This is a genomic window from Streptomyces sp. NPDC052052 (assembly GCF_040680455.1).
Taxonomy (GTDB): domain Bacteria; phylum Actinomycetota; class Actinomycetes; order Streptomycetales; family Streptomycetaceae; genus Streptomyces.
Map to the genome: position 1 here is coordinate 1 of NZ_JBFAWU010000018.1, position 115,343 is coordinate 115,343.

91 protein-coding genes, 6 pseudogenes and 1 riboswitch (1 of these 98 running past the window's edge) are annotated in these 115,343 nt (G+C 71.0%); of the genes and pseudogenes, 52 read left to right on the plus strand and 45 right to left on the minus strand.

The annotated features are described in order from the left end of the window. The 19 genes from AB0L71_RS21740 to AB0L71_RS21830 form a co-directional block, all read left to right on the plus strand. Positions 1-9,841 (plus strand): SDR family NAD(P)-dependent oxidoreductase (locus tag AB0L71_RS21740; RefSeq protein ID WP_365245352.1); only part of this gene is annotated, 9,841 nt, incomplete at its 5' end. Further along, a complete protein-coding gene (locus tag AB0L71_RS21745; RefSeq protein ID WP_365245355.1) occupies positions 9,838-19,362 on the plus strand; it encodes an SDR family NAD(P)-dependent oxidoreductase in 9,525 nt (3,174 codons plus the stop codon). The genes AB0L71_RS21740 and AB0L71_RS21745, both read left to right, overlap by 4 nt. Then, positions 19,359-22,970: an SDR family NAD(P)-dependent oxidoreductase gene (locus AB0L71_RS21750; RefSeq protein ID WP_365245358.1), complete on the plus strand. Its 3,612-nt coding sequence runs from the start codon at positions 19,359-19,361 to the stop codon at positions 22,968-22,970. Before AB0L71_RS21745 ends, AB0L71_RS21750 begins: the two co-directional genes overlap by 4 nt. Positions 22,971-23,039: 69 nt before the next feature. Further along, positions 23,040-23,951, plus strand: coding sequence for a 3-hydroxyacyl-CoA dehydrogenase NAD-binding domain-containing protein (locus AB0L71_RS21755; RefSeq protein ID WP_365245361.1), 912 nt, complete (start codon positions 23,040-23,042; stop codon positions 23,949-23,951). 35 nt (positions 23,952-23,986) lie between these two features. Next, positions 23,987-24,247, plus strand: a complete 261-nt coding sequence (locus AB0L71_RS21760) for an acyl carrier protein (RefSeq protein ID WP_365245363.1) — start codon at positions 23,987-23,989, stop codon at positions 24,245-24,247. 13 nt (positions 24,248-24,260) lie between these two features. Next, positions 24,261-25,421, plus strand: coding sequence for an acyl-CoA dehydrogenase family protein (locus AB0L71_RS21765; RefSeq protein ID WP_365245366.1), 1,161 nt, complete (start codon positions 24,261-24,263; stop codon positions 25,419-25,421). Between the two features lie 62 nt (positions 25,422-25,483). Further along, positions 25,484-26,488: an HAD-IIIC family phosphatase gene (locus tag AB0L71_RS21770; protein WP_365245369.1), complete on the plus strand. Its 1,005-nt coding sequence runs from the start codon at positions 25,484-25,486 to the stop codon at positions 26,486-26,488. After that, positions 26,485-27,270, plus strand: a complete 786-nt coding sequence (locus AB0L71_RS21775; protein WP_365245372.1) for an alpha/beta fold hydrolase — start codon at positions 26,485-26,487, stop codon at positions 27,268-27,270. Before AB0L71_RS21770 ends, AB0L71_RS21775 begins: the two co-directional genes overlap by 4 nt. Positions 27,271-27,534: 264 nt before the next feature. Beyond that, complete coding sequence (locus tag AB0L71_RS21780; RefSeq protein WP_365245375.1) at positions 27,535-28,908, plus strand: MFS transporter; 1,374 nt, start codon at positions 27,535-27,537, stop codon at positions 28,906-28,908. Beyond that, positions 28,901-30,187 (plus strand): hypothetical protein, encoded by a 1,287-nt coding sequence (locus AB0L71_RS21785; RefSeq protein ID WP_365245378.1) that lies wholly within the window; start codon positions 28,901-28,903, stop codon positions 30,185-30,187. Before AB0L71_RS21780 ends, AB0L71_RS21785 begins: the two co-directional genes overlap by 8 nt. Before the next feature lie 288 nt (positions 30,188-30,475). Further along, on the plus strand, positions 30,476-31,330 hold the full coding sequence (locus AB0L71_RS21790) for a HipA family kinase (protein WP_365245381.1): 855 nt from the start codon (positions 30,476-30,478) through the stop codon (positions 31,328-31,330). Then, positions 31,327-31,710: a DUF3037 domain-containing protein gene (locus tag AB0L71_RS21795; protein WP_365245384.1), complete on the plus strand. Its 384-nt coding sequence runs from the start codon at positions 31,327-31,329 to the stop codon at positions 31,708-31,710. Before AB0L71_RS21790 ends, AB0L71_RS21795 begins: the two co-directional genes overlap by 4 nt. A 233-nt stretch (positions 31,711-31,943) precedes the next feature. Continuing rightward, positions 31,944-32,705, plus strand: a complete 762-nt coding sequence (gene fabG / locus AB0L71_RS21800; RefSeq protein ID WP_365245387.1) for a 3-oxoacyl-ACP reductase FabG — start codon at positions 31,944-31,946, stop codon at positions 32,703-32,705. Between the two features lie 20 nt (positions 32,706-32,725). Beyond that, positions 32,726-33,481 (plus strand): SDR family oxidoreductase, encoded by a 756-nt coding sequence (locus tag AB0L71_RS21805; protein ID WP_365245390.1) that lies wholly within the window; start codon positions 32,726-32,728, stop codon positions 33,479-33,481. A 118-nt stretch (positions 33,482-33,599) separates the two neighbouring features. Further along, on the plus strand, positions 33,600-35,180 hold the full coding sequence (locus AB0L71_RS21810; protein WP_365245393.1) for an ABC transporter substrate-binding protein: 1,581 nt from the start codon (positions 33,600-33,602) through the stop codon (positions 35,178-35,180). Positions 35,181-35,267: 87 nt separating this feature from the next. Next, positions 35,268-35,951 carry a uracil-DNA glycosylase gene (locus tag AB0L71_RS21815; protein WP_365245396.1) on the plus strand — a complete coding sequence of 228 codons (684 nt, stop codon included), beginning with the start codon at positions 35,268-35,270 and terminating at the stop codon, positions 35,949-35,951. A gap of 166 nt (positions 35,952-36,117) precedes the next feature. Then, positions 36,118-36,603 carry a hypothetical protein gene (locus AB0L71_RS21820; RefSeq protein ID WP_365245399.1) on the plus strand — a complete coding sequence of 162 codons (486 nt, stop codon included), beginning with the start codon at positions 36,118-36,120 and terminating at the stop codon, positions 36,601-36,603. 855 nt (positions 36,604-37,458) lie between these two features. Then, on the plus strand, positions 37,459-38,400 hold the full coding sequence (locus AB0L71_RS21825) for a Gfo/Idh/MocA family oxidoreductase (RefSeq protein ID WP_365245402.1): 942 nt from the start codon (positions 37,459-37,461) through the stop codon (positions 38,398-38,400). Between the two features lie 86 nt (positions 38,401-38,486). Further along, entirely contained in the window at positions 38,487-38,840 is a 354-nt protein-coding gene (locus AB0L71_RS21830; protein ID WP_365245405.1) for a hypothetical protein, read from the plus strand. 18 nt (positions 38,841-38,858) lie between these two features. On the opposite strand, the gene lnt is transcribed toward AB0L71_RS21830, so the two are convergent. The 3 genes from lnt to AB0L71_RS21845 form a co-directional block, all read right to left on the minus strand. Continuing rightward, the gene (lnt, locus tag AB0L71_RS21835) at positions 38,859-40,463 is read right to left on the minus strand and encodes an apolipoprotein N-acyltransferase (RefSeq protein WP_365245718.1); all 1,605 of its coding nucleotides are present in this window, start codon (positions 40,461-40,463) and stop codon (positions 38,859-38,861) included. Positions 40,464-40,601: 138 nt separating this feature from the next. Beyond that, positions 40,602-41,102, minus strand: coding sequence for a nuclear transport factor 2 family protein (locus AB0L71_RS21840; protein ID WP_365245408.1), 501 nt, complete (start codon positions 41,100-41,102; stop codon positions 40,602-40,604). 68 nt (positions 41,103-41,170) lie between these two features. After that, positions 41,171-42,025, minus strand: a complete 855-nt coding sequence (locus AB0L71_RS21845; protein ID WP_365245411.1) for a universal stress protein — start codon at positions 42,023-42,025, stop codon at positions 41,171-41,173. A 360-nt stretch (positions 42,026-42,385) separates the two neighbouring features. Between AB0L71_RS21845 and AB0L71_RS21850 the strand changes: the two genes are divergently transcribed. Together AB0L71_RS21850 and AB0L71_RS21855 are read left to right on the plus strand one after the other, a co-directional pair. Further along, entirely contained in the window at positions 42,386-42,655 is a 270-nt protein-coding gene (locus AB0L71_RS21850) for a hypothetical protein (RefSeq protein WP_365245414.1), read from the plus strand. Positions 42,656-42,775: 120 nt separating this feature from the next. Next, positions 42,776-43,030, plus strand: a complete 255-nt coding sequence (locus AB0L71_RS21855; protein WP_365245417.1) for a LapA family protein — start codon at positions 42,776-42,778, stop codon at positions 43,028-43,030. 216 nt (positions 43,031-43,246) lie between these two features. On the opposite strand, the gene AB0L71_RS21860 is transcribed toward AB0L71_RS21855, so the two are convergent. After that, entirely contained in the window at positions 43,247-44,119 is an 873-nt protein-coding gene (locus AB0L71_RS21860) for an undecaprenyl-diphosphate phosphatase (RefSeq protein ID WP_365245420.1), read from the minus strand. A 213-nt stretch (positions 44,120-44,332) separates the two neighbouring features. Further along, complete coding sequence (locus AB0L71_RS21865) at positions 44,333-45,046, minus strand: TVP38/TMEM64 family protein (protein ID WP_365245423.1); 714 nt, start codon at positions 45,044-45,046, stop codon at positions 44,333-44,335. 431 nt (positions 45,047-45,477) lie between these two features. On the opposite strand from AB0L71_RS21865, the gene tuf reads away from it, so the two are divergent. Together tuf and AB0L71_RS21875 are read left to right on the plus strand one after the other, a co-directional pair. After that, the gene (gene tuf / locus AB0L71_RS21870) at positions 45,478-46,647 is read left to right on the plus strand and encodes an elongation factor Tu (protein ID WP_365245426.1); all 1,170 of its coding nucleotides are present in this window, start codon (positions 45,478-45,480) and stop codon (positions 46,645-46,647) included. Between the two features lie 209 nt (positions 46,648-46,856). After that, entirely contained in the window at positions 46,857-47,702 is an 846-nt protein-coding gene (locus AB0L71_RS21875; RefSeq protein WP_365245429.1) for a fused MFS/spermidine synthase, read from the plus strand. Here the strand turns inward: AB0L71_RS21875 and AB0L71_RS21880 are convergent. Together AB0L71_RS21880 and AB0L71_RS21885 are read right to left on the minus strand one after the other, a co-directional pair. After that, positions 47,664-48,962, minus strand: coding sequence for an MFS transporter (locus AB0L71_RS21880; RefSeq protein ID WP_365245432.1), 1,299 nt, complete (start codon positions 48,960-48,962; stop codon positions 47,664-47,666). The genes AB0L71_RS21875 and AB0L71_RS21880 overlap by 39 nt on opposite strands. Positions 48,963-49,025: 63 nt before the next feature. Continuing rightward, complete coding sequence (locus tag AB0L71_RS21885) at positions 49,026-50,135, minus strand: hypothetical protein (RefSeq protein WP_365245435.1); 1,110 nt, start codon at positions 50,133-50,135, stop codon at positions 49,026-49,028. 215 nt (positions 50,136-50,350) lie between these two features. On the opposite strand from AB0L71_RS21885, the gene AB0L71_RS21890 reads away from it, so the two are divergent. Continuing rightward, positions 50,351-51,010, plus strand: coding sequence for a DedA family protein (locus AB0L71_RS21890; protein ID WP_365245438.1), 660 nt, complete (start codon positions 50,351-50,353; stop codon positions 51,008-51,010). A gap of 94 nt (positions 51,011-51,104) precedes the next feature. Here AB0L71_RS21890 and AB0L71_RS21895 read toward each other — a convergent pair whose 3' ends face one another. Continuing rightward, positions 51,105-51,635, minus strand: a complete 531-nt coding sequence (locus AB0L71_RS21895; protein ID WP_365245441.1) for a gamma carbonic anhydrase family protein — start codon at positions 51,633-51,635, stop codon at positions 51,105-51,107. A 181-nt stretch (positions 51,636-51,816) separates the two neighbouring features. Here AB0L71_RS21895 and AB0L71_RS21900 point away from each other — a divergent pair, with 181 nt between their 5' ends. Further along, positions 51,817-52,572 (plus strand): acyltransferase, encoded by a 756-nt coding sequence (locus AB0L71_RS21900; protein ID WP_365245444.1) that lies wholly within the window; start codon positions 51,817-51,819, stop codon positions 52,570-52,572. Between the two features lie 19 nt (positions 52,573-52,591). Here the strand turns inward: AB0L71_RS21900 and AB0L71_RS21905 are convergent, their stop codons facing one another. Further along, positions 52,592-53,458, minus strand: coding sequence for a DMT family transporter (locus AB0L71_RS21905; protein WP_365245447.1), 867 nt, complete (start codon positions 53,456-53,458; stop codon positions 52,592-52,594). A gap of 93 nt (positions 53,459-53,551) precedes the next feature. On the opposite strand from AB0L71_RS21905, the gene AB0L71_RS21910 reads away from it, so the two are divergent. Continuing rightward, positions 53,552-54,124 carry an XRE family transcriptional regulator gene (locus AB0L71_RS21910; RefSeq protein WP_365245450.1) on the plus strand — a complete coding sequence of 191 codons (573 nt, stop codon included), beginning with the start codon at positions 53,552-53,554 and terminating at the stop codon, positions 54,122-54,124. 106 nt (positions 54,125-54,230) lie between these two features. Here the strand turns inward: AB0L71_RS21910 and AB0L71_RS21915 are convergent, their stop codons facing one another. Continuing rightward, positions 54,231-55,052 carry an AAC(3) family N-acetyltransferase gene (locus AB0L71_RS21915; protein ID WP_365245721.1) on the minus strand — a complete coding sequence of 274 codons (822 nt, stop codon included), beginning with the start codon at positions 55,050-55,052 and terminating at the stop codon, positions 54,231-54,233. Positions 55,053-55,135: 83 nt separating this feature from the next. Next, the gene (locus tag AB0L71_RS21920) at positions 55,136-55,546 is read right to left on the minus strand and encodes a CoA-binding protein (RefSeq protein WP_365245453.1); all 411 of its coding nucleotides are present in this window, start codon (positions 55,544-55,546) and stop codon (positions 55,136-55,138) included. 58 nt (positions 55,547-55,604) lie between these two features. On the opposite strand from AB0L71_RS21920, the gene AB0L71_RS21925 reads away from it, so the two are divergent. From AB0L71_RS21925 to AB0L71_RS21935, 3 genes are all read left to right on the plus strand, one after another. Continuing rightward, complete coding sequence (locus AB0L71_RS21925; RefSeq protein WP_365245456.1) at positions 55,605-56,231, plus strand: YigZ family protein; 627 nt, start codon at positions 55,605-55,607, stop codon at positions 56,229-56,231. A gap of 250 nt (positions 56,232-56,481) precedes the next feature. Beyond that, positions 56,482-57,648, plus strand: a complete 1,167-nt coding sequence (locus AB0L71_RS21930) for an exonuclease SbcCD subunit D (protein WP_365245459.1) — start codon at positions 56,482-56,484, stop codon at positions 57,646-57,648. After that, positions 57,645-60,821 carry an SMC family ATPase gene (locus AB0L71_RS21935; RefSeq protein ID WP_365245462.1) on the plus strand — a complete coding sequence of 1,059 codons (3,177 nt, stop codon included), beginning with the start codon at positions 57,645-57,647 and terminating at the stop codon, positions 60,819-60,821. Before AB0L71_RS21930 ends, AB0L71_RS21935 begins: the two co-directional genes overlap by 4 nt. Here the strand turns inward: AB0L71_RS21935 and AB0L71_RS21940 are convergent. Continuing rightward, positions 60,811-61,257 (minus strand): Lrp/AsnC family transcriptional regulator, encoded by a 447-nt coding sequence (locus tag AB0L71_RS21940; protein WP_365245465.1) that lies wholly within the window; start codon positions 61,255-61,257, stop codon positions 60,811-60,813. The two genes, AB0L71_RS21935 and AB0L71_RS21940, sit on opposite strands and share 11 nt — an antisense overlap. A gap of 93 nt (positions 61,258-61,350) precedes the next feature. Between AB0L71_RS21940 and AB0L71_RS21945 the strand changes: the two genes are divergently transcribed. Beyond that, a complete protein-coding gene (locus AB0L71_RS21945; RefSeq protein ID WP_365245468.1) occupies positions 61,351-61,833 on the plus strand; it encodes a rhodanese-like domain-containing protein in 483 nt (160 codons plus the stop codon). 93 nt (positions 61,834-61,926) lie between these two features. On the opposite strand, the gene AB0L71_RS21950 is transcribed toward AB0L71_RS21945, so the two are convergent. Next, positions 61,927-63,612: a DUF885 domain-containing protein gene (locus AB0L71_RS21950; protein WP_365245471.1), complete on the minus strand. Its 1,686-nt coding sequence runs from the start codon at positions 63,610-63,612 to the stop codon at positions 61,927-61,929. 57 nt (positions 63,613-63,669) lie between these two features. After that, positions 63,670-64,158, minus strand: a complete 489-nt coding sequence (locus AB0L71_RS21955; RefSeq protein WP_365245474.1) for an Lrp/AsnC family transcriptional regulator — start codon at positions 64,156-64,158, stop codon at positions 63,670-63,672. A gap of 59 nt (positions 64,159-64,217) precedes the next feature. Here AB0L71_RS21955 and AB0L71_RS21960 point away from each other — a divergent pair, with 59 nt between their 5' ends. Further along, positions 64,218-65,507: a PLP-dependent transferase gene (locus AB0L71_RS21960; RefSeq protein ID WP_365245477.1), complete on the plus strand. Its 1,290-nt coding sequence runs from the start codon at positions 64,218-64,220 to the stop codon at positions 65,505-65,507. Here the strand turns inward: AB0L71_RS21960 and AB0L71_RS21965 are convergent. Continuing rightward, complete coding sequence (locus AB0L71_RS21965; RefSeq protein ID WP_365245480.1) at positions 65,443-66,879, minus strand: GNAT family N-acetyltransferase; 1,437 nt, start codon at positions 66,877-66,879, stop codon at positions 65,443-65,445. The two genes, AB0L71_RS21960 and AB0L71_RS21965, sit on opposite strands and share 65 nt — an antisense overlap. Positions 66,880-66,971: 92 nt before the next feature. Between AB0L71_RS21965 and AB0L71_RS21970 the strand changes: the two genes are divergently transcribed. Together AB0L71_RS21970 and AB0L71_RS21975 are read left to right on the plus strand one after the other, a co-directional pair. Then, entirely contained in the window at positions 66,972-67,154 is a 183-nt protein-coding gene (locus AB0L71_RS21970) for a hypothetical protein (protein ID WP_365245483.1), read from the plus strand. Positions 67,155-67,534: 380 nt separating this feature from the next. Then, complete coding sequence (locus AB0L71_RS21975; protein ID WP_365245486.1) at positions 67,535-68,302, plus strand: GntR family transcriptional regulator; 768 nt, start codon at positions 67,535-67,537, stop codon at positions 68,300-68,302. A gap of 46 nt (positions 68,303-68,348) precedes the next feature. Here AB0L71_RS21975 and AB0L71_RS21980 read toward each other — a convergent pair whose 3' ends face one another. The 3 genes from AB0L71_RS21980 to AB0L71_RS21990 form a co-directional block, all read right to left on the minus strand. Next, positions 68,349-69,506: an ROK family protein gene (locus AB0L71_RS21980; RefSeq protein WP_365245489.1), complete on the minus strand. Its 1,158-nt coding sequence runs from the start codon at positions 69,504-69,506 to the stop codon at positions 68,349-68,351. A gap of 100 nt (positions 69,507-69,606) precedes the next feature. Continuing rightward, positions 69,607-70,257, minus strand: coding sequence for a response regulator transcription factor (locus AB0L71_RS21985; RefSeq protein ID WP_365245491.1), 651 nt, complete (start codon positions 70,255-70,257; stop codon positions 69,607-69,609). A 161-nt stretch (positions 70,258-70,418) separates the two neighbouring features. Next, positions 70,419-71,600 carry a histidine kinase gene (locus AB0L71_RS21990; protein ID WP_365245494.1) on the minus strand — a complete coding sequence of 394 codons (1,182 nt, stop codon included), beginning with the start codon at positions 71,598-71,600 and terminating at the stop codon, positions 70,419-70,421. Positions 71,601-71,709: 109 nt separating this feature from the next. Between AB0L71_RS21990 and AB0L71_RS21995 the strand changes: the two genes are divergently transcribed. Together AB0L71_RS21995 and AB0L71_RS22000 are read left to right on the plus strand one after the other, a co-directional pair. Further along, a complete protein-coding gene (locus tag AB0L71_RS21995; protein ID WP_365245497.1) occupies positions 71,710-72,654 on the plus strand; it encodes an ATP-binding cassette domain-containing protein in 945 nt (314 codons plus the stop codon). Continuing rightward, positions 72,651-73,394, plus strand: a complete 744-nt coding sequence (locus tag AB0L71_RS22000) for an ABC transporter permease (RefSeq protein ID WP_365245724.1) — start codon at positions 72,651-72,653, stop codon at positions 73,392-73,394. The genes AB0L71_RS21995 and AB0L71_RS22000 overlap by 4 nt, the downstream gene beginning before the upstream one ends. 18 nt (positions 73,395-73,412) lie before the next feature. Here AB0L71_RS22000 and mug read toward each other — a convergent pair whose 3' ends face one another. From mug to AB0L71_RS22030, 6 genes are all read right to left on the minus strand, one after another. Then, positions 73,413-73,955 (minus strand): G/U mismatch-specific DNA glycosylase, encoded by a 543-nt coding sequence (gene mug / locus AB0L71_RS22005; protein ID WP_365245499.1) that lies wholly within the window; start codon positions 73,953-73,955, stop codon positions 73,413-73,415. Between the two features lie 18 nt (positions 73,956-73,973). Next, complete coding sequence (purB, locus tag AB0L71_RS22010) at positions 73,974-75,416, minus strand: adenylosuccinate lyase (RefSeq protein WP_365245502.1); 1,443 nt, start codon at positions 75,414-75,416, stop codon at positions 73,974-73,976. 59 nt (positions 75,417-75,475) lie between these two features. Further along, complete coding sequence (locus AB0L71_RS22015) at positions 75,476-76,324, minus strand: SGNH/GDSL hydrolase family protein (protein WP_365245504.1); 849 nt, start codon at positions 76,322-76,324, stop codon at positions 75,476-75,478. A gap of 205 nt (positions 76,325-76,529) precedes the next feature. Beyond that, positions 76,530-77,549 carry a hemolysin family protein gene (locus AB0L71_RS22020; RefSeq protein WP_365245507.1) on the minus strand — a complete coding sequence of 340 codons (1,020 nt, stop codon included), beginning with the start codon at positions 77,547-77,549 and terminating at the stop codon, positions 76,530-76,532. Further along, on the minus strand, positions 77,546-78,883 hold the full coding sequence (locus AB0L71_RS22025; RefSeq protein ID WP_365245510.1) for a hemolysin family protein: 1,338 nt from the start codon (positions 78,881-78,883) through the stop codon (positions 77,546-77,548). The genes AB0L71_RS22020 and AB0L71_RS22025 overlap by 4 nt, the downstream gene beginning before the upstream one ends. A 198-nt stretch (positions 78,884-79,081) precedes the next feature. After that, positions 79,082-79,507 carry a GNAT family N-acetyltransferase gene (locus AB0L71_RS22030; protein WP_365245512.1) on the minus strand — a complete coding sequence of 142 codons (426 nt, stop codon included), beginning with the start codon at positions 79,505-79,507 and terminating at the stop codon, positions 79,082-79,084. A gap of 194 nt (positions 79,508-79,701) precedes the next feature. Between AB0L71_RS22030 and AB0L71_RS22035 the strand changes: the two genes are divergently transcribed. Both AB0L71_RS22035 and AB0L71_RS22040 read left to right on the plus strand, forming a co-directional pair. After that, positions 79,702-79,929, plus strand: coding sequence for an antitoxin (locus tag AB0L71_RS22035; RefSeq protein WP_365245515.1), 228 nt, complete (start codon positions 79,702-79,704; stop codon positions 79,927-79,929). After that, entirely contained in the window at positions 79,926-80,297 is a 372-nt protein-coding gene (locus AB0L71_RS22040) for a fic family toxin-antitoxin system, toxin component (protein ID WP_365245727.1), read from the plus strand. The genes AB0L71_RS22035 and AB0L71_RS22040 overlap by 4 nt, the downstream gene beginning before the upstream one ends. Positions 80,298-80,328: 31 nt before the next feature. Here the strand turns inward: AB0L71_RS22040 and AB0L71_RS22045 are convergent. Next, positions 80,329-80,838 (minus strand): annotated as a pseudogene (locus AB0L71_RS22045) (methyltransferase domain-containing protein); the annotation flags it as partial. A gap of 164 nt (positions 80,839-81,002) precedes the next feature. On the opposite strand from AB0L71_RS22045, the pseudogene AB0L71_RS22050 reads away from it, so the two are divergent. After that, positions 81,003-82,256: pseudogene (locus AB0L71_RS22050) on the plus strand (transposase). Here the strand turns inward: AB0L71_RS22050 and AB0L71_RS22055 are convergent. The 4 genes and pseudogenes from AB0L71_RS22055 to bioB form a co-directional block, all read right to left on the minus strand. Beyond that, positions 82,252-82,431 (minus strand): annotated as a pseudogene (locus tag AB0L71_RS22055) (SAM-dependent methyltransferase); the annotation flags it as partial. The pseudogenes AB0L71_RS22050 and AB0L71_RS22055 overlap by 5 nt on opposite strands. An 80-nt stretch (positions 82,432-82,511) precedes the next feature. Then, on the minus strand, positions 82,512-83,201 hold the full coding sequence (bioD, locus tag AB0L71_RS22060) for a dethiobiotin synthase (RefSeq protein WP_365245518.1): 690 nt from the start codon (positions 83,199-83,201) through the stop codon (positions 82,512-82,514). Between the two features lies 1 nt (position 83,202). After that, positions 83,203-84,507: an adenosylmethionine--8-amino-7-oxononanoate transaminase gene (locus AB0L71_RS22065; protein WP_365245521.1), complete on the minus strand. Its 1,305-nt coding sequence runs from the start codon at positions 84,505-84,507 to the stop codon at positions 83,203-83,205. Beyond that, complete coding sequence (gene bioB / locus AB0L71_RS22070) at positions 84,500-85,666, minus strand: biotin synthase BioB (RefSeq protein WP_365245524.1); 1,167 nt, start codon at positions 85,664-85,666, stop codon at positions 84,500-84,502. The genes AB0L71_RS22065 and bioB overlap by 8 nt, the downstream gene beginning before the upstream one ends. 193 nt (positions 85,667-85,859) lie before the next feature. Here bioB and AB0L71_RS22075 point away from each other — a divergent pair, with 193 nt between their 5' ends. Both AB0L71_RS22075 and AB0L71_RS22080 read left to right on the plus strand, forming a co-directional pair. After that, positions 85,860-87,029, plus strand: a complete 1,170-nt coding sequence (locus AB0L71_RS22075; protein ID WP_365245526.1) for an 8-amino-7-oxononanoate synthase — start codon at positions 85,860-85,862, stop codon at positions 87,027-87,029. A 162-nt stretch (positions 87,030-87,191) separates the two neighbouring features. Continuing rightward, positions 87,192-87,624, plus strand: a pseudogene (locus AB0L71_RS22080) (ATP-binding protein). A 119-nt stretch (positions 87,625-87,743) separates the two neighbouring features. Here AB0L71_RS22080 and AB0L71_RS22085 read toward each other — a convergent pair. The 3 genes from AB0L71_RS22085 to AB0L71_RS22095 form a co-directional block, all read right to left on the minus strand. Next, positions 87,744-88,217: a C40 family peptidase gene (locus tag AB0L71_RS22085; protein ID WP_365245529.1), complete on the minus strand. Its 474-nt coding sequence runs from the start codon at positions 88,215-88,217 to the stop codon at positions 87,744-87,746. Positions 88,218-88,220: 3 nt separating this feature from the next. After that, positions 88,221-88,405, minus strand: a riboswitch (cyclic di-AMP (ydaO/yuaA leader). A 350-nt stretch (positions 88,406-88,755) separates the two neighbouring features. Further along, positions 88,756-89,064: a hypothetical protein gene (locus tag AB0L71_RS22090; RefSeq protein WP_365245532.1), complete on the minus strand. Its 309-nt coding sequence runs from the start codon at positions 89,062-89,064 to the stop codon at positions 88,756-88,758. 7 nt (positions 89,065-89,071) lie between these two features. Further along, positions 89,072-89,707, minus strand: coding sequence for an ATP-dependent Clp protease proteolytic subunit (locus AB0L71_RS22095; protein WP_365245730.1), 636 nt, complete (start codon positions 89,705-89,707; stop codon positions 89,072-89,074). Between the two features lie 90 nt (positions 89,708-89,797). Between AB0L71_RS22095 and AB0L71_RS22100 the strand changes: the two genes are divergently transcribed. The 8 genes from AB0L71_RS22100 (at position 89,798) to AB0L71_RS22135 (ending at position 96,683) form a co-directional block, all read left to right on the plus strand. Continuing rightward, the gene (locus AB0L71_RS22100; protein WP_365245535.1) at positions 89,798-90,082 is read left to right on the plus strand and encodes a type II toxin-antitoxin system Phd/YefM family antitoxin; all 285 of its coding nucleotides are present in this window, start codon (positions 89,798-89,800) and stop codon (positions 90,080-90,082) included. Between the two features lie 375 nt (positions 90,083-90,457). Continuing rightward, positions 90,458-90,760, plus strand: coding sequence for an urease subunit gamma (locus AB0L71_RS22105; protein WP_365245537.1), 303 nt, complete (start codon positions 90,458-90,460; stop codon positions 90,758-90,760). A gap of 16 nt (positions 90,761-90,776) precedes the next feature. Next, positions 90,777-91,088 carry an urease subunit beta gene (locus AB0L71_RS22110; protein WP_365245540.1) on the plus strand — a complete coding sequence of 104 codons (312 nt, stop codon included), beginning with the start codon at positions 90,777-90,779 and terminating at the stop codon, positions 91,086-91,088. After that, positions 91,081-92,802 (plus strand): urease subunit alpha, encoded by a 1,722-nt coding sequence (locus AB0L71_RS22115; protein ID WP_365245543.1) that lies wholly within the window; start codon positions 91,081-91,083, stop codon positions 92,800-92,802. Before AB0L71_RS22110 ends, AB0L71_RS22115 begins: the two co-directional genes overlap by 8 nt. A gap of 13 nt (positions 92,803-92,815) precedes the next feature. Further along, positions 92,816-93,478 carry an urease accessory UreF family protein gene (locus AB0L71_RS22120; RefSeq protein WP_365245546.1) on the plus strand — a complete coding sequence of 221 codons (663 nt, stop codon included), beginning with the start codon at positions 92,816-92,818 and terminating at the stop codon, positions 93,476-93,478. A gap of 27 nt (positions 93,479-93,505) precedes the next feature. Next, entirely contained in the window at positions 93,506-94,183 is a 678-nt protein-coding gene (gene ureG / locus AB0L71_RS22125) for an urease accessory protein UreG (RefSeq protein WP_365245549.1), read from the plus strand. Beyond that, positions 94,180-94,953, plus strand: coding sequence for an urease accessory protein UreD (locus AB0L71_RS22130; protein WP_365245552.1), 774 nt, complete (start codon positions 94,180-94,182; stop codon positions 94,951-94,953). The genes ureG and AB0L71_RS22130 overlap by 4 nt, the downstream gene beginning before the upstream one ends. A gap of 155 nt (positions 94,954-95,108) precedes the next feature. After that, positions 95,109-96,683 (plus strand): alpha/beta hydrolase, encoded by a 1,575-nt coding sequence (locus AB0L71_RS22135; protein ID WP_365245555.1) that lies wholly within the window; start codon positions 95,109-95,111, stop codon positions 96,681-96,683. A gap of 72 nt (positions 96,684-96,755) precedes the next feature. On the opposite strand, the gene AB0L71_RS22140 is transcribed toward AB0L71_RS22135, so the two are convergent. From AB0L71_RS22140 to AB0L71_RS22150, 3 genes are all read right to left on the minus strand, one after another. Continuing rightward, a complete protein-coding gene (locus AB0L71_RS22140) occupies positions 96,756-97,805 on the minus strand; it encodes an NAD-dependent epimerase/dehydratase family protein (RefSeq protein ID WP_365245558.1) in 1,050 nt (349 codons plus the stop codon). A 64-nt stretch (positions 97,806-97,869) separates the two neighbouring features. Continuing rightward, a complete protein-coding gene (locus AB0L71_RS22145) occupies positions 97,870-98,616 on the minus strand; it encodes a lysophospholipid acyltransferase family protein (protein ID WP_365245561.1) in 747 nt (248 codons plus the stop codon). A gap of 174 nt (positions 98,617-98,790) precedes the next feature. Next, positions 98,791-99,483, minus strand: coding sequence for a TetR/AcrR family transcriptional regulator (locus tag AB0L71_RS22150; protein ID WP_365245564.1), 693 nt, complete (start codon positions 99,481-99,483; stop codon positions 98,791-98,793). 262 nt (positions 99,484-99,745) lie between these two features. Here AB0L71_RS22150 and AB0L71_RS22155 point away from each other — a divergent pair, with 262 nt between their 5' ends. Then, the gene (locus AB0L71_RS22155; RefSeq protein ID WP_365245566.1) at positions 99,746-100,834 is read left to right on the plus strand and encodes a zinc-binding dehydrogenase; all 1,089 of its coding nucleotides are present in this window, start codon (positions 99,746-99,748) and stop codon (positions 100,832-100,834) included. A 155-nt stretch (positions 100,835-100,989) separates the two neighbouring features. Here the strand turns inward: AB0L71_RS22155 and AB0L71_RS22160 are convergent, their stop codons facing one another. From AB0L71_RS22160 to AB0L71_RS22175, 4 genes and pseudogenes are all read right to left on the minus strand, one after another. After that, a complete protein-coding gene (locus tag AB0L71_RS22160; protein WP_365245569.1) occupies positions 100,990-103,113 on the minus strand; it encodes a glycoside hydrolase family 6 protein in 2,124 nt (707 codons plus the stop codon). Between the two features lie 317 nt (positions 103,114-103,430). Next, positions 103,431-104,183: pseudogene (locus AB0L71_RS22165) on the minus strand (cellulose binding domain-containing protein); the annotation flags it as partial. Positions 104,184-104,207: 24 nt separating this feature from the next. Further along, positions 104,208-104,987 (minus strand): annotated as a pseudogene (locus AB0L71_RS22170) (hypothetical protein); the annotation flags it as partial. Positions 104,988-104,998: 11 nt separating this feature from the next. Further along, the gene (locus tag AB0L71_RS22175; RefSeq protein WP_365245733.1) at positions 104,999-107,743 is read right to left on the minus strand and encodes a glycoside hydrolase family 48 protein; all 2,745 of its coding nucleotides are present in this window, start codon (positions 107,741-107,743) and stop codon (positions 104,999-105,001) included. A gap of 699 nt (positions 107,744-108,442) precedes the next feature. On the opposite strand from AB0L71_RS22175, the gene AB0L71_RS22180 reads away from it, so the two are divergent. After that, entirely contained in the window at positions 108,443-108,847 is a 405-nt protein-coding gene (locus AB0L71_RS22180; protein WP_365245572.1) for an SSI family serine proteinase inhibitor, read from the plus strand. A 47-nt stretch (positions 108,848-108,894) separates the two neighbouring features. Here the strand turns inward: AB0L71_RS22180 and AB0L71_RS22185 are convergent, their stop codons facing one another. The 5 genes from AB0L71_RS22185 to AB0L71_RS22205 all read right to left on the minus strand — a co-directional run bounded on the left by AB0L71_RS22185 (position 108,895) and on the right by AB0L71_RS22205 (position 113,355). Next, positions 108,895-109,053 (minus strand): hypothetical protein, encoded by a 159-nt coding sequence (locus AB0L71_RS22185; protein WP_365245575.1) that lies wholly within the window; start codon positions 109,051-109,053, stop codon positions 108,895-108,897. A 66-nt stretch (positions 109,054-109,119) separates the two neighbouring features. After that, positions 109,120-110,070 (minus strand): cytochrome c oxidase assembly protein, encoded by a 951-nt coding sequence (locus AB0L71_RS22190; protein ID WP_365245578.1) that lies wholly within the window; start codon positions 110,068-110,070, stop codon positions 109,120-109,122. 111 nt (positions 110,071-110,181) lie between these two features. Continuing rightward, on the minus strand, positions 110,182-111,210 hold the full coding sequence (locus AB0L71_RS22195) for a 6-phosphofructokinase (protein WP_365245581.1): 1,029 nt from the start codon (positions 111,208-111,210) through the stop codon (positions 110,182-110,184). 143 nt (positions 111,211-111,353) lie between these two features. Further along, positions 111,354-112,082, minus strand: coding sequence for a glutamine amidotransferase (locus AB0L71_RS22200; RefSeq protein WP_365245584.1), 729 nt, complete (start codon positions 112,080-112,082; stop codon positions 111,354-111,356). Positions 112,083-112,116: 34 nt separating this feature from the next. Continuing rightward, the gene (locus tag AB0L71_RS22205) at positions 112,117-113,355 is read right to left on the minus strand and encodes a MurT ligase domain-containing protein (protein WP_365245587.1); all 1,239 of its coding nucleotides are present in this window, start codon (positions 113,353-113,355) and stop codon (positions 112,117-112,119) included. A gap of 114 nt (positions 113,356-113,469) precedes the next feature. Between AB0L71_RS22205 and def the strand changes: the two genes are divergently transcribed. Next, positions 113,470-114,015, plus strand: a complete 546-nt coding sequence (gene def, locus AB0L71_RS22210) for a peptide deformylase (protein WP_365245590.1) — start codon at positions 113,470-113,472, stop codon at positions 114,013-114,015. 12 nt (positions 114,016-114,027) lie between these two features. Here the strand turns inward: def and AB0L71_RS22215 are convergent, their stop codons facing one another. Continuing rightward, positions 114,028-114,678, minus strand: coding sequence for a TetR family transcriptional regulator (locus tag AB0L71_RS22215; RefSeq protein WP_365245593.1), 651 nt, complete (start codon positions 114,676-114,678; stop codon positions 114,028-114,030). 174 nt (positions 114,679-114,852) lie between these two features. Here AB0L71_RS22215 and AB0L71_RS22220 point away from each other — a divergent pair, with 174 nt between their 5' ends. Next, positions 114,853-115,343 carry the 5' portion of an acyl-CoA dehydrogenase family protein gene (locus tag AB0L71_RS22220; RefSeq protein WP_365245595.1) on the plus strand. 736 nt of this gene lie beyond the right edge of the window, so the window shows 491 of its 1,227 coding nt (coding positions 1-491); it begins with the start codon at positions 114,853-114,855; the stop codon falls past the right edge of the window.

Below are 115,343 nucleotides of genomic sequence, written 5' to 3' on the forward strand. Positions count from 1 at the left end.
CGACGTCGTCGAGGCCCACGGCACCGGAACCACCCTGGGCGACCCGATCGAGGCCCAGGCGCTGCTGGCCACCTACGGGCAGGACCGGCCCGCCGGCCGGCCGCTCCGGCTCGGGTCCGTGAAGTCCAACATCGGCCACACCCAGGCGGCGGCCGGCGTCGCGGGCGTCATCAAGATGGTCATGGCCATGCGCCACGGCACCGTTCCCCGCACCCTGCACGTCGACGCGCCGTCCAGTCATGTCGACTGGTCGTCCGGGGCCGTCGCCCTCGCCACCGAGGAGCACCCCTGGCCGACGACCGGCCGCCCCCGGCGTGCCGCGGTCTCCTCCTTCGGCGTGGGCGGGACGAACGCGCACGTGGTGCTGGAGGAGGCGTCGGCCGCCGAAACGCCGCAAGAGCCGGAGGCGTCCCCGGCGGACGTGATCCCGTGGGTGCTGTCGGGGGCGTCCCCCACGGCTCTGCGGGCGCAGGCGGAGCGGCTGGCGTCGTTCGCCGGGGCACCGTCCGCGCCCGGGGCCGACGAGATCGCCTTGGCCCTGGCGACCGGCCGGGCGAGCCTGGGACACCGGGCGGTCCTGGTCGGGGCGGACCGGCCGGATCTGCTGACGGGGCTCGAAGCCGTGCGGAGTGGAGAGCCGGCCGCGGGGGTGGTGACGGCGGACGGGCTGCCCCCGGTGGAGCGGGGCCGGGTGGTGTTCGTCTTCCCCGGCCAGGGATCCCAGTGGGCGGGGATGGGGCTGGAACTGGCCGAGTCCTCGCCGGTGTTCCGGGCCCGTCTGGAGGAGTGCGCCGAGGCCTTGGCCCCGTACACCGACTGGTCCCTGATGGACGTGCTGCGCGGCGCCCCGGGGGCGCCGACCCTGGAACGGCTCGACGTGGTGCAGCCGGCCCTGTTCGCGGTGCTGGTGTCGCTGGCGGCGCTGTGGCGTTCGGTGGGCGTGGAGCCGGACGCGGTGGTGGGACATTCGCAGGGCGAGGTCGCGGCCGCGTGCGTGGCTGGGGCGCTGTCGCTCCAGGACGCGGCGGCGGTGGTCGCGCTGCGCAGCCGGCTGCTGACCCGTGTGGTGGGGCAGGGTGGACTGGTGTCGGTCTCCCTCCCGGTGGAGGAGGTGGAGCGGCGGCTGGTGCCGTGGGACGGCCGGCTGGGCGTGGCGGCGGTCAACGGGCCCTCGGCCGTGGTGGTCGTGGGGGATCCGGACGGGCTGCAGGAGCTGCTCGCCTCCTGTGCCGAGGACGGGGTACGAGCCCGTTACGTCCCGGCGACCGTTCCCACGCACTCCGCGCGCGTGGAGCCCTTCGAGGAGGAGTTCCTGGAGACTGTCGCCTCGATCGTTCCCCGGCGAGGCGATGTGCCCTTCTATTCCACCGTGACGGGCGGGTTGATCGACGGCACGGAGCTGGACGCCGGGTACTGGTACCGGAACATGCGGGAGCCGGTGCGGTTCGAGGCCGTCTCCCGGATGCTGATGGAACGGGGCTTCGACGCCTTCGTCGAGGTCAGCCCGCACCCGGTGATCACGGCCGCCATCGAGGACACCGCCGCGTCGCTGTCCGCGGGCCCTGTGGTGACGGGCGGCACGCTGCGGCGCGGCGAGGGCGGCAGACGTCAGTTCCTGCTCTCCGCGGGCGCGCTGTTCGTACGCGGCGTGGACGTCGACTGGGCGGCGCTGTGGGAGGGGCGCGGAACGGTGCGGGCCCAGCTGCCGACGTACGCGTTCCAGCGGGAACGGTACTGGCTGACCACCGGCACCCGGGCGGGCGATGCCCAGGCCTACGGCCTGTCCGGGCTGGGGCACCCCGTGCTGGGCGCGGCGGTCGAGGTGCCCGGCTCGGGCGGACTGGTGCTCAGCGGGCGTCTGTCGCTGCGGGAACAGCCGTGGCTCGGCGACCACCGGGTGCAGGACCAGGTGGTCGTGCCGGGGGCGTGCCTGGCGGAGATGGCCGTCCGCGCGGGCGACGAGGTGGGCTGCCCCGTGCTGGAGGAACTGGCCATCCAGGTACCCCTGGTGGTCGACGGGACCGGTGCGATGCAGCTGCGTCTCGGGGTGGGCGACGCGGCCGAGGACGGTACCCGGAACCTGACGGTTCACGCGCGCCCGCAGCGCGACGACGCGGCCTGGACGTGTCACGCCACCGGCACGCTCGCCCCGCCGCACACCGCGTCCCCGGACGGGACGGCCGAGGACTGGGCGACGGTGTGGCCTCCCCGGGACGTGGTGCCGCTTCCCGTCAGCGGGGTGTACGACGACCTGGCCGCCCGAGGGCTGGCATACGGGCCGGTCTTCCGCGGGCTCGAAGCCGCCTGGCACCGGGGCCGGGAGACCTTCGCCGAGGTCACCCTGCCGGAGGGCGGCCAGGCGGACGCGACCGCCTTCGGACTGCATCCCGCCCTGCTGGACGCGGCGCTGCACGCCCTCGTGCTGGGCGGGGCACTGCCCGCGGCCGCGGCCGGTACGCCCTGGCTGCCGTTCGCGTGGTCGGGGGTAAGGCTGCATGCCACCGGTGCGCTCCGGGTCCGCGTCCGTATCACGGCCCTCACCGACGACGGAACCGTACGCGTGGACATCGCCGACTCGGCCGGGAAGGCCGTTCTCACCGCGGACGGACTCACTCTGCGCCCGCTGCCCACGGGCCGGCTCGCCACCGCGCAGCAGCGCGCCGACCACCTCTACCGTCAGGCGTGGATCCCCCTCGCCGTCGACTCCGACGCACCGTCGCCGGACACCCGCGACCGTGGCTGGACGGTGTGGGGAGAGGACCGGCACGGTCTGGTCCCCGCTGCCCCCCGCCGGCACGACGAGACCCCCGGCGTCGTGGTGTGGCAGGCCCCCGGTGGCACCGGCGCGGCGGGAGCACGGTCGGCGGCGGGCCAGGCCCTCGACATCCTCCAGCGCTGGCTGGCGGACGCGTCGTACGCCGGAGCGCGGGTCGTCGTGCTCACCACGGCCGGGGTCGCGGCGGCCCCCGGCGAACGGGTCGACGCGGGCAGCGCCGCGGTGTGGGGGCTGGTGCGTTCGGCGCAGTCGGAGAACCCCGGCCGGATCACCCTGGTCGACGTGGCCGAGGACGCCGGGCCGACCGCCGAGCTGCTGGCCGCGGCACTCGCGGCCGGGGAACCGCAGTGCGCCCTGCGCGCGGACGGCGTCCACGCGCCCCGGCTCGTGGCGACCACCGGGTCGGAGACCCTGCCCTGTGCACCGGACGAGCTGAGCCCGGCGCCCTGGGAGCGGTCCGCGGTCCGAGTCGGCATGCGGTCCGCGGGCTCGGCCGAGAACCTCCAGTGGCTGCCCGCCGACGACGTCTGGGAGGACCTGCCCGCGGGCCACATCCGGGTCGCGGTGCGGGCAGCCGGTCTCAACTTCCGTGACGTGGTCGCCGGTCTGGGACTGGTCGACGGCGATGTCGGACTGCTGGGCACCGAGGCTGCCGGTGTCGTCCTGGACGTCGGATCCGGGGTGACGGACCTGGTGCCCGGCGACCGGGTCCTGGGCATCGGTCTCGGCTCCTTCGGCTCCGTCGTGGTGAGCGACCGGCGCGGCTGGGTCCCCATGCCCGAGCAGTGGTCGTTCGCCCGGGCGGCGACCGTCCCGGTGGTCTTCCTGACCGCGTACTACGGACTGCACGACCTCGCGGGACTCCGGCGCGGGGAGTCGCTGCTCGTCCACGCCGCCGCCGGTGGCGTGGGCATGGCCGCGCTCCAACTCGCCCGCCACTTCGGGGCGGAGGTGTTCGCCACGGCGAGCCCTCCCAAATGGCGCGTCCTGCGCGAGCTGGGCATACCGGCGGAGCGCATCGCCTCGTCCCGGACGCTGGACTTCGAGGAGGGCTTCCGGGCCGCCACCGGCGGCAGGGGAGTGGACGTGGTGCTCAACTCCCTGACCGCCGCGTACGTGGACGCCTCGCTGAACCTCCTTGCCGACGGCGGACGGTTCCTGGAGATGGGCAAGACCGACATCCGCGACGACGAACAGGTGGCAACCCGGCATCCCGGAGTCCGGTACCGGGCCTACGACGGGCTCGACGGCGGTATGAACAGGGTCGCCGAGATCCTGGCCGAGCTGATGGAGCTGTTCGAACGAGGCGTGCTGACGCCCCTGCCGGCCACGCTCTTCGACGTGCGTCAGGCACCCGAGGCCTTCCGCTTCATGGCCCAGGCCCGCCACACCGGCAAGATCGCCCTCACCGTGGACCGCGCGCCGGACCCCGAGGGCACGGTGCTGGTCACGGGGGGCACGGGCGACCTGGGCGGCCTGGTGGCCCGGCACCTGGTGGCCCGCCACGGAGTGCGGCACCTGGTGCTGGTGAGCCGGCGTGGCGCCGACGCCCCCGGCGCGCGGGAGCTGAGTGCGGAGCTGGCGGCGGCCGGGGCCACGGCCGAGCTGGTCGCGTGCGATGTGAGCGACCGCGACGCCGTGGCCGCGGTGCTGGCGGGGATACCGGTCGAACACCCGTTGACCGGCGTGGTCCACTGCGCGGCCGCCCTCGATGACGGCGTGGTGGAAGCGCTGGACGCGGAACGGATCCACCGGGTGTTCGCGCCGAAGGTCGACGCCGCCTACCACCTGCACGAGCTGACCCGGGACCTGGACCCGGCCCTGTTCGTGGTGTTCTCGTCGGCCGCCGGAGTGCTGGGCGGCCCGGGACAGGGCAACTACGCGGCGGCGAACGCCGTGCTCGACGCGCTGGTGTCGGAACGCCGGGCCGCCGGACTGCCGGGCGTGTCCCTGGCCTGGGGATGGTGGGGGCAGGGCAGCGGGCTGACCAGCGGGCTGAACGCGACTGACCGTGAACGCTTCGCCCGCGCCGGCGTGGCCGCGATGACCCCGGAGGAGGGACTGGGCCTCCTCGACGCCGCGCTGGCGCACAACCTTCCGGTGATGGTGCCGGCGAAGCTGAACCTCGCGGGCCTGGCACGGACCGGTGAGGTGCCGCCGCTCCTGAGCGTACTGGCCCGGCCGGCCGGAACCGGCCGGCGGACCGCCGACAGCGAAGGCGAGTCGGACGGTGCCCAGAAGGTACGGCGGAAGCTGGCCGGGCTGACCGCCCCCGAACAGGAGCGGTACCTGCTCGACCAGGTGTCACGGCAGGTGGCCACCGTTCTCGGCCATGCACCGGGGACCACCGTGGAGGCGGCCAGGGCCTTCACCGAGCTGGGCTTCGACTCCCTGACCGCCGTCGAGCTGCGCAACCGTCTCTCCCAGGCCACCGGCCTGCGACTGCCGGCCACCCTCACCTTCGACCACCCCACCCCCCTCGCCCTCACCAGGCATCTCCACCAGCAGCTCACGGACGGATCCGAGCCGGCTCCGGCCGCAGAGAGGCCGGTCACCGCCGTCGCGTCCGACGATCCCGTCGCCGTCGTCGGCATGAGCTGCCGTTTCCCCGGCGGCGCCGACAGTCCGGAGCGGTTCTGGCAGAACCTCGTCGAGGGTGTGGACACCGCGTCCGAGGTGCCGCCGGACCGGTGGGACATGGACGCCTACTACCACCCCCGCAAGGGCGTGCCGGGCAAGTCGTACACGAGGAAGGCCTCCTTCGTGCCCGACCTCGCGGACTGGGACGCCGAGTTCTTCGGCTGCACCCCCCAGGAGGCCCTCCGGCTGGACCCCCAGCACCGGCTTCTCATGGAGACGGTCTGGGTGGCGCTGGAGGACGCCGGCCTGCCGGCGGAGCGGCTGCGCGGCAGCCGGACCGGTGTCTTCGTCGGCCTCGGCGACTCCAGTCAGTACCAGCGGCGGCAGCTGGAGGCGGAGGGCTCGGCGTGCTACGACGACCCCAGCTTCTTCCTCGGCCTGTCCTCCAGCGCCGCCGCCGGACGCATCGCCTACCACCTGGACCTGCGTGGCCCCTGCGTGACCGTGGACACGGCGTGCTCCTCGGCACTGACCGCCACGCACCTGGCCGTACAGAGCCTCCGCCGGGGCGAGTGTGATCTGGCCGTCGTGACCTGCGCCTCCGCGATCATCGACCCCCAGGCGATCGTCCAGGCCTGCAAGATGAGCATGTTGTCCGCCGACGGACGGTGCAAGACGTGGGACGTCGGTGCCGACGGGTTCGTCGCCGGTGAGGGTGCGGGAGCCGTCGTCCTGCAGCGCGTCCGCGACAGCGAACGCGAGCACCGGCCGGGGCACGCCGTGATCCGCGGGTCCGCGATGACCCAGGACGGACAGAGCAACGGGCTCACCGCGCCCAGCCGTTCGGCACAGGCGTCCGTGGTGCGCGCCGCCCTCGCCGACGCGGGTCTCGGACCGGACGACATCGGCTTCGTGGAGGCGCACGGATCGGGTACGAGCCTGGGCGACGCCATCGAGTTCAGCGCGCTGCGCGACGTCTTCGGCGGCCGGTCCCCACAACAGCCGCTGCTGGTCGGGGCGGTCAAGACCCACGTCGGCCATCTGCTCACCTCGGCTGGTATGGCGGGCCTCATCAAGACGGTCATGGCGCTGCGGACCGGTGAACTGCCGGCCAACCTCCATCTGGAGAACCCCAATCCGGAGGTGACCCTGGACGGGCCGGTACGCCCGGCGCGGTCGCGGCAGCCCCTTCTCGCTTGCGGGGACTCCTCCGACGCGCTTCGCCGAGCCGGTGTCAGCTCCTTCGGATGGTCCGGCACCAACATCCACCTGGTGCTCGAACAGACCCCCGAGCTCGAACCGGCCAGGCCGGATCCGGCCGATGACCCGGCCGTGGAGTCCGCCGAGGAGATAGTCACCCTGTCCGCGACCAACAGCGCCAGCCTGCGCGAGGCGGCGGCCGCCCTCGCCGACCACCTGGCGGAGCATCCCGGACTCGGCCTCGCCGACGCTGCCTTCACGACCCGGACCGGGCGCACGGCCTTCCCGGTGCGCAGGGCCCTGGTGTGCCGGGACCTCGCGGACGCCGTCGCGCGACTGCGCTGTGACGACGGCGCCGACGGCCGGGTGTCCCCCGAGCGCGGCCACCGCGTCGGCCTCGTGCTGCCCGGCGGCCGGGAACGGCCGGGCGGCATCGGTGAGCTGTACCGCACCGAACCGGCGTTCCGGGCGGCGGTCGACGCGTGCGCCGACCTGGCCGCCGGACGGTTCGGCGTCGACCTGAGGGGCAGCCTGGGTCTGGACCGGCGACCCGCCGAGGATGCCGACGACGCGGCGGGGAACGGACCGGCGGCCGGATCCTCGGCGGCCGGGGCCGAACTTGCCGGCTTCACCGTCGAGTACGCACTGGCCCGGCTCCTGGAGGCGTACGGGCTCGCCCCGTCCGTGCTCATGGGGTGCGGCGCCGGACAGTACGCGGCGGCCTGTCTCGCCGGAGTGTGCGGCCTCGCGGACGCCATGTCCCTGGTCGTGGACAGCGCACACGCGGCGTCGGTGACCTTCCGGGAACCGCGGGTCAACGTGGTCTCGGCGGTGACCGGCGAACTCCTCACCGCCGAAGAGGCGGTCGACCCCGAGTACTGGGCGAAGGCGGCCACCGCCCGCGACACGGCCGGCGGCGCCGACACGCTCGCACCGTACGCGAGCGTCCTGGTCGAGGCGGGTCCGGGCACGTACGACGGTCCGCTCCCCACGCCGGACGGGGCGAGCCCGGAGCCGCCGGTCCTGTTGCTGCCCCCATCGGACGAGGACACCGGACGCCGCACCTGGCTGTCGGCACTGAGCCGACTCTGGGAACTGGGCCTCACGGTCGACTGGAGCGCCGACCGCGCCGACCTTGCCGACAGCGGGAACAGCGCCGACGGCGCCACCTCCTCCGGCCGGCGCCGGTTGCTGCGCCTGCCCTCGTACCGCTTCCGGCGCGCCCGCTACTGGCCGATGCCCGCCGCGTCTCCGGCCGACAGGGCGGCGTCCGGGAGGGAGACCCGCCGCGACACCGAGCCGGGCGAGCGCGGCACCCGTTTCCTCGCCCGTACCTGGCGCCGCCACGACCCCCGGCCCGCCGCCGTCCCGGCGGAGCCCGGAACCGTGCTGGTGCTGGCCGAGCGGTCCGGTCTCGGCGGGCCACTGGCCGAACGGGCCGAGGCCGCCGGGCACACGGTCGTCCTGGCGGAGCCCGGGGAGACCTATCTCTCCCGGAAGGGTGCCGTCACCCTCGACCCCACCCGGCCCGAGCACTACGAACGTCTGCTGACGGAACTGAGCACGGTGTCCGGGCCGTTGTGGGTGGTGCACGCCTACGACCACGACCACGCACGCGCCGTCGGCCGGGGCCGGAATCCGCGCACGGCCCTCGACAACGGCTTCTACAGCATCCTGTGGCTGGCCCAGGCGGTCGGCCGGGTCATGCCGGGCCGTGATGTGGAGGTGGTCGTCGGACTGGCGGGCGCGTTCGACGTCCTGGGCGGCGAGGAAGTGGACCCGCTGTCGGCCCCGGCCGTGGGGCTGACCCGCTCGCTCGTCGTGGAGTACCCGCGCATGCACTGCCGCTGCGTCGACCTGGACCCGGCGGAGCGGCCGGAGACGGCCGCCGGGCACCTGCTGCGCGAGTTCGAGCCGTGGACCTCGGCCGGCGACAGCGACGACGCGGTACTGAGCGCCTGGCGGCGGGGCCGGCGCTGGCTGCCGGACCTGGAGCCGGTCCGTCTGCCGGAGGTCTCCGACAGCCAGGTCTGGCGGCCCGGCGGCGTCTACGCCATCACCGGCGGAACCGGCGGTCTCGGCCTCGCCCTGGCGCGCAGGCTCGCCCCGATGGGGGCCAGACTCGCTCTGATCGGCAGGACGGAGCTGCCCGAGCCGGAGATGTGGGACTGGTGGCTCCAGGCGCACCGTCCCGACGACCCGATCAGCCGAATTCTGCTGGCCGTCCGTCAACTGCGGGCGGCCGGGGCCGAGGTGCTCCCGGTGACCGCGGACATCAGCGACCCGGCGCAGGCCGCCGCAGCCTTCCGCACCGTACGCGAACGCTTCGGCGCACTGTACGGCGTCGTCCACACGGCGGGCGTGCCCGGGGGAGGGCTGCTGCAGAGCAGGACGAAGGAGGAGTCCGCCGCCGTCCTCGCCCCCAAGATCGCCGGAACCCTTGCCGTCGCGGACGCGCTGCGGTCCGACCCGCCCGAGCTGTTCGTCCTGTACTCCTCCACCGTCACCGCGGTCGGAGGACACGGCGAGGGCGACTACGGGGCGGCGAACGCCTTCCTCGATGCCTTCGCGACCGCCGAGGACGGGACGGGCGGGGTGGCGCACCGGGTCGTCTCCGTGGGGTGGGGCGCCTGGCAGCACGACCGGTGGCAGGCCAAGGCCTATGCCGCCGCCCCCGGACTGCTGGAGCGGGCGCGGCGCAGCCGGGAGGAGTTCGGCTTCACCGAGGAGGAGGGCACAGCCGCACTCGGCCGAGCGGTCGCGGCCGGCCCCGCCCACCTCTACGCCCTCAACCAGCCCCTGGACGATCTCGTCGCGGAGATGCGGACGCTGGCCGACCCGGAGGCGCTGACCGGTAGCGGCGGTGCGGCGGGCGGCAGCGAACAGCGCTATCCCAGGCCGGAGTTGCGGGTCCCCTGGACCGCCCCGCGCAATGAGACCGAACGCAGGGTCGCCCGCGTCTGGCAGGACCTGCTCGGCATGGAGCAGGTGGGGGTGCACGACCCCTTCTTCGAACTCGGGGGGACCTCCCTGGTCGGCCTGGCGGTGGTGAACCGGCTGGGCGCCGAGTTCGGCACCGAGCTGGCGGCGGCGAGCCTCTTCGAACATCCCACCGTGGCGCAGCTCGCCGAGCTCCTCGACGCGGCACGCCCCGACGGCGGTGCGAGCGGTGACACCCCCACAACCCGGCAGCAGGACACCGAGGAGAACGGTGCGGCACGCGGGCGGCGACGCCGGTCCCAGGCCGCCACTTCCGCCATCAAGCGCAGGAGGACGGGCAAGTGAGCTGGCAGACGAACGAGGCCGAGCCGCAGACCGGGGAGTCCGGCACGGACATCGCCCTCGTCGGCATGGCGGGCAGGTTCCCCGGAGCCGACGGGGTCGGAACCCTGTGGCACAACATCCGGGCGGGCAAGGACACCATCACACGCTTCACCGAGGAGGAACTGAGGGCCGCGGGTGTCCCCGAGGAGCTGCTCCGTGACCCGGCGTACGTACGGGCCGGATCGGTGCTCGACGGCATCGAGCTGTTCGACGCGGGGTTCTTCGGCTACACCCCCAAGGAGGCGCAACTGCTCGATCCGCAGCAGCGGTTGTTCCTGGAGAGCGCCTGGCACGCGCTGGAGGACGCCGGGGCCGACCCCGCGCGCTTCGACGGCACGATTGGCGTGGTCGCCGGCACCGGCATCAGCTGGTACCTGCTGAACAACCTGAACACCCGGCCCGACCTCTCCGAGAGCGTCGGCGAGACACAGATCGGACTCGCCAACGACAAGGACTCCCTCGCGACCCGGGCGGCCTACGCTCTCGACCTCACCGGTCCCTGCTACAGCGTGCAGAGCTACTGCTCCACCTCGCTGGTCGCCGTCTCCCTGGCCTGCACGGCCCTCGTCAGCGGCGAGGCAGACATGATGCTGGCCGGCGGGGTGTCCGTGTTCGTGCCCCACCGGGTGGGCTACCTGTACCAGGAGGCGGGGATGTCCTCCCCGGACGGCAGATGCCGGGCCTTCGACGCCTCCGCCCAAGGCACACCGGTGGGCAGTGGCGTCGGCGTCGTGGCGCTGCGCAGACTGGAGGACGCGCTTGCCGACGGGGACCGCGTCTACGGCGTCATCCGGGGCTGGGCCGTCACCAACGACGGTGCCAACAAGGTCGGGTTCACCGCTCCAGGTGTCCGCGGCCAGTCCGCCGTGATGGCCGAGGCGCTGGCCAGCGCGGGACTCTCCCCGGCCGACATCGACTACGTGGAGGCGCACGGCACCGCCACCAATCTCGGTGACGCCATCGAGATCGCCGCGCTCCAGCGCGTCTTCGGCGTCGACGGGGTCACCCGCTGCGCGATCGGCTCGGTGAAGACCAACGTCGGCCACCTGGACCGGGCGGCCGGCGTGACCGGCTTGATCAAGACCGCGCTGGCGCTGCACCACGAGGAGATCCCGCCGACGCTCAACTTCGAGCGGCCCAACCCCCAGTTGGAGCGCTCCAACGGTCGGCTGGAGGTGGTGACGAGCCTGCGCCCCTGGCCCCGGACCGAGAGGCCGCGACGGGCCGGGGTCAGCGCCTTCGGCATGGGCGGCACCAACGCCCACGTCGTGGTGGAGGAGGCCCCCGTACCGGACGCCGCGCTCCGGCCCGCGCCCCGCGAGCACCAGCTGCTGGTGTGGTCCGCCCGCACGCAGGATGCGGCGGACCGGCTGACGGGAGACCTCCGGGACCTGGCCGAGGACCTTTCCCAGGAGCAGGAGCAGGAGCAGGAGCAGGAGCAGGAGCAGGAGCAGGAGCAGGAGCAGGAGCAGGAGCGGGGAAGGAACCGGCTCGCCGACGTCTCCTACTCCCTCCAGACCGGCCGTGCCGTCTTCGACCACCGCCGGGCCGCCGTCGTCTCGTCGGCCGGGGACGCCTTACGGGCGCTGGGGGAGGACGCCCCCCACCGGGTGTTCGCCCGCCGGGACACCGCACGGCGGCGGACCGGCTTCCTGCTGGCCGGGGTCGGCGAGCACTACCAGGGCATGATCGGCGGCCTGTACCGCACCGAACCCGCGTTCCGGGCGGCGGTCGACGAGTGTGCCGAGGTGTTCCAGGACCGGCTCGGCACCAACCCGGTGGACGTCTTGCTCGGCGAGCGTGAGTCCGGTTCCCCGAACCTCGCGAGCCTGCTGGGCCGCACGGACGAACCGTCCGCCACCGCCGGTACCGATGCCACCGAGATCATCCAGCCCGCGATGTTCGCCGCCGACTACGCACTCGGACGGCTGCTGATGTCCTGGGGAGTGCAGCCCCGGGTGCTGCTCGGATACAGCGTCGGCGAGTTCGCGGCAGCCTGTCTGGCCGGCAGCCTCACCCTTGTGGAGGCCGCCTCCCTCACCGCGATCCGCGCACAGCTCATCGCGCAACTGCCCGCCGGGGCCATGACCGCCGTCCCGCTGTCCGTCGCCGAGCTGAGCGAACGGTTCGGACCGCTCGCCGGGACCGGTGTGGACATCGCCGCCGTCAACGGCCCGGCCCTCACCGTGCTGTCCGGTTCCGCCGACGCCGTGGCCGGGTTCTCCGAGCGGCTGACCGAAGGCGGCGTGCCCGCCCGGGCGCTGCGTACGACGCACGGTTTCCACTCAGCGACCCTGCGCCCGGCCGCGCCCGAACTCACCGCGTGGGCACGCGCCGAACTGCGTCCGAAAGCGCCCCGGATCCCGTACCTGTCCAACGTGACGGGGGCGCCCGTCACAGAACGGCAACTGCAGGACCCCGGTTACTGGGCCGAGCACATGTGCCGCACCGTCCGGTTCTCCGACATGCTCTCCCACCTGTTCGCCGACGGCGACGACGTGCTGCTGGAGATCGGGCCCGGCCAGTCCCTCGGCGCCATGGCCCGCAACCATCCCCGGTGCCCGCGCGACCGCTGGCCGCTGCTGCTGCCCACCCTGCCCGCCCAGGCCGACCCGGCCACCGGCCAGTCCGTGCTGACCGAGGCGCTGGCCCGGTTGTGGCTCGCGGGCGTGGACATCGACTGGCACGCCTACCACGAGGACAGGAACCCCCGGAAGGTCTCCGTTCCGCAGTACCCGTTCCAGCGCGAGCGGTACTGGATCGACCCCGCTCCCGCCGTACCCGCCGCGACCTCCGACGCCCGGACGCCGTCGTCGCGGACGACCGCGGGCACTCCCGAAGACACGCCCGGAGCAGGGACCGAGGACGGGGAAGCGGCCGGTGAGGGACTGTTCGTGCCGCGCTGGACCACCCGGCCCCTCCCCGAGGCCCCGGCCCCCGTCGCCGCCCCGGTGTGGATCCTCGCCGACGACCGCGGGGTGGCCGACACGCTCGCCGGGCGTCTCGCCGCTGAGGGGCGGGAACCTCTGCTCGTACGGCCCGCGGGGCGCACCGGCACGGGCCGCACGGTCCGCCCCGGCGAACAGGACGACTACCGGCGGCTGCTGGAGACCGCCGAGGCGCCCGGCACAGTCGTCCACCTGTGGGGCCTGGACCGGGAACTCGCCGATCCCGCGCACACCCGTGAGACGGGCTTCGATGCGATGCGGGCCCTGACGGCCGCGCTCGGCGACGCCGGCCTCCCGGTGTCCCTGCTGGTGGTGACCGACTCCGCGCGCGCCGTACGCGACGGCGACCAGCCGGTTCCCGAACGCGCCACCGTGTTCGGTCCCTGCCTGGTCGCACCGCAGGAGTACCCCTCGTTGCAGGTCCGGACCGTGGACGTGGTGACACGGATCGACACGCCGGAAGCCGTCGCGGCCGCCCTGCACGCCGAACTCGGCGGTGACGAGCGCGTCGTCGCCCTGCGTGACGGCACGAGGCTGACCCTCGACCACGTACCCGCCGACCCGCAGGACGCCCCGGACGCGGTCCTGCCCCGCGAGGGCGGCGTCTGTCTGATCACCGGCGGCCTCGGTCCGGTCGGCCTGCTGCTGGCGGAACACCTCGGACGGACCCGCGGCGTGCGACTCGTCCTCACCGCGCGCAACGCCCTGCCGCCCCGGTCGCAGTGGGACCAGGTCACCGATCCCACCGTGCGCGCCCGCGTCGACGGCCTGCGCAGGCTGGCCGGTCTCGGGGTGGAGGCGGAGGCCGTCGCCGCCGACGTCACCGACGAACGGCAACTGCGCGATCTGGTCACCGGCATCGTGGAACGCCACGGCCGTCTGGACGGCGTGCTGCACCTGGCCGCGGTCACCGATCCGACCACGCTGAGCCCGCTGTCCGGGCTCGGCCCGGAGGAACGCGACGCGCACTTCCACGCCAAGACCGACGGCGCACTGGTCCTCGAACGCGTGCTCGCCGACCTCCCGGTGGGCTTCTGCCTGCTGTTCTCCTCGATGTCCGCTGTGCTCGGCGGCATCGGCTTCGGCAGTTACGCGGCGGCCAACTCCTTCCTGGACGTCCTCGTCCACCGCCACCGCGAGGACACCACCCGTTGGCTGGCCGTCAACTGGGACACCTGGCCGTCCACCGCCGCCGGACTCACCGAGGCCGCCCCGTACGGGGGGTCGCTGGCGCGGTACTCCTTGTCGGAGCGGACGGCGCTGGCCGCGCTCGACGAGATCCTGACCCGGCCGCTGCCGCGCACCGTCGTCTGCGCCGGAGACCTGCCCGCCCGCCTTGACGAGTGGGTCGAGCGGCGCACCGCGCCCGCCACGGAGCCCGCCCGCCCGGCCGACCGGCGCTTCCCCCGGCCGGACCTCGCCCAGCAGTACGTCCCACCGTCCGGCGGCACGCAGCGCCGGCTCGCCGAACTGTGGGGAGAGCTCCTCGGCGTCGACGGCGTCGGCGCACGCGACAACTTCGCCGAACTGGGCGGCACCTCCCTCATGGTGCTCCAGCTCGTCAAACGCATCCGTGAGGAGTTCGGCATCGCCGTGTCCCCGGTGACGATGTTCGAGGCACCCACCGTGCACGCGATGGCGCAGGTGATCGAAGGCGCGACCGCCCCCGCCGCACCGCCCCGTAAGGAACCCGCCCGGCGCCCGGCGCCTGCCGGGTCCGCACAGCCCGGCGGTGTCCCGCCCATCGCGGTCATCGGTATGACCGGCCGGTTCCCCGGAGCCCCCGACATCGACACGTTCTGGCACAACCTCAGCAACGGGGTCGAGTCCGTCAGCTGGTTCTCCGAGGAGGACCTGCTCGCCTCCGGCCTCACGCCCGAACAGATAAGCGACCCGGACTACGTGCCAGCCCGCCCGGTCCTGGACGACATCCGCTCCTTCGACGCGGGCTTCTTCGGCTACAGCCCGCGCGACGCCTCGAAGACCGATCCGCAGCACCGGCTCTTCCTGGAGTGCTGCTGGGAGGCGCTGGAGAGCGGCGGCTACGGCGCGAGCCGGGGCCGCGGACGGGTGGGCGTGTTCGCCGGGGCCAACTTCAGCACGTACCTGATGCTCCAGGCCGGCGATCTGGCCGACGCGGGGGAGGCCGACGTCTACGGTGCCGTCATCGGCAACGACAAGGACTCCCTGTCCACCGACGTGTCCTACCGGCTGGGGCTGACCGGCCCGAGCATGTCCGTGCAGACGTTCTGTTCCACGGCCCTGGTCGCCCTGCACCTCGCCTGCCAGAGCCTGCGCTCCGGGGAGTGCGAGATGGCCCTCGCGGGCGGCGTCGGCATCCACGTACCCGACCGGGTGGGACACCAGTACCTGCCCGGCGGCATGGAGTCGCCCGACGGGCGGGTACGGGCCTTCGACGCCGGCGCCCAGGGCACGCTCTTCGGCGACGGAGTCGGCGTCGTCCTGCTGAAACCGCTCGACCAAGCCCGCGCCGACGGCGACACCGTGCACGCGGTCATCCGGGGTTCGGCGGTGAACAACGACGGGTCGCTGAAGGTCGGTTACACCGCCCCCAGCGTCGTCGGGCAGGCCACCGTGGTCGCGGATGCCATGACGTCCGCCGGCGTCACCGCCGAGGACATCGGCTACGTGGAGGCGCACGGCACCGGCACCCCGCTCGGTGACCCCATCGAGATCGCCGCGCTCACCCGGGCGTTCGGCGACACCGGACGGAGGCAGTACTGTCCGGTCGGCTCGGTCAAGACGAACATCGGCCACCTGGGCGCTGCCGCCGGAGCGAGCGGTCTGATCAAGACGGTGCTGACCCTGAAGAACCGGACCATCCCACCGAGCCTCAACTTCAGCAGCCCCAACCCCGAGATCGACTTCGCGGACAGTCCGTTCTACGTCAACGTGAAACCGACGCCGTGGCGGGTCACCGAGGGCCGCACGCGCATCGCGGGCCTCAACTCCCTCGGCATGGGCGGAACCAACGTCCACGTGGTGATCGAGGAACCGCCCGAGCCCCCGCACCGCGACGAGGACGCCACCGGCCGCCGCTACGAGATCCTGCCGGTGTCCGCGCGCTGCGAGACGGCCGCCGACCGGGCCGTCACCCGTCTGCGGGAGTACCTGCGCGGCACGGAGACGGTTCCGTCGCCGCTGGACGTGGCCTACACCCTGCAGGCCGGACGCGAACGGTTCGAACACCGCCGGGTGTGGGTCACCGGCTCACTGGACGCCCTGCGCGCCGCACCCGGCACCGCCGTCGAGGGGCTGATGCGGCGCGCCGACCCCGCGGCCGGCCGTCCGGTCGACTTCCTGTTCGCGGGCGTCGGGGAGCAGTACCCGGGCATGGTCGGCGAGCTGTACCGGCGGGAGCCGGAATTCCGGGCCGCGGTGGACGAGTGCGCCGCCCTGCTCGGGGACCCGTTCGGCGCCGACCTCGTCCGGCTGCTGACCGCACCCCGGCGCCGGCCCCACGGCGGGAGCGACACCCTGGCGGCCATGCTCGGCCGGGACACCCCCGACACGGACGAGGCGGCCGCCGAACTGGCCCGCACCGAACTCGCCCAGCCCGCCGCGTTCATCACCGACTACGCCCTCGCCCGTCTCGTGACGAGCTGGGGAGTGGAGCCCCGGACGATGCTCGGGTACAGCCTGGGGGAGTACGTCGCGGCCTGCCTCGCCGGGGTGCTGAGCCTGTCCGACACCCTGCGCCTGGTCGCCTTCCGCGCCCGGCTGATCGGGAAGCTGCCGGCCGGTGCGATGCTCGCCGTGCCGCTGTCGCCCGCACGACTCGCCGAGCGCTTCGGGGCGGTCACGGACCTCGGCCTCGACATCTCGGTGATCACCGGACCGGAACAGACCGTGGTCGGCGGCCCGTGCGACGCGGTCGACGCCTTCGCCGCCCGGCTCGAACGCTCCGGCGTACCCGGCCGGAGGCTGGCGACCACGCACGCCTTCCACACGCGGATGCTGGAGCCCGTGCGCGACGAGCTCACCGCGTGGGCCGCCGCCAACCTGCGGCCGGCGGCGCCGGAACGCCCGTACGTCTCCAACCTCACCGGTGAGATCGTCACCCACGACCTGGTGGCCGACCCGGCCTACTGGGCGCGGCACATGTGCTCGACCGTGCGGTTCGCCGACGGCCTCTCCCGCCTGCTCGCCGAGCCGGACCCGGTGCTGCTGGAGCTGGGGCCCGGTCAGTCGCTGGGCGCCATGGCCCGGGTCCACCCGGACTGCCCGCGCGACCGCTGGCCCCTGGTGGTGCCGACCCTGCCGTCGGCGGCCGAGACCCGCCCGGACGACGAGACCGTCACCGAGACCGTGGCCCGGCTGTGGCTGGCCGGGGTCGACGTGGACTGGGACGCCTACCAGCGCGGCCGCGATGCGCGCCGTACCCCCCTGCCCACCTACGCGTTCCAGCGCCAGGAGTACTGGCTGGAACCGGCCCCCGCCCGCCCCGCAGCCGCTCGCGCCGTCGTCGTCCCGGCCGATGTGACCCAGGTGCGGCTGGACGACGTGAAGGCCACCCCCCTTCCTCTGTTGCCGGAGGAGAAGTGGCTGCACACCCTCGTGTGGCGGCAGACCGCACCGCGCCCCGGCGGTCTGCCCGCCTGCCGCTGGCTGGTCCTGACGGACGACGGAGCGGCCGACGAGATCTGCCGCCCCCTGGTCCGCAGGCTCACCGGGGCCGGCGGGAGCGTCGTGCTCGTCCGGCCCTCCTTGGACGCGGAGGAACTCGGCGAGGCGGACGGGGAGTACCGGGTCCGGCCCGGCGACGCCCCGCAGATCCGTGAGCTGATGCGCCGCCTGCGGGACCGAGGCGGCCTGCCCGACCGGATCGTCCACCTCTGGCCCCTCGGTGTCCCCGCGGGCGAGGACCCCGTGCCCGGCCCGCGGGAGGTGGAGACCGCGCTGGTGTACGGCACCGACACGCTCGTTGCGCTCGCCACGGCCGCGGCCGACGTCGGAGCCGAGAAGTGGTCGCTGGACGTCGTCGCCTGCGGCACCAGGGAGGTGACCGGCACCGAGCGGCTGCGCCCCGAGCTGAGCACGGTCAGCGGCCCCGTGCGTGGCATCCCGCTGGAGTACCCGGAGGTCTCCTGCCGCCTCATCGACGTCGAACCGGCGTCCCCCGGGGGCGCCGAGGCTCTGGCCGGACGGATCGCGGCCGAACTCGGTGACGGCGAGCGGGAACCGGTCGTGGCACTCCGCAACGGCCGGCGCTGGCTGCCGGACTACGAAACCCTCCCGGACACCGAGGCCGCGACCGGTGACGACACCCGGCGCGGACTCCGTGAGGACGGTGTCTACCTGATCACCGGCGGTCTCGGCGGCATCGGACTGGCCATGGCCGAGCGGCTCGCCCGGGACTGCCGGGCGCCTCGGCTGGTCCTGTTCGGCCGGACCGGACTGCCGCCGCGCGACACCTGGCGAGCGGCGCTCGACGATCCCGCGGCCGGCGACGAGGTGCGGCGCCGTCTGAGCGGTGTGCTCCGGCTGGAGGAGCTGGGCGCCGAGGTGGCAGTCGTCACCGGCGACGTGAGTGACCCCGCCGACGCCGAACGGGCCGTACGGACCGCTCTGGACCGGTTCGGCGCGCTGCACGGGGTGCTGCATGCCGCCGGTCTGCCCGGCATCGGGCTGATGCAGTTCAAGACCACCGCGGAGATGCGGAAGGTGATGGCACCCAAGATCGGCGGGACCCTGGCCCTGGAACGGGCACTCGACGGCGTGCCGCTGGACTTCCTGCTGCTGTTCTCCTCGATCACCTCGGCGACCGGCGGCGGCCCGGGGCAGGTGGACTACAGCTCCGCCAACGCCTTCCTCGACTCCTACGCCGAAGCCGCCGCGGCGCGCGGCGGACGGCGGAGGACCGTCACGATCGGCTGGGGCGAGTGGGAGTGGAACGCCTGGTCGGCCGGACTGGCCGGCTACGACGCGGAGGTCCAGGAGTTCTTCCGCACCAACCGGGAGAAGTTCGGCATCGGCTTCGACGCCGGCTGGCGGAGCCTGCTGCGGGCCCTGGCCCAGGACCAGCCCTATGTCGTGGTCAACACCCAGGACTTCTCCGAGATGGAGCGGCTCAGCCGCTACTTCACCGTCGCCCTGGTCGGCGGGCGCGGACCCGGACCGGAAACGGGGGTCCGCCACCCCCGTCCGGACCTGGTGACCGCGTTCGTGCCCCCGTCCGGCGAGGCACAGGAGGCGATTGCCGAGATCTGGTCCGACCTGCTGGGCCTCAGCGAACTCGGGGCCGACGACAACTTCTTCGACCTCGGCGGCAGTTCCCTGATCGGCATGGAGGTGATGGCGCGGATCCGGCGACGGCTGTCGATCGACGAACTGGCCCCGCACGTGCTCTACGAAGCACCGACGGTGGCCAGGCTGGCGAGGCTGCTGGCCCCGCAGGAGACCGCCGGCGCGCGGACCGGGGCTGTGGACACGGCGGCGGAGGACCGCACCCGCAGCGACCGCCGCCGGCGCAGCCTGCGGCGTACCAGGACCCAGGAGACGGAGGGCGCGTGAGCGACGACGAGCAGCGGCTGGCCATCGTCGGAATGTCCGGCCGCTTCCCCGGAGCGAGCGGCACGGACGAGCTGTGGAGCAACCTGACCCGCGGCGCGGGCGGCATCCGGGACATCACCCAGGAGGAGCTGGCCGCGGCCAGGGTACCCCCGGCCCTGCAGGCCGATCCGCGGTACGTGCGCCGCGGGGCGCCGCTCGCGGACACCGACCTGTTCGACGCGTCGTTCTTCGGTTACAGCCCGCGGGAGGCCGAGGTCGCCGACCCGCAGCACCGGATGTTCCTGGAGTGCTGCTGGGAGGCGCTGGAGGGCGCCGGCTACCGCCCCAGCGCCGTGCCCGGGCAGGTCGGCGTCTTCGGCGGAGTTGCTCCCAGCCAGTACGGCATGCGCCATGTCCTGGTCCGTCCGGAGGTGATGTCCACCATCACCCTGGAGCAGTACGGCATGGGCACCACCTCGGACTCGCTGTGCACGCTGGTCGCCTACAAACTCGGCCTGACCGGCCCGGTGGTGGGCGTCCAGACCAACTGCTCGACCTCGCTGGTCGCCGTGCACCTGGCGGCGCAGAGCCTGCTGACGTACGACTGCGACGTCGCACTGGCGGGCGGCGCGGCGATCTTCGATCCGGTGCCGACGGGCTACCGGTTCGAGGAGGGCTCGATCACCTCGCCCGACGGCGTGGTGCGCAGCCTCGACGCCGACGCCGACGGCACCGTGATGGGCAACGGTGTCGGGGTGGTCGTCATGAAGCGACTGGCCGACGCCCGCAGGGACGGCGACCACGTCTGGGCGGTCGTACTGGGCAGCGCGATCAACAACGACGGTGCCGCACGCGCCGGGTTCTCCGCCCCCGGAGTCGACGGCCAGAGCGCGGTGATCGGTTACGCGCTCGCCGTGGCGGACGTGGAACCGGAGACCGTCGACTACGTCGAGTGCCATGCCACGGGCACACGGCTCGGCGACGCCATCGAACTGGCGGCCGTCGACCGGGCCTACCTCGTGGTGCCCAGGACCCCCCGGGTGCTGTCGTCCCTCAAACCGGACATCGGGCATCTGGACCGGGCCTCCGGAGTGGCCGGGCTGATCAAGGCGACCTTGGCGCTGCACCACCGGGTCCTCCCCGCGACCAGGGGGTTCCGCACGCCCAACGCGGCACTCGCGGCAGCCGGTGACCGGTTCACCGTGCTGACCGCGGACCGGCCGTGGCCGCGCGCGGACCACCCCCGCCGGGCCGGGGTCAACTCCTTCGGCGCCGGCGGCACGAACGTCCATGTCGTACTCGAAGAGGCTCCGGAGCGCCCCCGGGTGCCCGCGGCACCCGGGCCGCACCTGCTGGTGCTGTCGGCCCGTACCCGGTCCGCCCTGGACACGGCGGTGCGGCGGCTGCGCGCTCATCTGCGCGAGCTGCCGGCCGACGACTGCGGGCTCGCCGACGTGGCGTACACCCTCCAGGTCAGCCGCACCGGCTTCCCGTACCGCATGGCCGTCGTGTGCTCCGGCATCGAGGACGCGCTCGACGCCCTCGCCGACCCGGGCCGGATCGTCACCGCCGGACCGGTGACACCCTCCGGTGAGACGTACCGGCCCACCGGCCCCCGGCTTGCCGCGGAGCACTGGCTGGCGGGTGCCGACGTCGACTGGCCGACGCTGCACGACGGACCGCGGCGGCGCGTGCCGCTGCCCACCTACCCGTTCGAGCGAGGACGGTACTTCCTCGAACCGGCGGACCTGCCCGCCGGACTGCCGGGCGCCGCGGCGGCCGCCCTCTCGCCCGGCGGGGGAGCGCCCGTCGGCCGGCTGCCCGACATGGCCGACTGGTTCTCCTGCCCCTCGTGGCGCTCCGTGCCGCTGCTGCGCGGACCGGACGCGGAGAGCCTCGGGGAGCGGGGCCCCTGGTGGGTGGTGGCGGCGGACGGGCCGGGAGCCGAGGCCGCCCGGCGGCTCGCCGAACTGGGAGTCGAGGTGGTCCTGTTCCGCCCGGCGGGGCAGGACGGCGGAACACGGACCGGCACAGCGGGGCTCCCGGTGCGCGACATCGACCCCTGCTCGCGGGCCGACTTCGTGAGCGCCGTCGCCGAACTCGGGCGCCCCCGCAGCGTGCTGCACGCCCTGAGCCTGCAGGCCGCCCCCGACGGCAGCGCGGAGCAGGTGTTCGCCGAGGCCCAGCAGCGCGGCTTCTACTCGGTGCTCGCCCTCGTCGGCGCCCTGTCGGAGGACGCCGAGCCCGGCCCGGTCGACCTGCTGCTGTGCACCGACGGCGCCGCCGAGGTGACGGGCGGCGACCTGCGGAACCCGCAGCAGGCCACGCTGTCCGGCCTGCAACCGGTGATCAACCAGGAGTTCGGCGACATCACCTGCAGGCTCCTCGACGTCGACCCGGCCGGGTATGTCCTGGCGGGCGGCGACCCGGCCGCCCTCGCCGACGAACTCCTCGCCGAGACGGGAGCGGACGGCCCCACGGACCCGGCGGCGCTGCGGGGCACCGAACGCTGGGTCCGGTCCTTCGCCCCCTTGCGCGTCGGCCCGGCCACCGACCCCGCCCGGACTGTCCCGGCGGGCGCCACGGTCCTGATCACCGGCGGACTCGGCACGGTCGGGGCCGCCCTCGCGGACCACTTCGCCGTCACCAGGTCCTGCAACCTCGTCCTCACCACGAGGACGCCGCTGCCACCGGAGAGCGAGTGGCAGGACTGGCTGGACACCCGCCCCGCGGACGACGCGACCGCCGCGCGCATCCGTACCGTGCTGGGGCTGCGGAAGCACGGTACGGGGGTGCTGGCCGTCACGGCCGACGTGGCGAGCCACCGGGACATGGGCGGGGCGCTCGCCGAGGCACGGGCGCGCTTCGGGCCCATCGACGTGGTCGTCCACGCGGCAGGGGCCCAGGGCAGGGAGTACTTCGGCTTCGCCCCCAGCCTGGGCCGGGAGGTGTGCGAGACCCACTTCCGCGCGAAGGTCACGGGCCTGTGCGTCCTGGACGCACTGCTGAACGAGGACGAGGCGCCGGTCCGGCTGACGATGTCGTCGCTCGCGGCGGTCCTGGGAGGTGTGGCCTATGGCCCGTACGCCGCGGCCAACGCCGCCATGGACGCCTGTGCGCGCGCCCTGGGCGGCTGGCTGCCGGTCAACTGGGACACCTGGAACCTGGGCGAGGATCCGCACGGCGACCTCGGCGTCACGATGAAGGACTACTTCTACGACGCGGCCGAGGGCTGCGAGGTCCTCGAACGCTGTCTGTCCGTCGCCGACCGCGTCCGCCAGCTGACGATCTCCACCGGTCCGCTGGAGCACCGCTTCGACCAATGGACGCGCCTGAACCGGACGGAACCCGAGCCCGCCCGCACCCGCTACCCCAGGCCGGAGCTCCCGGTCCCCTTCGAGAGCCCGGGCTCCGCGGACGAGGAGGCGATCGCCGAGATCTGGAGCGAGATCCTCGGCGTGGACGGCATCGGGGTGAACGACAACTTCTTCGAGCTCGGAGGCCACTCGCTGGCCGCCGTCCGGATGATGGCGCGGATCCGGACGCGGTTCGGCGGATTCCCCGCGCAGGTGCTCATCGAGAACCCGACGGTGCGGAGTTTCAGCAAGGCCCTCACCGCGAGGAACTGACCGCCGCGGCCGGACCGCCCGGCCGGACGCGACAAGCAGACAACCGTTGACCGGACAAGGAGAACCGTGATGGCACACGTGGGAGTCGTCGGAGCCGGAGTGATGGGCGCCGGTGTGGCACAGAACCTGGCGCACTCGGGCCACCGGGTCGCGTTGGTGGACAACGACCCCGACGCGATCGAGAAGGCGCTGGCCGGTATCGAGACCAACTGCCGGATGAGCCGGTTGCTGGGCGGCCCCGAGATCGACGCGGAGGAGGTGCTTGCCCGCATCGACAGCGGCACCGACCTCTCGCTGCTCGCGGACGCCGAGGTCGTCATCGAGAACATCACCGAGAACTGGGACCTCAAGCGCTCGCTGTACCTGGAGATGGACGCCGTCGTCCGGCCCGACGCCGTCTTCGTCGCCAACACGTCGGCCATCCCGATCACCCGGCTGGCCTCCCTCACCGGGCGCCCCCGGCAGTTCGTGGGCGTGCACTTCATGAACCCCGTGCCCATGAAGCCCGCCGTGGAACTGATCCCTGGTCACCACACGTCCCCGGCAGCCCTGGAGCGCGTCCGCACGCTGCTGATCTCGATGGGCAAGAAGGCCATCGACGTCAACGACGCGTGCGGGTTCGTCTCCAACCGCGTGCTCATGCTCACCGTGAACGAGGCCGCCTGTCTGGTGTACGAGAACGTGGCCACCGCCGAGACCGTGGACGAGGTCTTCCGGAGCTGCTTCGGCCACCCGATGGGCCCGCTGGAGACCGCCGACCTCATCGGCGTCGACACGATCCTCTACAGCATCGAGGTGCTGTACGAACACTTCGCCGACAGCAAGTACCGCCCCTGCCCGCTGCTCAAGCACATGACCGACGCCGGACTGCACGGCCGCAAGACGGGCGAGGGCTTCTACTCCTACGGCCCGTCGGCGGCCGCGGCCGCAGGCCCGTCCGTGAACGGCCACCGGGCCGACCGTTCCCTCTCCGCCAACTGAGGTCCCGTTCCCACCATCCGAGGAGTGATCCCACCGTGTCCGACGACATTCGCACCCCCATCCGCGAGTTCATCTCCGCCAAGTTCCCGCAGATCTCCCTCGCCGACGAGGAGGACATCTTCGCCCTGGGCTTCGTCAACTCGCTCTTCGCCATGGAGCTGGTGATGTTCGTGGAGAAGACCTTCGGTGTCCGGGTGCCCAACGAAGAGCTGAGGCTCGACAACTTCCGCACGCTGAACGCAATGGCGGAGTTGGTCCGGAGCATGACCGAGGGTGCCCGGCTGTCGGCCGGCTGACGAGGAGGACGCCATGACCATTTCCCTGACCGAAGCAGGTCCCGGGACCCAATCCGATCCGGGCGACGTCCTGGGCCCTGTCCGCGCGTTCGTCGACACCGAGATCGTTCCGTACGCCGAGGAGTGGGACCAGGCCGAGCGGCTGCCCCCGCAGATCCTGGCCCGGATCGGCGAACTCGGCCTGTGGGCCCCGTTCCTGCCGCCCTCGGACGGTGGCTCGGACATGCGGTGGACGACCCTGGGACGGGTGCACGAGGAGATCGGCCGGGGCTGCTCGTCGGTTCGCAGCTTCCTGACCGTCCACACCATGGTGACCTGGACCGTCCACCGCTGGGGCAGCGACGCGCAACGAGCACGCTGGCTGCCGCGGCTGGCGGCCGGCGAACTGCTCGGAGCCTTCTGCCTCACCGAACCCGACAGCGGCAGCGACGCCTCGGCCTCCGGCACCGTGGCCGAGCCCGCCGCCTCCGGCTGGGTCATCAACGGCGAGAAGAAATGGATGACCGCCGGCCAGGTTGCCGGCCTCCTCCTCGTCTTCTGCCGGACCGGCGACGGCATGAGCGCCTTCCTGGTGCCCGCCGACAGCCCCGGGGTCGAGATCACCCCCATCAAGGGGGTGATGGGCACCAGGGCGAGCATGCTCGCCGGCATCACGCTGCGGGACGTACGGGTCGGCCAGGACGCGCTGATCGGCCCGCGGGGCTGGGCGGCCGGAACCGTGATGACCGGGGCGCTCGACCTGGGCCGGTACAGCGTCGCCTGCGGGTCCGTGGGCGTCGTGCAGGCCTGCCTGGACGCATGCGTCGACTACACCTCCCGCCGCACGGTTCGCGACGGCCCGCTGTCCGAACTGCAGCTGATCCGCCGCAAGATCTCCGACATGGTCGTCGGCAGCCGGGCCGCCCGGCTGCTGTGCGCGGAGGCGGGACGGCTGAAGGATGCCGACGACCCGGCGACGATCATGGCGACCTGGGTGGCCAAGTACCACGCCTCGACCGCGGCGACCGCCGCCGCGAGCGACGCGGTGCAGATCCACGGGGCCAACGGCTTCAGCGCCGACCACCCGGCCGCCCGCCTGTACCGCGACGCCAAGGTGGCCGAGATCATCGAAGGAAGCACCGAACTGCAACAGCTCACCATCGCGACAGAGGCCTACCGGGAGGTGGCACGGTGAACGCCGGGCAGACCGTTGGGAGCACGACCCGCACGAAGCCCCGGCAGGGACGGATCAAGTGCGTGGTGTGGGATCTGGACAACACCCTGTGGGACGGGGTCCTGCTGGAGGACGGACAGGTCACCGTGCGCCCCGAGGTGGTCGAGGCGATCAGGCGGCTCGACGAACTCGGCATCCTGCACTCCATCGCCAGCCGCAACGACCACGACAGCGCGGTGGAGCGCCTTCGGGAGGAGGGGCTGGCGGACTACTTCCTCTACCCCCAGATCAACTGGAACCCCAAGTCCGCCTCGGTCGAGCAGATCGCCACGTCGCTCAACATCGGCCTGGACGCCGTCGCCTTCGTGGACGACCAGCCCTTCGAACGGGAGGAGGTGGAACACACCCACCCGAGCGTGCTCACGGTCGACGTCACCGAACTCGCCGAGACCCTCCGCACCCCGGAGTTCCAGCCGAAGTTCGTCACCGACGAGTCGAGGATCCGGCGCGAGATGTACCGCAGCGCCGCCCTGCGCGACCGGATCGAGCACGACTACACCGGGACGAACGAGGAGTTCCTCGCCACGCTCGACATGCGCTTCACCATCTCCGAGGCCCGGCGTGAGGACCTGCAGCGCGCCGAGGAACTGACCGTGCGGACCAACCAGCTCAACTCCACCGGCCGCACGTACTCGTACGAGGAACTCGACGAGCTGAGGCACTCCCCGGACCACCTGCTCCTGGTGGCCGGGCTCACCGACCGTTACGGCACCTACGGCACGATCGGACTCGCCCTGGTCGAGCGGGGCCGGCCCGCCTGGCATCTGCGGATGATGCTGATGTCCTGCCGCGTGATGGCCCGCGGGGTCGGCACGGTGCTGCTCAACCATGTGATGCGGCTGGCCCGCGAGGACGGCGCCGTGCTGCGGGCCGACTTCGTGGAGACGGGCCGCAACCGGGTCATGTACGTCACCTACGCCTTCGCCGGCTTCCGCGAGGTCGAACGCGACGGCAGCCGGCTGCTCCTGGAGTCCGACCTGCGGCAGATCCAGCCGCCGCCGGAGTACCTGACGATCGAGGTGCGATGAGCGAGAACACCCAGGAGTCCCTGGCGGACGTGGGAGCCGCCGAGGGAACTGCCCGCCCGTGGCTGCCGTTCGGCGAGCCGTGCCTGTCGGCTCCCCGGCTGTACTGCTTTCCCAGCGCGGGTTCCAGTGCCGCGGGTTTCGCGCCCTGGCGCCGGCTGGCGCCCCCCGGTGTCCTCGTCTGCCCGGTACAGCCGCCGGGCAGGGCGGAACGGTTCCGGGAGACGCCGTACGACCGTTGTGACACCCTCGTCGACGAACTGGCAACCGCTCTGCGCGGGCAGTTCACCGGAACGTACGCGCTCTACGGGCACAGCCTCGGAGCGCTGGTGGCCTTCGAACTGGCGCGGCACCTGCGGAGCACGGGGGCCCCACCGCCTGTCCACCTGTTCGTCTCGGGCCGTCCGGCGCCCCACCTCCCGTCCTTCAGGCGGACCTTGTACGCCCTCCCTGCTGCCGACCTGATCGGCGAGGTGGCGAGGATGGGGGGGACGCCGGAGGAGATCCTGCGTACGGACGACGTCATGGAGCTGCTCTTGCCGCTGCTGCGCGCCGACCTGGCGGTCAACGAGACGTACGAGTACCGGGAGCAGCCGCCGCTGGGCATCCCGCTCACCGTCTTCGGCGGGAAACGGGACCCCCGGGCCGACGAGGCCGAGATCCTGGCCTGGGAACGCCTCACCAGCGCTCGTTTCCAGGCTCGGATGTTTCCCGGCGGACACTTCTTCATCAACGACCGAACGGAGGAACTGATGGAAATAATGGCGCGATCCCTGCTCGGCTGAAAGCATTCGTTCGGCCCGGTGGCTTCGCGCCGAAGCGTCGTGGCAGCAGTTCGCCGTAGCTTCCATTCGATTTCCGCCCCGTGATCCGGACTTCGGTCAGGGGTGACGCCACCACTGGTTCGGGGGCGTACGCATCGATGGCGGACTGGTGCCTTTCGCAGGAGGAACTCGTCCCCCGTCCCCCCACACCCGGACGCAGACCATGACTCCAGCACCCTGCCCGACCTGTGGAATCTTCCCCCTCGGCGCCGCAGGACGCCCGTGATGCCCGAGCCCGTGAACCGCCTGGAGGCACTCCCCGACAGCACCGAAGCCCGATGGCAGGCGACACGGCGCGGCCGAATGGGCTGGTACGGCTACGACTGGGCAAATTCCGTTTTCACCACGTCCGTCACCTCGATCTTCTTCGGGCCGTACATCACCGATGTCAGCGAGAAGGCGGCCGATGCCGACGGATTTCTCCACCCGGTCGGGATTCCGGTGCTGGCCGGCTCCTACTACCCCTACATCTCTGCCCTGGCCGCCCTCCTCCAGGTCTTCGTGCTCCCCACGGCGGCAGCCCTGACCGAACGCCATGACAAGGGGCGCCTGCTCTGCGCCTTCGCCGTCACCGGCGCCGTCGCGGCAACGGGCATGTGCGCGATCGGGGAGACGGACTACCTCCTCGGCGGGGCGCTGTACGTGGTGGCCGGAATGGCGTTGGGCGCTTCGGTCATGGTCGCCAACACCTATCTGCCGGTCCTGGCCCCTCCCGAGCGGCAGGACCGGATGTCCACCGAGGGCTCGGCGGCGGGCTTCCTCAGCAGCGGCGCCGTCCTGCTGCTCGACCTCGTGCTGTACGCCAACCATGACGCGCTGGGTCTGACCGAGGACCAGGCGGTGCGGGTGATCCTGCTCATTACCGGACTGTGGTGGCTGGTGTTCGCCGTCGTGTCGGTGTGGCTGCTGCGCGGCTACGGCAGCAGCCCCACCGACACGACGACCGACGGGGAGCGGGCCGGTGCCTACCGGGCCCTGTTCCCGGCGGTCCGGAAGCTGTGGAGCCTGCCGGGGGCCGGCTGGTTCCTGGTCGCGTTCCTGCTCTACAACAACGGCATGCAGGCGGTCACCTCCCTGGTGGGTACGTTCGCCGTGAAGGCGATCGGCATCCCTCAGGACCGCCTGGTCATCGCGGTGCTCGCCGTCCAGTTCGTCGCCTTCGCCGGTGCGCTCGTCGCGGGACGCCTGGCCGAGCGGCACGGCGGTCGCCCGGTGCTCCTGGGGTTCGTGCTGGTCTGGATCCTCACTGTCGTAGCGGGCGCACTCATCCCCGGCGGAGCGTTCGGCGCGTTCCTGGCGCTGTGTGTCGGCGCCGGCTTCGTGGTCGGGGGGACCTACGCGTTGTCGCGTTCGGTCTTCGTCAAGTTGGTACCACCGGACCGCACGACGGAGTACCTGGGCATCTTCGAGACGGCCAACCGGTGCATGGCCTTCCTCGGCACGTCGGCCTTCGGCCTCGTCCTGCAGTGGACGGGCAGTTACCGCACCGCATGGCTGTCGATCCTGGTGTTCTTCCTGGCAGGCGCCCTGACCCTGGTGCTCGGCACCGGCGCCGCCCGAAATGCCGGAACCCGGCGTGAGGAGACGATCCATGGCTGACACCCCGCGTGCCGGTCGCCGTTACCGTGTCCTGCTCACCGAGGCCTCCAGCGCCTCGGCCCGCGAGATCCTGACGGTGCTCGGGCGCCAGGGGCACGAGGTCGGAGTCATGGACAGCGGTGGTCTCTCCTTCACCGCCCTGTCGCGTTGGGCGCACCGACGCCACCGGAGCCCCCGGTTCTCCGCGGACCCGGAACGCTACCTCGACGCGTTGCGGCAGGTGCTGACGAGCCATCCGTACGACGTCCTGCTGCCCACGCACGAGCAGGCGGTCGCGCTGTCACGGCACCGTGAGGAGTTCGCCGGTCTGGGGGCCGGGCTCGCGGTGCCCGACTTCGACGCGATGCGGAAGGCGCAGGACAAGGTCGCGGCGGTACGCCTCTTCGAGCGGCTCGGGCTGCCCCAGCCGGACACCGCCCTGGTCGCCGAGGAGGGCGAGGTGCCGGCCGCGGCGGGACGACTGCCTGCCTACGTCAAGCTCCCGGTGGCCACGTCGAGCCGGGGAGTGTGGCGCGCGGACGACGCCGCGGAACTGTCCGGGATCGCGGCGAAGCCGCAGGTGCGGGAGGTCTTCGCCCGCGGTGGTGAGATTCTCGTGCAGCGGGCGGTGCCGGGACGGCTGGTGATGATCCAGGCACTGTTCGACCGGGGCGCGCTCGTCGCTTCCCACACGGTGCTGCGCAGACGGGAAGGCGTGCAGGGCAGTGCCTCCGCCAAGGAGTCGCTGGTGTTGCCCGAGGTGACCCGGCACCTCACCGAGCTCGGCTCCGCGCTGGACTGGCACGGCCCCCTGTCCCTGGACGCGATCCTGGACCGGGACCGCGGCCGGGTCCACTACATCGACGTCAACCCGCGCCTGGTGGAACCCGTGAACGCCGAAGTCGCGGGTGTCGACCTGGTGCGGCGCTGGCTCGCGCTGTCGTGCGGCGAGGAGACGGGTCCGCCGCCGGTGGCCCGCCCCGGTGTCCGCACCCACATGCTGCTCATGGCGGTCGTGCGGCACGCGGAAGTGGGCCGCGGCCGGGGGGCGGTGCTGCGTGAACTCGCGCAGGCCGCGGCCGGACGCGGATGGTACGCGCAGAGCCAGGAGGAACTCCTGCCGATCCGCTCGGACCCGGCGGGCGCCCTGCTGCTGGGCGCCGTCAGCGCCTGCCTGCTGATCTCCCCGAGACTGTGGCAGCGCCTGGCCGGATCCGGCGCACCTGCCCATGCCCTGAGCGCGGAGGGCTGGCGGCAACTCGTCGACGCCGAGCCGCGGAGAAATCCGGGGAATCCCTGACCACCCGGGGGAACTCGCGGAGATGCGCGGCGCCCCCACCATGCTGAGCCGCTGGGACGACGAAGTGGGGCGGGTGCGGGACGGGAGGGAGCGCGTCCATATGCTCACTTCATGCCGGAGGCCGGGAGCATGGGCCGTGCGGCGATCGATGGGCTTCTCGGGAAGCGGGTTTCCGGTGCCGGTCAGGACCTCCCGGAATCCCCCACGGCTGATCGTGGCCGACGGGCCGGCTGTGCATGCTGGGAGCTGTTCGTTGAATGCAAGGTGGAAGACTGGGATGGCAGGGAAATGCTGAATGAGGTGACTGCGACCCGCTACGTCACGCCCCTGCGTGAGGGTGGCTCGCTCCCCGGGATCGTCGAGGCCGACGACCTCGGTACCTACGTCATGAAATTCACCGGCGCCGGCCAAGGCCGCAAGACACTTGTCGCGGAGGTCATCTGCGGACAGCTCGGCCGCCGGCTCGGCCTCCGCGTCCCCGCCCTCGTGCAGATCCAGCTCGACCCGGTCATCGGGCTCGCCGAGCCCGACCAGGAGGTGCAGGAGCTGCTGAAGTCCAGCGGCGGGCTCAACCTGGGGATGGACTTCCTGCCCGGCTCGATCGGCTTCGACTCGCTCGCCTACCAGGTCGACCCGCGGGAAGCCGGACGCGTGGTCTGGTTCGACGCGCTGATCAACAACGTCGACCGGTCCTGGCGCAACCCGAACATGCTGATCTGGCACGGCGACCTGTGGCTCATCGACCACGGAGCCACCATGATCTGGCACCACAACTGGCCCGGCGCCCAGGCCTCCGCCGCCAAGCCGTACAACGCCTCGGACCATGCGCTGGCCCCGTTCGCCCCCGATGTCGCGGCTGCCGCCGCCGAGCTGGCCCCGCTGGTGACCGAGGAACTGCTCACCGGGATCGCGGCCGACGTCCCTGACGAGTGGCTGGTGGACGAGCCCGGTTTCGACTCCACCGACGCGGTGCGCCGCGCCTATGTCGAGGCGCTGCTGCCGCGCGCCGCCACCATCCACGAGCGGATCACGATGGACGGGCCGACCGAGCCCCGGCCGTCGCAGGCCCCCGGCTGGCTCACCGACCACCTCACCCCCTGGCCGCATCCCACCAAGAAGAACGACAAGGACGGCCGGCGTTGACCGAGCGCGATGTCTTCGAGTACGCACTGCTGCGCGTCGTGCCGCGGGTGCAGCGAGATGAGTTCTTCAACGCGGGTGTGGTCGTCTACTGCCGTGCGCGGAGCTTCGTCGCCGCCCGTACCCATCTCGACGAGACCAAGCTGAAGGCCCTGGACCCGAGTGCCGACACGGCCGGTGTGCGGGCCGCGCTGCACGCCGTCGAGGGTGTGTGCCGTGGCGGTGCGGACGCAGGCCCGGCGGCCCGCGACGACGCAGGCCGCCGCTTCCGCTGGCTGATCGCTCCGCGTTCCACGGTGGTCCAGCCGGGCCCCGTGCACAGTGGTCTCACGGCCGACCCCGAGGCCGAGGTCGAACGGCTGCTCGACCTGCTCGTGCGCTGATCCATCACCCCGCTGTGACGCCCGCAGGTGCCGCGGCTGTGGCGCCGCGGGTGTGACATGCACCCCTGTGGCCGTGCGCCGTTGACACCGGGTGCCAGGGCTTCTAGCGTCTCGTCTGCTGAAGGTACTAAGCGGTTGCTCAGTCATCGGCAGGGCTCCCGGCACGCGAAGGTTCCGCGCCGGGCGCCCCCGACGTCCGCTGAGCCGCGATCCAAGGGCGAGGAGAACCAAGCATGTCCACCACCGAGCAGCGCGTCGCCATCGTGACCGGAGCGGCGCGGGGTATCGGCGCCGCCACCGCGGTGCGCCTGGCGGCCGAGGGCCGCGCCGTCGCCGTACTCGACCTCGACGAGGCGGTCTGCAAGGACACCGTCGAGAAGATCAACGCCGCCGGGGGCGCCGCGCTCGCCGTCGGCTGCGATGTGTCGGACAGCGCCCAGGTGGAGGCCGCGGTCGCGCGCGTGGCCGCCGAGCTCGGCGCCCCGACGATCCTCGTCAACAACGCGGGCGTGCTCCGCGACAACCTGCTCTTCAAGATGAGCGAGTCCGACTGGGACATCGTGATGAACGTGCATCTCAAGGGCGCGTTCCTGATGGCGAAGGCCGTCCAGAAGCACATGGTGGACGCCGGGTTCGGCCGTATCGTCTCGCTCTCCTCCTCCTCGGCGCTCGGCAACCGCGGCCAGGCCAACTACTCCGCCGTCAAGGCCGGTCTGCAGGGCTTCACCAAGACCCTCGCCAAGGAACTCGGCAAGTTCGGCATCACCGCCAACGCCGTCGCACCCGGCTTCATCGTCACCGAGATGACCGCGCAGACCGCCGCCCGGATCGGCATGGGCTTCGAGGAGTTCCAGGCCGCCGCCGCCACCCAGATCCCCGTGCAGCGTGTCGGCCGCCCCGAGGACATCGCCAACGCCATCGCCTTCTTCACGGGTGACGAGGCCGGCTTCGTCTCCGGCCAGGTCATGTACGTCGCCGGCGGACCGCTCAACTGATGCGAAGGGGTGCGGACATCATGACGGTGCAGGACAGCGGGAAGGTCGCGCTCGTCACGGGCGCGAGCCGGGGCATCGGCTACGGCGTCGCCGAGGCGTTCGTGGCACGCGGCGACCGGGTGTGCATCACCGGGCGGGGCGAGGACGCCCTCAAGGAGGCCGTCGAGCGCCTCGGTCCCGACCGGGTCATCGGCGTGGCGGGCAAGGCGCACGACGAGGCGCACCAGGCCCTTGCCGTCGAGCGCACCATGGAGGCGTTCGGCCGCGTCGACTTCCTGGTCAACAACGCCGGTACCAATCCGGTGTTCGGTCCGATCGCGGAGCTCGATCTCAACGTCGCCCGCAAGGTCTTCGAGACGAACGTGATCTCGGCGCTCGGCTTCGCCCAGCAGACCTGGAAGGCATGGCAGAAGGAGAATGGCGGGGCGATCGTCAATATCGCCTCGGTCGCCGGTTTGTCCGCTTCGCCATTCATCGGGGCGTACGGCATGAGCAAGGCCGCCATGGTCAATCTGACGCTGCAACTGGCGCACGAGTTCGCGCCGGTCGTCAGGGTCAATGCGATCGCTCCCGCGGTGGTGAAGACAAAGTTCGCCGAGGCGCTGTACGAGGGTCGTGAGGCGGAGGCCGCGGCGGCCTACCCGCTCGGCCGGCTGGGGGCTCCCGAGGACATCGGTGGGGCCGCGGCGTTCCTCACGTCGAGCCAGAGCGGTTGGATCACGGGACAGACCCTGGTGGTCGACGGGGGAATTTTCCTGAATGCGGGTGTGAGCTGAGAACGGCCTGAGCTGATTTGGCCGTTATTGACTCGAGTGCCCCACCGGGCCTGCGGATTGACCCGGTGGGGCACTGCGATATGGTCTGCCGACCCACGGCTGATCGAGGAGCGTTCACGTGTTCTACCGGGCCAGTCTGCAGGCCACTGCAGTCGTTGCTTCCCTTTCTCTGCTGGCAGGTTGCGGACTGTTGTCCGACAGCGGCTCGGAAGCGGAGCAGAAGATAGTCGTCGGTACGACCAGTGAGCCGTCCACGCTCGATCCGGCGGCTGCGTGGGACAACTCCTGGGAACTGATGCGAAATGTATTCCAGACCCTGGTGAGTTTCCCTACCGGTAGCACGAAGCCCGAGCCCGATGCTGCGGAATGGTGCAAATTCACCGATTTGACCAGCACGGCCTACCGGTGCAAGCTCCGCGAGGGTCTGAAGTTCTCCAACGGGGAGAAACTCGACGCCGAAGCCGTGAAGTACTCCATCGACCGGATCACGGAACTCGACGTCAAGGGCGGCCCCGTCGGCATGCTCGGCTCTCTCGACCGGGTGGAGACCGTGGGGGACGACACCGTCGTATTCCACCTCAGCAAACCGGACGCCACTTTCCCGTTCATTCTTGCCACGCCGGCGATGTCGTTGGTGGCGCCCAGTGCCTATTCGAAGCACAAGGTCCGCAATGACGGACAGGTCACCGGTTCCGGTCCCTATCTCCTGGATTCGTACAAGCCGGGAAACCGGTCCGAACTGGTGAAGAATCCGGACTACGACGGGTTCGCCAACCGCAAGAACGGGGCGGTTACCATTCGGTACTTCAAGGAGTCCGCCCCCATGGTCTCCGCGCTGAAGAAGGACGAGATCGACGCGATCTACCGAGGTCTGACCGCCGAGGAAGTCGTCAGCCTGCAAGACAACAAGGACAAGAACAGCAATCTGCAACTGGTCGAGACCGTCGGCGCGGACATCCGCTTCCTGGTCTTCAATCCCGAGGACCCGGCCGCCGGGAACGTGGCCGTACGGCGCGCGATCGCCCAGCTCGTCGACCGTGACGCCCTGGTGGCCAAGGTCTACCAGGGGACGGCCGAGCCGCTGTACTCGATGGTCCCCAAGGGCATCGCCGGACACACCACCAGCTTCTTCGACGCCTACGGTGACCCCGACAAGGCCAAGGCCGGCGAGATCCTCCTCAAGGCGGGCATCACCGAACCCGTCGCCCTGACCTTCTGGTTCACGACGGACCGGTACGGATCGTCCACGGCCCCTGAGTTCGCCGAACTGAAGCGGCAACTGGAGGCTTCCGGGCTCTTCAGGATCACCCTGAAGAGCAAGCCCTGGAAGGAGTTCCAGGAGGGCTTCACCAAGGGGGAGTACCCCGTCTTCGGCCGTGGCTGGTTCCCGGACTTCCCGGACCCGGACAACTTCATCGCCCCCTTCGTGGGCAAGGAGAGCGTCACCGGGATGCCGTACCTGAAGAAGGAGATCACCGAGCAGGTGCTGCCGCAGACCCGCAAGGAGAGCGACCGGGGCGCGGTCAGCAAGCAGTTCGAGCGTGCCCAGCAGATCCTCGTCGAGGACGTGCGGCTGCTGCCGCTGTGGCAGGGCAAGCTGTACGTCGCGGCGGGCGAGGACATCGGCGGCGGTGAGCGGGCCCTGGACCCGCAGACGGTCATGCAGATGTGGGAGTTCTACCGCAAGGCCAGCTGGTAGGCACGGGCGAGGCCGGCAGGGGCCGTTGTCAGTGGCCCCCGGTAGGTTCTCGTTCGAAGAACGGATCACCTACCGGAGGTTGTTGACGTGACCGACACCGACCTGCTGCCCGAGTCCTGGCGCGGCGTCCTCGGCGAAGAGCTCCAGAAGCCCTACTTCAAGGAGCTCACCGAGTTCGTCGAGGAGGAGCGGGCCAAGGGGCCGGTCTACCCGCCGCGCGACCAGGTCTTCGCAGCCCTGGAGGCCACTCCGTACGACAAGGTGAAGGTCCTCGTCCTCGGCCAGGACCCGTACCACGGGGAGGGGCAGGGGCACGGGCTGTGCTTCTCCGTTCGGCCGGGAGTCAGGACACCGCCCTCCCTGCGCAACATCTACAAGGAGATGAAGGAGGAACTCGGCCTTCCGATCCCGGACAACGGGTATCTGATGCCGTGGGCCGAGCAGGGGGTGCTCCTGCTCAACGCCGTGTTGACGGTACGCGCGGGTGAGGCGAACTCGCACAAGGGCAAGGGCTGGGAGAAGTTCACCGACGCGGTGATCCGCGCGGTCGCCTCGCGGCCCGATCCGGCCGTCTTCGTGCTCTGGGGCAACTACGCCCAGAAGAAGCTTCCGCTGATCGACGAGGAGCGCCATGCGGTGGTGAAGGGCGCGCACCCGTCACCGCTGTCCGCCAAGAAGTTCTTCGGTTCCCGTCCGTTCACACAGATCAACGAGGCGGTCGCCGCGCAGGGGCACGAGGCCATCGACTGGCGCATTCCCGACCTGGGCTGACACCACGGTTCCGCCCGGCCCGGGGGCGAACGCACCTGCTCGGCACGCCGGGCCGGGCGCCCGGTGGACAGCTCCAGGACGCCCGCCCGAGGAGCCTCAGCAAGATCGCCCCCCGCTGCCGCTAGCGTCGGACCGAACCGGGTGGACATGGGACAGGGAGGCCGCGATGGCGGAGCAGCCGGAGGCGTCCAAGGATGCCGTCATGACCAGGATCGGTCAGGCGATCATGCTGCTGCACGGTGGCGACCGGGAGGAGGCGCGCAATCGCTTCGGTGAGCTCTGGTCGGAGATCGGCGAGGACGGGGACGCCCTGCACCGGTGCACCCTCGCCCACTACATGGCCGACACCCAGGACGACCCGGGGGATGAACTGGCCTGGGACCTGAGGGCGTTGACCGCGGCCGGAAGCCTGACCGACGAGCGCGCGGCGCAGCACGCCGACGCGCTCGCGGTGCGGGCCTTCTATCCGTCGCTGCATCTCAATCTCGCGGCGGACTATGTGAAGCTCCACCGCCCCGAGGCGGCCCGGATCCATCTGGACCGGGCGCGCGCCGCCTCCGCCGTGCTGGCGGACGACGGGACGGACGACGGCTACGGGGGAGGGGTCCGCGCGGCGATCGAGCGGCTGGGGCTGAGGCTGCGGGAGATGTGAGGGCCGCCCCGGCCGCGGTGAACGGGCCGCCGGTCCGTTCTGCTTTAGCCGGGCTCAGCGGCCGTAGGTGCGTTCGCAGATCTGGGACTGTGGGCTGCCCGCGGGCCAGTGCCCGTATCCGCGTCCCAGAGCGCAGACGTCCGTCCCACTGATGGGGGCCGGCAGTTGCACAGGCGGCGCTGTTACAACGGTCGGGATCCGGCGGAGGCGGGGCTGCGCCGGATCGGGGTACGGCCGTGGCCGCGGCGCGGGGGGAGCGGCCCGGCGGGTTTCCGGTCGCGCGCCGGGTGCCGGGGAGGACGCGGAGGCGGACCGTTCGGGGCCGGCCACGGTTTCCAGGCGGTCGTGGACCGGTGGCCGCGCGATGGGGGACGCCAGGTTTGGGGTGGGCCTGCCGGCCCCGGGCCTGGACGGGGACTCCGGCTGCGCCGCCACGGACACACAGCCGGACAGGGCCGTGACCGCCACGCCGACCAGGAGCTTGAGGAAGATTCGGGTTCCTTGCACCTGATCGACTCTGGCGTGCGGCCCCGGTTCCGAGTGAGCCGGAAGGCCGGGAATGGCCCGCACGAGTGACGCCGGTCAGCGCAATACCGACCGCGACCCGAGTGCTGCGCGCAGCTGTTCGGTGAAGTCTGCGCGTCGCTCGTCCCCGTCGCGCGCCTGGGCCCCGGTCCGGGCTTCCCCTGCGACGGCAGTGCGGACCGCCGGTCGCCGCAGCGCACGTATGCTGCCCGGACGGAGGCTGCGCACCGGCCACCGCGCGGGACACCGGGCACGGACCGGGTCCGCGGGGCGGGCCGTCGCCCGGTGACCACACGCCGGCGAGCGCTGAACAGTGAGAGGGAGACCCTGGTGAAGGTCGGCTGCATCGGGCTCGGCGACATCGCGCAGAAGGCCTATCTGCCGGTTCTGACGGCCCTCCCAGGCATCGAACTGCATCTGCAGACCCGGACTCCCGCCACCCTTGCCGCGATCGCCGAGTCCCATCGGATCCCTTCCCGGCAGCGCCATGCCGACCTCGGCTCGCTTCTGGCCGCAGGCCTGGATGCCGCGTTCGTCCACGCCCCGACCGCCGTGCACCCCGAGATCGTGGAGCGGCTGCTGCGTGCAGGCGTCGCCACCTATGTCGACAAACCGCTGGCCTACGAACTCGCGGATTCCGAGCGCCTGGTGAACCTCGCAGAGGAGCGCGGGGTGAGCCTCGCCGTCGGCTTCAACCGTCGGTCCGCGCCCGGCTACGCGCAGTGCGCCGAGCATCCGCGCGAGCTGATCCTCATGCAGAAGAACCGGGTCGGCCTGCCCGCGGACCCACGCACCGTAGTGCTCGACGACTTCATCCACGTCGCGGACACCCTCCGCTTCCTGGTGCCGGGACCGATCGAGCACACCGCCGTGCACGGGAGGATCCGTGACGGTCTGATGCACCACGTCGTGCTGCAGCTGGCCGGTGACGGGTTCACCGCCATCGGCACGATGAACCGGCTCAGCGGCTCTGCTGAGGAGCGGCTGGAGGTGTCCGGCCAGAACTCCAGGCGTGAGGTCGTCAATCTCGCCGAGGTGATCGATCACAAGGGGCAGCCGACCCTGCGGCGGCGCGGCGACTGGGTTCCGGTGGCCCGCCAGCGCGGTATCGAGCAGAGTGTGCTGTCCTTCCTGGACGCCGTGCGGGCCGGGAAGGTGCTCAGCGCCGCGGACGCCCTGCGCACCCATGAGCTGTGCGAACGCATCCTGCTGGACCTGGACTGCGTCCAGCCGGGATCCCGATCGGGACCGGACCGGTGCCCAGGCACGTGAGCGGGGCGTGATCCGGCCGGGGATGCGCGGGGCCGCGCCCCGATGCAGGCTGGGGAGATGGACCGCCGGCCCACGGAGGTGACCGTATGAGGCCAAGGCCCCGCGACGAGCCACGGGGCTGGGGAGCACTCCAGCCGCCGCCCGGTTACTACACAGCCGACGGGCGACCGCCGGATGCCGCACAGCGTGGTCTGATCCTGGACTGGGCCGTCAACCAGCGGATCGCGAGCGGCTGGCGTGTGGAGTCACGCTCCGAGACACAGGTCGTCATGGTCCGGGGCCGGCCGGTGAGTCATGTGCTGCACGCCGTCCTGACCGTGTTCACCTGTTTCCTCTGGGGCGCCGTGTGGCTGGTGCTGACCGTGACGAACAAGATCGAGCGGGTCGCACTGACCGTCGACGCCCAGGGCCGCATCATCTCGGTGAACGGCCCCGGATGAGCTGCCCGGAGTGCGGGCTCACGGCCGCGGACCGGAGCCCGGCCAGCCGGTGGCGCGGCAGCGACCGGCGGAATCGGCGGACGCGGCGCCTGCCGGAGCCGATCCGACCCGGTCGCGCCGCCTGAACCACCGCACCCCCTCGATCAGGCAGTAGGCGGCCACCACCGCCGACGCCCCTTGGACGGGCCAGTCGCCCAGCCGTGTGTAGAGCGTCGTACCGGAGGTCAGGGGTACGTCGAACACCGCGGCCCCGCTCGCGTCCGTGCCGAGCGTGGTACCGATCCGCTCGCCCCGCGGGCCGTACACGGCACTCACTCCGGTGAGCGTCGCATGCACCACGGGGCGGCCGTTCTCGGCGGCCCGCAGTGCTCCGAGCGAGGCATGCTGCTCGGGAGCCCAGCTGTGCTGGAACGTCGCAGTCGACGACTGGACCACCAGCACCTGCGCACCGTCCCGTGTCAGCCTCCGGCTCATGTCCGGGAAAGCGGACTCGAAGCAGATCAACGGTCCGATACGCAGCCCCTTGCCCCCGACGGCGCCGGGCAGCCGCATCGTCACCGGATGGGTGCCCCGCAGCCGGTCCTCACCCGCCGCCTTGCCCACGGACGTGACCCATCCCAGTACCGAGCGGGCCGGGATGTACTCACCGAACGGCACCAGTCGCATCTTGTCGTAACGGTCACCGGTCAGACCGTGCGGACCCACCAGCACCGCAGATTTGAAGATTCCGGTCCGGCCCGAACCGCCGGTCTGCCGGGCGTCCATGTTGACGAGCACATCCGCACCCACCCGACGCGAGAGGGCCGCGATCCGGGCGGTCGTGCCCGGGTCCCGGGCGAGGTCCACACCGACACTGCTCTCGCCCCACACCACCAGGTCGAGGTCCCGGCCCTCCAGGGAACCGGTCAGCCGTTCACTGACGGCGAGTCTGTGCTCGACGCTGTCGGCACCGGCGACGACGCCGGGCTGCACGACGGCGATCCTGGCCAGGCCCGACTGCTCCGGCTGCGGCGCCCACTGGGCCATCGCCCCCACGGCGAGAGCGCACACCGCGATGCCGGCGACGGCGACCGTACGGGTGGTGACGGTCAGGAACAGCAGGGCTACGGCCGTGTTCACCGCGACCACGAGCAGGCTCACCAGCCACACCCCGCCGACGGATGCGACGCGGAGCGCCGGGGCCACCTCCCACTGGCTCGCCCCGAGCAGCCCCCAGGGACCGCCCAGCGCATCCCAGGAACGGACCAGCTCGATCATCAGCCAGCCGCACGGCACGACGACGAGCGCGGTCGCGGCCGCTGATGCGGACACCGGCGTGCGCAGGATCCGGAACACCAGCAGACCCCAGGGGGCCCACAGCAGGCCGAGCAGCGCCGCGAGGATCACGAGGAACACATGGAGACTCGGCAGCAGCCAGTGGTGCACGGCGAGCAGGTATCCCATCCCGCCCAGCCAGCCGTCGAGCGCCGCGCGCCGCCCCGTGCGGGCGGAGCGGATCAGCAGGAGCCACGGCACCAGACCGACAAGGGCCAGCCACCACAAGGACGGGGCCGGAAACGCGAGCGCGGGCAGGGCACCGGCCACCAGGGCTGCGCAGCCACGCCACCGAGCGGACCGGAGCATCGGTTCCCCCCGCTCGCGCCGACCGACCGGAATCCGCATGCGGCGCCTCCTCGTCCCGCTGCTCAGCAGTCTCCCCCCTGGTCGACCGTTCCGCAGTTCTTCCTCGGCCGGGGAGGCCAGAAGCGGCTGCGGTCGGACTCAGACGCGGGGCGGCCGGCGTGCCTGACCGCGCCACATCTCGTGCACGGTCATGGTGCGGATACGCCAGCTGCCGACCTCCGCCCGTGACAGCGTGAAGGTGTACCGCCCGCCGGAGAGGAAGTTCGGCACGACCGCCCCGGCCCGGCCACCGTCTCCGTCGCCTCCGATGCTGTCCAGCAGCATCGGGTTCACGTAGTCGGCCCGTACGTCGGCGCGGTCGCCCGGGTAGCCACCCAGGTCCTGGAGGGTGATCCGGCGGTTGAGGATCAGATGCTGGCGTACGGGGAAGTACCGCAGGGTCTCCTCCAGCCACTGCGCGACCTCCGCCACCGGTCCTTCGACACCGCCCGGGCCGCGGTAGTCGGCGCGGCCGTCCGCGGTGAACAGGGCCCGGTAGTCCGCCCACGCCCCGTCGTCCACCGCATTCGCGTAGGCGGTGATCACTGCATCGATGGCCAGATGGTTCATGACGGTCGAGAGATCCACGCGCTGCGTCATCAGGTCAGTGTCCGCCCGCCGGCGTGAGAGGCCAAGAGGCGTGCACGCACGGCGGGCCGACCCGGCGTTCAGCAGGGCACCACGGCCACCGGCCCGAGCGCGTGGGTGAGTGTGGTCTGGGCGACGGGAGAGAGGCCGAGGCCAAGGGACTCGCCGCCCCTGCGTCGCCCGACCACGGTGAGAGCCGCGGTCTCCGAAGCCGTCACCAGGGCCCGTGCGGCGGGCCCTGTGACCGGTTCCCGGACGACCTCGACCTGGGGATACTTCTCCCGCCACCCGGCGGTGAGTTCGGCCAGGCTCCTGGTGGCCGCGCCCGCCGCAGCCTCCCGGTCGAAGACGGGGCCGCCGGACAGCATCGAGGAGAACATCGTCCAGCCGTGCACGACCCTGAGCCGTGCACCGGGCCGGGTGGCGGCCGTCGCGAAGGCGAACTCCAGCACCGGCTCACTGCTCTCGTCCGCGGCCACGCCCGCGACCACGTCCCCGCATTCCTCCGCCGCTTCCCCTTCTGACGCGCCGCTGCGGACGACCACGACGGGGCATACGGCCATCGAGGCGGTCGCCAGACTGTCGGAACCGAGCATCAGGGACCGGAATCCGCCCAGGCCACGCGAGCCGACGACCACCAGCGACGCGTCCCGGCTGAGCGAGGTGAGCGCGGCCGAGGGGTAGTCCAGCGGCGCAAGAGCCGACGGCCGAAGACCGGGGGTGATCTCGGAGACCCTGTGTACGGACCGGTCGAGCAGTTCCTGCGACTCGCGCTTCTGCGTCTCCGGGTCGGTTCGCCGGTCCGGCGTCCGGGCGTGCACGATCACCAGGGGAAGCGCCCGGCGAACGGCCTCATGGGCGGCCCAGTCGAGCGCCTCGAGACTGTGCGACGAACCGTCGACGGCCGCGATCACGGGAAGCTCGGTGGTGGTCATCATTTCCCTCCAGGTTCCAGCGGTACATGCCCCAGACTGGTACGCGCCCGCCGTGTACGGCAGGGACTTTCGGCCCTGCCGGCCCCGAAGGATCCGGGCCGCCGGGGCTGCCGTGCAGGTCAGGCTGGATGCCGTCGCACGCGTCGAGCCGGGGTGTGACACGTACGCTACGGCCCGACGGCAGAACCACACCGATGCCCGGCGTGGCGCGTGCGACGCGGCGGAAGTATCCGGTCCGGGCGCAGGGTCGGCCCGGCCCCGTGGCCGGACGGCCAAGGGCACCGGGAAGCGTCTGGCGCACCGGTGTGGGCCCGAAGACGCCTGCCCCCGACTGTCGGTGCCGGATGCGATCCTGCACCCATGGACGAGCAGATGCGGCAGCGGCGTGTGTACGGAGCCGACCACGACGACCCCGACCCCGGCCCCCAGCCGGGCCGCTCCTATCGGGAGCTGGTCGCCGGTCCGCTCGACGGACTGCTTCTCGACGTGACCGGCTGGACGGAGCTGGCACTGCGTGAGGGAGTGGCGCTGAGCACGGAGATCGGGCGCTTCGGCCCGGGTGGCCGGGCGGAGTACGGGCCCAGGGACGGCGACTTCGAGCGGTGGGACTGGCGCGGCGACACGCCCTGAGGTGTGCCGGTCGTGGCACGGTGCACGGGGGCGGTCGCCGGATGCCGGGAGCCCCGTGCAGCCGGGGAGGCCGACGGGACTGGCCAGGACTCATGGCTGTAATCGCCTGATACTGGACTCATGGCACAGAAGTCGTCTCTACCGCACGCCCCGCCGACTCTCTCCGTCAAGGGCCGGGACGTGCGGCTGCGCACGATCGGGATCGTGGTGCTGGCAGCCATTGTGGTCTGGTTCATCGCCGCAAACACCGAATCCGTCGGTATCCAGCTGTGGATCCCCACAGTCACCCTGCCGCTCTGGGCGGTCCTGACCGTGACCCTGCTGGTCGGAATGGTCATCGGTGGGCTTCTGGCCCACCGTCGCGCGAAGCGCTGAGCCGACGGGGAGTCCGGCTCGCGGCGCGGGTACGGCGAACGTCCTGCCGGCCCCCAACGGCACAGCCCGGCCCACTGCTGCCGGGGCGGCGTATTCCGGCCAGGGGGCCAGTGGGAGCTGTCATGTCGATCGGACGTGAACCGCCTCTGATTCCCGCCAGCGATCTCCACGCGAGGGAACGGGGCAGGTGTCGAAACGTGTCCCCGTCGGCCCCGTCTAACCCGCCGACTCGCCCGCGTGCGGGCTCAGCACCCCTGCCGCCACCAGCGCGAGCAGGAGCACCCCGAGAGCCACGCGGTAGATCACGAACGGCATGAAGCTCTTGGTCGTGATGAACTTCATGAACCAGGCGATCACGGCATAACCCACACCGAACGCGATCACCGTCGCGAAGATCGTCGGCCCCCACGACACATGCCCCTCACCCGCGTCCTTGAGTTCGAAGACACCCGAGGCGAGCACTGCCGGGATCGCGAGCAGGAAGGAGTAACGGGCGGCCGCCTCGCGCGTGTACCCCATCAGCAGACCGCCACTGATGGTGGCGCCGGAGCGGGAGACGCCCGGGACAAGGGCCATCGCCTGGCAGAAGCCGAAGATCAGGCCGTCCTTGACGCCGAGTTCCCGGAGCGTCTTGCGCTCCTTGGCGGCCCGGTGCCTGCCACCGGTCTCGTCGCGGGCGGCGAGACGGTCGGCGATGCCGAGGACGATGCCCATGACGATCAGGGTGGTGGCGATCAGGCGCAGATCGCGGAAGGGCCCCTCGATCTGGTCCTTGAGCGTGACCCCCAGGATGCCGATGGGGAGCGAGCCGATGATCACCAGCCAGCCCATCTGGGCGTCGTGGTCGCTGCGCATCGCGCGATCGGTCAGCGAACGGAACCAGGCCGAGACGATCCTGACGATGTCCTTGCGGAAGTAGAGGAGGACTGCCGCTTCCGTGCCGATCTGGGTGATGGCGGTGAACGCCGCACCCGGATCGTGCCAGCCGGCGAATGCCGCGGTGAGCCGCAGATGCGCACTGGAGGAGATCGGCAGGAACTCGGTCAGTCCCTGAACGAGGCCCAGGACGAACGATTCGAACCAGTTCATGGGGCTTTGGCCATCCTGGAGGTGATCGTGCATCGGCCGTCGGCAAGGAGGGCCGGCGGCCACGTACGCATAGCGGTCAAATAAGAACAGGCCCGTGCCGGGCCCGGAGATCTACGGTCGGTCTTGGGCAGGGTATCGCCCGCAGATGAACAGCGGCATGCGTACCCAGCGCCCCCACCGCTCCGGCGAGTGCCCGCCCCCGATCCCGCAGGATCACTGGCCGGTGAAGCGGTGACGCCTGAACCAGGCGACGACGGCCGCGCCGAGACCCGTCACCACGATGAAGCCCATGGCTGCCAGGAACGCGGGCGACATGGGCGACGACGCCTCGCTGCCCGCGACGACATACGCGGCGGTGTTCGGGACCGAGCCGAGCCCCGTCGCCACCAGGAACGGCGGACACCCCATGCGTGAGACCGCCGCGCAGTAGTTGGCCGCCGCGAAGGGCACACCGGGGAACAGCCGCAGCGCCAGCATCGAACGGAAACCGTGCCGGCTCAACTGACCGTCCGCCGCCTTGAGCCAGCGTCCACGCAGCAGCGTACGGAGCGCGTCCTGCCCGAGCACCCTGCCCAGCCCGAACGCGATGCCCGCGCCGAGCACCGTGCCCGTCATCGCGGCGGCCAGCCCCACCTGCGAGCCGAAGAGCGCACCGGCCGCCAGATTGAGCAGCGGCCGCGGTACGAAGGCAACGGTGCACACGCCGTACGCGACACCGAACAGCACGGCCGCGGCGGCCCCGTCGCTCAGACCACCGGGCCGGCCGGTGGTGAGGAGTCGTTGGGGATCGAGGAGCAGCATCGTCGCCGCGGCGGCCAGCAGCACGGCCACGAGCAGCGAGAACCGGGACCAGGGCGAGAGCAGCGCCCTGGTGAGGCGCACGGCGAGACCGTCGGCGGGCCGGGCGGCGGGGACGGGGGCGAGCATGCGGGGAGACTAGCCGAAGCCCGTGCGTGATCGCCGCACTGTGGGGCACGCATCACGCGACCGGCGGCGCCCCGCCGAACGTCCCGCCGACCGGGCGTTCCCGATGCCGGAGCGGAACCCGAACTCCCTGTACCGGCCCGCGGTGTCCGCCGGAAAACCATTCGACGCGGCCCTGCCGGTCAGCCATCATCGGACCCATGTTCCGGTACTCCTTCCTCGCAGCGCTGTCCGCAGTCGCGGATGCGCCGAAGGCTGCCGTGAACCCTGTCTGCGCATCGGCACGTGTCGCAGCAGCGGCGTTCACCGCTGCTGTCGCGCCCCTCGGCGGCGCCCGAAGCTGACCCTCCCCCGACAGTCCGGCGGACCCCGCAAGGGGAGGGTCGGCAGGGCCCCGGGGTCTTCTCCCAGCTTCGAGTTCCAAGGAATGAGCCATGCCCAAGACGGCATACGTACGCACCAAACCGCACCTCAACATCGGCACCATGGGCCACGTCGACCACGGCAAGACCACCCTCACCGCCGCCATCACCAAGGTCCTCAGCGACCGGGGAACCGGCACGTTCGTGCCGTTCGACCGGATCGACCGGGCGCCCGAGGAGAGCCGGCGCGGCATCACCATCAACATCGCGCACGTCGAGTACGAGACCGACACCCGTCACTACGCCCATGTCGACATGCCGGGACACGCCGACTACGTCAAGAACATGGTCACCGGTGCGGCCCAGCTCGACGGGGCGATCCTCGTCGTCTCCGCACTCGACGGGATCATGCCGCAGACCTCCGAGCACGTCCTGCTCGCCCGCCAGGTCGGGGTCGACCACATCGTCGTCGCCCTCAACAAGGCGGACGCGGGTGACCCCGAGCTGACCGACCTGGTCGAGCTGGAGGTCCGGGAGCTGCTCTCCGCGCACGGCTACGGCGGTGACGCCGTGCCCGTCGTCAGGGTGTCGGGTCTGAAGGCCCTGGAGGGCGACCCGCGGTGGACCGCGGCCGTCGAGGCGCTGCTCGACGCCGTCGACACCTACGTACCGATGCCGGTCCGCTACACCGACGCGCCGTTCCTGCTGCCGGTGGAGAACGTCCTGACCATCACCGGACGGGGCACCGTCGTCACCGGAGCCGTCGAGCGAGGCACCGTCCGGGTCGGCGACCGCGTGTCGGTGCTGGGACCGGACATCGAGACGGTCGTCACCGGACTGGAGACCTTCGGCAAACCGATGGACTCCGCACAGGCCGGTGACAACGTCGCCCTGCTGCTGCGCGGGGTGGAGCGCGACCTGGTGCGCCGCGGCCATGTGGTCGCGGCGCCCGGCAGCGTCACCCCGAGCCGTCGCTTCACCGCGCAGGTGTACGTGCTGTCGGCTCGGGAGGGCGGCCGGTCCACCCCGGTCACCACCGGCTACCGGCCCCAGTTCTACATCCGCACCGCGGACGTCGTCGGCGACATCGACCTCGGCGCGGTGGCCGTGGCGCGCCCCGGTGACACGGTCGACCTGACCGTCGAACTGGGTCGTGACATCCCGTTGGAGGCCGGACTCGGCTTCGCGATCCGCGAGGGCGGCCGCACCGTCGGCGCCGGTACGGTCACCGGACTGCTCTGAGGACGCCGCACCGGGTCCGCCTTCCGCATCCCGCGGAGGCGGATCCGGTGCACGGGACCGGACTGACGGCATGACAGGAGGGATGGTCGTCGCAGCGTCACATACGGTCCGCAGGAACGGACTTCGCAACGGCCTCTCCGATGCGGCTGCGCCCGCCGAAGCCGTCACCCCGGTCGTGAGCAGGTGATCCGGCACCTCACAATGGGGGAGTGAACGAGCCGATACCCGTCATCCGGGACGTGGACCATGGCACCGCGAGACTCCTTCCCGACGTGGACCGGAACAGGGCCTGGCTGCTCACGGTCGACGGCGCGCCCCAGTCGTACGTGGACCTCGACGCACCCGAGCACCTCGAATTCGAGTACGCGCGACGGCTCGCCCATGTCCTGGACGCCGCCGCGGCACCGGGCGCGCCCCTGGACGTTCTCCACCTCGGCGGCGGCGCACTCACCCTGCCCCGTTACGTCGCCGCGACCAGGCCGGGCTCCCACCAGGACGTCGCCGAGGCCGACCTCGGGCTCCTCGCCCTCGTCGCCGAACACCTGCCCCTCCCGGACGGCAGCGGAATCACCGTGCACGGCACCGACGCCCGCAGCCGGCTGGAACAGACCCCGCCCGGCTCGGTCGACGTCCTGATCGCGGACGTCTTCGGCGGTTCGCGGGTGCCCGCCCACCTCACGACCGTCGAGTATGCCCAGGCTGCGCGCCGGGCCCTGCGCGTCGACGGGATCTACGCCGCCAATCTCGCGGACGGCGCACCCTTCGGCTTCCTCGGATCCCAACTGGCCACCTTCGCAGCGGTCTTCGAGGAACTCGCCCTGATCGCCGAACCGGCGGTGCTACGGGGCCGGCGCTTCGGCAATGTCGTCCTCGTCGCGTCCCGGAGCCCCATTGACACGGTGACGTTGACCCGCCGCTGCGCCGCCGACGCCTTCCCCGCCAGGGTGGAGCAGAGGCCCGTACTGGACCGGCTCGTCAAGGCCGCCCGGCCGGTGAGGGACGGTGAGGCGGTGGCCTCACCCGAGCCGCCCGCCGGAGCCTTCGGCATCGGCTGAGACCGGCTCGTGCGTCGTGGTCGGCACCTGCCGGGTGACGACCGTGGCCCGGGTGAGCGTACGGACCTCGGGTACGAACAGCACCGCGCCGGTGACCAGGACGATCAGCCCCGCGCAGCTCCACAGGGCCGTGCTGCGCCCGACCATCGCCTCCACCGGACCGGCGAGCGCGGTGGCGGCCGGCGTCATCGCCACCGAGCCGAACCAGTCGTACGCCGAGAGGCGGGACAGCTTCTCCTCCGGGATCTCCTGATGCATGGCCGTCATCCACGAGACCCCGAACACCTCGATGCCGACGCCGCTGACGAACATCACCAGGCACAGCGCGGCCACCGGCAACGGAACGGCGAGTCCCGCCGAGGGCAGGGCGAGCGGGAAGACGCAGAGCGTCCCGGCCAGCAACAGACGCCGGGGCTTCCACCGCGTCATCAGGAGTGCCCCGCCCAGTGTGCCGACTCCGAACGCGGCGAGCGCGAAGCCCCAGGGGCGGGCGCCGCCGAGATGGTCCCGGGCGACCAGCGGTCCGTACACCGACTCGGCTGCCGCCGCCGCGGCGACCACCACGGAGAACTGCGCCACGATGCTCCACAGCCACGGACGGCCGATGAAATCCCGCCAGCCTTCCCGGAGATCGACGAGCAGACCGCCTCCGGGCGCGCGCGGCGGAATGTGACTGACGTCCAGGAAAGCACGCAGCGCACCCGCCACCGCAAAGGCCGCGGCATCGACGGCCAGCACCCAGCCGGGGTCCATCGCCGCGATCATGGCACCCCCGAGTGCCGCACCGCCGATCACGGCGCTCTGCGTGGACATCCGGAAGAGCGCGAAGGCGCGGCTCGCCTGCTCCCGGCCGACGCTCGACAACAGCATGCCTTCGGCAGCCGGACCGAAGAACGCCTGGCCGGTCCCGCACAGGGCGGTGAGCAGCATCATCTGCCACAGCTGCGGATCACCGGCCAGCACCAGCCAGGCGAAGACGGCCTGGGAGAGGCAGTTGAGCGTGTTCGCCGCGACCATCACCCGGTGCCGCGGCAGCCGATCCGCGACCGCCCCGCCGATCAGGAGGAAGAGCACCAGGGGTGCCGTCCTGGCGGCGGCCACCAGACCGATGTCGCCGCCGTCGCCGCCGGACTGCAGAACCGCGAACGCCGCCGCGATCAGTGCGCCCTGGGTACCGAGACCCGTGATGATCGCGGCGGCGGTCAGCAGACGGTAGTTGCGGCCGGGCAGGTTCGCCGGCGAGACGGGGGTGTCAGTCACCAACGGACTATCGCCGCCGTGGCCCCGGCCTGCCAACTCCTTTTCGCATGCCCGCGGAGGAGATCAGGAGGACGAGTCGACGTCCACCAGCCGGACGGTGCTCAGGATCTTCTGGATGGTCGCGTCAGGGAGTTCGTCCTTGACGTTGTCGGCCGCGTACAGGATCCAGGACGCGAACTCGTCCTTCTTGTTCTTGAAGGTGAAGGCGATCGTCTTGCCGTCGCTGTCGCACTTCTTCCGCTTGGTGACATTCGGGGCGGTGGCGGTGACGACCTGGCCGGTGAGGCCCGACGTGGTGGTGTACTGCTTCGCCTCGGTGAACTTGATGATGCTCTGCGGCATGTGCTGCGCATAGGCGGCCCAGGCCCAGGTGCCTGCCTCGCTGTGGGCGTTCTTGGCCGCGTCGGTGGCGGCCGAGGCGCCCCTGGTGCCGGCACTGGCGAGGCTCGTGGTCTCCTCGGTGCCGTCCTTGTCGGAGTCGTCCACACACCACTTCTTCTGGAAGTACGACGGGGCGGAGAATCCGATGAGGGGCGATCCGTCACCCTTCTTCTCGTCCTCGAAGTACGAGAGGGTGCCGGGAGTGCCCACCTCCCAGTCCCCGGGTACGTCGAACTGCGTGCCCCACTTGGGGTTGGTGACGACCTTCCAGCCCGCGATCAGGGGCTTGGCGTCTCCGTCGGTGCCGCGCGGGTTGGCCTCGGTCGAGGACTCGGACGGCGTGGCGGGCGCCGAGGAGTTCTTGCCGTCGGCGACGTCCTTGCCGTTGTCGTCCTTGTTGTTCATCACGACGACGCCGGTGACCACGGCAGCCACGACGACGGCGGTGGCCGCGACGATCGCGACGGCGGTCGTCTTCTTCTTGTTGCCGCCGGGCTGCGGAGCACCGGGCGGACCGGGGACCGCGTACTGCGGCACGGTGGGCTGCTGGTACGGGTTCGGCTGCGGGTAACCAGGCTGTTGGCCCTGCTGCGGGTAACCAGGCTGCTGGCCCTGCTGCGGGTACCCGGGCTGCTGGCCCTGCTGCGGATACCCCTGCTGCGGATATCCGGGCTGCTGGTATCCCGGCTGCTGGTAGGGATTCGGCTGCTGGTATCCCGGCTGCTGATACGGGTTCTGGTTCTGGTCCTGCGGGTTCTGCTCGCCCCCGGGCGGCTGCTGTCCTGGCCACATGGCGAGTAACCATAGAGGTGCGGGAGACGGTCCGCATCGCCGCCCCCGTGAGCGGACGGTGGAGGAGCGGCCGACGGGGCATGGGGGCTTCCGGGGCCGAGAACGCGCGGGGGCTCTGCGCGCTGTTCGGCCGATGGCGACCCAGGTAGCATTCCCGCGGTGCGCCGGGGGGTTTGGAGGCGGGCCATGGGACATCAGTACGGGAGGAACCGGCGTTGCACATCCAGGAATGGCTGGAGAACGTCCCCGCTGTCAGCGTGTACGTCCTGGTGGGTGTCGTCATCGGGCTCGAAAGCCTGGGGATTCCGCTTCCGGGCGAGATCGTCCTGGTCAGCGCCGCTCTGCTGGCCGCCGGGCACGAGGGCATCAACCCCTGGATCCTCGGCGCCTGCGCCTCGGCGGGTGCGGTCGTCGGTGACTCGATCGGATACGCCATCGGCCGCAAGGGCGGGCGTCCGCTTCTTGCCTGGCTCGGCGGGAAGTTCCCCAAGCACTTCGGCGAGAGCCAGATCGGTACGGCGGAACGGTCGTTCCAGAAGTGGGGTGTGTGGGCGGTGTTCTTCGGCCGCTTCGTCGCACTGCTCCGGATCTTCGCCGGACCCCTGGCCGGCGTCCTGCACATGCCGTACTGGAAGTTCCTCATCGCCAATGTGCTCGGCGGCATCGTCTGGGCCGGCGGCACCACGGCCGTCGTCTACTCGGTGGGGATCGTCGCCGAGGACTGGCTCAAGCGGTTCTCCTACCTCGGCCTGGCGGCCGCGGTACTGCTCGGGGTGACTTCGATGCTGGTGCTGAAGAGCCGGGCCAGGAAGGCGACGCCCCAGGGAGCGCTGGTCGGCGCACCCGACGCGGCGACCCTGCCGGTGGCGGACTGACCCCTCGTGACACCGTGTGCGACCGGCGGGCGGTGCGGGTAGGGGAACTGTCCTGCACCGCCCGCCGGTCGCTTCGGTTCCGAGGCGGTCCGCGTCAGCTCTCGTGCGCCTGGCGGTGAGCCTTGGCGAGCTCCACATAGCCCACCGCGTTGGACGTGATGCCTTCCAGCTCCTTCTCGGTCAGCGGGCGCCTGACCTTGGCGGGAACGCCGGCGACGAGTGAGCCCGCAGGCACCTGCATTCCCTGCGGGACCAGCGCCTGAGCCGCGATCAGCGAACCGGCGCCGATCAGGGCGCCGTTGAGGACGGTGGCCCCCATGCCGACCAGTACGTCGTCCTCGACGGTGCAGCCGTGGAGTACGGCGTTGTGCCCGACCGAGACCCGCTCGCCGACCGTGACGGGGAATCCGGGGTCGGCGTGAACCGTGCAGTTGTCCTGGATGTTGCTGTCGGCTCCGATGGTGACGGCAGCGCAGTCGGCGCGCAGCACGGCGTGGTACCAGACGCTGGAACCTGCGGCCATCGTGACCTCGCCGACCACGACCGACGTGGGTGCGGTGAAGGCATCCGCGTCGATGTCCGGCTCCCTGCCGCCGACTTGGGTGATCAACGCCTTTTCTGCCATCGCCCATTCCTCCGTACCAGGTGTCGCGCCTTCGCGGTCACCCGATCGCGGCAGTGCGCTCGCCGCTGTCCGATCGGGTCGGAGGAACGGTATGCGACGGGCGGACAGGCGTGGCCGAGTGGGGTGAACATCACAGGTTTTCGCGGGCGTCGGGCCGGACACCGCCGACTACCGTGAGCGGGTGCCCACGAACAAGAACGCGTTCTCCTCCCTTGCCGCATGGCGGCGGCGCGCCCTGTCGCGGGCCGTCCACCGGGGCTGGCGCTGGGTGCAGGAGTCGGGCGCGGTCACGGCGGAGCATCCCGGTCGGCTGCGGTTCGCCCGGATCGGTCCCGGTACCCGGCTGGCCTTCCCCCAGGGAACCGTCTTCGGGGAGCCGTGGATCGAACTGGGCGCGCACTGCGTGATAGGCGAGCAGGTGACGCTGACAGCCGGGCTCATGCCGGATCTGGACCTGGGACCCGAGCCGATCCTGACCCTGGGGGACGGAGTGGTGCTCGGCCGCGGCAGTCACGTCGTCGCCGACACCAGGGTCGCCATCGGCTCGGACACGTACTGCGGACCGTACGTCTACATCACGTCCACGAACCACAGTTACGACGATCCGGACGAGCCGGTCGGCAGACAGTGGCCCCGTATGGAACCGGTCTCCATCGGTCCGGGCTGCTGGATAGGCACCGGAGCGGTGATCCTGCCCGGAGCCGTTCTCGGGCGCAATGTGGTGGTCGCGGCGGGCGCGGTGGTGCGGGGCGAGGTGCCCGACCACGCAGTGGTGGCCGGTGCTCCGGCCCGCATCGTGCGCCACTGGGATCCGGAGAAGGGCTGGCAGCCGCCGCTGCGTACCCCCGCTCCCGTTCCGATTCCGTCGGGTGTCACGCCGGAGCAGCTCCTGGCCCTGGCGGAACCGGGCGAGGCCCAGGGCCCGTCCGGCGACTGAGCGCGGTGGACGAGCTGCCTCAGCCGCTTGCCAGCAGCACCGTGCCCACCAGGGCGAGACCCGCACCGGCCGCCTGCACCCCGCGCAGCCGTTCCTTGAGAACGCCGCGTGCGGCCAGGGCCGTGACCACCGGATAGAGCGAGGCGAGCACCGCAGCCACGGTCACGGGGCCGTGCTGTGCGGCGATCGCGTACGTGCCGTTGGCCGCGACGTCGGCGAGCCCGACGCACAGCAGGGCCGGCAGTGCGGCCCGCACCACGGCGGACCCGCCCTCCTCCGGCAGTGCGCGTGCGCCACGCCGTACCGATGCGTACAGAGCGCCGCCGCCCACCGCGATGTTCGTCAGCCGTTGGACGAACAGTGCGAGGAACAGCCCGGTCACCGTCGTGGACGCCTCCGCGATCAGGGACATCACCGACCCGAAGCCGATCGCGGCCACCAGGGTCAGCAGTACCGCCCGGCGCTGCACCGGTGCCCCACGCAGCTGCGGACCACCGGCCAGCACGATGCCTGCCACGGCGACGACGATCCCCGCGACCTGCGGCATCCCGGGGCGTTCCCCTACGACGATCCCGATGCTCACCGGCACGGCGACACCCAGCGACCCGAGCGGCGACACGACGCCCATCGGGCCGAGCGCCAGAGCCTTGTAGAAGCACAGCATCGCGATCGGCCCGACGGCTCCCGCCGCGATGGCGAACCAGAGCTGGGAGCCCGCCTGGTTCCAGCCGCCGGTGGCGATCACGAGGGCGCCCAGCACCGCGGCGGCGGCCGTCTGCGAGACGACGACCACGGTGAGTGCGGGCGTACGCCGGGTGAGCAGCCCGCCGCCGAAGTCGGCCAGCCCCCAGAGCAGGCTGGTGGCCAGCGCGAACAGCGCTGTCATGTGGGGCCTCGCAGTACAGTGCGATGGACGGTTGGGTGCACCACACCGTAGTGCAGTATTTTCGACTTTGTCATCCATGATATTGGACGGAATGTGTCTGACCTCGATCAGCTCACCCAGTCGCTCGCGCGTAATCTCAAGCGCTGGCGAGGTGAGCGCGGCTTCACTCTGGACGCACTCGCAGCCCGTGCCGGGGTCAGCCGAGGCATGATCATCCAGATCGAGCAGGCCCGCACCAACCCGAGCGTCGGCACCACGGTCAAGCTTGCCGACGCCCTGGGAGTCAGCATCACCACGCTGCTCGACTACGAGCAGAGCTCGCCGGTCCGGCTGGTGCCCGAGAGCCAGGCGGTGCGCATGTGGTCCACGGAGGCGGGCGGTTCCGCCACGATGCTCGTCGGTGCGGAGGCCGGGGGGCCGCTCGAACTCTGGTCCTGGCGTCTGATGCCGGGTGACAGCAGAAGCTCCGACCCGCACCCCGAGGGTGCGATCGAACTGATTCATGTGACCGCGGGCGAGCTCACCCTCGTTGTCGACGGAACCGCGTACTCCGTGTCTGCGGGAGGATCCGCGACGTTCGAGGCGCATCACCCGCACTCCTACCGCAACGACGGCTCCGAACCGGCCGAGGCCACCATGGTTGTCTCCATTCCGTCCGTGCGGTGAGACGGCCGGCCGTCGCGGGGCGCTGTCGGTGCTGCGCGCATCGCGCAACGAGCCGCGGCAGCCGCGTCGTCAGGAGGGTGGAGCATCGGGACAGCCGGTCAGACCCTCAGGCCCGCTCCTTGCGCAGCGAGGGAAGCCGACGGGCCGCGAAGTCCACCGCGTCGGTGAAGGCGAAGAGCCGGGCGGTCGCCGAGCCCACCGGGCCGGAGCGGACCGCCGCGCCGTCGTCCGCGCGCGCGAACTCCGCGCCGAGCACGGCGAAGTCGCTGTCGTCCAGGGCCACGTCCTCGTACTCCCACCAGTGGCGTCGGCCCCTGGTGGTCACCACGCACCGGTAGGTGCGGCGTGGTGGTGCGGGGACGCGGTACTCACCGAGGTGGAACGCGGTGCAGGAGTCGAAGCCGGTTCCCAGCAGCAGCACGTGGGCTCGGACCTTGTAGAGAAGAGCGAGCGGCGAGTCCTCGCCGAGATGACAGGAGGCGTGGTGGTGGGCGACCAGCTCATCGGCCAGGGGACCGAGCGCGGCGAACGAGGTCTGCGGGTGGTTGCTCCGTGCCGCTCCCGGGGCCAGTCGTACGGCCTCCGCGAGCCGCCCCATCGACGGGGCGGCCGTGGTGGCGGGGTCGAACGGCGGCATGCTCGCCCGGACCGCCTCCCGGTCGTGGTCGGAGAGGTCGCGGACCCGGTCGCGGTACTGGGGGGAGGTGTCGGAGTTCTCCGGCGTGAAGGCCGGGACGACCAGCGTGCCGTGCCCGCCGAGGGCATCGCGCAACGCGGCGACCACCGTCCCGGCCCCGCCGCTCACCGGTCCCACCGCGCGCATCGACGCATGCACCAGGAGGACGCCGTTGCGCTCCACGCCCAGCTCGGACAGGTGCCCGGCCAGCTCTGTCCGGCTGTGACAGACGGATGGCGCAGTCGTAGGGATCACGGCCGGTCATTCTTCCAGCCGCACGCGGTGTGTGGAACGGGGCGCGGGGCGCACAGGGGCGGGAGACAGGTGTGCGGTGGCTAGGGGCGCAGAGCCGGAATCTCGATCGCCGGGCAGCGGTCCATGATCATGTCGAGACCGGCCGCCCGTGTGCGGTCGTACGCCCCGGGGTCCACCACGCCGAGCTGGAACCAGACCGCCTTCGCGCCCACCGCCACCGCGTCGTCGGCCACCGCGCCCGCCACCTCACTGTTGACGAAGACGTCCACCACGTCGACCGGGAAGGGGATGTCGGACAGTGAGGCGTACCCGTCCTCACCATGGACCCGTTCCGCCTTCGGGTGCACCGGGACCACGCGCTTGCCGAAGCGCTGGAGCACCTCGGCGACGCGGTAGGCCGCGCGCGACCGATTGCCGGACAGGCCCACCACCGCCCAGGTCTCCCCGGTGTCCAGGAGAATCCTGCGGATCGTCTCTTCGTCTGCGTACATGACAGGGGCAACCCGCAGGTCCTCCCAGGCATTCCCGGCCGGGGCATAGGGTGGGCGAATGCAGGAGCAGTACCGCACAGTCGCCCGAGCGGGCGTGCACGAGACCGAGATCAACCGGTCGCGCTTCATCTGCGCGATCGCGCCCGCCGCCACCGAGCAGGAGGCGCAGGACTTCCTCGCACGCGTCCGCAGGGAACATCCGACCGCCACCCACAACTGCTTCGCCTATGTGATCGGCGCCGATGCCTCCGTACAGAAGGCCGGCGACGACGGCGAGCCCGGCGGCACCGCGGGCGTCCCCATGCTGCAGATGCTGACGCGTCGGGAGATGCGGTACGTCGTCGCCGTCGTCACCCGTTACTACGGGGGTGTCAAGCTCGGTGCCGGCGGACTGATCAGGGCGTACGGGGGAGTGGTCGGGGAGACCCTGGACGAGCTCGGCACCCTCACCCGGCAACGGTTCCGTCTCGCCACGATCACCGTCGGCCATCAGCGCGCGGGGAAGCTGGAGAACGACCTCCGGGCCACGGGGCGTGATGTTCGTGACGTCCGGTATGCGGAGGCTGTTGTCATCGAGATCGGGCTGCCCGACGCCGACGTCGAGTCGTTCCGCGGCTGGCTGGCCGACGTGACGGCGGGCGAGGCCCGGCTGGAGCTGGGCGGCGAGGCGTACGGGGACGCCTGAACGGTTACAGGTGGCGGGCCGGCAGGCGGAGCGGAGCTTCGCCGGAACACGGACCGGCCTGCCGGCCGACGGGCCCGGCGGGGGCGGACGGTGATGGGAGACTGTGGGCGGTGAGGAAACAGGGGCTCACCGGTGCGCTCGTGGCCGGTGCGGACGGCGCGGCGTTCTGTCGGCCCGGTGTGATCGCGGTGCGCGGGGGTTCCGTGCCCCGGGGGCGGAGGAAGAGAACCATGCAGGTCGGAGCCGGCTCTTGAGAATGCTGCACACATCGGACTGGCACCTGGGCCGGTCCTTCCACCGCGTCTCCCTGCTCGAGGCCCAGGCCGCGTACCTCGACCACCTGCTGGCGACGGTGCGTGACCACGAGGTGGACGTGGTCCTCGTCGCAGGTGACGTGTACGACAGGGCTGTTCCGCCGCTGTCCGCGGTCGAGCTCTTCGACGACGCACTGCACCGGCTGGCCGCGGCGGGGGTGCCCACCGTGATGATCTCCGGGAACCATGACTCGGCACGCAGGCTCGGGGTCGGTGCAGGTCTGATCGAGCGGGCCGGAATCCATCTGCGTACCGACCCCGCCCACAGCGCCACCCCGGTCGTGCTGCAGGACGCCCACGGCGACGTGGCGTTCTACGGGCTGCCCTACCTGGAGCCGGCCCTGGTGAAGGACATCTTCCAGGCGCAGCGCGCCGGGCACGGAGCGGTGCTGGGGGCCGCCATGGACCGGGTGCGTGCCGACCTCGCGAGCCGCCCCGGGACCACCAGGTCCGTGGTGCTCGCCCACGCATTCGTCGCGGGTGGCGAGCCCAGCGACAGCGAGCGCGACATCAGCGTCGGCGGGGTGTCGGCCGTGCCCGCCGGGGTCTTCGACGGTGTCGACTACGTGGCGCTCGGACATCTGCACGGCTGTCAGACCGTCACCGACCGGGTCCGTTACTCGGGCTCCCCGCTGGCGTACTCCTTCTCCGAGGCCGCGCACCGCAAGACGATGTGGCTCATCGACCTCGACGCCTCGGGATCGGTCACCGCCGAGCGGGTCGACTGCCCGGTGCCCCGACCGCTGGCGCGGCTCCGGGGCCGCCTCGACAGCCTCCTCGACGACCCCGCGCTGGAGCAGCACCGGGAATCCTGGGTGGAGGCCACCCTCACCGACCCGGTGCGTCCGGCCGAGCCCATGGCCCGTCTCGTCGAGCGGTTCCCGCACACGGTCAGTCTCGTCTTCGAACCCGACCCGGTTCCCGGTGACCGGTCCATGTCGTACGCACAGCGCCTCCAGGGACGCGACGACCAGCAGATCGCGGAGGACTTCGTGGCACATGTGCGGGGCGGGTCCGCAGTCGACGAGCAGGAGCGATCGGTGCTGCGCGGCGCCTTCGACCATGTGCGGGTGGACGACGGAGTCCGTGAGGTGAACCGTTGAGACTCCACCGGCTCGGCCTGACCGCCTTCGGGCCGTTCGGCGCCACCCAGGACATCGACTTCGACGCGCTGTCGTCGGCAGGTCTCTTCCTGCTGCACGGGCCGACCGGCGCAGGGAAGACCTCGGTCCTCGACGCCGTCTGTTATGCCCTGTACGGCTCGGTGCCCGGTGCTCGCCAGAATCCGGGTACGTCGCTGCGGAGCGACCACGCGTCGGCGGACCTCCCCACCGAGGTCACGCTGGAACTGACCGTCGGCGGGCGGCGCCTCGAAGTCACCCGGCGTCCCGCTCAGCCCCGCCCCAAGAAGAAGGGTGACGGCTTCACGACGGAGAAGGCCCAGAGCCTGCTGCGGGAGTACGACCCCGAAACCGGCTGGCAGCCGCTCAGCCGCTCGCACCAGGAGATCGGTGAGGAGCTCACCCAGCTCATCGGGATGAGCCGGGACCAGTTCTGCCAGGTGGTGCTCCTGCCGCAGGGGGACTTCGCCCGTTTCCTGCGCGCCGATGCCGAGGCACGAGGCAAACTGCTCGGTCGGCTCTTCGACACCCGCAGGTTCGCCGCCGTCGAGGAGCGCCTGGCCGAGCTGCGCCGTACGGCCGAGACCCGGGTGAGGGCCGGGGACGAACGCGTTCTCGCCCTCGCGCAGCGGATCGCCCAGGCCGCCGGGCCGGCCTCCGGCGAGGCGTCGCTCCCCGCACTCCAGCCCGGTGAACCGGGACTCGCCGACGGTGTGCTGGCGTGGGCCGCGACGGCCCGCAGCAGCGCCCGGGAACGGCTCGACATCGCCGGGTCCGTACTGGCGATGGCCGAGAACCGGCAGTCGGCCGCACGCCTGGCCCTCGACAGCGAGCGCGAACGTGCCGGGCTCCAGCAGCGTCACGAGGAGACACAGCGTCGCGCCGCGGCGATCGAAGCCGACCGTCCCGACCACGACCGGCGCCGTGAACGCCTCGCGAGGGCCCGGAAGGCGGACCTCGTAGCCCCCTCGCTGGAACTGCGCGACGATGCCGAGCGCGCGTACCACGCGGCTCGCGAGACCCGCGACCGCGCCTGCGCGCTGCTGCCCGACACCCTGGCCGACGCCGGTGCCGAACACCTCGCGGATCTGGAACGAAGTCTCCGGCAGGAGCTCGGCGGGCTCGAGGCGGCGAAGCGCGCCGAGCGGCGCAGCGCCGAGATCGACGCCGAACGGGCCGGACTGGAGCGTCAGGCGCATGCCGACGACGAACTCATCCAGGAGGCCGAGAGCTGGCTGACCGGCTGGGAATCGACCCGCCATGACCTGCTGTCCCGCATCGAACAGGCCCAGGAGTCCGCTACCCGCGCCGAACAGCTCGCCGGCCGGCTGGCGCCGGCTCGCGCCCGGCTGGAAGCGGCCCGTCGCCGAGACGCACTGGCCGACCGGGTATCGACCGCCACCGAGCGACTGGCCGAGGCCCGTGAGCTGGCCTCCGACGCCCACGAGTCGTGGCTGGGGCTTCGCGAACGACGACTGCGCGACATCGCCGCGGAACTGGCGGCGGAGCTGGTGGACGGCGAGGCGTGCAAGGTGTGCGGCTCGGCCGACCACCCCAGGCCCGCACACGCGGCCGACGGGTACGTCGACCGTGCCACCGAGGAGAGGGCGCTCGACGCGTACCGGCAGGCCGAGGAGGCGCGCACCGTGGCGGACCGGGAGCTCGGGGTCGTGCGCGCGGAGCACGGGGCGGCACGTGCCGCCGCGCAGTTGGCCGTACCGCAGCCGAGGGACGGCGCCGACGCCGCCCGCCCGGCCGTGTCGGCGCCGAGGACCGGGGCCGTGGCCGCCGACCCGAAGGGCACCGATCCGGCCGGCTCCGGGCACGGCGCCCGCCACGCGCCGGAGGCCGGGACCGTCGCCGATCCCACCGTTGTCGATCCCACCGTCGCCGAACTCGGCGCACTCGTCGACCGGTTGACCCGCATGCATGCCGAGGAGCATCTGACCGCGGCGGGTATGCACGCGGCACGGGAGGCCCTCGCTGCCGCCGATCGGGAACAGACGGAGCGCCTGGAGAGCAGGCAGCTGGCCGAGCGCCGGGCCGCGGCCCGAGGTTCGCTGAGGGAGGGCCTGGACCGGGAACAGACCGCGCTGGAAGCGGAGCTGGCGGTCGCCCGCGGCGACACCGGCAGTGTTGCCGAGCGGGCCGCGCTGCTGGAGCGCCGGGCCGGGCTGCTCGCCGCTGCCGCCGAGGCGGTACGGGGGGAGGAGGCCGCGGCTCAGCGCCGCAAGGAGGCCGACGGCCGGCTCTCGGACGCCGCGTTCCGGGCAGGGTTCGACACCCCGCAGGACGCGGCCGCGTCGCTTCTCACCGGCGCCGAACAGCGCGAGCTCCAGCGTCTCGTCGACGCCTGGCAGGCGGAGGCGGCCGCCGTCGCCGACCGGCTCGCCGAAACCGCGACCCGGGCAGCGGCCGAAGGCCCGCGGGCCGCGGTGGATGCCGCCCGGGCCGTGCACGACACGGCCGAGAGGCAGGTGCGGGAGGCCTCCGCCGGCCTGTCCGCCGCGCGGGAGCGCTGCGCCGAACTGGACCGGCTGTCCCGCGGCGCCACGCAGGAGGTGCACCTGCTGGGCCCGCTGCGCGAGGAGTACGACCGGGTGGCGCGGCTGGCAGGGCTGACCGCGGGCACCTCCGCGGACAACGAGCGCAAGATGCGCCTGGAGTCGTACGTCCTCGCCGCCCGGCTCGAACAGGTCGCAGCCGCCGCCACCGCACGGTTGCAGCGCATGTCGTCCGGCCGCTACACCCTGGTCCACTCCGATGCCCGCACCGGAGGCCGCAGATCGGGCCTCGGTCTGCACGTCGTCGACGCATGGACCGGCCGGGAACGCGACACGGCGACACTCTCCGGCGGCGAGACGTTCTTCGCCTCGCTCGCCCTGGCACTCGGGCTGGCCGATGTCGTCACCGACGAGGCCGGCGGCGTACGGCTGGACACCCTCTTCATCGACGAGGGGTTCGGCAGCCTGGACGACCAGACGCTCGACGAGGTGCTCGACGTACTGGACTCGCTGCGCGAGCGGGACCGCAGCGTCGGCATCGTCAGCCATGTCGCCGATCTGCGCCGGCGCATCCCCGCACAACTCGAAGTGATCAAGGAGCGGCACGGATCGGTGGTACGGCACCGGAGCGTCGGCGAGGTCAGCGGCTGATGGCGCGCCGGGGGAGCGGCGAGGAGTAGACGACGCTCGTGGTCACGGAGCCGAGGGCGCCGATCCGCCCCGCGATCTCCTCCAGATGACTCATGGAGCGGGCCGTGACCTTCAGCACGAAACAGTCGTCGCCGGTGACATGGTGGGCCTCCACGACCTCGGGGGTCGTATCGAGCAGATCGTGGAACGGCTTGTAATGGCCGTTCGGATAGCGCAGCCGAATGAGGGCGAGAATCGGCAGTCCGAGCCGCTCCGGGTCGACCACCGCGGTGTATCCGCTGATCACTCCGGCCTCCTCCAGCCTGCGCACCCGCTCGGTCACGGCGCTGGGGGACATCGCCACCGCCCGCGCCAACTCGGCGAACGTCGCGCGCCCATCGCTCTGCAGGACATCGAGGATCCGCCAGTCCGTGGCGTCCGGGGAATAGTCGGTCATGACGCGAGACAACAGCGGATTCCCCGGCAGGTCAAGAATGGTGCCGGGGATCTCGCCTTCCCGGCCAGGGGATGCCGGTCGTAGCTTTCTGGCATGACATCGCAGCCCATCACGACCGGCCCCGTCCTCCGCGTCCCGCCGGCCTCCCCGGCCGCGGCAGCCGCCTACTTCGGCGCGTCGCTCGCCTTCCACACCGACGTCTCCGATGTCGCCGCAGCGCTCGCGGCCGAGGGCGACCCCGGCTTCGTGCTCCTCGACTCGCGCTCCACCGCATCCTGGGACCAGGGCCATGTCCCCGGCGCGGTCCACCTGCCGACCGCCCTCATCCGCGAGCAGGCGGCGAACCTCCTCGACCCGGCCGTCCCCGTGGTCACCTACTGCTGGGGCCCCGGTTGCAACGGCGCGGCGCGCGCCGCTCTGGCCCTCGCGGAACTCGGCTTCCGGGTCAAGGAGATGCTCGGCGGATTCGAGTACTGGGCGCGTGAGGGCTTCGAGTTCGAGACCCGGGAAGGGCGTGAGCGGCCCGGTGCCGACCCGCTCACCGCGCCGGTCGCCGACGGAGCGTGCGGTTGCTGACCTGAGCGGCCGGACGAACGCCTCCTCCTCCTGCCGCTGACGTGTTCCGCGCAGGTCCGCAAGCAGGAGGAGGGAGGGGCGGTGAGAAGGAGCTCAGAGCTTGGACAGCTCTTCCACCAGGTCGTCGAGTCCGAGGGGTCCCTGCGACAGGGCGGCCATGTGCCAGGCCTTGGCGTCGAACGCGTCGCCGTGTGCCTTGCGGGCGTTCTCCCGGCCGAGCAGCCAGGCGCGTTCGCCCAGCTTGTAGCCGATGGCCTGGCCGGGCATCGAGAGGTAGCGGGTGAGTTCGCTCTCCACGAAGTCGGCCGGACGGCCGCTGTGGTTGCCGAAGAACTCCTGGGCCAGCTCAGGCGTCCACCGCTCACCGGGGTGGAACGGGGAGTCCGCCGGAATCTCCATCTCCGCGTGCATGCCGATGTCCACGATCACCCGGCATGCCCGCATCATCTGAGCGTCCAGATAGCCGAGACGGCGCTCGGCATCGGTCAGGAAACCCAGCTCGTCCATGAGCCGCTCCGCGTAAAGCGCCCAGCCCTCGGCGTTGGCGCTGACGATGCCGATCGACGCCTGGTAGCGGGAGAGGCTGTCGGCGACATGGGTCCACTGCGCGAGTTGCAGGTGATGGCCCGGGACTCCCTCGTGGTACCAGGTGGAGACCAGGTCGTACACCGGGAAGCGGGTCTCGCCCATGGTGGGCAGCCAGGTGCGGCCGGGACGTGAGAAGTCCTCGGACGGGCCCGTGTAGTAGGGAGCCGCGGCGCCGCCGGGCGGGGCGATCCGGGACTCCACCTTCCGTACACGCTCGGCGAGTTCGAAATGCGTACCGTCGAGTGCGTCGATCGCCTCGTCCATCAGGCCCTGCAGCCACGCCTGGACCTCGTCGACCCCCTCGATGTGCGTGCCGTGCACATCGAGATGGGCCAGGGCCTCCCACGGACCGGAACCCGGCAGCACCTTCTCCGCCTCGGTCCTCATCTCGGCGAGCAGCCGGTGGTACTCGGCCCAGCCGTACGCGTATGCCTCGTCGAGATCCAGGTCGGTGCCGTTGAAGTAGCGCGACCAGCGCGCGTACCGCTCACGGCCGACCGTGTCCGGCGCGTTCTCGACCGCGGGGGCGTACACCTCGCGCATCCAGTCGCGCAGCGCGGTGACCGTCTCCGTGGCACGGCGGGCGCTCTCGTCCAGTTCGGTCCGCAGGGACTCCGGGCCGGCGGCCGCGAAGTCCTGGAAGAATCCCGTCCCGCCGTCACCGGCCCATTCGGTGAGCTGGTCGATGAAGGTGGCGGTGGCGCGCGGGCCGCCGTACAGCTTCCGGTCCAGGCCGAGCGCGAGTGACTCGCGGTACCCCTCCAGCGCCGCCGGTACCGCACCGAGCCTGTCCACGACGGCCGCCCAGTCGGCGTCGGTCTCGGTCGGCGTCACCGTGAACACCTCACGGATGCTGTGTGCCGGGGAGGCGAGGTTGGAGACCGTGCGCAGGCCCTCGTCGGCCTCATGGACGGCGAGTTCCGCTGTGAGCCGCTCGCGCAGCAGCCGGCCGCAGCGGCGCTCGGCATCGCTGTCCGCGCCGGGCAGTTGCTCGGCAGCATCGAGCTTCGCCAGGGTGGTGCGGGCAAGTTCGGCCAGGGCTTCCTGCCCGGCGGGGGAGAAATCCGGAAGGCGGCGCGAGCTCTCCGCGACACCGAGGTAGGTGCCCGCGATCGGGTCGAGTGCGATGAACGCGTCGACGTAGGCGTCGGCGACCTGACGGGGCAGCATGCTGCTGAGATTGTCTGACATGCGGACATACTCGTACGGCGGGGACCTCCGCGTCATCTTTCTCTGGTCAGGGAGGACTTATCCGGGCGATCCTGCGGTGGGCGGCAGCAGCGGTCCGCACTCCCACTGCTGGAAGATCAGCCGGGTCTCGACCCTGGCCACTTCGCGCCGTGAGGTGAACTCGTCCAGTACCAGGCGTTGCAGATCCGCGGTGTCGGTGACCGCGACATGGACGAGGTAGTCGTCGGGCCCGGTCAGATGGAAGAGCGCCCGGGACTCGGGCAGTGCCCTGATGCGTTCGACGAACGGGCCGATGAGCTCCCTGCGGTGCGGACGGACCTGTACGGACAGGAGCGCTTCCAGGCCGCGACCGAGCTTCGCCGGGTCCAGACGCAGTCGGTGGCCCAGGACGACTCCTGAGCGGCGCAGTCTGGCCACCCGGTCCAGACAGGTCGACGGCGCGACCCCGACCTCGGTGGCCAGCTCGCGGTAGGTGGTCCGGGAATCGTTCTGCAGCAGTCGCAGAATGTGCAGATCCACCGGGTCGAGAACGACTGATTCGGCCATCTGCCGAACGTAGCACGGAGACACCGCGCTGAGACCCGGCGCTTGTTCAGAGTGACGTCATGGACACCGAAGCCTCGATGGCGCCCTCGACGACAACCCGTGCCAGGGCGCTGGCCACCGAAGCCGTGCACGCGGGCCGCGACGATCTCGCGGCCCTGGGCCTGCACGCCCCGCCGATCGACCTGTCCACCACGTACCCCTCGTACGACTCCAGGGCCGAAGCGGAGCGGATCGACACCTTCGCCGCCACCGGTGCCAGACTCGAAGGACCGCCCGTGTACGCACGGTTGGACAACTCGACGACGGCCCGCTTCGAGACCGCCCTCGCCCGGCTCGAAGGCACCCAGAGCGCTGTGTCGTTCGCGAGCGGAATGGCCGCACTCACCGCTGTCCTGCTGGCCCGGGCGGGCATGGGGCTGCGTCATGTGGTCGCCGTCCGCCCGCTCTACGGCTGCAGCGACCACCTCCTCGGGGCCGGTCTGCTCGGAACCGAAGTGACCTGGACCGACCCGGCAGGCATCGCGGAGGCCATCCGTCCGGACACCGGTCTGGTGATGGTGGAGACGCCCGCCAATCCGACGCTCGCCGAGGTGGACATCCGGGCGATCGCGCACTCCTGCGGATCCGTTCCGCTGCTCGTCGACAACACCTTCGCCACGCCGGTCCTCCAGCGTCCCGTCGAGCACGGCGCACGGATCGTGCTGCACAGCGCCACGAAGTACCTGGGCGGACACGGAGACGTGATGGGCGGGGTCGTCGCCTGCGACGAGGAGTTCGCCGCCCGGCTGCGCCAGGTGCGCTTCGCCACCGGTGGGGTGCTCCACCCCATGGCGGGATATCTGCTGCTCCGCGGCCTCGCCACACTCCCGGTGCGGCTGCGGGCGGCCTCAGCGAGCGCCGCCGAACTGTCCCGCAGGCTGACCGCCGATCCACGCATCGCCCGGGTCCACTACCCGCAACTCGGCGGTGCCATGGTCTCGTTCGAGGTGTACGGGGACCCGCACCGGGTGATCTCGGCCGTACGGCTCATCACGCCCGCGGTCAGTCTCGGCAGCGTGGACACGCTGATCCAGCATCCGGCCTCCATCAGCCACCGCATCGTGGACGAGGGTGACCGGCGGGCGGCCGGCGTCGGCGACCGGTTGCTGAGGATGTCCGTCGGTCTGGAGGACGTCGAGGACCTGTGGGCGGACCTGTGTCAGGCGCTCAGCGCGCAGGAGGCCGACGGCCGCACGCAGAACCGCCCCTACGGCGCCGGCCGTCCGACGGCCGGCGACCAGGGTGTCAGCGGCCGGCCTGCTCGTACGGGGGGAGTGAACGAACCGGAGTCGCGTCCAGTCGGGCGGTGATGACGAGCGTGCCCTCCTCGACCTGGTAGTCGAGCGGCAGGGACAGCGCACGCATGGCCGCGACCATGCCGGTGTTGGACGCCTGGGTGACGGCGTAGACGCTCTCGCAGCCTGTCTCGACGGCAAGCCCCACCAGACGGCGGAGGAGTTCGGAACCGATGCCGCGCCGCTGCCAGGCGTCCTCGACGAGGAGAGCGACCTCGGTCTCGTCGCCGTCCCAGAGGAGGTGGCCCAGGGCGACCAGCCGGCCCGATTCCGTCTGCACGGCCAGGGTGCGGCCGAAGCGGGGGCTCAGCAGGTGGTCGAGGTACCGGTCGGCATCACGGACCGGACCGTGGTACCGCAGCCGCAGCGTCTGCTCGGAGCAGCGGTCGTGCATGGCGCGGGCCGCTTCGAGGTCGCTGCGGTCCGCGCGGCGCACGGTGATCGCCCTGCCCTCGGGAAGAGTGAGTACCTGCGCACCGCGCGGCACACGGGGGCCGAGGCGGGCATCGAGTTCCACCAGGGCCCGGGCCCGGGCGAACTCGGTCGGCGTGAACGGAAGGTAGGGCCGTTCGATGGTGATGACCCCTCCGGACGGGTCGCGCAGCCGCATCACGCTGTCCTCCAGCACGCCCTCGACGGGTGCGGTCTCACCGGTTGCGCGGCCGGTGATCGAGAAGGCGGGCAGCGAGTGGATGGTGCAGCGGCCCAGTAGTTGACGCAGGGCGAGGGGGAGTTCGGCGGCGTCCAGGGCCGTGCGCGTGGCAAGACCCAGGATGCGGGTGGGGGCGTCCACCAGGTCGTGTGCATCGGCCCGCTCGATCCAGAGGGAGCTGCCCCCGGCGGCGGAGACCGCCCGGCTCAGCTGCTGCGCCGGGAGCGGGGCGGGGGCGCGGAGCAGGAACTCGTCGACCGTGCCCTGGGCCAGCGGATGCGTCTGAAGAGTGAGGATGTCGACCCGGAGGCGGGCCAGCGCGATGCACAGCGCGGCCAGACTGCCCGGCATGTCCCGAACGGTGGCGCGCATCCGCCACAGCACCGTGTCCTCGGGGGAGGGGGCCGGACCTGCGGCGGTGGGAACAGTTACCAGAGCGGTCATGGCGTCGATGGGGGGCGACGAGGGCACGCCGTCGGCGTCGGAACCGGGTTCCGGTCCGGCCGGCGGCGGGGCATGCCCGTGGCGACGGGCCCACCAGGTGTGGAACGCGGCTGTCACGGCCAGTGCCACGGCCGAGGCGATCAGAAGATAGGGCCCGTCCGGCTGGTGGCCGATGAGGTTGGCGATCGCGTCTGCCACCGCGACCGCGGTGAACAGGGCGGCCAGTTCGATCAGGTCCCGCCGCCAGTGGTGGGAGCGGCGGGCGGTCCTGGCGGATGTCGGATCAGTCATGTCTCCACTGTGACCGAGCGCTGTTGCCTGTCCACGAACGCTCTGTGACTCATGGGTTAAGTATGAATCTGGTCCCCTGTGTGTAATTTTGATTGATTCGCCCCTTAGGCGATCGGGTCATCGAGAGTGCCGACAGGGTCGGCCGGTTCCTCTTCGCCGTCACGCGGAACCGGGCCCCGGACCTCGGCATCCGGTTCCTGGGGGGCAACGGTGCACCGGGTCTGCTGGTGCTCGCCGGGACGAAGCCCGGGACGGTCTTCCCGGTGGACGGCTGAGACGGGCTGATCCAGGCGTGCGGGTCGTGCACGACCCGACAAGTTCGCAGGCCTGGCTGGACGGTGGCCGAACTCGCCGAACTCCCGGTCACCGGAACCGTCCGTAACCACCGAGGGGCGCCTTCAGTCTGTCCGGGAACTCCTCGAACGCTCCACTCCCGCCCCAAGGTCCGCTAGCCCGTGGGGTTTTGTGCTTCGCGTGGTTCACGGCGCCACGAACGTCCTGTGAACGCTCTGTGGCAGATCCGCGTCTCGCTGCGTGACCGGTGAAGGATTGGTCTTGACCAAGGGTGCGTCCCGCCCTATGGTCTCCACGTTAAGAAAAGAACCTTTAATAAATAACGTCGCGGAAAAGCCGCTGGGCGATTGCGGAGGACAGGGTGGGGACCACGCATCTGGAATCGGTGCAGGAGCCGAAGTACTGGCACCTCAAGACCGTGCTCAGTGAGGCGCTCGACTCGGACTTCGCGGTGGGCGAGATCCTGCCGAACGAGCGTGAGCTCGCTGCCCGGTTCGGAGTCGCCCGAGCCACGCTCCGACAGGCTCTGGAACAGCTCGAACTCGAAGGCAGGCTGCAACGACGCCGCGGCGTCGGGACCACCGTCGCCCCGCCGCGCGTCGGGGTCGCCGTCTCCACCGCGCAGCGGGACTGGTCCGACGGTGGTGTCGGCGAGGCATGGGAGCCCGTGGACTGCACCAGCGCCGCAGCCCCGGCATCCGTGGCGGCCGCACTCGACGTCGATGGCGACGAGCCGGTGCACATCGTCCGCCGTATCCGGGTCACCCACGGACAGCCGGTCGCGGCGGAACTGCTGTACGTCCCCTCGTCGTCGGTGTCCGCACTCTCCGCGATCGAAGCCCCGTCCGGGCCCGCCCGGGCCCGCAGCGTCCTGCGTGAACTGCACCGCCTCGGCCTCGACGGCCAGGACCGCTCCGTGGAGCTCGGCTCGGCGCGTGCGGACGACGCCAAGGAGCTCGATCGCCTCCCCGGAGCCCCCGTTCTGGTCGTCACCACCCGCTATCTCGTCGCGGGCGGCACCGCGGCGCTCTCCGTCGCCACCTACCGGGCCGACACCTGCCGGCTCACCTTCGGCAACTCGGGCGACCTGGAGATCAGCCACCACGGGCAGGAACGCCAGGCGTCCTGAGCACGGACGGCCTCGTCGGCCGCCGCCCCGGTACGGCCCGTCGCGCTCAACGGCGGGCCGTCACCGTCCCTTCCACTGCGAACAGTTGCTCCTCGACATGGTCGAGAGCCAGCCGCAGGGCGCCCGTGGCCACGGCCGCTTCGCCGAGCATCGACAGTGCGACCCGGGGCGGCCGAAGACAGTAGCGCTCCAGTTCACGGCGGAGCGGGTCCAGCACGCCGTCCAGGCCCGCGGCCCAGCCGCCGATCACCACCAGCTCCGGATCGAGCGCCAGCACCAGTGCCGCCACGTCATGCACCAGGCGCTGGATGAATCGTTCGACCGCTGCCTGGGCCCGGACATCACCCTGCCGTGCCTCGGCGAACACGGCAGCCACGGCGGGTTCGTCCAACGGGTCCAACGGCGTGTCCGTCGTCGACAGAAGCTTCTCCGGCCGTGCCTCGCGGCCCAGGAGATGCAACGCCCCGATCTCACCGGCCGCCCCGCCGAAACCGCGGTGCAGGCGGCCGCCGATCAGCGAACCCGCGCCCGGACTCAGCCCGGCCAGGACGAACACGATGTCGTCGGACTCGGTGGCCGACCCCTTCCAGTGCTCCGCGACTGCCGCGGTGTTGGCGTCGTTCTCCACGAGGACGGGGCAGCGGAAGGAGCGCCTGAGCCGCTCTCCCAGTGCCAGGCCCGTCCAGCCCGGCAGGGCGGTGCCCAGTCGTACGGTCCCGTCGGCCTCCACGATGCCCGGGCTGCCGACCCCGACCGCGCGCAAACTGCTTCGGGCGACGCCGGTCCGCCGCAGGACATCGGCGACCACGGCCCTGACCCTGTCGAGACGGTCGTCGGCGCAGGCCGTCTCCGACACCTCGCGTGAGCCTGCCCCGATGATCCGGCCGTCCAGCCCGGACAGCAGTGCGGAGACGCGGTGCGGGCCGATCTCGATGCCCAGCAGATGCCCTGCCTCGGCGCGGAACCGGAACCGGCGGGCCGGCCGCCCCTGGCGTCGGGTCCCGCTCTCGTCAGGGACCGACTCCACGACCATCCCGGCCTCGAAGAGCCCCTCCACCACCCCCTCGACCGTCGGCCGGGACAGACCCGTGATCCGGGTCAGGTCCGTGAGAGTGGGGGAGCCGGCACCCCGAAGGGCGTGCAGCACCACCGCGGAATTGATCCGACGCAGCAGCGACGGGTCCCCACCGGTCAGCCGACCCACGGTGTGTCCTCCCAGCTCGTGCGCATGTCAGGCGGATGCTACTCGGTGTCCGGGCACGGGGCGACCGCGGGCCGGAAGGGATGCCGGGAGGCATCGGCCCTCAGCTCGGGGTGACGAAACCGGACTCGTACGCTGCGATCACCGCCTGAGTGCGGTCCCGCGCGCCCAATTTGGCCAGCACGGCACTGACATGGGTCTTGACCGTCTCGACACCGACCACGAGCTTGGCGGCGATCTCCGCGTTCGACAGACCACGGGCCATCAGCCGGAGGACCTCGGCCTCCCGCTCCGTCAACGATGCCCGGTGCATGGCCTGCCGTGCCTTGCTCGTTCCGTACTCCGCGGCCAGTTGCCGGACCGCCGCCGGGAACAGCAACGACTCGCCCTCGGCCACCAGGCGCACCGCGTGCACGATCTCGGCGGGCCGGGCGCGCTTGAGAAGAAAACCGTCCGCGCCGGCGCGCAGTGCCTCGTACACGTACTCGTCGTTCTCGAAGGTGGTGACCACAAGGATCTTGGGCGGTTCCGGCACGGTCCGCAGCACGACCCGCGTTGCCTCGATACCGTCCATCAACGGCATCCTGACATCCATGGCCACGACATCGGGGCGCAGCTGGTGGACCAACGGGATCACCGCTGCGCCATCACTCGCCTCGCCCACCACCTCGATATCGGGCTGAGCCCCAAGAACCGCGCGCAAGCCCGCACGTACGAGAGGTTCGTCATCGACCAGAAGAACGGTAACCGGCACCGGGTCAGCCTAAGGGCTGTCCCGTCACCCCCTGCGGGCGCCCGACGACAGCTATGACACCTCGCAGCGTTGTCGGGCTCATCCGAACACGACCCGGTATGAGGACGATCCTTCGCCTTGCGATGCACAGCATCTGACGCCGCGCGCTCATCCACCGGGGATTACGGGACAGCCCTGAGGCCGTTCAACGGAAGGCGCGCATGCACTCTCCATTCCCCGCCGGCCGGACCTGTTTCGGCTCTTCCGCCCAGCAGCGCGGCCCGCTCCCGGATGCCCCGCAGCCCGCTTCCGCTGCCCGGCTTGCTCCTTGTGCCACTGAGCGGATTGGTCACCTCCAACTCCAGCCGTCCGTCTGTGACGCCGATCCGCACCTGGACAGGAACCGCCCCGCAATGGCGCAGCACATTGGTGAGGGCCTCCTGAAGGATGCGGTAGCCCTCACGGGAGACCGCCCCCGGAATCCGTTCCAGCGGTCCTGAAACGTCCGCATCGATCTTCGCCCCCGACCCGCGCGCGGAGTCCAGGAGACGGTCCGCCTCCGCCAGGGTCGGCTGCTGTCCGACCGGTGCTCCCGATTCGCGCAGGACGCGCAGAACCCGCTCCAGATCGTCGAGCGCGTCCCTCCCGGTCTCCTCGATCGCTGTCAGTGCCCGTTCGGTGAACTCCGGGTCGTGAGCTGCCCGGGCCGCTCCTGCCTGGACCACCGCGACCGTCAACGCGTGCCCGATGGAGTCATGCAGTTCCCTTGCGATGCGATTGCGTTCCAGCAGCTGCTCGGTGCGCTCCTCCAGAGCCGTCAAGCGCTGCACCGGTGAGGGTCCGAGGAGCTGACGAGCGGTCGCAGTGACCAGCTCTCCGGTGGCAACGACCACGGTCAGGAGTACCAGGACAGGCAGAGGTGCGAGCAGCGCGTACCACCAGTGCGGTTCCACTCCGCGGACGAGCCATTCGCCGCTCGGACCGGAGCCTGTTGCCATGAGGACCAGGTCGACCGTGGTCGCCGGCAGCCACACCGTTGCGAAACCCGCGACGGCGGTGAGCAGCAGGCGTATCTCGAGCCACAACACAGTTCTCCACCGGTCGGCCCAGGTTGCCGCAGCAGTGGGTGAAATTGCCGCGCCGGCGTCGCCCCGCTCCTCTGGGGTGAGCAGGAGTCGTGCCTGAACACCCTCGGCCAGTCGCATTCCGGGTAACAACCCCACGGGCACAGCGAAGAGCATGGGCGCCCACGGTCTGTCCGGGGAGATGAAAAGCCACACGCTGCAAGCCCCCAACGGGATGAGCAGATGCAACCAACGGGTATAGGTGGCATGCGTAGCCAGCGGGCGGAGAAAGCGGAACATGCTCGCCATCGTCTCAGTCCGCGCCCGTCCAGCGGCTCCCCCGAGCGGGGGAGATGATCTCCACCTCCGGGGGAGGCCGGGCACCGGGAACAACGGCGAGGCTGACGACATGACCAGCATCGACGTCCATGAGCTCACCAAGGACTACGGCAGGACCCGCGCGGTGGACGGCCTCACGTTCAGCGTGCGCCCCGGCCGGGTCACCGGCTTTCTCGGCCCCAATGGTGCGGGCAAGTCCACCACCATGCGACTCGTTCTCGGCCTGGACCGGCCCACCGGCGGCACGGCGACGGTCGGCGGGCGGCCCTATACGGAGCTCGACGAACCGCTGCGCCGGGTGGGCGCCCTACTGGATGCCCAGGCCGCCCACGGCTCACGCACCGCGCGGAATCACTTGATGGCCCTCGCGGTCAGCAATGGCATCGGTGCACGCAGAGTCGGGGAAGTCCTGGAGGAGACGGGCCTGGCCGCAGTGGGCGGGACGCGCATCAAGACATTCTCACTCGGCATGCGGCAGCGGCTGGGCATAGCCGCCGCTCTGCTCGGCGACCCGGAAGTCGTGATGCTGGACGAACCGTCGAACGGACTGGACCCGGAGGGGATCGTCTGGATCCGCGAGCTGATGAAGCGGCTTGCCCGAGAGGGGCGTACGGTCCTGGTCTCCAGCCATCTGATGAACGAGACCTCTTCGTTCGCAGACCATCTCGTGGTCCTCGGCCGGGGACGGCTCCTCGCCGACCTGCCGATGCGGGATTTCCTGGAATCCCGCAGTCGGCCCCGGGTGCGGGTGCGGGTTCCTGCCACAGACTCCGACCGGCTGAGTGATGCGCTGATTCGCAAGGGGTTTGAACCTGTGAGTGGAGACGAGGGCCGGCTGACTGTCGAGGGCGCGAAGGCCGGGGCGATCGGCGCACTCGCTTCCGCCGAAGGCATTTCCCTCCTGGAACTCGTCGACGAGCAGGTCACGTTGGAGCAGGCCTACCTCGACCTCACTGCCGGCGCCATGGAATTCGCTTCCGCCTCGCCCTCGTCCGACCACTGCCAGGAGGCCTGACCTTGTCGACCACCGCTGTACTGCACTCCGAGTGGATCAAGGTCAGATCGGTGAGGTCCGTGGCCGGATCCCTGGCGGCGGTCCTGCTCGTGACCCTGACCGTCACCGTGCTGGTGAACGCCACCGTCGGCCGCGCCGAGGCGGACAACCCAGGCGCCGATCTCCTCTTCAACGCCTTCTACGCAATGAACTTCGGTCAGATCGCGGCGATCTGCTTCGGGACGACCGCGATCTCTTCCGAATACGTCGGCGGTGCCCTGCGGATATCGTTGACCGCCGTGCCGCGCCGGGATCTCCTCTACGGAGCCAAGATGGCGGTCGTCGGCGTGTCGGCACTCGTCGTCGGTCTTGTCACCAGCTTCAGCGCCCTTCTGGTGGGCCAGATGTTCATGGGCGAGTACGCGATCGGTCTGCGGGATCCGGGAGCTCTGCGGGCAGTGTTCGGCGGGGGCATGTACCTGGCGCTGATGGCCCTGTTCGCAGCCGGGTTGACGGTACTGCTGCGCAGTGCCGCGGCCGTGCTCGGACTGCTGATCCCGTTCGTCCTGGTCGTTCCGTTCGTGATCGGGGAGGTCGCGGGTGGTGCGGCCCGGTATCTGCCCGACCGGGCGGGGCAGTTGGTGCTCCACCAGAGTCCCCAGGGCGGCATCGGGCCGTGGAGCGGTCTCGCGGTGGCGGCGGCATGGGCTGTGGCTGCCCTGCTGGCAGGACGGTGGGCGATCCGGCACAGGGATGCGTGACCCGTGTCAGTCGCGAAGTCAGTGGCCGTCTTCGACGCGTGCGCGGAGTCGTTCGTACTCCTGAGCCATGGTCTCAGCGGTCCAGTGTGCGTTCAGGCCGCTGGGGTTGGGCAGGACCCAGACATGGGCGCCGCCCACGGAGTGGTCCTGGGGGCCGATGCGCGCACTCCGGCGGCCGAAGGCCGTTCGATAGGCGCCCACCCCGACAACCGCCAGCCACTCGGGTCGCAGCTGCTCGACCTTGGCGGTGAGGATCAGCCCGCCCTCACGAAACTCCTCGGCGGACAGCTCGTCCGCCCGTGCGGTGGCGCGGGCGACCACATTGGTGATGCCCAGGCGGTACCGGAGCAGTTCGGTCTGTTCGGAGGGCTTCAACCGGCGGGGAGTGAAGCCGGACCGGTGGAGCACCGGCCAGAAACGATTGCCGGGGTGGGCGAAGTGGTGGCCCGTCGCCCCGGTCATCAGGCTCGGGTTGATCCCGCAGAACAGCACACGCAGGCCGCTCGCGACCACATCCGGGACGGTGCGGTCGCGAGCGGACTGGAGCTCCTCGGGTGTCATCCGGTTGTGTCGGAACCGTCAGAGGATGGAGCCAGGCGTGTATCCGGCGGCCTCCGGGTGCTGCTTGGCGATCTCCTCGATACGGGAGACCAGCACGGTGACCTGGTCACCCGCCGCTCCCGTGAAGGAGAGCTTGTCGGCCATCAGTGCGTCCAGCTGCGCGCGGTCCAGGGGGATGCGCTCGTCGGCGGCCAGCTTGTCGAGCAGTTCGTTGCGCTCGGCACCCTGCTCGCGCATGGCCAGGGCCGAGGCGACTGCGTTCTCCTTGATCGCCTCGTGGGCGACCTCACGGCCGACACCCGCGCGAACCGCCCCCATCAGGACCTTGGTCGTGGCGAGGAACGGCAGATAACGGTCCAGTTCGCGGGCGACGACGGCCGGGAAGGCCCCGAACTCGTCGAGCACCGTCAGGAAGGTCTCCAGCAGGCCGTCAAAGGCGAAGAACGCGTCGGGGAGCGCAACGCGGCGGACGACGGAGCAGGACACGTCACCCTCGTTCCACTGGTCACCCGACAGCTCACCGGTCATCGACGCGTAACCGCGCAGGATGACCATCAGACCGTTGACGCGCTCGCAGGAGCGGGTGTTCATCTTGTGCGGCATCGCGGACGAGCCGACCTGTCCCGGCTTGAAGCCCTCGGTCACCAGCTCGTGACCGGCCATCAGACGGATGGTCTTCGCGACCGACGACGGTGCGGCCGCCAGCTGCACCAGCGCGGTCACCACGTCGTAGTCGAGCGAGCGCGGGTAGACCTGGCCGACAGACGTGAAGGCGTGTGCGAAACCGAGGTGACCGGCAATGCGCTGTTCGAGGTCGGCGAGCTTCTCGGTGTCGCCGCCCAGCAGGTCGAGCATGTCCTGCGCCGTGCCCACCGGGCCCTTGATACCCCGCAGGGGGTAGCGCCCCAGCAGGTCCTCGAGGCGCTCGTAGGCGACCAGAAGTTCGTCCGCCGCGGTCGCGAAACGCTTGCCGAGCGTGGTCGCCTGCGCGGCGACATTGTGGGAGCGGCCGGCCATGACCAGCTCGCCGTACTCGCCCGCCAGCTTGCCGAGCCGGGCCAGGACCGCCACCGTGCGGTCGCGCATCAGTTCCAGGGAGAGCCGGATCTGAAGCTGCTCGACGTTCTCGGTGAGGTCGCGGGAGGTCATGCCCTTGTGGACCTGCTCATGGCCGGCGAGGGCGTTGAACTCCTCGATCCGGGCCTTGACGTCGTGACGGGTCACCTTCTCGCGCTCGGCGATCGAGGCAAGGTCGACCTGGTCGACGACACGTTCGTAATCGGTGAGGGCGGCGTCCGGCACCTCGATCCCGAGGTCCTTCTGAGCACGCAGCACCGCCAGCCACAGCTGACGTTCCAGCTTCACCTTCTGCTCGGGGGACCAGAGGACGGCCAGCTCCGTGGAGGCGTAGCGGCCGGCCAGGACATTGGGGATGCGAGGCTTCGCAGACACAGCAGTCACGTGTCCAGATTCTACTGGCGATTTGTGCAGGCCAGCGCCCTGGTCCGGTTTGTGGGTTGCTACGAGAGGTCCGTCACGTGCACCGGGCTCCACGATGCCACCGGGCCGGGCACGCGGCCGTCCTCGGGCGTCACCCAGAAGGCCCTGCCCAGTTCCGCGCTGTACTGGGCGCCGGTGCGCCCGTCCCCGGACGAGCGGCCGGTCAGGCGTCGGCCGATCCACGGCAGCAGGTGTTGCCGGGCGAAGCGGAGGTCCTCGACGCGGCGTACCGCCCATTTCGGGGGCGCGGCGGCGGGGAGCGGTGTGCGCCAGTCAATCTCGGGCGGCAGCCCGAGCGTCTGCCACACCGCTTCGGCCACCCTGCGATGTCCGTCGGCCGTCAGATGCAGCCGGTCCACGTCCCACAGACGCGGATCGCCGAGGGCCGGTGCCCCGTACAGGTCGACGACCGCCGCTCCGTGGCGGGCCGCCAACTCGTCGACCAGCGAGAAGAGCTCCTCCATCCGTGGACGGAAGCGTTCCATGACCGGACCGTTGCGGCCCGGGCTGCGCATCAGGACGAGCTTCCCGCACGACGGAGCGAGACGTTCCACGGCCTCTTCGAGCCGTCCGCGAACCATGCCCATGTCGCACTTGGGGCGCAGGGTGTCGTTGAGACCACCGACGAGCGTGACGACATCCGCCCGCATGGCGGCGGCCGCGTCCACCTGCTCGTCGACGATCTGGCCGATCAGCTTGCCCCGGACGGCGAGATTCGCATAGCGGAATCCCGGCGTCCGGGCCGCGAGCCGTCCGGCCAGGACATCGGCCCAGCCCCGGTACGAGCCGTCGGGCAGCAGGTCCGACATGCCCTCGGTGAACGAGTCGCCGACCGCGACGAGACTGCTGTACGAGGCATTTGTTTCCATGGTGAGGGGATCGTATCGCGGCTGTGTTCGAGCACTTTCCGGCAGCGCTGCACGTGATACGGCACACGGCCACGGCGGCGGGACGCGGCCGCCGGCGCAGGCGGGCCGGGGGACGGGCCGGTCCGAGGGGAGGGGGCGCGGGCCAGGCCGCCCCCTCCACCCCTTGGGAACCCGCACCGCGTCCCACCTCGCGGGCATCCGTCGGTCAGCGGGCCTGGGGGCGCCCCACCAGCTCGCGCAGGACATCCTCCATCGTGACCATTCCGGCCAGCCGGTCGTCCTCGTCCAGAACCACCGCCAGGTGGGTGCGGCTGCGCCGCAGAGCGGTCAGCACGTCGTCGAGCGGGGTGGCCGCCCGCACGCGGGCGATCGGCCGCATGGCCGTCACGGGGAAGGGTACGTCGCGCGGGGTGGCGTCCAGGGCGTCCTTCACGTGGAGGTAGCCCAGGATCCGCTCCTCGCTGCCCATCACCGGGAAACGCGAGAAACCGGTCTTGTACGAGAGCTGTTCCAGTTGCTCCGGCGTTGTGCCGATCTTCGCGTACATCATCCGCTCGACCGGCAACGCCACGTCCCGCACCGGGCGGCGGCCCAGTTCGAGAGCATGGTGGAGCCGCTCGGCCGCCCGGTCGTCGACCAGGCCGGCGTCCCCGGCGTCCTTCACCAGCATGGCCAGTTCGTCGTCGGAGAACGTGGCGGACACCTCGTCCTTCGTCTCGACCCGCAGGAGCTTCAGCAGCCCGTTGGCGAAGGCGTTGATGGCGAAGATCACCGGGCGCAGTGCCTTGGCGAGGGTCACCAGCGGCGGTCCGAGCAGCAGCGCCGCCCTGACGGGTTCGGCCAGGGCGATGTTCTTCGGGACCATCTCGCCGAGCAGCATGTGCAGATACGTCGCCAGGACCAGCGCGATCACGAACGAGATCGGATGGATCAGTGCCTGTGGCACGCCCACCAGGTCGAAGGCGGGCTCCAGCAGATGCGCGATGGCCGGCTCGGCAACGATACCGAGGACCAGGGTGCACAGCGTGATGCCCAACTGCGCCGCCGCGAGCAACGCCGACACGTGTTCCAGACCCCAGACGACACTGCGCGCCCGCCGGTCCCCGTTCTCGGCAGCCGGCTCTATCTGGCTGCGGCGTACGGAGATGAGCGCGAACTCCGCACCGACGAAGAAGGCGTTGACGACCAGGGTCATCAGTCCGATGAGGAGCTGGACGGCGATCATCGTTCTTCCTCCGTCTGCTCTTCGTGTCCGGGCAGTGGTGCGTGCAGCAGGGCTCGTGCGGCACGGCGCCCGGAGGCGTCCACCACATCGACCCGCCAGCCTGCGAGCTCGATCGAGTCGCCGACGGCAGGGATGCGGCCGACCTCGGTGGCGACGAGTCCGGCGAGTGTCTCGTACGGTCCGTCCGGCACCCGCAGTCCGATTCTCTTCAGCTGGTCGAGGCGGGCGGCGCCATCGGCGGACCACAGGATCCGTCCGTCGGCGTCCTCGCCCGCCGCCGCGAGGTCCGGCGTCTCGTGCGGGTCGTGCTCGTCGCGTACCTCGCCGACCACCTCCTCGACGATGTCCTCCAGTGTCACGACACCGGCCGTCCCTCCGTACTCGTCGATGACGACTGCCATGGCGAGCTTCCCGGACAGTCGGTCCAGGAGCCGGTCCACGGTGAGGGACTCCGGCACGAGCAGGGGCTCGCGCAGCAGCTCCGAGACACGGGTACGGGGTCGCTGATCGGCCGGGATGGCCAGTACGTCCTTGATGTGCGCCACGCCGACGACGGTGTCCAGGTTGCCCCGGTAGACAGGGAAGCGGGACAGCCCGGTGGCGCGCGTGGCGTTGGCGACGTCCTCCGCGGTCGCCTGCACCTCCAGCGCGGTGACCTGCACCCGCGGGGTCATGACGTTCTCCGCCGTGAGTTCCGCCAGGTTGAGTGTGCGCACGAACAGTTCCGCGGTGTCCGCCTCCAGCGCACCTTCCTTTGCCGAGTGCCGGGCCAGTGCCACCAGCTCCTGGGGGCTGCGGGCGGAGGCCAGCTCCTCGGTCGGCTCCAGACCGAAGCGGCGCAGGATCCGGTTCGCGGTGTTGTTGAGGTGGCTGATGAACGGCCGGAAGACGGCGGTGAAGGCGCGCTGCGGGGTGGCCACCGCCTTGGCCAGCGTGAGCGGGGAGGAGATGGCCCAGTTCTTCGGGACGAGTTCACCGACGACCATCAGGAACACGGTGGACAGAGCGGTCCCCAGGACGAGGGCCAGCGAGGACGCCACGCCGGGGGACAGACCCACGGCCTCCACCGGTCCGCGGATCAGCTTCGCGATGGAGGACTCGGAGAGCATGCCGACCACCAGGTTGGTGACGGTGATGCCGAGCTGTGCGCCGGAGAGCTGGAACGTGAGGCTGCGTACAGCCTTCAGAGCGCTGGCCGCGCCGCGCTCACCCCGTTCCACGGCCTGTTCGAGCTGACCGCGTTCGACTGTCGTCAGTGAGAACTCGGCCGCGACGAAGGCACCGCAGGCGAGCGAGAGCGCGACCGCCACGAGCAGCAGAAGCACTTCGGTCATCGGTTCACCTCCGTCCCATGATCGGACAGAGGCGGGAGAATCGCCTGGTGGCGACGGTATCGGAGATGTCGACTACTGGGAGGCTCGCCCATGGGCGGACGCTCACACCTTTCGGAAGATGGGTCACGAAGACACCCATCGTAAAGGATCGGCAAAGTCATCCGCGTTTTCGGGGCGTCCCGGTCTTTTCGGGGCGTCTCAGCTCTTGAGGGGCTTCACCCAGCGCCGCCAGTGATCCTCGCGCTGGTATCCGCCCGAGGTCCAGGTGTGATGCGCCCGCTCGTTGGCCTCCAGGACCATGGCGTCCACCCGTCGACCGCCCAGGGAGGAGAATCGAGCCTCCGTCGCCGCCATCAGGGCCGCGGCGATGCCCTGCCTGCGGTGGTCAGGGTGTACGGCCAGTCGGTAGGCGGAGCACCGCCACCCGTCGAATCCGGCTATGACGGTTCCTGCGAGCAGACCGTCACGCTCTGCCAGAAGCAGTGCTTCGGGGTCTCGTGCGATGAGCCGCGCCACTCCGTCGTGGTCGTCACTGATGCTCGTTCCTTCTGCGGCTGTGCGCCAGAACTCCAGGACGGGGGCGATGTCGTCGAGGCCGGCGCAGCGGATGCGGAGATCATTCATGGGTCGAGCCAAGCAGAGGGGCCACCTGCCGGACCACCGATATTGCGATATGAGTCAACGGGAGCGAGGCCGCGAGGGCCCGGCGGCGGTGTCGCCGCGGCGACCGGCGGGCCGAGCTGTCGAGGGGCACCGTCGCCCAGGGCTCGCAAGGGCTCCCCTTGCGGGCGCTAGCGTACCCACGCTAGCGTTTTTCCGTGCCCAAGACTCAGTTGAACGTGAGAGTGGACGAGGCCACCGCCGAGGCCGCGCGGCAACGCGCGCTGCAGAGGGGGATGAGCGTGAACCGCTACATAGAAGAGCTCGTGAAGCAGGATGCGGGCGAGGTCGGACACACCTTCGTCGAGGCCGCGGCCGACTTCATGAAGCAGTACGAGTCGGTGTTCGCTGAGGAGTTCGGCCCGGAGCGCAAAGGCACGTGTTGAACCTCCGGATCGACCTTTCCTGGCTGCTGATGGTGGCCGAGCACAAGACCCCTGGTGACCCCCAGGTCGTCGACTGGGGCGCGCTGGTGGCGGCCGTGGCCCGTCACGAGGCCGAGATCTTCGGCAGCCCCGTCTACAGCGACCCGCACACCAGGGCCGCCGCGCTCCTGCAGTTGCTGCTCCATGTTCCGGCGCTCGAACACTCCAACGCGATGTTCTCCTCGGCTGTCGCCTACGGCTACCTCGTCGCGTCCGGGCTGAAGGTCGTCACCTCACCCGAGCAGGTGCGCGACCTGGCTCGGCTGGTCAAGGTGGACAAGGCGGACGTCCGGGTCATCGCCGACGAGCTGCGGCAGTGGAGTCTGTGACACCGCCGGTGAGCCGTGGGGAAGTCATGTGTCACTTCGGCGCCTCCGGCCGCCGCGCCCTGCCCAGGACGCATGCGGACGTGGGCAGCCGGATTCCCCGCTCGGGCATCCTCACCCTGCGGTGGGTCTCCACCGTGAAACCGGCTCTCTCGATGGCCGCCAGGGTGTCGCGTCCCGTGTGACACCCGCCCGCCACCCGTGGCCAGAACGTACGGTCGAGCACACCTTGTGCCGCCGCCATGGGCCGGTCGTCGGCCCGCACATGCTCGAAGAAGCACAGCTCGCCCCCAGGTGGCAGCACCCGCGCGATCTCCGCGAGCGCGCGCTCCACACTCCGTACCGAGCACAGCACCAGCGAGGCGACGGCTCCGTCGAAGGACTCGCTCTTCACCGGCAGGGCCTCCGCCGCACCCGGTACCACGTCCACCGGGGTATCGGCCCGCAGCGCCGACTGCATCGCCGACTGCCGCAGGCGGTACTCGGGTTCGACGGCCACGACCTCCGAGACCGTGGCCGGGTAGTGGGCGAAGTTCAGCCTGTTCTTGCGAGGAGCCCCGGGCGTTCACGCCTGGGAGGAATCGCATCCTCGGCTGAGCGGTGCGGAGCAGCGCGGTGGCGTCCGGTGCGGAGCGCCCGGCAGGCTGGGGCAGTGACATTGCGGTGTTCGAATGCGTGGGCTGGGAGGGGCCGGGTAGCGTCGCGGTTGTGAAGCTGGTCGTGCAGGTGAAACTGCTGCCCACGCCCGTGCAGGCGGCGGCGCTGAGGCGACTCTGCGCGCCTGCAACGAAGCTGCCGGCTGGGTCAGTGAGGTGGCCTTCGCGCGTGGGGAGTTCAAGAACTTCGCGCTGCGTAGACACACGTACGACAGTGTCAAGTCCCGTTGGCGGCTGGGTGCTCAGGCTGCCCAGCACGTGATCAAGAAGGTCTGTGACGCATACACCGCCCTGAGGGCGAACCTTCGGGCCGGGAATCTGGGCAGGCCCGGCTCACGGCGTCACCGGAAGGCCGTCGGGAAGCCGGTCGCCTTCCGGCTGGACAGTGCGCAGCCCTATGACGACCGGATGCTGTCCTGGCAGGTTCCCGGGCGGCGGGTCTCCATCTGGACGGTGTCGGGCCGGGTGGAGGATGTGGCGTTCACCGCCTCGCCGGAGCAGTTGGCCACCCTGGCCCTGTACCGCAAGGGCGAGTCCGACCTGGTGTACCGGGACGGCATGTGGTTCCTGCTGGCCACCTGCGAGGTCCCCGAGGCCGAAGCGAACACGGATCCGGTGGACTTCCTCGGTATCGACCTGGGGATCGTGAACATCGCGACCACCTCCGACGGGCAGATCATGGCCGGGCGCGGGCTGAACCGGATCCGGGCCCGCGAACGCGGGCTGCGCGCCAAACTGCAGAAGAAGAACACCCCGTCCGCCAGGCGTCGGCTGAAGAAGCGGCGGCGCAAGGAGGCGCGGCGGGCGAAGGACATCAACCACAAGATCGCGAAGCATGTGGTGGCCGAGGCGGAACGCACCGGTCGCGGAATCGCCCTGGAGGATCTCACGGGCATCCGCGAGCGGGTACGGCTTCGAAAGCCCCAACGGGCCACCCACTCCAGCTGGGCTTTCGCCCAGCTGGGGCAGTTCATCGCGTACAAGGCCCGCCCGGGCCGGGGTGCCGGTGGTGTACGTCGATCCGGCGTACACCTCGCGCACCTGCGCCGAGTGCGGGCACATCGACAGGGCGAACCGGGTCTCCCAGGCGTGGTTCGCGTGCCGGTCCTGCGGATTCGTTGATCACGCGGACCGGAACGGCTCCCGCAACATCCGTGCACGCGCACGAACGTTGTGGCGACGCGGGGCCCCGTCTACGGCCCCTGCCCCACCCCCGCGACAGCGGGCCGGGGCTGGACGCGAACGCGTCATCACCGCCAGTGATGCCCCGTTGCGCAAGCCCGGGACCTCAGTCCCGGGCCGTTGACGCCGTTGCCCGCCCCGACCTCGATGACCCGGCCCGACAGGCCGGCCAGCAGCTCCGAGCGCACCGCCGCCATCCCCGCCCTGGTCTCCGCGGCCACACTCATCCGGGCGTAGAAACGGGCGAAGACGGGGTGGTGCACCGCTTCCTGTGGGACTTTCGTGCTGCGCAGACGCATGACGGGGCCTCCTCGACGGTGCACTCCACCGGAAAGGTGCGGATCCTTCGATTCTCCCCCGTTCCCCGCAGGCCACTCCCTCAGGCGACGGGCCGGCTGCCGCCCAGCTCCGGGGAGAGCCAACTCCCCGCCCGGGAACGGAAGTCGGTGGGCGTGAGCGCCCCCGCGCCGGCCGGCACCACACCCAACAGCGGAGCGCCCGCCGCCACCGGAAGGTCCTCCAGGTTGCAGCGCGCCGCGAGGTCGGGCCCGGCCGGCATGCTGCCGACCACCACACCGAGGCACTCCAGCCCCCGGACCCGCAGTGCCTCCGAGGTCAGCGCGGTGGCATTGAGCGTGCCCAGTCCGGCCGGTGCCACGACCAGGACGGGTGCGGCCATCAGCCCTGCCGCGTCGGCGAGGGTCGCACCGTCGTCGTCGAACCGTACGAGCAGGCCACCCGCTCCCTCGACCAGCACCAGATCGTGGTCGGTCGCCAGCTTGCCGGCCGCCTCGGCGATCTCGTGGGGCCGGACCGGCCGGAGGTCGGCCCGGCGAGCCGCCGTGGCCGGCGCCAACGGCTCGGGGAACCGGGCCAGTTCGACCGCAGTCACATGGCGGCCGGCCAGCCTCGCCACCTCGGCGGCGTCCCCGGCCTCACCGGGCGCCAGCCCGGTCTGCGCGGGCTTGAGCACCGCGACCCGGCGATCCCGGTGCGCCGCCGCCACGGCCGCGGTCACGATCGTCTTGCCGATCTCCGTGCCCGTACCCGTCACCACCAGTACCGTCATCTCAGCCCTCCCGCGCAGCAGCGCACACGGCGCGGCCGATCCGTTCGATGTCGTCGTCACCGGTCACGTACGGCGGCATCGTGTAGACGAGATCACGGAACGGCCGCAGCCACACGCCCTCCCGTACCGCCGCCCGAGTCGCGGCCTCCACGTCCACCTCGTGATCGAGCTGCACGACACCGATCGCGCCGAGCACCCGGACATCCCGCACCCCGGGCACCTCCGCAGCCGGGGCGAGACCGTTCTGCAGCCCCTTGCCGATCCGCTCGACCTCCTTCGACCAGTCCTGGCCGAGCAGCAGATCGATGGAGGCACACGCCACGGCCGCGGCGAGCGGATTGCCCATGAACGTGGGCCCGTGCGCCAGGACCGGCACCTCGCCGCGTGAGATGCCCTGCGCCACCCGCGAGGTGCACAGCGTCGCCGCCATCGTCAGGTAGCCGCCGGTCAGCGCCTTGCCCACGCACATGACATCGGGCGAGATCCCCGTGTGCCCGGCGGCGAACAACTTGCCCGTACGGCCGAAACCCGTGGCGATCTCGTCGAACACCAGCAGCACGTCCTGCTCGTCGCACGCCTCGCGCAGCACCCGCAGATACGCGGGGGAGTGGAACCGCATCCCGCCCGCGCCCTGCACCACCGGCTCCACGATCACCGCGGCCAGCCGGTCGGCGTGCTCCGCGATCAGGGTCCTAAGGTGCTGAACGTACGCGGCATCCGGCTCCGCGTCGAAACCGGCGGGTGGTTCGTCCGCGAAGACCTGCCGGGGCAGGACGCCCGACCACAGCTCGTGCATGCCGCCCTCGGGATCGCACACGGACATCGGCTGCCAGGTGTCCCCGTGATAGCCGCCCCGCCAGGTCAGCAGTCGTTGCTTGGCCGGCCGTCCCGCCGAGCGCCAGTACTGCAGGCACATCTTCACCGCGACCTCGACCGACACCGACCCCGAGTCGGAGAGAAAGACATGCCGCAGGGGCTCGGGGGTGATCTCGACCAGCCGGGCGGCCAGCCGCACGGCGGGCTCGTGGGTGAGCCCGCCGAACATCACATGACTCATCCGGCCCAGCTGATCACGTGCCGCCTCGTTGAGCACCGGGTGGTTGTACCCGTGCACGGCCGACCACCAGGACGACATGCCGTCGATCAACTCGCGCTGCCCGTGGGCGGCTTCGGCGAGCCGGAGACGAACCCCGGATGCGGACTCCACGACCAGGGGTTCCTGACGCCCCGGCATCGGGCCGTACGGGTGCCAGACGTGGGCCCGGTCCAGGCCGCGCAGTTCCGCCGGGGTGAGGACCTCAGGCATTGGGGGCGAGATCCGTACCCGCGCCGCGACGGCGGACCGTCACCAGATCCGTACGTGCCGCCGGAACCTCACCGGTACCGGTGGCACCCTCCACGGGCGCGTCGCCGCAGGGTGCGCACCCGCCACCCTGCGTGCCGCAGCCGCCACCGGCGCGCGCACGGTGCGCGGGCAGCGTCGTCGTCTCCGCGCCCTCCACCTCGAAACCGGCGTCCGCGATCATGTCCAGATCGGCCTGCCCGGCCTGCCCCTCACTGGTGAGGTAGTCGCCCAGGAAGATCGAGTTGACCAGGTGCAGGGCGAGCGGCTGCAGGGAACGCAGATGCACCTCGCGCCCGCCGGCCAGCCGCACCTCGATGTCCGGACAGACGAACCGGACCATCGCCAGAATGCGCAGACACCGCTGCGGGGTGAGGTTCCACTCCTTGGCCAGCGGGGTTCCCTCGAACGGGATGAGGAAGTTCACCGGCACCGAGTCCGGGTCCAGCTCGCGCAGCGAGAAGACGACGTCGACCAGATCGGCGTCGCTCTCACCCATCCCCGCGATCATCCCGGAGCACGCGGAGAGCCCGGCGGCCTGCGCCTGTTGCACCGTCTCCACCCGGTCGGCATAGGTGTGGGTGCTGGTGATGCGGCCGTACGTCCCCTCGGACGTGTTGAGGTTGTGGTTGTACGCATCGGCGCCCGCCGACCGCAGACGTTCGGCCTGTCCTCCGGAGAGCAGACCGAGACAGGCGCACACCTCGACGCCCTCGTTCTGCTCCTTGATCGCCTCGATGGTCTCCGACACCCGGTCGACGTCCCGGTCCGTCGGACCGCGGCCGCTCGCCACCAGACACACCCGCTTGGCGCCACCCGCCACCCCGGCGGCGGCAGCCTTCGACGCCTCGTCCGGCTTCAGCCAGGTGTACTTGAGGATCCCGGCCTCCGAGCCGAGCCGCTGGGAGCAGTACGAGCAGTCCTCGGGGCAGAGCCCGGACTTGAGATTGACCAGATAGTTCAGCTTCACGCGCCGCCCGAACCACTGGCGGCGCACCTTCCCGGCCGCGGCCACCACTTCGAGCAGATCGTCGTCCGTGGTCGCCAGTACGGCGAGCGCTTCTTCGCGGGTCGGCAATGCGCGCCGAAGCCCCTTGTCCACCAGCGTGTTCAGGAGGTCCATGGTCCCGATCCTGGCCTACGGACCGCCCGCGGCCAAGGACGAACCGGACAACACAACCAGTCGCGCATGTGTGGACGGCCCACAGTGTGACTCCCCGCGCCCTCCGCTCATGCCCCGGCGGGCGATCCTCACGGGGCGAACGTCGCTTGCCGGGGCATTAGGGTCGGTGAGCCGCCTACCCAAGGGACCGCTCATGTCCTTCGCCCCGTTCGACTGGATCGACGCGGAGGCGCGCCGCCGTGCGGACGCCGGACTCGTCCGCACCCTCCGCCCCCGTCCCGCCGGATCAGATCTTCTGGACCTTGCGAGCAACGACTATCTGGGGCTGACCCGGCACCCCGAGGTCACCGCGGCCGCGGCCGACGCCGTGCGCAGGTGGGGAGCGGGGGCGACCGGCTCGCGGCTCGTCACCGGGTCCACCGCACTGCACGCGGCACTGGAGTGCGAGCTGGCCGACTTCTGCGGCTTCGAGGCGGCCCTGGTGCTGTCATCCGGCTATGCGGCCAACCTCGCCGCCCTCACCGCGCTCACCGGCCGAGGCTCGCTGATCGTCTCCGACGCGGGCAACCACGCCTCGATCGTGGACGGTTGCCGGCTCTCCCGCGCCGAGACCACCGTCGTCCCGCATGCCGATCCGGATGCCGTACGCAAAGCCCTGCACGGCCACGGCGGACGCGCGCTGACGGTCACCGACTCGGTCTTCTCGGTGGACGGTGACGCCGCGCCCTTGCCCGAACTGGCCCGTGCCTGCCGGGCGGAGGGTGCCGCCCTGCTCATCGACGACGCGCACGGCCTCGGCGTGCTGGGCGAGGGAGGCCGAGGCGGTCCGGCTGCCGCGGGACTCGCGGGCGGGGAGGGAATCGTCGCCACACTCACGCTCTCCAAGTCCCTGGGCAGTCAGGGTGGAGCGGTTCTCGGTCCGGCCCGGGTCATCGATCACCTGGTCAACACGGCCCGTACGTTCATCTTCGACACCGCGCTCGCGCCGGCCGCGGCAGGTGCCGCACTGGGGAGCCTGCGGCTGCTCCGCCGCGAACCGGAACGCGCCGACCGGGTCCGCGCGGTCGCCACCGCCCTGTACGAACGGCTGACCGAGGCCGGTCTGACGGCCGTCCGCCCCGACGCGGCCGTGGTGTCGGTCCGGGCGCCGTCGGCCGACGCGGCGGTGCGGTGGGCGGCCGACTGCCGCACCGCGGGCATGGCGGTGGGTTGCTTCCGGCCGCCGTCGGTGCCGGACGGTGTCTCCCGACTGCGGCTGACCGCACGCGCCGACCTGACACCGGAACAGATCGACTCCGCCGTGGCGATCGTGCGGCGGACCGCTCCCGTCAGCTGTCCCCCTGCTGCCGAGCGGACCGTGTGACGCCTGCATACGGTCGTGCGTGGCGGAGTTCACCGCATTGAGCGATGGATATATGCATGTCGTGGTGGATGGCCGACCCGGGGGAAGTGTCAAGGGCATCCGGCGCGAAGCGCGTCCCGGACCCGGCCATGGGCCGGCCCGGGCGGGAAAGGAAGTCGCGCCATGGCAGACCATCACGAAGCGAGCGTCACCCTGCCGAGCGAGCCGGTCTCGGTGTCGGCCGCCCGGAGATATGTGGCCGAAGTACTGGACGAATGGGGACTGGCCACCGGTACCGAGTACGCCGACAGCATTCTGCTCATGTGTCTCGGAACTCGCGACCAACGCGGTTCAGCACGCCTTCGGACAGTCACCCACCTTCAGCGTCGCCCTGCGCCTGGAGCGGGAGGAACTGCTGAGCCTGGGGGTGACGGCCAGCCATCCCCGGTGGCCCCGGCGGCTTCCCGCCGCCGTTCAGCAGGACAACGGACGTGGCATGGTGATCATTCGCTGTCTGGCCGGGGAGTGCGGAGGCCGGATCGACGTCACCCCCACCGCCGACGGGGGCAAGACCGTCCCGATCGCGCTGCCGTGGTACATCCCGGTGCAGAGCTGACCGGCCGGCCCCCGGACCATCAGGCCCCGAGCCCCGAGCCCGGGTGCCTGGTCACCGCCCCTCTCCGACTGCCGGCCGGGTCAGGGCCGCGTCTGCGGCCCGATCCGGCCGGCAGGGCGTCAGCGGACGCGGCCGTAGTAGACGCTCTTCGTCCAGATCTTCTCCAGCCGGACGACCGAGCCGGTCCTCGGCGAGTGCCAGATCTTGCCCTTCCCGGCGTAGATCCCCACGTGGTAGACGCTGCGGCCGGAGTGGAAGAAGACCAGGTCGCCGCGTTTCCGCTTCGAGGACGAGACGTGCTTGGTCTTGTTGTACTGCTGCTGGGCCGTGCGCGGGAGCTTCTTGCCCGCCTTCTTGAACGAGTAGAGCGTCAGGCCCGAGCAGTCGAAGCGATTGGGACCGGTGGCCCCCCACCTGTAGGGCGACCCCTTCTTCGACGCTGCGACCTTGAGAGCCTTCGTCGAGGGAGTCGCTGCCTGGGCCTCCGTGGCGCCTCCCGGGGCGAGCACGGTGCCACCGACGGCGGCGAGAGTCAGAACCGAGGCCGTACCGGCCCGGGCAAGCAGAGACGGGACATGAACCTGCGCAGTCATGCGCAACCCTTCGTCAGCCGCCTGTGAAGGATGACCTGTCGGGTTCGGGCTGGCGAAGTTGCCCGGCCGCGTGCGGCGGCTTCACCCCAAGGGTCGACCGATGTTCCGGCCGACCCGTTGTGCTTGGGTCCTCCACTCCTGCCGATCCACTTCTGTCGACCAGTCATCCGGGACGGCGGCAGGACTCGGCGTCCGCCCGGACCGCCCCGCCGCGGCGACGGGGGCTTGTCGTCCCAGGGATCTTGACTCAATGAGTGCCGGAATTCCGAATAGAAACGACATTATGTGAGGATCATCACGACTAGTCTGTTCAGGTGTTCATAGTCCGTTTTGATCCCTTGCTGGTCACTTCGGCCGGTCTCGTACCAGCGGCGGAACAGCAGGAATCGCTCGTCGGCTCCGTGGTGGACGCAAGTCGAGATGTCCCCTGACGGGGGAGAGTTCCTACGCCGAAAGAACGAGTATTCCGATACTCGCGTCGGGCGTGTCGTGGGGTGGAGGGCTGGTTCCGGCCGCGCGCGGGGTACGCGGGCGTTGATCAATTCGGCGGGACGGGGGGTACGGTGACGCGCGCGGCGCGCCGCTCCCCGTCGAGCACACGCAGCGCCCGCGTCAGGGTGGCGGTGTGGATCCGCGCTTCGCCGCGCTCGTGCATCAGTGCGAGGGCGTTCCGGAGTGCTCCCGCCCGTGACACCAGCGCCTGTGCGGCGCGCAGCGCGCCGTAGGTGTCGCTGCCGCGGGCCGGGTTGATCCGGCCCAGCTGGTCGAGGACTTCGAGGTAGCGGTCGACGAACTCCGCCTCGGCGCGGGTCAGTGCGGGAAGCGGGGGCGGCTCGGGCGGTCGCACGAGGTGTTCACCTCGATCCGTGCGGCAGGGGTGAAGGCGTGCGGTTCTCCGTGATGTGGTCCACCAGGCCGTACGCCTTGGCGCCGGTCGCGTCGAGGACCAGATCGCGCTCGATGTCGGTGGAGATCCGTTCGGTGCTGCGACCCGTGTGGCGGGACAGCAGAGTGGTGAGCGCCTCGCGGATCCGCACCCATTCCTGTGCCTCGATCTCCAGATCGGACGGCCGGCCCTCCACGGGCTCGGTGAGCCGGGGCTGCTGCACGACGACCCTGGCGCCGGGCAGTGCGTGCCGTCGTCCCGGGGCGCCGGCTGCAAGCAAGGTCGATGCGCAGGCCCCGGCCTGGCCGAGGCAGTAGGTCTCCACCTCGCAAGTGAGGTACTGCATCGTGTCGTAGATCGCGAACATGGCGTCGAAGGAGCCGCCGGGGGAGTTGATGTAGAGGGAGACGGGCCGGTCCGGGGCATCGTGTTCCAGATACATGAACTGCGCGATGAGGTCGGTGGCCGCGGCGTCGTCGACCGGTGTGCCGAGGAACACGATCCGTTCTGCGAGCAGTTTGGAGTACGGGTCGAGCGTGCGGGGCCCGTGGGCCGTGCGCTCGGTGAACTCGGGCAGTACGTGACGGGCGGCGGGCCGGAACAGCATGGTGATGCCTCTCCTGCGGGGTGTGAGGGGGCTTGCACACGCGTCTGTAAAAAATGTACAGGACGTACAGAAGGTTATGATGGGAGCATGGCCTACGAGATTCCGGTGACGCAAGCCCGAGCTGAGCTCGCCGATCTGATCAACCGCGTCGTCTACGGCGGCGAGCGCGTGGTCGTGACGCGGCACGGCAAGCCGCTCGTGGCGTTGGTTTCGGCCGCTGACCTGGAGCGGCTCGAAAACGACGAGGCTGCTCCCGAGGGACGGGTCATCAGCTCGGTCTCCTCGATCGATTCCGCCGTGTCCGCTCCCGGCGAACGGCGGCGCTTCGGCATCGCGGCCGAGCACAAGGGGCAGCACGAGCCGGGCAACTGAGCGGCCCACCGGCCGCAGGGGCCTGTGCGTGGCTCTGGGCGGGCCGTATACGGAACGCCTCCGCGGCGCGCGGCGGGCGTCTGCCCCGGAGGTGCGGCGGCGGACATCGACCTGATCGCGGTCATCGCGGGGAGGCGGCCGGGCGGTCTGCGAGGTCCGGTGGAGTCGAGCCCGAAGTGCTGGAGAGCGGACGGCCTGCCCGGCCCAGGTTTCTCGCAGTCGGGGGAGATCAGTTAACGCGCCGGAAAAACTTCACCTCTAACGTGCAGTACCTCGTTGCGCGAGACCGGTTCGGGACCGACGGGTCGGGTGGGACGTCGCCGATGCCCCACCGCGCCCGGACCGGTACGGGGCACAGGACTGTGAGGTGGAAGCATGCAACTGACACCGCATGAGCAGGAACGCCTGCTCATCCATGTCGCCGCCGATGTGGCCCAGCGGCGTCGGGACCGCGGGCTGCGGCTCAATCACCCCGAGGCGGTCGCGCTGATCACCGTGCATCTGCTGGAGGGCGCCCGCGACGGGCGCACGGTCTCCGAGCTGATGGCGTCGGGCCGTAAGGTCCTGTGCCGCGCAGATGTCATGGACGGTGTGCCCGAGATGATCCATGACGTCCAGGTCGAGGCCACCTTCCCGGACGGCACGAAACTGGTCACCGTCCACGAGCCGATCGTCTGACCGGAAGGTGGAACCGATGATTCCCGGAGAGATCCTCTACGCGGACGGGCCCGTGCCGTTCAACGAGGGCCGGCCCGTCACCCGGCTCACCGTCCTCAACGCCGCCGACCGGCCGGTCCAGGTCGGTTCGCACTACCACTTCGCCGAGGCCAATGAGGGGCTGGACTTCGACCGGACGGCCGCCCGCGGACTGCGGCTGAACATCGCAGCCGGGACAGCCGTCCGCTTCGAACCGGGTGTGCCCGTCGACGTCGAGCTCGTCCCCCTCGCCGGACGGCGCGTCGTTCCCGGCCTGCGCGGCGAGACCGGAGGTGCCCTCGATGGCTGAACTCGATCGCGCGGTCCACGCCGACCTGTTCGGCCCCACGACGGGTGACCGCATCCGGCTCGCCGACACCGATCTGCTCGTCGAGATCGAGGAGGACCGCTCGGGCGGCCCCGGACTCGCGGGGGACGAGGCCGTGTTCGGCGGCGGCAAGGTGATCCGCGAGTCCATGGGCCAGGCACGCACCACCCGCGCCGAAGGCGCCCCCGACACCGTCATCACAGGTGCCGTGATCATCGACCACTGGGGCGTCGTCAAGGCGGACATCGGTATCCGCGACGGCCGGATCACCGGGATCGGCAAGGCGGGCAACCCGGACACGATGGACGGCGTCCACCCCGACCTGGTCATCGGCCCCGAGACGGAAATCATTGCGGGCAACGGCAAGTTGCTCACCGCGGGAGCCATCGACGCCCATGTCCACTTCATCTCGCCGACCCTGGTCGACCAGGCACTCTCCTCCGGAGTCACCACTCTGATCGGCGGCGGCACCGGACCGGCCGAGGGCACCAAGGCCACCACCGTCACTCCGGGGTCCTGGCACCTTGCCCGGATGTTCGAGGCGCTGGAGGCGTACCCCGTCAACATCGGCCTGCTCGGCAAGGGCAACACGATGTCGCGCGAGGCCATACACGCCCAACTGCGCGCCGGGGCGCTCGGGCTGAAGATCCATGAGGACTGGGGAGCCACCCCCGCCGTCATCGACGCCTGCCTGAGTGTCTGCGAGGAGACGGGCGCCCAGCTCGCCATCCACACCGACACGCTCAACGAGGCCGGATTCGTCGCCGACACGCTGGCTGCCATCGCCGGTCGCTCCATCCACGCGTACCACACCGAGGGCGCGGGCGGCGGACATGCCCCGGACATCATCGGTGTCGTCTCGGAGCCGTACGTCCTGCCGAGCTCGACCAACCCGACTCGGCCGCACACTGTCAACACCGTCGACGAACACCTCGACATGCTGATGGTCTGTCACCATCTGAACCCCACCGTGCCGGAGGATCTCGCCTTCGCGGAATCGCGGATCCGGCCCTCCACCATCGCGGCCGAGGACATCCTCCACGACCTCGGAGCCATTTCGATCATCTCCTCCGACTCCCAGGCCATGGGCCGCATCGGCGAAGTCGTGCTGCGCACCTGGCAGACCGCCCATGTGATGAAGAGGCGCCGCGGTGCCCTGCCCGGCGACGGGCGGGCCGACAACCACCGAGTGCGTCGCTATGTCGCCAAGTACACCATCAACCCCGCAGTGGCCCAGGGACTCGACCGGCAGATCGGTTCGGTCCGGACGGGCAAGCTCGCGGATCTGGTCCTGTGGGAACCGGCGTTCTTCGGTGTCAAACCGCAGACCGTCATCAAGGGAGGCCAGATAGCGTACGCGCAGATGGGCGACGCCAACGCCTCCATCCCGACACCGCAACCGGTGCTGCCCCGGCCGATGTTCGGCGCGGTCGGCCGTTCCCCCGCGGCCAATTCCTTCAACTTCACGTCGAACGCGGCCATCGAGGACGGACTGCCCGAGCGCCTCGGGCTCGGCAAGCGGTTCGTGCCGATCACCAGCACGCGCGGCGTCACCAAGACCGACATGCGGGAGAACGACGCGATGCCGCAGGTCCGTGTCGACCCCGACAGCTTCGCCGTGACGATCGACGGCGAACCGGTCGAGGCGGCGCCGGCCGCCGAACTCCCCATGGCCCAGCGGTATTTCCTCTTCTGATGCGGGCCATGTGATGAGTCGCGCAGCTCTGCTCGTCCTCGCCGACGGCCGGTTCCCCGCCGGAGGCCACGCCCACTCCGGCGGTGCCGAACCGGCCGTGCGGGAGGGGCGCATCCGTGATGCCGCGGATCTCGCGGAATTCTGCCGGGGCCGCCTGCACACCACCGGACTCACGGCCGCCGCCCTGGCCGCGGCGGCGGCCCACGGCCACGACCCGCTCGCGCTCGACGAGGCCGCCGACGCCCGTACCCCGTCACCCGCGCTGCGGACCACCGCACGCAGGCTCGGCCGGCAACTCATGAGGGCGGCCCGGGCCACCTGGCCCGACCCCCGGCTCGACGCACTCGCCCGAGCCCGGCCACGCGGGGCCCACCAGCCCGTCGTGCTCGGCCTCACCGCCGCCGCGGCCGGACTCGGCCCCGAGGACGCCGCGCACTGCGTCGCCTACGAGACCGTCAGCGGGCCTGCCACCGCGGTCGTCCGCCTCCTCTCCCTCGACCCCTTCGAGGCCACCGCCGTCCTCGCCCGGCTCACACCCGAACTCGACCGGATCGCCCGACAGGCCGCTGCCGCGGCGCACGGCCCCGTCGAGGCGCTGCCCGCCGCCTGTGCTCCCCTCCTCGACATCACCGCAGAGGCGCACGCGGCCTGGCCGGTCCGCCTGTTCGCCTCGTAGACCCGCAAGAACCAGGAGCCGCACACCATGCACCTCGACCCTGCCGAGCACGGCCCCGCCGCCGTGAGCGCCGACGCCGCCCGCCCCGACGGCACCCGCCGCGCCCTGCGCATCGGACTGGGCGGCCCCGTCGGCTCGGGCAAGACAGCGACCGTGGCCGCCCTCTGCCGGGCCCTGCGCGACCGGCTCTCGATCGCGGTGGTCACCAACGACATCTACACCCGCGAGGACGCCGCGTTCCTGCGCCGCCACGCCGTTCTGCCGCCGGAGCGGATCCAGGCCGTGGAGACCGGTGCGTGCCCGCACACCGCGATCCGGGACGACATCTCCGCCAACCTCGAAGCCGTCGAGGACCTGGAGGACGCCGTGGGGCCGCTCGACCTGATCCTGGTCGAGTCCGGCGGCGACAACCTCACCGCCACCTTCTCCAAGGGCCTGGTCGACGCCCAGGTCTTCGTCATCGACGTGGCGGGCGGCGACGACATCCCGCGCAAGGGCGGTCCCGGCGTCACCACCTCCGACCTGCTCGTCATCAACAAGACCGACCTCGCTCCGTACGTCGGCTCCGATCTCGACCGGATGGCCCGCGACGCCGCACAGCAGCGCGGACAACTCCCCGTGGTCTTCACCTCGCTCACCTCCGAGCGGGGTGTGGAGCCCGTCGCCGACTGGGTGCGGGCACAGCTCGCGGCCTGGACCGCATGAGCGTCCGGGCCACCGCCAGGATCACCGCCGCCCTCGACAGCAGGGGCGTCACCGCGCTCCCGGTGCTGGAGAGCGCCGGCCCGCTCGCCCTGCGCCGGACCCGGGCGGCGAACGGCCCGGAGGCGCGGGTCACCGTCGTCGGCGCCATGAGCGCGCCGCTCGGCGGAGACCGGCTCGCCATCGAGGTACGGGCCGAGGACGGCGCCCGGCTCACCGTCGACTCGGCCGCGGCGACGATCGCCCTGCCCGGACCAGGGCCGAACACCGAACCGGCGACGTACGACGTCGAGTTGAACGTGGGGGAGCGGGCCGGGCTCCGCTGGCTTCCGGAGCAGCTCGTGTCGGCGCACGGCAGCCTCCTGCACATGACCACACGGGTCGAACTCGCCCCCACCGCACGACTGGTGCTGCGTGAGGAGCAGATCCTCGGCCGTCATGGCGAGAGCACCGGCACGCTGACCAGCCGGCTCACGGTGCGCCGCGCGGGCCGTCCGCTGATCGACCAGCAGATGGCGTACGGACCCGGGGCACCCGGCGGCTGGGACGGGGCCGCGGTCCTGGGCGGCCACCGGGCTGTTGGTCAACTCCTGCTGGTCGACCCTGGATTCGGTGAGAAGTGTCCCGAAGTTCGCCTGCTGACACCGACCGCCGTCCTGACCCCGCTGGTCGGTCCGGCCGTGCTGGTGACAGCGGTCGCACCGGACGCACGCCTGCTGCGCAGGGTGCTGGACGAGGCGCTGAGCGAGGTTTCCCGGCGTCTTGACGGGTGATCACCGCTCAGCGGGACACGGGTGTCCGGTTATCGATTCGGTAAAGAAGTAGCTGTGCGGCCTGTTCCCGGGAACCCCGCACAGGACAAGATCCGCGTACCGGAATGAACTGCGCCGACATCGGCGGCGCTTCACATGTATGGGGGAGGTTCCACTTGAGACGCACAGCAGTGCTCGGCTCGGCAGGCGCTCTTGTCGCAGGCACGCTCATAGCGGGGGCGGTGACCGCACCGGCGGCCACCGCCGAAGGCCGGCACCAGGTGTCCGAGGCGCGCGGCGTCGAGATCGCCGCCGCCCGGGCGGCCAGCGCCGGCATCGACTGGACGGACTGCCCGGCCGACTGGTCCCTGGCCAAGCCGATCCAGTGCGGCTGGGTGACCGTGCCGCTCGACTACGCCAAGCCCAATGGCAAGCAGATCAAGCTCGCCGTCGACCGGCACGTCAGCACCGGCACGCAGGACGAACGACAGGGCGCCCTGATCTACAACCCGGGCGGTCCCGGCGGTTCGGGGCTGCGGTTCCCGACCCGGATCACCAACAAGAACGCGCTCTGGGCGAACACGGCGAAGGCATACGACTTCGTGGGCTTCGACCCGCGGGGCGTCGGCCACTCCGCGCCGATCTCCTGCATCGACCCGCAGGAGTTCGTCAAGGCCCCGAAGGCCGACCCCGTACCCGACTCCGAGGCCGACAAGCTCGCCCAGCGCAAGCTTGCCGCAGAGTACGCGGACGGCTGCGCCGAGCGCAGCGGCGAGATGCTGCCGCACATGACCACGCCGAACACCGCACGCGACCTGGACGTCATCCGCGCCGCCCTCGGCGAGAAGAAGCTCAACTACCTGGGCGTCTCCTACGGCACGTACCTCGGCGCGGTCTACGGCACGCTCTTCCCGACCCACGTCCGGCGCATGGTGGTCGACAGTGTCGTCAACCCGGCCAAGGACAACATCTGGTACCAGGCCAATCTCAACCAGGACATCGCCTTCCAGGGACGCTGGGACGACTGGAAGGCATGGGTCGCACAGAACGACGCCACCTTCCACATCGGCGACACCCCCGAAAAGGTCGAGCAGGCCTGGCTGAAGCTCCGGGCCGAGGCCAAGAAGAACCCGATCGGCGGCGTCGTCGGCCCCTCCGAACTCATCGGCTTCTTCCAGAGCGCGCCGTACTACGACTCCTCCTGGGTGCCCGTCGCCCGGACCTGGAGTGCCTACCTGGCCGGCGACACCCAGGCCCTCGTCGACGCCGCGGCCCCGGACATGTCGGACATCGCGGGGAACATCTCCTCGGAGAACGGCAACGCCGTGTACACGGCCGTCGAGTGCACGGACGCCAAGTGGCCCACCAGCTGGCAGAAGTGGGACCGCGACAACACCCGGCTGCACAAGGACTACCCGTTCATGACGTGGGCCAACGCCTGGATGAACCTGCCCTGTGCGACGTGGCCGGTCAAGCAGCAGACCCCGGTGGACGTGAAGACCGGCAAGGGCCTGCCGCCCGTCCTGATCGTGCAGTCCACCCGTGACGCCGCCACCCCGTACCAGGGCGCCGTCGAACTGCACAAGCGCTTCAAGGGCTCGCGCCTCATCACCGAGCGGGACGCCGGATCGCACGGTGTCACCGGTCTGGTGAACCCCTGCATCAACGAGCGGGTGGACACCTACCTGCTCACCGGCGCGACCGACAGCAGCGACGTGACGTGCGCCCCGCACGCCACGCCGAAGCCGTAACGGTCGCAGCGCACGGGCACGGGCGGCCGGTGGTCCTGGACCACCGGCCGCCCGTGTCCCGTTGTGGTCCTCTCACGTCCTTCGGTCGTACGCCTCCAGCCAGGCGTCCTCCGCCGCGTAGTCGAAGAGCTTGTCCCCATAGGTCTGGAGCATGCGGGGGAAGGCCTCCGTCCAGTCCCTGCCGTCGAGCCGGCCGGCGAGCCACTCGACGGTCCCGGGCAACGACTGCGCATAGCCCGTCACGGCCCGGTACCCGAGCTCCCGCTCGGCGGCCGTCATGTCGTACACGATGGGATGCGGACTGCTCCAGGGGGTCGAGCCGACGCCGTCGTCCCCGGGGGAGCCCGCCATCAGCACCGGTTCGGCCCCGCGGCCCAGCACCGCGCCGATGGCCGTGGCGATCTCGGCGACCGTCGGTGCCTGCGGATCCCCGGCGTTGAGGACCCGCGAACCGGGCCGCCGGGCGGCGAGCCGGATCAGCTCGGCCAGGTTGGAGACATGGACCGGGTGGAAACGGGATGCGCCGCCGTACGAGAGCACGAACCGTGTGCGGCCGTCCAGGAACCGCTTCACGAAATAGAGCTCACGCGGTGAACGGCAGTACGGTCCGTGGATCGCCCCCGCGCGCAGCAGCGTCACCGGCAGCGCGTCGCCGGCCGCCAGCAGATCCTGCTCCAGCCGGACCTTCCGCGTCCCGTACGAGGCATCACCGGGCGGCACGGTGCGCTGCGTCTCGGGGATCGGCACGGGGTACCGCGGAGCCCCGTCGGGTTCACCCTGGGTGTCGAAGCTGCGCCCCCGGTCGTCCTCGTACACCGCACCGCTGGAGATGACCACGGCCGACCCGATCCGGTCCGCCAGGCCGGTCAACTGCCGGGCGTGATCCGCGTCGTACGCCACCATGTCGACCAGTACGTCGCAACCGTCACCCAGCGCCGCCGCGAGTGCACCGTCCTCGTCCCGGTCGAGAGTCGCCGTACGCACCGCGCCGTCCCACCGGGCGTCCCGGCCGCCGCCACGTGAAGCGGCCGTCACCTCCCAGCCGTCCTCGACGAGCGCCTGCACGGCCACTCGTCCGATCTGTCCCGTCGCTCCGAGAACCCACGCGTTTCCCTTGGTCATGCGAGGCACGCCAGGATGAGCCCGCCGCCCGGACCAGCAGCGTTCACCCGGCGCGGATTCGCCGTCAGCGTCGCGATTTCGGGAACTTCTTCGTCGGGCCGGTCCGGCCGCCCGGACCGGCCTGCCCGGACCGCTCGGCCTGGGCGGCCTTCGCCTTGGCGGCGTACTCGTCGACGTACTCCTGCCCGGAGAGGCCGAGGATCGCGTACATGATCTCGTCGGTGACCGCCCGGATCGCCGCCCTCTCGTTCTCCAGGCCGGCGTAGCGGGAGAATTCCAGCGGCTCCCCGAAGCGGATGGTGACCTGCTTGAGGTGCGGGACGACCTGGCCCGGCGGCTGGATCTCGAACGTACCGACCATCGCGCACGGCACCACCGGCACCTGCGCCGTGATCGCCATGACGGCCACGCCCACCTTGCCCTTGTACAGCCGGCCGTCGTGCGACCGGGTGCCCTCGGGGTAGATCCCCAGCAGCTCGCCCCGGCTCAGCACCCCGAGACCTTCACGGATCGCCGCCTGCCCGGCATCCTTGCCGGACCGGTCCACCGGGATCTGCCCGATGCTGCGGAAGAAGGCGGCGGTCAGCCGTCCCTTGATCCCCGGGCCGGTGAAGTACTCCGCCTTGGCGAGGAAGGTGATGCGCCGCTTGAGGATCGCCGGCATCAGGAAGTGGTCGGAGAACGACAGATGGTTGCCGGCGATGATGGCCGCGCCGTCCTCGGGAATGTTTTCCAGGCCCTCGATCCTGGGACGGAAGAACAGCCGCAGCAGTGGCCCGATGACGACGTACTTGAGGACGTTGTAGAACACGGGGCGGCTCCTTGCTCTGCCGGACGGCTCCATGCCTGCAGTCTGCCAGGCCCACGGTCGCCGGGGGACGCCGCCCGGCCAGGCTCCGGGAGTCCCTGCTCCCCGCACCGGCCCGCCGGGGGCGGGCTTCCTCGTCGACGGCCGGCGGGGCCGCCTGGATGCGCCGCGGCACCATCAGTGCGCAGGCGTGTCCGCGTGTGACGGGCCGTCGAGCCACGGTGCGAGAGCGGATTTTGCCGCGGAGACGAACAGGCGGGGGTCGCGTGGGCGCGGCAGGGACAGCCATGCCTCCACGAGCCCGGCCTCACCGTGGGCCAGGAACCTGCTGTGTGCCTCGGCGCGCCAGGAGGCCGTCCCTTCGCCGTCAGGGACCCGTCGCGGGTCCTGGTCGAGGAGGGCGCGGACCGATGCGGTGAAGTGGTCGACGAGAAGGCGGTTCAGGGAGGCGCTGCGCCGTCCCGCGAGCCCCGCCGTGTAGAGGGCGTCGCGGTCCTCCAGGTGGGCGACCAGTGCGCCGGAGGCGCGTTCCCAGACTTCGCGCGCCGAGAGTTCCGCGGCCGCGATGTCGGCGAGCCAGGCTGTCCGGATCCGGTCGAGGTCCGCGTACAGCACCTGTTCCAGGAGGGTCACCGGACTCTCGGCGTGCTTGTAGAAGGTCGTGCGGTTGATCCGCGCCGCTCGCACGAGCTCGGCGACCGAGATCTCCTCGACAGGCCTTTCCGAAGCCAGTCGAAGCACGGCTTCCCGCAGGCGCGCCCGGGTGCGGCGGGTGCGCACATCAAGGGTCGCCTCGTCTTCGTCCGCCCCGTGCGGCTTGGGAGAGTCCAAGGGGTGCCGACAGGTGCGGGGCTGCTCGCTCACTGGCATCACACAAGCCTATCTCCTGGGTGCTTACGCGGCTCTCACGTGCATTGATCGACAGGTGTCGCTTTTCTTTTCGCTTTCCAGGTGCCAGACTGACTGACGCGGCAAAGATGCCCGAAAGCCCCTTTTCGGGCGCTGTCCGCGATCGCGTCCGCCCGTGCCCGCCGATGCTCGTCGAGCCCGCCCGGTCCCGCGCGGTCTGCCCTTCCCGGCGCTTCCCGTTCCTGGCGGCGTCGGTGGTCCCCCTACGGAAAGCAGGAACATCATGAAGGCGTCCGTCACCAAGGGTCTCGGTCAGGGTTTCGTCGTCGAGGACGTCGAACTCGCCGCGCCGGCCGGGCACGAGGTACGGGTCGAGGTCAAAGCCTCCGGCCTGTGTCACTCCGACCTGAGCGTCGCGACCTTCATCGGCGGAGAGTTTCCCGTCGTCCTCGGCCATGAGATGGCCGGCGTGGTCATCGAGGTGGGCGCCGCGGTCACGCAGGTCAAGCCCGGTGACCACGTGGTGGGCAGCCTCATCCAGTACTGCGGGGCCTGCGTGAACTGCCTGGCCGGACGCACCCACATCTGCCTGCGCCCGGAAGCGACCCTGCGCGCACCCGGCCAGCCCCCGCGCATCACCTGGAACGGCGCCCCCGTCGCCCAGGGCATGGGCCTGGGCGGCTTCGCCCAGGAGACCCTGGTCCACGAGAACCAGCTCGCTGTCGTCCCCGACGACATGCCCTGGGCACAGGCCGCACTCATCGGCTGCGGTGTGCTCACCGGCGCAGGGGCCGTACTCAACAGCGCACGGGTCGAGCAGGGCGAGAGCGTCGTCGTCATCGGCGCCGGCGGTGTCGGCATGAACGCGGTCAGCGGCGCCCGGATCGCAGGCGCCGGCACCATCATCGTGACCGACATCGAGGACGGGAAGCTCGAACGCGCCAAGGCCTTCGGTGCCACGCACGTCATCAACTCCCGTACCACCGACCCCGTCGAGGCCGTCCGCGACATCACCGGACAGGGCGCGGACCACGTCTTCGACTTCGTCGGTGTCCGCTCCGTCACCGCGCAGGGGATGCAGATGCTCGGCAAGGGCGGCGGTCTCTACCTCATCGGCGTCGGGGGCGCCGACGCGGGCATCGATGTCAGCGCGATGGTCGCACTCAGCAACTCGCAGAAGGTCCAGGGTGTGTACATGGGCTCCTCCCACCTCAAGCGGGACATCCCCTTCTACGCCTCGATGTACCTCCAGGGCCGCATGAACCTCGACGATCTGGTCTCCAAGGAGATCGGGCTCGCCGATATCGACAGCGGCTACGAGTCCCTGAAGGACGGCACCACGGCGCGGGTCGTCATCACCGACTTCTCCTGATTCCGGCCGAGTCCGCACCCTGACGGAGATCACCGGCCCGGGAAGCACCGGCCGCCCCCTGCCGGGAGAGCGACAGGGGGCGGCGGGTCATCGGGCAGGTCCCTCACCGGGCTCCGGCCCCGTCGCCGTCCGTGGGACGGCGACGGGGAACCGGGTCAGGGGGCAGTGCCCCAGGAGAGGGAGCCGCCCACGTAGGCGGCGACCTTCGACACGTCGGCATAGGCCGTGTTGGTGCCGTGGCTGTAGTCGTCGGTCTCGTCGAAGTTGGACCAGTCGGTCTTGTTCAGCCGGAGCTGGATCTCCCCGGTGGAGGCTCCCGCAGCCAGGGTGCCGCTGCCGAAGCCCACCTCGACGTAGTGGCTGGCCCCTGCGGCCGAACCGGCGGAGGACACACCGCTGGTCACGTTGGAGCAGCCGATGACCGCGTAGTCGCAGTTGGTGCTGAAGGTGCTCGCACCGGTCTCGGGCGTGAACCAGTAACGCAGCTTCACCGTGGACAGATCCACCGCGGCGGAACCGGTGTTGACCAGTTGCAGCCCCATCCGGATCTGGTTGTCGGTGGCCGAGCTGTCGTTGTTCTTGTACTGGACCTTGAGGGTGCCGGTCCCGGTGCCGCCGCCCGCGTCGGTCGTCGCCGAGACCGCCGCCGAGGCCGCCGAGACGTTACCGGCCGCATCCCGCGCCTTGACCGTGTAGCTGTACGCCGTCGAGGCCGTCAGACCCGTGTCCGTGTAGGAGGTCGACGCGGTGGAGCCCACCTTCACGCCCGCGCGGTACACGTCGTACGCCGTCACAGCGGTGTCGTCGGTCGACGCCGTCCACGACAGGGAGACGCTGCCACTGGTCTTGCCCGTGACCGTCAGACCCGTGGGCGCGGTCGGCGCCTGGGTGTCGTCGGTGTTTCCACCGCCACTGCCGTCCAGCGGCGGGTACGCGTTCGCCACCAGTTCCTGGAACTGCGCGGAGAACCAGTGACCCGCGAGCGGGGAGTTCGGCAGTGCGCCGGTCATGCTGTTGCCGTTGCGGCCGTTACCGGTGTAGGTGGGGTCGCACATCCGGTCGAAGCCCTTGCCCTCGTCGTTGTCGATGGGCTCGCTGTTGCCGTCCGACTCGCCCGGGGGCTTCGCCCAGACGTAGGCGTCGATACCGGGCTCAGGGGCGCTGGTGGGTCGCTCACCGATGCCCGCACCGCTCTGGTTGCACCAGTTGCCCGCGTGGATGCGCCGGTCGACGCGACCCCCGTTGACATAGTCGTCCACGCTGGTCAGCGGCCCCGCGGCGGTGGGCCGGTCGGATCCGCCCCAGCCGTTGCGGGCGGTGTCGATCAGCATGCCGATGTCGGAGGCGAAGCCCTGGCTGACCAGCTCCGTGCGCAGCGCCTGCGCGAAGGAGAGCTCATCGACGTAGTAGTTCCAGTCCACCCACTTGGACTGGCGCACCGTGGTCCCGTTCACGGTGTCGGTGACCTTGAAGTACGGCTCCTTCAGGGCCGAGTAGTTGGCCGTGTTCACGATGAAGCCCTGGACGTCCGCGACCGTGGCGCCCTCGCTCGTCGCGGCCTTCTTGAACTCCTGGGCCGCCGGGACGAAGTTGGAGTCCCAGCCCAGCCAGCCGTGGTGGGCGGCATCGACGTAGTTGTAGACGTTCGGAATGGCACCCAGGGTGTGCAGGGCGTAGCCGACACCCTTCTCGTAGTTGCCGTTCGCCTTCATCGTCGCGCACGCCTCGGTGGACCCGGCCGTGCCGCCCGCGTTGGTGACCAGGTTCGGCAGCGAGTCGGGCTCGATGATGGTGACGATGCGCAGACTCGCGTAGGCCGGGTCGGCCAGGATGTCGGCGATGGGGTCGATGTAATCGGTCTTGTACCGGTCGATCTCGGTGGCCCCGAGCTCACCGTTGGACGCCAGCGCCGCGCAGTCCCGTCCCGGCAGGTCGTAGATGACCACCTGGAAGAGGTTCGCGCCCTGGTCCAGGGCGGTGTCGAGGTGCTCGCGCAGGCTCATCGCGTCGGCCGAGCCCTCGATGGCCGCGATCCGGTCCATCCAGACGAAGGACGGCTCGTCGGCGATCGCGCTGCCGCCCGGTTCGGCGGCCGCCTTGGCGGACCAGTCGGGGTTCACATACGCCGTGGCACCCGCATAGGGATTGTCGACCCGGGCTGTGACGGCCGACGCGGGCGAGGGTATGGCCACCGCCAGCGCCGCGCCCAGCGCCAGGGCCGGGAGTGCGGCCAGTTTTCGGCGCAGTCCGTGCAGGGTGGTGCCTCTGGTGGTTCTCATTGCGGCTCCGTGCTCCTCTCATACGTCCGTGGAGGCTCCCGCGGACGGGTTCGTGGGGGTGTGGCGCGCGGGCGGCGACCCGTGGGGGCGCGGTGCCCCGCACCGGATCACCGCGGATGTGCACGGTGATCCGGTGGCCTGCGGTGCGCCGGTGAAGGAGGTGCGATGGGTTCGGCCGTGGTGCGCGGTTCCGGCGGAGACCGTGGTCGGTCGACCGCTCGGGCGAACCGGGCCGGTGATGGCCCGATGGCGGGTCCAGCGGGGTTTGACGACCCGCCATCGGGAGCTGGAGGGCGGCCGGTCGACGACCGCCGCGGTCAGGGCGCGGTGCCCTGGACGAGCGTGCCGTCGATGTACACGGCCACCTTCGACGTGTCGGCGAAGGCCGTGTTGGTGCCGCGGCTGTAGTCGTCGGTCTCGTCGAAGTTGGACCAGTCGGTCTTGTTCAGCCGGAGCTGGATCTCCCCGGTGGAGGCTCCCGCAGCCAGGGTGCCGCTGCTGAAACCGACCTCCAGACAGTGGTCGGCGCCCGCGCCGGTGGACGTCTGTACGCGATGGGTGACGGTGCCGCAGCCGACGACGGCGTAGTCGCACGCGGTGCTGTAGGTGGTGGCCCCGGACTCGCCGCTGAACCAGTAGCGGACGGTGACCCTGCTCAGATCCACCGCGGTGCTCCCGGTGTTGACCAGTTGCAGTCCGGGCCTGATCTGGTTGTCGGCCGGCGCGGAGTCGTTGTTCTTGTACTGCGCCTTCAGTACCCCGGTCGTGCCGCCGCCGCCCTCCTGGGTGGTCGCGGTGACGGCGTCCGAGGCCGGTGAACTGTTGCCGGCCGCGTCGTGGGCCCGCACGGTGTAGCTGTACGAGGACGAGGCGGAGAGCCCGGTGTCGGTGAAGGAGGTCGAGGCCGTGCTGCCCACCTTCACCCCGTCGCGGTGGATGTCGTATCCGGTGACACCCGTGTCGTCCGTCGACGGAGCCCAGGACAGCGAGGCGGTGCTGCTGGTCGTCGAGGTGACAGTGACGTCCGTCGGTACCGAGGGGGCCTGGGTGTCGCCCGTGCTGCCGCCTTCCGTGCTCGCCTCGAAGGTGAACCCGTCCATCCCGAGCCCCTGGCCGCCCTGCCAGATCTCGAACCCGGCCTCCGCGTCGATCAGATAGTGCGCCGGGTCGATGGAACCGCGGGCCACACCGTCGTCGATCAGGCCCTTCACATTGAAGTCGGTCAGCTCGGTGGCGCCGTTCTGAAGGACGTACGAGATCACCTTCCAGCCCGAGGCGCCGGGTCCCGTCCAGACGTCCCAGGTCCGGCCGTCGAGCTGCACCGTGGCGGTGCGCGAACCGATCGGCTGCACGCCGCCGCGGTGGTTCATCCAGATCATCAACTCGGTACCGTCCGGCTGGTCGTCCGTGACCGGAGTGGAGTTGAACCAGATGTCCATCGCGACGTTGTACGCGCCGGAATCGACCTGGGTGGTCGACCAGTCGGTGCGCACGCTGCCCAACTCGTCGACACGCAGGGGCAGTCCGCTGTCCGTGGTGCACGCACCCCAGTGGCATCCCTTGTAACTGGAGGGGTATGTGGCCGGGGCGCCGCTCGTGGAGAGCGAGAACGAGGACTCGGTGAGGCTCCAGGCCCCCGTCGCCGGATCGATCTCGGCACACTGCCGGGCATCGGAGTTCCACTCGTTCTGCTGGTACAGGTACGCGCCTCCCCGCAACTCGGTGGTACCCCACTGGGTGCAGTCGGTGACCGTGGCCGCCGACGCGGGCGAGGCGCCCGAGAACATCGATGCCGCGGCCAGCAGCAGCGACGCCACCGCTCCGGCGAGCACCGGCACCCGGCGCCCGGTGCGACCGGCGGGAACGGCTGTCATACCCCGGCTTCTCACGGCTCGACCCCCCAGGCCAGGGCGGAGCCGATGTACGCCGCGATCTTCGAGGCGTCGGCGTACGCGGTGTTGGTGGCGCGGCTGTAGTCGTCGGTCTCGTCGAAGTTGGACCAGTCCGTCTTGTTCAGGCGGAGCTGGATCTCGCCCGTGGAGGCCCCCGCGGCCAGCGTGCCCGCGCCCGCGGCGAATCCGACCTCCAGGTAGTGATCGGCACCCGTCTTCGAGGCCGTGGCGGTCACCACCGTGTGGGTGACGGTGGAGGATCCGAGGGCCGCGTAGTCGCAGTAGGTGCTGAAGGTGCTCGCGCCGCCGTCGGATCCGAACCAGTACCGGACCTTGACCGTGGAGAGGTCCACCGGCGCGCTGCTCGTGTTCAGGAGCTGCAGTCCCAGCCGGATCTGGTTGTCGGTGGCCGAGGAGTCGTTGTTCTTGTACTGGACCTTCACCGCGCCGCTGCCGCTGCCGCCCGACTTCGTGGTCGCGGACACGGCGCCGGAGAGCGGCGAGGTGTTGCCGCTCGCATCGCGTGCGGCCACCGCGTAGCTGTACTCGGTGGCAGCGGCGAGGCCCTGATCGGTGAACGTCAGCGCCGTCGCGCTCCCCGCCAGTGCCCCGTTGCGGTAGACGTCGTAGCCCGTCACCGCGACGTCGTCGGTGGCCGCCGACCAGGAGAGCGACACACTGCTGCTCGTCGTGGCGGTCACGGTGAGGCCGGCGGGTGCGGTGGGAGCCTCGGTGTCCCCGCCGCCGCCCCCCTCCACCAGGAGTTCCGCGTAGATGGCGAAGGCCAGGGCGAGTGCCGCCTGCGCCCAGAAGCGGTGGTAGGTGAAGGTGGGCGCGGCGCCGCCGTCCAGATAGGCCTGCACCTTCGGCCAGTCCGGGTCGTCGCGGTACCAGCTGCGGATGCCGAGGAAACTGGCGCCCGGCTCGATCGTGTCGCCGTTCGGCATCGTGCCCGACCACCCCGACGGGACGTACACCTCGTCGTCGAAGCGGTTGTAGTCGGTCCTGGTCTCGGGCACCGCGATGCCCTTGGCGTCGGCATTCAGCGCCATCGCGTCGAGGAGCGCCTTGGCCAGTGCGGCCGCCGCCTGGTCGCCCGACTTCGCCGCGTAGTAGGTGAGCGTCTTGACGTAGGCGGCGCCCACGCCGACGTCGTTGGAGTAGTCGACGACCGATACGTGCAGCCCGGAGTTGGATCCGGGGGAGGCCGGGTTCCAGGTGTCCGGCCGGCCCGTCCAGTTCAGCGTGGAGGGGAAGCGGTAGCTTCCGTCCGTTCCGACCGTGGTCTCGCCCAAGGCCCAGGTGACCCACTTGTCCAGCAGGGCCCCGGCGGTCGCGTTGCCGGTGACGTAGTAGTACGCGGCCACCCGCTCCATGCCCCACACCTGGAAGCCGAACCAGTTGTTGCTCGGCGGGTCGTGGTAGACCGGCTGCCAGTCGTAGGCCATGCCGTAGAAGGTGGGGGTGCCGGCCGGAGGCGTTCCGTACTGCCCTTCCCAGCTGTTGGTGCACCCGCCGGCGAACGCCCCCTCGCTGGACTGCAGCCAGGTCAGGAACTCCAGTTGCCGGGTCAGGCTCTTCGCCCAGTCCGTCCTCGCGGTGGCCGACTTGGGGGTGAGCACCGGAACATTGGCCAGCGCCCAGGCGGAGAGCGGGTTCTGGTACCCCTGGTGGGAGGCGCCGTCACCGATGCGCCAGGCCCAGCCGCCGCCGCTGCCCGCGGCGCCGCCCCAGGCGTAGTACCAGGACAGCAGGTAGTGCTGGGAGTCCCGGCCGGAACCGGCCGGGCAGGAGCCGGGATCGGTGCAGTCGCCGATGCGCTTGAAGTACTTGTCGAACATGGCGTAGCGCAGGTAGTCGCCCATCTTGGCGGCCTTCGCCACCGAGTCGGCCACCTCGCTCTCCTTGCCCTGGGCCGAGGCCCAGCGGTAGGCCCAGTAGGCGGCCTGGACCGCGCGGGCGTCCGCGTCCGGGGCGTTGGTGTACTTCCACTGCTTGGAGTAGCTCTGGTCGCCGACGAACAGATCGAGGTAGCCGTTGGGGCCGCCGTAAGTGAAGAGGTCGGTGGTCGGCTGCGGGATGGTCTCCCACACCGACTCCTGCGAGCCGCGCTGGTAGGAGTTGATGAACGAAGGGCCGGCGCCCGGGCCGGACTCGCCGCCGGTGCCGGGCTTGTTGCCGTACCCGTAGGTGTTGTCGAGATCCATCAGCCAGTGCATGCCGTACACGTCCATCGTGCCGTAGGACGCGGCCAGTTCCGTGGCGAGCGGGTCCGAGCCGACGGCGACGGACTTGTCCAGGGCCGAGGGGTAGTTGTCGGGCAGCGGCCACTCCGGGGCGTAGGTGGCGGGGGCCGAGGGGCTGTAGGAGTCGTTGGCCGGCTGATCGGCGTGCTGCGGAATGATCGTCTTCTCCGCGACCACCCAGGCCTCGTTGAACGGGGCCCAGTCGCCGGTCACCCGCCCGTACGCCGCCTCCAGCCACATCCAGAAACTGACCGCCTCCGACGTGGTCTCGTGACCGTGGTCCGGTGCCTCGACCATCAGGGTCTCGACCGAGTGGTACGGCAGGCCCTCCGGGCTGAAGTAACCGTTGGCCGCCGCCTTGATCTTGCCGTACTGGGTGAGGAACGCCTGGGTGTAGGGATCGTCGGCCGCCGAGCTCCGGGCATTGTCGCGGGTCGCCGCGGCGGCCGGAGCGGGGACTGCGGCGCCCTGGGCCAGGCCCAGGGCGAGCACACTGCCACCCAGCGCACTACTGAACGTTCTACGGGATATCGACACAAATCCTCCATGGCGGGGTGTCGTGGGGGAGCGGGTGGAGGGAGGTGGGGAGCTGTGGTGCGATGTCGTGGAACGGGTTCGGGCGGCAAGCGGGAACCGATGCCCCGGGCGCGTGCTCTGCTCGGGGTGCTCGGTGGTCTGTGTGTGCAACTCTTGATTGTGGGAGCGCTCCCAAGGTGGCGTGATGATGCGCACCTGTCAATACTCAGATCACAACTGCTTTACGTCTTCGTTAACTTGGCCGCCTCTTGCGCAGCCCGCATGGATGGCAAAACTGCTGGTGGATCCATCTGTGCCCGGCCTCCCGCCGCGTGCCGTGTCCGCGGGGGAACCCGCGTGCGGCACCGGGTGACGAGTCAACCCTTCACAGGGTGAATGGCGCAGATGAGCGTGAACGGCTCGGATGTTCCGGTGCATGCCGGCCCCCGCCCGTGCGGTGCGACAACCGTCCCGGGGTGGGGATCGGATCGGACGGCCTGCGGGTACTCCGGCCGGACCCAGCCCCGCCTCCGGCGGGCGGGGCCCGCGGCGCGGCTCCTTGCCCGGCAGGGGCCTGCCGGATCAGCTGAGGGGGTTCCCGGCCGCGGGCCGCCCCGGGCGTCCGAGGCCCCCACCCGGGACCGCCCGGATCCGCCGGCCCCCAGGAGTCATCCGATGCGTCCGTGTGCGGCCCTCGCCGCCGTAGCCCTGTCCTGTCTCGTCGGCCTCGCCACCGCGGCCCCCGACGCGGCCGCCCGGACCATGGGAACGGTGCCGGACCGGCGGCTCCGCCTCACCGTCTCGGGCAGCGAGGCCACCTGGATCCGAGGCGTCGAACTGCTCTGCCCGCCCACTGCGGACGTCCACCATCCGCAGGCGGTGGCCGCGTGCGCGGCGGTCGACGAGGCGGCGGGCGATCTCGACGGGCTGCTCGGCGACCCGCACCCGTGCGCCGAGGGCTTCGACCCGGTGACGGTCACCGCCACCGGGACCTGGGACGGGGTGCGCGTCGAATGGCGCAAAACATTCCCCAGCGCCTGCACGATGGACGCGGTCACCGGACCGCTCTTCCGCTTCTGATGCGGCTCGTCCGGCGGGCGACCGCGGGCCATCCGGCCGGCCGGCTCTCAGGACTCGCGCGTCGCGATCATTCCCAGGGCGATCAGGCCGAGTACCACCCAGCCGAACCAGAGCCAGCCGCTGCTCCCCAGAGCGACCGTGTAGGCCGTGACCGCCACCAGGGTCACCACGGTGATGACGACCATGGTCTTCGTGGATCCGGACATGCCCGCACCCTCCTCGTCGGCCGCACGGCCGTGGAGGCCATCGTCACCCCGGAGGCATGTCCGCCGCTACCGTCCGCGCGCCTGCAACGAGGCGAGATAGGCGTTGTACGCCTGCAGCTCCTGGTCCCCGTCCCGGTCGGCCGCCCGGTCGAGGCGCTTCGCCGTCCGCTGCTCGGAGCGATACCACTGGAAGACCAGCGCGATCAGCACCAGCACCGAGGGGATCTCGCTGAAGGCCCAGGCGAAGCCACCCGCCCAGCTCTGGTCACTGAGCGCGTCGATGCCGAGCGAGGCCGGCGGATTCTGGTACGTCTCCACCATCGGCGTGGACGCCATCATCAGCGCGATGCCGAAGAACGCGTGGAACGGCATCCCGGCGAACAGCTCCAGCATCCGCATCACATAGCCGGGCCGGTGCGGCCCCGGGTCGACGCCCATGATCGGCCAGAAGAACACCAGGCCGACCGCGAGGAAGTGCACCATCATCGCGATATGGCCGATCTTCGAACCCATCAGGAAGTCGAAGAGCGGCGTGAAGTACAGCGCATACAGGCTCGCGATGAAGATCGGAATCGTGAAGGCCGGATGCGTGATGACCCTCATGTACCGGCTGTGCAGCAGCATCAGCAGCAGTTCTCGCGGACCGGTGCGGCCACGTCCGGCGACCGGGAGCGCGCGCAGCGCCAGTGTCACCGGAGCGCCCAGCAGCAGGAGGATCGGGGACAGCATGCTGATCACCATGTGCTGCACCATGTGTGCGCTGAACATGACCATGCCGTAGTCGTTGAGCTTCGTGCACATCACGAGGGCGATGGACAGCACACCGACGACGAAGAAGATGATCCGGCCGACCGGCCAGCTGTCCCCCCGTCTGCGCAGCCGCAGCGCGGCGTACCCGTACAGGCCGAGGGCGAGCACAGAGCCGATGAGGAAGAACGGGTCCGCGGAGAACTGGAGCCCGCGTCCCAGCGTGAACGGCGGCAGATCCATGTTCATGCCGTGCCCGCTGTGATCCATCTGTTCACTCCCGCTGGGGACGTCCCCGATTCGTGCCGGTTGTCCCGACCAGAGTAGGACTGCCCCCGGCCGCAGCTGCGGCCGGGGGCAGTCCATCGACAGGAGTGTTGCTCAGAGCACGCACTGCGCCTCGGCGTACCGCTCGGCCGGGACCGTCTTCAGGGTCTCCACGGCCTCGGCCAGCGGCACCATCACGATGTCCGTGCCGCGCAGCGCCGTCAACATGCCGAATTCACCGCGGTGCGCGGCCTCCACCGCATGCCAGCCGAAGCGGGTGGCGAGTACCCGGTCGTACGCGGTCGGGGTGCCGCCGCGCTGCACATGGCCGAGGATCACCGGACGCGCCTCCTTGCCGAGGCGCTGCTCCAGTTCTACGGAGAGCTGCGTGGCCACCCCGGTGAACCGCTCGTGCCCGTAGATGTCCTTGGTGCCCTGCGCGAACTCCATGGAGGAGCCCTGGCGCGGCTTGGCGCCCTCGGCGACGACGACGATCGCGAACTTCTTGCCGGCCGAGAAACGCTGGCCGACCACCTCGGTCAGCTCGTCGATGTCGAAGGGGCGCTCCGGCACCACGATGGCGTGCGCACCGGCCGCCATGCCCGAGTGCAGGGCGATCCAGCCGGTGTGGCGGCCCATGACCTCGACGATCAGTACCCGCTGGTGCGATTCGGCGGTGGTCTTCAGCCGGTCCAGGGCCTCGGTGGCGACGCCGACGGCGGTGTCGAAACCGAAGGTCACATCGGTGGAGGCGATGTCGTTGTCGATCGTCTTCGGAACACCGACGATCGGCAGGCCCGCCTCGGAGAGCAGGCTCGCCGCCTTGAGGGTGCCCTCGCCGCCGATCGGGATGATCACGTCGAGACCGAGATCGGCGACATGGCGCCTGGCCTGTTCGACACCGCCCCGCAGATGGGCCGGCTGGACCCGGGAGGAGCCGAGGATCGTACCGCCGCGGGCGAGGATCCCGCCCACCGCGTCGAGGTCGAGCTTGCGGTAGTCGCACTCCAGGAGACCCTTCCACCCGTCGTGGAAGCCGATGACCTCGTCGCCGTGGTCGACCACTGCGCGGTGCACGACGGAACGGATGACGGCGTTGAGGCCGGGGCAGTCGCCGCCGGAGGTGAGTACACCAATTCGCATTGCCCGGGAAACCTTTGCAACGTGGGCCGACGACCGGACCACGTCGTCCGGTTGGATCCCCGCCACCCTACCGGCGCAGGGTGGCGGGACCGAACCGGGCGTCCGCCTGCTGGACGCTGCTCAGTTGAGCAAAAACTGCCTCATCAGGCGGGCTGTGTCGCCGAGGCGATGCGCTCGGCGCGCAGCGCCTCGTACCAGCGGTCGTCCGTCGGGGGCAGGGCGTTGACATCGAGCGCCAGCTTCAGCAGCAGATCCGCGATCAGCGGGTTGCGCGCCATCACGGGGCCGTGCATGTACGTACCGAAGACGGTGTCGTTGTACGCCCCCTCGGTGCCGTCGCCGGTGCCGTTCCCCCGGCCGAGCTGGACCCGGGCGAACGGCCGTGCCGTCGGGCCGAGATGAGTGATGCCCTGGTGGTTCTCGAAACCGGTCAGCGGCGGCAGGCCGAGCCGCGGATCGATGTCGGCCAGTACGTCACCGACGCACCGCGCACCCTCTCCGCGGGTGGAGACCACGTCGAGCAGCCCGAGACCGGGCTCGCGCTCACCGAGGTCGTTGATGAACTCGTGGCCGAGGATCTGGTAACCGGCACAGACCGAGAAGATGATCGCGCCGTTGGACGCGGCCCGGCTGAGCCCGCCGTCGCGGCGCAGCCGCTCCGCGGCGAGACGCTGCGGCCGGTCCTCCCCGCCGCCGATCAGATAGATGTCGCCGGACGTCGGGACCGGCTGGTCGCTGCGGACGTCGACGCGCTGCACGTCGAGACCGCGCTGGCGGGCCCTGCGCTCCACCACGAGCGCGTTGCCCTGGTCGCCGTAGGTGCTGAGGAGGTCGGGGTAGACCCAGACCAGACGCAGACCGTTGTTGCTCATGCTTCGTCCTCTCCGGAGGTGGCCGGGGCCGGGGTCAGTTGCCGACACGACGGCGCAGATCCTGGAAGGCGGTGTAGTTGGCGATGACCTCGATCCGTCCGGGCGGCGCCTGCCGCACGGCCTCGTCGAGGTTCTCGCAGACACGGAAGTCGAGACCGGCCACTTCCAGCCGGACCGCCAGGTCCAGCTTGCGGTCGCCGAGCACGAAGATCGGGTGGCCGGCGAGCTGGGTGTAGTCCACGTCCCACAGCCACGAGGTGTCCGTACCGTCCGCGCCACGGGCGTTGACGGACAGGATCACCGGAGTGGGCGGCGGGTCGATCAGGGAGAAGGTCTCCAGCCAGCCCGCGGGGTTCTTGGCCAGCAGCAGCCGCAGCTCACGGCCGAGGAAGGACACCACGTCGTAGCGGCCCGCGACGGCCTGCACCTGGTACATGCGCTCCAGTGCGACCTGCGGGGGCACACCGAACACGGCGGCCACGGCGGCGGAACTGGTGGCGTTGGCCTTGTTGGCGCGGCCCGGCAGCTGGAGGTGGATCGGCCACGCGGAGCCGTGCGGGTCCAGGACGTAGTCGCCGTGCAGCACCCAGCTGGGGGCGGGGCGGCGGAATCCGCACTCGCCGCAGAACCAGTCGTCGCCGGGACGCTGCATCACGCCGCCGCAGGACGGGCAGGACCAGGCGTCGTCCTTCCACGCCTGGCCGGCCGCGACCCACACGACATTGGGGGAGGAAGACGCCGCCCAGACGATCAGAGGATCGTCCGCGTTCGCCACGATCACGGCCTTCGAGCCGGACAGTCCCTCGCGCCACTTCTCCGCGAGCATCCGGGTCTCCGCGGCGCGGTCCAGCTGGTCGCGGGAGAGGTTGAGCAGCGCGATCACCTTGGGTGTGGTGTCGCGGGCCACACCGGCGAGGTACTTCTCGTCGACCTCTATGACGCCGTACTTCGCGTCCGTGCCGCCCGCCAGTGCCGAGGTGATGCCTGCCGGCATGTTCGCGCCGAGTGCGTTCGACACGACCGGGCCCGCGGCCCGCAGCGCCTCGGCGATCAGCCGGGTCGTCGTCGTCTTGCCGTTCGTCGCCGACACGAGGACCACGTCCAGGTGCTGCGCCAGCCGCCCCAGCAGGTCGGGGTCGAGCTTGAGCGCCACCCGGCCGCCGATCACCGATCCGCTGCCGCGCCCCGCGGCGCGCGACACCGCCGCCGCGGCCTTGCCCGCCGTCACGGCCAGCTTGGCCCGTGGCGACAGCGGCTCCGTGTTGCCTGCCATCGTCCTAGATCCTCCTTGCATCGGTCCGCGCCCAGCCTATCGATGTCCGGTGCGACTACCGCACTGCGGCACCGCAGGGAAGGCGCAGGTCGGGTGGAACGTACGATGGCGGCCATGCGAAACCGCCCGATCCCCGGAAGTTCCGGACTGATTCGTGCCATGAACATGTTCGGTGATTCGGTGCTGCACGGCGCCTGCCGCCCCGTCACGGATTTCGGCCCCTCGCTCGCGCGCCTGGTCGAGGACATGTTCGCCACCATGTACGCGGCCCAGGGAGTCGGTCTCGCGGCCAATCAGGTCGGTGTCCCGCTGCGGGTGTTCGTCTACGACTGCCCGGACGACGACGACGTCCGTCACCTCGGGCACGTCGTCAACCCGAAGCTGGTCGAGGCGGACGGCGTCAGCGTGCGGGGTCCGGAGGGCTGCCTCTCGCTGCCCGGCATCGAGGCCGGCACCCCGCGTTTCGACCGCGCTGTGGTCGAGGGCGTGACCGTGGAGGGTGAGCCGGTGCGGGTCGCCGGTACCGGCTTCTTCGCGCGGTGCCTCCAGCACGAGTGCGACCATCTCGAAGGCATGGTCTACACGGACCGGCTGACCGGGCTGCGGCGGGCGAGGGCGCTGCGCGCGGCCCGCCGGGCCCCCTGGGGCTCCGGCGGCTGACCGCGTGCTCCCTCAGAATCCGGGGCCGCCGGGCCGGTCGTCGGCGGCGGCGAGCCTGCCCCACAGCAGATCCGCGAGGCTGTGCACCAACTGCTCACGGGAGCAGGGGCGTTCACCCAGCCACCAGTCACCCGCCGCATGCATCATGCCCACGATGCCGTGGCCCCAGATGCGGGCCGTGGCCTCGCTGTCCGGGCCCAGGTCCACCCGTTCGGCGATCACCAGGGCGAGTTCCTCGCCGAGTCGGCGCAGCAGGGGCGCGGAGTGCCGTCCGACATCGAAGCCCTGTTCGGTCGTGGGGGCCGGGTCGTCGGACGGGTGCATCAGGAAGCGGTAGACCTGGGGGCGTGCCTCGATCGCGGCGAGGTAGGTGTCGAGTGTGGACTCCACACGCCGACGGCGCTCGGCGGGCGCGTCCAGCGCCGCCCGCAGGGCGATGAGCAGGGCGTCGGTGTGGCGCTTGGCGAGGGCGCGGTAGAGGCCGCCCTTGTCGCCGAAGTGCCGGTACAGGATGGGCTTGGTGATCCCGGCCTCCGCCGCGATGGCGTTCATCGACGCACCCGGGCCGTCCCTGAGCACCACGCGGTCGGCGGCCTCGAGCAGCTCCCGGCGGCGGCTCTCGGTCGCCGTCCGCTGGCGCTCGGCCTGTCGTGTGGTCTCCATGTCGTCTCTCTCCGCCCCTGACCGTGCCCTTGCGTCCTGCCTGGCGCAACGTAACACCCGGTGCGGGTGGCCGCGGATCGGCATCCGGGCGGTTGACAGAGGCTACTTGCCGGTAACAGACTGCGGTTACCGCAAGTAACCAGTGGTGTCTTCAAGGCAGTAGGTGGAGGGAACATGGCAGAGTTCACGCTCGAACTCAACGATGACCAGAAGCAGGTCCGTGACTGGCTTCACGGTTTCGCCGCGGATGTCATCCGCCCGGCGGCTTCCGAGTGGGACGAGCGTGAGGAAACGCCCTGGCCCGTCATCCAGGAGGCGGCCAAGGTCGGCATCTACTCCCTCGACTTCTACGCCCAGCAGTTCTTCGACCCGACGGGCCTCGGCATCCCGATGGCGATGGAGGAGCTCTTCTGGGGGGACGCGGGCATAGCCCTGTCGATCGTCGGTACGGGGCTGGCGGCCGTGGGGGTCCTTGCCAACGGCACCGAGGAGCAGATCGGTACCTGGATCCCGCAGATGTACGGCGACCCCGACGACGTGAAGGTCGCCGCCTTCTGCTCCTCCGAGCCCGACGCGGGCTCCGACGTCGCCTCGATGCGTACCCGTGCCGTGTACGACCAGGCCAAGGACGAGTGGGTGCTGAACGGCACCAAGACCTGGGCCAC

What these genes read in the sequence shown, in the direction of transcription:
- AB0L71_RS21785 (WP_365245378.1), top strand. Translation starts at nt 28,901, where the DNA reads ATGGCTGACACCCCGCGTGCCGGTCGCCGTTACCGTGTCCTGCTCACC.
- AB0L71_RS22155 (WP_365245566.1), top strand. Translation starts at nt 99,746, where the DNA reads ATGAAGGCGTCCGTCACCAAGGGTCTCGGTCAGGGTTTCGTCGTCGAG.
- AB0L71_RS22215 (WP_365245593.1), bottom strand. Translation starts at nt 114,678, where the DNA reads ATGGAGACCACACGACAGGCCGAGCGCCAGCGGACGGCGACCGAGAGC.
- AB0L71_RS22140 (WP_365245558.1), bottom strand. Translation starts at nt 97,805, where the DNA reads ATGACCAAGGGAAACGCGTGGGTTCTCGGAGCGACGGGACAGATCGGA.
- AB0L71_RS21775 (WP_365245372.1), top strand. Translation starts at nt 26,485, where the DNA reads ATGAGCGAGAACACCCAGGAGTCCCTGGCGGACGTGGGAGCCGCCGAG.
- AB0L71_RS21945 (WP_365245468.1), top strand. Translation starts at nt 61,351, where the DNA reads ATGACATCGCAGCCCATCACGACCGGCCCCGTCCTCCGCGTCCCGCCG.
- AB0L71_RS21865 (WP_365245423.1), bottom strand. Translation starts at nt 45,046, where the DNA reads ATGCTCGCCCCCGTCCCCGCCGCCCGGCCCGCCGACGGTCTCGCCGTG.
- def (WP_365245590.1), top strand. Translation starts at nt 113,470, where the DNA reads ATGCGAAACCGCCCGATCCCCGGAAGTTCCGGACTGATTCGTGCCATG.
- AB0L71_RS22020 (WP_365245507.1), bottom strand. Translation starts at nt 77,549, where the DNA reads ATGATCGCCGTCCAGCTCCTCATCGGACTGATGACCCTGGTCGTCAAC.
- AB0L71_RS21895 (WP_365245441.1), bottom strand. Translation starts at nt 51,635, where the DNA reads ATGGCAGAAAAGGCGTTGATCACCCAAGTCGGCGGCAGGGAGCCGGAC.
- AB0L71_RS21790 (WP_365245381.1), top strand. Translation starts at nt 30,476, where the DNA reads ATGCTGAATGAGGTGACTGCGACCCGCTACGTCACGCCCCTGCGTGAG.
- AB0L71_RS22065 (WP_365245521.1), bottom strand. Translation starts at nt 84,507, where the DNA reads ATGCCTGAGGTCCTCACCCCGGCGGAACTGCGCGGCCTGGACCGGGCC.
- AB0L71_RS21990 (WP_365245494.1), bottom strand. Translation starts at nt 71,600, where the DNA reads ATGTTCCGCTTTCTCCGCCCGCTGGCTACGCATGCCACCTATACCCGT.
- AB0L71_RS21820 (WP_365245399.1), top strand. Translation starts at nt 36,118, where the DNA reads ATGGCGGAGCAGCCGGAGGCGTCCAAGGATGCCGTCATGACCAGGATC.
- AB0L71_RS21960 (WP_365245477.1), top strand. Translation starts at nt 64,218, where the DNA reads ATGGACACCGAAGCCTCGATGGCGCCCTCGACGACAACCCGTGCCAGG.
- ureG (WP_365245549.1), top strand. Translation starts at nt 93,506, where the DNA reads ATGCACCTCGACCCTGCCGAGCACGGCCCCGCCGCCGTGAGCGCCGAC.
- AB0L71_RS22030 (WP_365245512.1), bottom strand. Translation starts at nt 79,507, where the DNA reads ATGAATGATCTCCGCATCCGCTGCGCCGGCCTCGACGACATCGCCCCC.
- mug (WP_365245499.1), bottom strand. Translation starts at nt 73,955, where the DNA reads ATGACACCCGAGGAGCTCCAGTCCGCTCGCGACCGCACCGTCCCGGAT.
- AB0L71_RS21830 (WP_365245405.1), top strand. Translation starts at nt 38,487, where the DNA reads ATGAGGCCAAGGCCCCGCGACGAGCCACGGGGCTGGGGAGCACTCCAG.
- AB0L71_RS21995 (WP_365245497.1), top strand. Translation starts at nt 71,710, where the DNA reads ATGACCAGCATCGACGTCCATGAGCTCACCAAGGACTACGGCAGGACC.
- AB0L71_RS21925 (WP_365245456.1), top strand. Translation starts at nt 55,605, where the DNA reads ATGCAGGAGCAGTACCGCACAGTCGCCCGAGCGGGCGTGCACGAGACC.
- AB0L71_RS22025 (WP_365245510.1), bottom strand. Translation starts at nt 78,883, where the DNA reads ATGACCGAAGTGCTTCTGCTGCTCGTGGCGGTCGCGCTCTCGCTCGCC.
- AB0L71_RS21965 (WP_365245480.1), bottom strand. Translation starts at nt 66,879, where the DNA reads ATGACTGATCCGACATCCGCCAGGACCGCCCGCCGCTCCCACCACTGG.
- bioD (WP_365245518.1), bottom strand. Translation starts at nt 83,201, where the DNA reads ATGACGGTACTGGTGGTGACGGGTACGGGCACGGAGATCGGCAAGACG.
- AB0L71_RS22085 (WP_365245529.1), bottom strand. Translation starts at nt 88,217, where the DNA reads ATGACTGCGCAGGTTCATGTCCCGTCTCTGCTTGCCCGGGCCGGTACG.
- AB0L71_RS21885 (WP_365245435.1), bottom strand. Translation starts at nt 50,135, where the DNA reads ATGTGGCCAGGACAGCAGCCGCCCGGGGGCGAGCAGAACCCGCAGGAC.
- AB0L71_RS21840 (WP_365245408.1), bottom strand. Translation starts at nt 41,102, where the DNA reads ATGACGCAGCGCGTGGATCTCTCGACCGTCATGAACCATCTGGCCATC.
- AB0L71_RS21765 (WP_365245366.1), top strand. Translation starts at nt 24,261, where the DNA reads ATGACCATTTCCCTGACCGAAGCAGGTCCCGGGACCCAATCCGATCCG.
- AB0L71_RS22120 (WP_365245546.1), top strand. Translation starts at nt 92,816, where the DNA reads ATGAGTCGCGCAGCTCTGCTCGTCCTCGCCGACGGCCGGTTCCCCGCC.
- AB0L71_RS22180 (WP_365245572.1), top strand. Translation starts at nt 108,443, where the DNA reads ATGCGTCCGTGTGCGGCCCTCGCCGCCGTAGCCCTGTCCTGTCTCGTC.
- AB0L71_RS21905 (WP_365245447.1), bottom strand. Translation starts at nt 53,458, where the DNA reads ATGACAGCGCTGTTCGCGCTGGCCACCAGCCTGCTCTGGGGGCTGGCC.
- AB0L71_RS22190 (WP_365245578.1), bottom strand. Translation starts at nt 110,070, where the DNA reads ATGGATCACAGCGGGCACGGCATGAACATGGATCTGCCGCCGTTCACG.
- AB0L71_RS22195 (WP_365245581.1), bottom strand. Translation starts at nt 111,210, where the DNA reads ATGCGAATTGGTGTACTCACCTCCGGCGGCGACTGCCCCGGCCTCAAC.
- AB0L71_RS22160 (WP_365245569.1), bottom strand. Translation starts at nt 103,113, where the DNA reads ATGAGAACCACCAGAGGCACCACCCTGCACGGACTGCGCCGAAAACTG.
- AB0L71_RS22130 (WP_365245552.1), top strand. Translation starts at nt 94,180, where the DNA reads ATGAGCGTCCGGGCCACCGCCAGGATCACCGCCGCCCTCGACAGCAGG.
- AB0L71_RS22105 (WP_365245537.1), top strand. Translation starts at nt 90,458, where the DNA reads ATGCAACTGACACCGCATGAGCAGGAACGCCTGCTCATCCATGTCGCC.
- AB0L71_RS21950 (WP_365245471.1), bottom strand. Translation starts at nt 63,612, where the DNA reads ATGTCAGACAATCTCAGCAGCATGCTGCCCCGTCAGGTCGCCGACGCC.
- AB0L71_RS21955 (WP_365245474.1), bottom strand. Translation starts at nt 64,158, where the DNA reads ATGGCCGAATCAGTCGTTCTCGACCCGGTGGATCTGCACATTCTGCGA.
- AB0L71_RS22115 (WP_365245543.1), top strand. Translation starts at nt 91,081, where the DNA reads ATGGCTGAACTCGATCGCGCGGTCCACGCCGACCTGTTCGGCCCCACG.
- AB0L71_RS22185 (WP_365245575.1), bottom strand. Translation starts at nt 109,053, where the DNA reads ATGTCCGGATCCACGAAGACCATGGTCGTCATCACCGTGGTGACCCTG.
- AB0L71_RS21920 (WP_365245453.1), bottom strand. Translation starts at nt 55,546, where the DNA reads ATGTACGCAGACGAAGAGACGATCCGCAGGATTCTCCTGGACACCGGG.
- AB0L71_RS22205 (WP_365245587.1), bottom strand. Translation starts at nt 113,355, where the DNA reads ATGGCAGGCAACACGGAGCCGCTGTCGCCACGGGCCAAGCTGGCCGTG.
- AB0L71_RS21850 (WP_365245414.1), top strand. Translation starts at nt 42,386, where the DNA reads ATGGACGAGCAGATGCGGCAGCGGCGTGTGTACGGAGCCGACCACGAC.
- lnt (WP_365245718.1), bottom strand. Translation starts at nt 40,463, where the DNA reads ATGCTCCGGTCCGCTCGGTGGCGTGGCTGCGCAGCCCTGGTGGCCGGT.
- bioB (WP_365245524.1), bottom strand. Translation starts at nt 85,666, where the DNA reads ATGGACCTCCTGAACACGCTGGTGGACAAGGGGCTTCGGCGCGCATTG.
- fabG (WP_365245387.1), top strand. Translation starts at nt 31,944, where the DNA reads ATGTCCACCACCGAGCAGCGCGTCGCCATCGTGACCGGAGCGGCGCGG.
- AB0L71_RS22200 (WP_365245584.1), bottom strand. Translation starts at nt 112,082, where the DNA reads ATGAGCAACAACGGTCTGCGTCTGGTCTGGGTCTACCCCGACCTCCTC.
- tuf (WP_365245426.1), top strand. Translation starts at nt 45,478, where the DNA reads ATGCCCAAGACGGCATACGTACGCACCAAACCGCACCTCAACATCGGC.
- AB0L71_RS21855 (WP_365245417.1), top strand. Translation starts at nt 42,776, where the DNA reads ATGGCACAGAAGTCGTCTCTACCGCACGCCCCGCCGACTCTCTCCGTC.
- AB0L71_RS21805 (WP_365245390.1), top strand. Translation starts at nt 32,726, where the DNA reads ATGACGGTGCAGGACAGCGGGAAGGTCGCGCTCGTCACGGGCGCGAGC.
- AB0L71_RS22110 (WP_365245540.1), top strand. Translation starts at nt 90,777, where the DNA reads ATGATTCCCGGAGAGATCCTCTACGCGGACGGGCCCGTGCCGTTCAAC.
- AB0L71_RS21845 (WP_365245411.1), bottom strand. Translation starts at nt 42,025, where the DNA reads ATGACCACCACCGAGCTTCCCGTGATCGCGGCCGTCGACGGTTCGTCG.
- AB0L71_RS22150 (WP_365245564.1), bottom strand. Translation starts at nt 99,483, where the DNA reads ATGCCAGTGAGCGAGCAGCCCCGCACCTGTCGGCACCCCTTGGACTCT.
- AB0L71_RS22100 (WP_365245535.1), top strand. Translation starts at nt 89,798, where the DNA reads ATGGCCTACGAGATTCCGGTGACGCAAGCCCGAGCTGAGCTCGCCGAT.
- AB0L71_RS22075 (WP_365245526.1), top strand. Translation starts at nt 85,860, where the DNA reads ATGTCCTTCGCCCCGTTCGACTGGATCGACGCGGAGGCGCGCCGCCGT.
- AB0L71_RS21780 (WP_365245375.1), top strand. Translation starts at nt 27,535, where the DNA reads ATGCCCGAGCCCGTGAACCGCCTGGAGGCACTCCCCGACAGCACCGAA.
- AB0L71_RS21860 (WP_365245420.1), bottom strand. Translation starts at nt 44,119, where the DNA reads ATGAACTGGTTCGAATCGTTCGTCCTGGGCCTCGTTCAGGGACTGACC.
- AB0L71_RS21755 (WP_365245361.1), top strand. Translation starts at nt 23,040, where the DNA reads ATGGCACACGTGGGAGTCGTCGGAGCCGGAGTGATGGGCGCCGGTGTG.
- AB0L71_RS22015 (WP_365245504.1), bottom strand. Translation starts at nt 76,324, where the DNA reads ATGGAAACAAATGCCTCGTACAGCAGTCTCGTCGCGGTCGGCGACTCG.
- AB0L71_RS21940 (WP_365245465.1), bottom strand. Translation starts at nt 61,257, where the DNA reads ATGACCGACTATTCCCCGGACGCCACGGACTGGCGGATCCTCGATGTC.